General features: G+C 67.3%; 103 protein-coding genes and 1 tRNA gene (2 of these 104 running past the window's edge). 40 read left to right on the top strand and 64 right to left on the bottom strand.

The genetic code is table 11. The features are described 5' to 3' along the window. A protein-coding gene (locus GGQ89_RS09845) for a hypothetical protein (RefSeq protein WP_184105624.1) crosses the window boundary here: on the top strand, positions 1-11 show its end. 367 nt of this gene lie to the left of the window's left edge; the window shows 11 of its 378 coding nt (coding positions 368-378); its start codon lies beyond the left edge, outside the window; it ends in the stop codon at positions 9-11. A 34-nt stretch (positions 12-45) separates the two neighbouring features. Here the strand turns inward: GGQ89_RS09845 and GGQ89_RS09840 are convergent, their stop codons facing one another. Then, on the bottom strand, positions 46-489 hold the full coding sequence (locus GGQ89_RS09840) for a DUF1810 domain-containing protein (RefSeq protein WP_184105623.1): 444 nt from the start codon (positions 487-489) through the stop codon (positions 46-48). A 64-nt stretch (positions 490-553) separates the two neighbouring features. Between GGQ89_RS09840 and GGQ89_RS09835 the strand changes: the two genes are divergently transcribed. After that, on the top strand, positions 554-1069 hold the full coding sequence (locus GGQ89_RS09835; RefSeq protein WP_056435817.1) for a hypothetical protein: 516 nt from the start codon (positions 554-556) through the stop codon (positions 1067-1069). 181 nt (positions 1070-1250) lie between these two features. Here the strand turns inward: GGQ89_RS09835 and GGQ89_RS09830 are convergent, their stop codons facing one another. The 5 genes from GGQ89_RS09830 to recQ form a co-directional block, all read right to left on the bottom strand. Next, complete coding sequence (locus tag GGQ89_RS09830; protein ID WP_236697071.1) at positions 1251-2135, bottom strand: MipA/OmpV family protein; 885 nt, start codon at positions 2133-2135, stop codon at positions 1251-1253. Between the two features lie 72 nt (positions 2136-2207). Then, positions 2208-2528 (bottom strand): DUF2141 domain-containing protein, encoded by a 321-nt coding sequence (locus GGQ89_RS09825; RefSeq protein ID WP_330218791.1) that lies wholly within the window; start codon positions 2526-2528, stop codon positions 2208-2210. Continuing rightward, positions 2494-3327, bottom strand: coding sequence for a sterol desaturase family protein (locus GGQ89_RS09820; protein WP_221238913.1), 834 nt, complete (start codon positions 3325-3327; stop codon positions 2494-2496). The genes GGQ89_RS09825 and GGQ89_RS09820 overlap by 35 nt, the downstream gene beginning before the upstream one ends. Positions 3328-3612: 285 nt before the next feature. Continuing rightward, positions 3613-4137: a GNAT family N-acetyltransferase gene (locus tag GGQ89_RS09815; protein WP_184105621.1), complete on the bottom strand. Its 525-nt coding sequence runs from the start codon at positions 4135-4137 to the stop codon at positions 3613-3615. A 10-nt stretch (positions 4138-4147) separates the two neighbouring features. Beyond that, positions 4148-5917, bottom strand: coding sequence for a DNA helicase RecQ (recQ, locus tag GGQ89_RS09810; protein WP_184105620.1), 1770 nt, complete (start codon positions 5915-5917; stop codon positions 4148-4150). Between the two features lie 178 nt (positions 5918-6095). Between recQ and GGQ89_RS09805 the strand changes: the two genes are divergently transcribed. From GGQ89_RS09805 to GGQ89_RS09795, 3 genes are all read left to right on the top strand, one after another. Beyond that, positions 6096-6380, top strand: coding sequence for a CsbD family protein (locus tag GGQ89_RS09805; RefSeq protein WP_184105619.1), 285 nt, complete (start codon positions 6096-6098; stop codon positions 6378-6380). A gap of 129 nt (positions 6381-6509) precedes the next feature. Then, positions 6510-7091: an LOG family protein gene (locus GGQ89_RS09800; protein ID WP_076714069.1), complete on the top strand. Its 582-nt coding sequence runs from the start codon at positions 6510-6512 to the stop codon at positions 7089-7091. After that, positions 7088-8038 (top strand): squalene/phytoene synthase family protein, encoded by a 951-nt coding sequence (locus GGQ89_RS09795; RefSeq protein ID WP_184105618.1) that lies wholly within the window; start codon positions 7088-7090, stop codon positions 8036-8038. The genes GGQ89_RS09800 and GGQ89_RS09795 overlap by 4 nt, the downstream gene beginning before the upstream one ends. Before the next feature lie 43 nt (positions 8039-8081). On the opposite strand, the gene GGQ89_RS09790 is transcribed toward GGQ89_RS09795, so the two are convergent. After that, the gene (locus GGQ89_RS09790; RefSeq protein WP_244955773.1) at positions 8082-8426 is read right to left on the bottom strand and encodes a hypothetical protein; all 345 of its coding nucleotides are present in this window, start codon (positions 8424-8426) and stop codon (positions 8082-8084) included. 47 nt (positions 8427-8473) lie between these two features. Between GGQ89_RS09790 and GGQ89_RS09785 the strand changes: the two genes are divergently transcribed. Beyond that, the gene (locus GGQ89_RS09785) at positions 8474-10300 is read left to right on the top strand and encodes an ABCB family ABC transporter ATP-binding protein/permease (protein ID WP_184105617.1); all 1827 of its coding nucleotides are present in this window, start codon (positions 8474-8476) and stop codon (positions 10298-10300) included. A gap of 70 nt (positions 10301-10370) precedes the next feature. On the opposite strand, the gene GGQ89_RS09780 is transcribed toward GGQ89_RS09785, so the two are convergent. The 5 genes from GGQ89_RS09780 to GGQ89_RS09760 form a co-directional block, all read right to left on the bottom strand. Beyond that, a complete protein-coding gene (locus GGQ89_RS09780) occupies positions 10371-11324 on the bottom strand; it encodes a hypothetical protein (RefSeq protein WP_206362723.1) in 954 nt (317 codons plus the stop codon). 25 nt (positions 11325-11349) lie between these two features. Next, positions 11350-12306 carry an alpha/beta hydrolase gene (locus GGQ89_RS09775; protein WP_184105615.1) on the bottom strand — a complete coding sequence of 319 codons (957 nt, stop codon included), beginning with the start codon at positions 12304-12306 and terminating at the stop codon, positions 11350-11352. A 69-nt stretch (positions 12307-12375) separates the two neighbouring features. Next, the gene (locus tag GGQ89_RS09770) at positions 12376-13851 is read right to left on the bottom strand and encodes a phytoene desaturase (protein ID WP_184105614.1); all 1476 of its coding nucleotides are present in this window, start codon (positions 13849-13851) and stop codon (positions 12376-12378) included. Continuing rightward, positions 13848-15020, bottom strand: a complete 1173-nt coding sequence (crtY, locus tag GGQ89_RS09765) for a lycopene beta-cyclase CrtY (protein ID WP_076714059.1) — start codon at positions 15018-15020, stop codon at positions 13848-13850. Before crtY ends, GGQ89_RS09770 begins: the two co-directional genes overlap by 4 nt. A gap of 48 nt (positions 15021-15068) precedes the next feature. Beyond that, entirely contained in the window at positions 15069-16094 is a 1026-nt protein-coding gene (locus tag GGQ89_RS09760; RefSeq protein WP_184105613.1) for a YncE family protein, read from the bottom strand. 156 nt (positions 16095-16250) lie between these two features. Between GGQ89_RS09760 and GGQ89_RS09755 the strand changes: the two genes are divergently transcribed. From GGQ89_RS09755 to GGQ89_RS09745, 3 genes are all read left to right on the top strand, one after another. Further along, positions 16251-16682, top strand: a complete 432-nt coding sequence (locus GGQ89_RS09755) for a protein tyrosine phosphatase family protein (protein WP_076714055.1) — start codon at positions 16251-16253, stop codon at positions 16680-16682. After that, positions 16679-17083 carry a hypothetical protein gene (locus GGQ89_RS09750; protein WP_184105612.1) on the top strand — a complete coding sequence of 135 codons (405 nt, stop codon included), beginning with the start codon at positions 16679-16681 and terminating at the stop codon, positions 17081-17083. The genes GGQ89_RS09755 and GGQ89_RS09750 overlap by 4 nt, the downstream gene beginning before the upstream one ends. A 145-nt stretch (positions 17084-17228) precedes the next feature. Further along, a complete protein-coding gene (locus tag GGQ89_RS09745) occupies positions 17229-17987 on the top strand; it encodes a sulfite exporter TauE/SafE family protein (protein WP_056435770.1) in 759 nt (252 codons plus the stop codon). Here GGQ89_RS09745 and GGQ89_RS09740 read toward each other — a convergent pair. The 4 genes from GGQ89_RS09740 to GGQ89_RS09725 all read right to left on the bottom strand — a co-directional run bounded on the left by GGQ89_RS09740 (position 17969) and on the right by GGQ89_RS09725 (position 20350). Beyond that, positions 17969-18421: a hypothetical protein gene (locus GGQ89_RS09740; RefSeq protein WP_056435767.1), complete on the bottom strand. Its 453-nt coding sequence runs from the start codon at positions 18419-18421 to the stop codon at positions 17969-17971. The two genes, GGQ89_RS09745 and GGQ89_RS09740, sit on opposite strands and share 19 nt — an antisense overlap. 294 nt (positions 18422-18715) lie before the next feature. After that, positions 18716-19081 carry a DUF3617 family protein gene (locus GGQ89_RS09735; protein ID WP_184105611.1) on the bottom strand — a complete coding sequence of 122 codons (366 nt, stop codon included), beginning with the start codon at positions 19079-19081 and terminating at the stop codon, positions 18716-18718. Between the two features lie 77 nt (positions 19082-19158). Further along, positions 19159-19626, bottom strand: a complete 468-nt coding sequence (locus GGQ89_RS09730; RefSeq protein WP_184105610.1) for a hypothetical protein — start codon at positions 19624-19626, stop codon at positions 19159-19161. Positions 19627-19726: 100 nt separating this feature from the next. After that, a complete protein-coding gene (locus tag GGQ89_RS09725) occupies positions 19727-20350 on the bottom strand; it encodes a flavin reductase family protein (protein ID WP_076714049.1) in 624 nt (207 codons plus the stop codon). A 25-nt stretch (positions 20351-20375) separates the two neighbouring features. On the opposite strand from GGQ89_RS09725, the gene GGQ89_RS09720 reads away from it, so the two are divergent. The 3 genes from GGQ89_RS09720 to GGQ89_RS09710 are packed head-to-tail and all read left to right on the top strand — an operon-like array spanning position 20376 to position 23119. Beyond that, positions 20376-21122, top strand: coding sequence for a cytochrome b/b6 domain-containing protein (locus GGQ89_RS09720; protein WP_184105609.1), 747 nt, complete (start codon positions 20376-20378; stop codon positions 21120-21122). Beyond that, entirely contained in the window at positions 21119-21874 is a 756-nt protein-coding gene (locus tag GGQ89_RS09715) for a molybdopterin-dependent oxidoreductase (protein WP_184105608.1), read from the top strand. The genes GGQ89_RS09720 and GGQ89_RS09715 overlap by 4 nt, the downstream gene beginning before the upstream one ends. Positions 21875-21892: 18 nt before the next feature. After that, positions 21893-23119 (top strand): SAM-dependent methyltransferase, encoded by a 1227-nt coding sequence (locus tag GGQ89_RS09710; RefSeq protein WP_184105607.1) that lies wholly within the window; start codon positions 21893-21895, stop codon positions 23117-23119. A 135-nt stretch (positions 23120-23254) separates the two neighbouring features. Here GGQ89_RS09710 and rlmN read toward each other — a convergent pair whose 3' ends face one another. The 4 genes from rlmN to GGQ89_RS09690 form a co-directional block, all read right to left on the bottom strand. Then, positions 23255-24439, bottom strand: a complete 1185-nt coding sequence (gene rlmN, locus GGQ89_RS09705; RefSeq protein WP_184105677.1) for a dual-specificity RNA methyltransferase RlmN — start codon at positions 24437-24439, stop codon at positions 23255-23257. Between the two features lie 8 nt (positions 24440-24447). Next, complete coding sequence (locus tag GGQ89_RS09700; RefSeq protein WP_184105606.1) at positions 24448-25170, bottom strand: NYN domain-containing protein; 723 nt, start codon at positions 25168-25170, stop codon at positions 24448-24450. A 131-nt stretch (positions 25171-25301) separates the two neighbouring features. Then, entirely contained in the window at positions 25302-25766 is a 465-nt protein-coding gene (locus tag GGQ89_RS09695) for a hypothetical protein (protein WP_184105605.1), read from the bottom strand. Beyond that, positions 25763-26407: a histidine phosphatase family protein gene (locus GGQ89_RS09690; RefSeq protein ID WP_184105604.1), complete on the bottom strand. Its 645-nt coding sequence runs from the start codon at positions 26405-26407 to the stop codon at positions 25763-25765. Before GGQ89_RS09690 ends, GGQ89_RS09695 begins: the two co-directional genes overlap by 4 nt. 145 nt (positions 26408-26552) lie before the next feature. On the opposite strand from GGQ89_RS09690, the gene GGQ89_RS09685 reads away from it, so the two are divergent. The 3 genes from GGQ89_RS09685 (at position 26553) to recF (ending at position 29625) form a co-directional block, all read left to right on the top strand. After that, positions 26553-27161 carry an outer membrane protein gene (locus GGQ89_RS09685; RefSeq protein WP_240456398.1) on the top strand — a complete coding sequence of 203 codons (609 nt, stop codon included), beginning with the start codon at positions 26553-26555 and terminating at the stop codon, positions 27159-27161. Positions 27162-27312: 151 nt separating this feature from the next. Beyond that, positions 27313-28428 carry a DNA polymerase III subunit beta gene (dnaN, locus tag GGQ89_RS09680; protein ID WP_056435738.1) on the top strand — a complete coding sequence of 372 codons (1116 nt, stop codon included), beginning with the start codon at positions 27313-27315 and terminating at the stop codon, positions 28426-28428. 153 nt (positions 28429-28581) lie between these two features. Further along, complete coding sequence (recF, locus tag GGQ89_RS09675; RefSeq protein WP_184105675.1) at positions 28582-29625, top strand: DNA replication/repair protein RecF; 1044 nt, start codon at positions 28582-28584, stop codon at positions 29623-29625. Positions 29626-29804: 179 nt separating this feature from the next. Here recF and GGQ89_RS09670 read toward each other — a convergent pair whose 3' ends face one another. Next, positions 29805-30188 carry a hypothetical protein gene (locus GGQ89_RS09670; protein ID WP_184105603.1) on the bottom strand — a complete coding sequence of 128 codons (384 nt, stop codon included), beginning with the start codon at positions 30186-30188 and terminating at the stop codon, positions 29805-29807. A 195-nt stretch (positions 30189-30383) separates the two neighbouring features. Here GGQ89_RS09670 and gyrB point away from each other — a divergent pair, with 195 nt between their 5' ends. Both gyrB and GGQ89_RS09660 read left to right on the top strand, forming a co-directional pair. Continuing rightward, positions 30384-32876 (top strand): DNA topoisomerase (ATP-hydrolyzing) subunit B, encoded by a 2493-nt coding sequence (gyrB, locus tag GGQ89_RS09665; RefSeq protein ID WP_184105602.1) that lies wholly within the window; start codon positions 30384-30386, stop codon positions 32874-32876. A 125-nt stretch (positions 32877-33001) separates the two neighbouring features. Further along, complete coding sequence (locus tag GGQ89_RS09660; RefSeq protein WP_184105601.1) at positions 33002-33751, top strand: class I SAM-dependent methyltransferase; 750 nt, start codon at positions 33002-33004, stop codon at positions 33749-33751. 406 nt (positions 33752-34157) lie between these two features. Here GGQ89_RS09660 and GGQ89_RS09655 read toward each other — a convergent pair whose 3' ends face one another. From GGQ89_RS09655 to thiD, 8 genes are all read right to left on the bottom strand, one after another. Next, the gene (locus GGQ89_RS09655) at positions 34158-35204 is read right to left on the bottom strand and encodes a sensor histidine kinase (protein ID WP_184105600.1); all 1047 of its coding nucleotides are present in this window, start codon (positions 35202-35204) and stop codon (positions 34158-34160) included. Positions 35205-35214: 10 nt separating this feature from the next. Then, positions 35215-35658 carry a response regulator gene (locus GGQ89_RS09650; RefSeq protein ID WP_076714029.1) on the bottom strand — a complete coding sequence of 148 codons (444 nt, stop codon included), beginning with the start codon at positions 35656-35658 and terminating at the stop codon, positions 35215-35217. Beyond that, complete coding sequence (locus GGQ89_RS09645; RefSeq protein ID WP_076714028.1) at positions 35659-37173, bottom strand: sensor histidine kinase; 1515 nt, start codon at positions 37171-37173, stop codon at positions 35659-35661. Between the two features lie 78 nt (positions 37174-37251). After that, on the bottom strand, positions 37252-38013 hold the full coding sequence (locus GGQ89_RS09640; RefSeq protein ID WP_056435726.1) for an exonuclease domain-containing protein: 762 nt from the start codon (positions 38011-38013) through the stop codon (positions 37252-37254). 39 nt (positions 38014-38052) lie between these two features. After that, on the bottom strand, positions 38053-39108 hold the full coding sequence (gene folP, locus GGQ89_RS09635; protein WP_184105599.1) for a dihydropteroate synthase: 1056 nt from the start codon (positions 39106-39108) through the stop codon (positions 38053-38055). A 149-nt stretch (positions 39109-39257) separates the two neighbouring features. Further along, entirely contained in the window at positions 39258-40397 is a 1140-nt protein-coding gene (locus GGQ89_RS09630) for a site-specific DNA-methyltransferase (RefSeq protein ID WP_276208902.1), read from the bottom strand. A gap of 338 nt (positions 40398-40735) precedes the next feature. Next, complete coding sequence (locus GGQ89_RS09625) at positions 40736-41332, bottom strand: ribonuclease HII (protein ID WP_184105598.1); 597 nt, start codon at positions 41330-41332, stop codon at positions 40736-40738. Positions 41333-41505: 173 nt separating this feature from the next. Next, a complete protein-coding gene (gene thiD / locus GGQ89_RS09620; RefSeq protein WP_184105673.1) occupies positions 41506-42333 on the bottom strand; it encodes a bifunctional hydroxymethylpyrimidine kinase/phosphomethylpyrimidine kinase in 828 nt (275 codons plus the stop codon). Positions 42334-42601: 268 nt separating this feature from the next. Between thiD and GGQ89_RS09615 the strand changes: the two genes are divergently transcribed. Further along, positions 42602-43486, top strand: coding sequence for a bestrophin family protein (locus GGQ89_RS09615; protein ID WP_056435713.1), 885 nt, complete (start codon positions 42602-42604; stop codon positions 43484-43486). Between the two features lie 135 nt (positions 43487-43621). On the opposite strand, the gene GGQ89_RS09610 is transcribed toward GGQ89_RS09615, so the two are convergent. Then, complete coding sequence (locus GGQ89_RS09610; RefSeq protein WP_184105597.1) at positions 43622-45043, bottom strand: sigma-54-dependent transcriptional regulator; 1422 nt, start codon at positions 45041-45043, stop codon at positions 43622-43624. A 249-nt stretch (positions 45044-45292) separates the two neighbouring features. Between GGQ89_RS09610 and GGQ89_RS09605 the strand changes: the two genes are divergently transcribed. The 6 genes from GGQ89_RS09605 (at position 45293) to GGQ89_RS09580 (ending at position 49929) form a co-directional block, all read left to right on the top strand. Further along, on the top strand, positions 45293-45439 hold the full coding sequence (locus GGQ89_RS09605) for an aa3-type cytochrome c oxidase subunit IV (RefSeq protein WP_042485366.1): 147 nt from the start codon (positions 45293-45295) through the stop codon (positions 45437-45439). A 10-nt stretch (positions 45440-45449) separates the two neighbouring features. Continuing rightward, a complete protein-coding gene (locus GGQ89_RS09600) occupies positions 45450-46571 on the top strand; it encodes an NAD(P) transhydrogenase subunit alpha (RefSeq protein WP_184105672.1) in 1122 nt (373 codons plus the stop codon). Continuing rightward, positions 46568-47023, top strand: coding sequence for an endonuclease domain-containing protein (locus GGQ89_RS09595; protein ID WP_338112293.1), 456 nt, complete (start codon positions 46568-46570; stop codon positions 47021-47023). The genes GGQ89_RS09600 and GGQ89_RS09595 overlap by 4 nt, the downstream gene beginning before the upstream one ends. Position 47024: 1 nt before the next feature. Further along, positions 47025-47324, top strand: coding sequence for a proton-translocating transhydrogenase family protein (locus tag GGQ89_RS09590; protein WP_056435707.1), 300 nt, complete (start codon positions 47025-47027; stop codon positions 47322-47324). 20 nt (positions 47325-47344) lie between these two features. Continuing rightward, on the top strand, positions 47345-48862 hold the full coding sequence (locus GGQ89_RS09585) for an NAD(P)(+) transhydrogenase (Re/Si-specific) subunit beta (RefSeq protein ID WP_184105671.1): 1518 nt from the start codon (positions 47345-47347) through the stop codon (positions 48860-48862). A gap of 146 nt (positions 48863-49008) precedes the next feature. Further along, positions 49009-49929: a winged helix DNA-binding protein gene (locus GGQ89_RS09580; protein ID WP_338112292.1), complete on the top strand. Its 921-nt coding sequence runs from the start codon at positions 49009-49011 to the stop codon at positions 49927-49929. A 2-nt stretch (positions 49930-49931) separates the two neighbouring features. On the opposite strand, the gene GGQ89_RS09575 is transcribed toward GGQ89_RS09580, so the two are convergent. After that, positions 49932-50756, bottom strand: a complete 825-nt coding sequence (locus tag GGQ89_RS09575) for an oxygenase MpaB family protein (protein WP_184105595.1) — start codon at positions 50754-50756, stop codon at positions 49932-49934. Positions 50757-50945: 189 nt separating this feature from the next. Beyond that, positions 50946-51881, bottom strand: coding sequence for a diaminopimelate epimerase (gene dapF, locus GGQ89_RS09570; RefSeq protein WP_184105594.1), 936 nt, complete (start codon positions 51879-51881; stop codon positions 50946-50948). Between the two features lie 121 nt (positions 51882-52002). On the opposite strand from dapF, the gene GGQ89_RS09565 reads away from it, so the two are divergent. The 3 genes from GGQ89_RS09565 (at position 52003) to GGQ89_RS09555 (ending at position 54179) form a co-directional block, all read left to right on the top strand. Beyond that, positions 52003-52566, top strand: coding sequence for a helix-turn-helix domain-containing protein (locus tag GGQ89_RS09565; protein WP_056435693.1), 564 nt, complete (start codon positions 52003-52005; stop codon positions 52564-52566). Beyond that, on the top strand, positions 52563-53357 hold the full coding sequence (locus GGQ89_RS09560; RefSeq protein WP_380773009.1) for a glutaminyl-peptide cyclotransferase: 795 nt from the start codon (positions 52563-52565) through the stop codon (positions 53355-53357). Before GGQ89_RS09565 ends, GGQ89_RS09560 begins: the two co-directional genes overlap by 4 nt. A gap of 321 nt (positions 53358-53678) precedes the next feature. Next, on the top strand, positions 53679-54179 hold the full coding sequence (locus GGQ89_RS09555; RefSeq protein WP_082442253.1) for an Rrf2 family transcriptional regulator: 501 nt from the start codon (positions 53679-53681) through the stop codon (positions 54177-54179). Here the strand turns inward: GGQ89_RS09555 and GGQ89_RS09550 are convergent. The 7 genes from GGQ89_RS09550 to GGQ89_RS09520 form a co-directional block, all read right to left on the bottom strand. Continuing rightward, a complete protein-coding gene (locus tag GGQ89_RS09550) occupies positions 54117-55328 on the bottom strand; it encodes a DUF1501 domain-containing protein (protein WP_240456397.1) in 1212 nt (403 codons plus the stop codon). The genes GGQ89_RS09555 and GGQ89_RS09550 overlap by 63 nt on opposite strands. 9 nt (positions 55329-55337) lie before the next feature. Further along, positions 55338-56846, bottom strand: coding sequence for a DUF1800 domain-containing protein (locus GGQ89_RS09545; protein ID WP_338112291.1), 1509 nt, complete (start codon positions 56844-56846; stop codon positions 55338-55340). 258 nt (positions 56847-57104) lie between these two features. Next, a complete protein-coding gene (locus GGQ89_RS09540) occupies positions 57105-58199 on the bottom strand; it encodes a phosphatidylinositol-specific phospholipase C1-like protein (RefSeq protein WP_240456396.1) in 1095 nt (364 codons plus the stop codon). After that, positions 58199-60880, bottom strand: a complete 2682-nt coding sequence (locus tag GGQ89_RS09535; protein ID WP_240456395.1) for a TonB-dependent receptor — start codon at positions 60878-60880, stop codon at positions 58199-58201. The genes GGQ89_RS09540 and GGQ89_RS09535 overlap by 1 nt, the downstream gene beginning before the upstream one ends. A 195-nt stretch (positions 60881-61075) precedes the next feature. Continuing rightward, the gene (locus tag GGQ89_RS09530) at positions 61076-61852 is read right to left on the bottom strand and encodes a Crp/Fnr family transcriptional regulator (protein ID WP_184105593.1); all 777 of its coding nucleotides are present in this window, start codon (positions 61850-61852) and stop codon (positions 61076-61078) included. Then, positions 61849-62232: a response regulator gene (locus GGQ89_RS09525; protein WP_056435683.1), complete on the bottom strand. Its 384-nt coding sequence runs from the start codon at positions 62230-62232 to the stop codon at positions 61849-61851. Before GGQ89_RS09525 ends, GGQ89_RS09530 begins: the two co-directional genes overlap by 4 nt. After that, positions 62229-63824, bottom strand: a complete 1596-nt coding sequence (locus tag GGQ89_RS09520) for a sensor histidine kinase (protein WP_206362722.1) — start codon at positions 63822-63824, stop codon at positions 62229-62231. Before GGQ89_RS09520 ends, GGQ89_RS09525 begins: the two co-directional genes overlap by 4 nt. A 160-nt stretch (positions 63825-63984) precedes the next feature. On the opposite strand from GGQ89_RS09520, the gene GGQ89_RS09515 reads away from it, so the two are divergent. Then, positions 63985-66453, top strand: coding sequence for a DUF3772 domain-containing protein (locus GGQ89_RS09515; RefSeq protein WP_240456394.1), 2469 nt, complete (start codon positions 63985-63987; stop codon positions 66451-66453). Positions 66454-66562: 109 nt separating this feature from the next. After that, entirely contained in the window at positions 66563-68971 is a 2409-nt protein-coding gene (locus GGQ89_RS09510) for a TonB-dependent receptor (protein WP_184105591.1), read from the top strand. Between the two features lie 128 nt (positions 68972-69099). On the opposite strand, the gene GGQ89_RS09505 is transcribed toward GGQ89_RS09510, so the two are convergent. From GGQ89_RS09505 to GGQ89_RS09495, 3 genes are all read right to left on the bottom strand, one after another. After that, a complete protein-coding gene (locus GGQ89_RS09505; RefSeq protein ID WP_184105590.1) occupies positions 69100-70467 on the bottom strand; it encodes a sensor histidine kinase in 1368 nt (455 codons plus the stop codon). Further along, positions 70464-71144 (bottom strand): response regulator transcription factor, encoded by a 681-nt coding sequence (locus GGQ89_RS09500; protein ID WP_184105589.1) that lies wholly within the window; start codon positions 71142-71144, stop codon positions 70464-70466. The genes GGQ89_RS09505 and GGQ89_RS09500 overlap by 4 nt, the downstream gene beginning before the upstream one ends. Positions 71145-71217: 73 nt before the next feature. Continuing rightward, positions 71218-72441, bottom strand: a complete 1224-nt coding sequence (locus tag GGQ89_RS09495; RefSeq protein WP_184105588.1) for a histidine-type phosphatase — start codon at positions 72439-72441, stop codon at positions 71218-71220. Positions 72442-72642: 201 nt separating this feature from the next. On the opposite strand from GGQ89_RS09495, the gene GGQ89_RS09490 reads away from it, so the two are divergent. Both GGQ89_RS09490 and GGQ89_RS09485 read left to right on the top strand, forming a co-directional pair. Further along, positions 72643-75438: a TonB-dependent receptor gene (locus GGQ89_RS09490; RefSeq protein ID WP_184105587.1), complete on the top strand. Its 2796-nt coding sequence runs from the start codon at positions 72643-72645 to the stop codon at positions 75436-75438. Between the two features lie 152 nt (positions 75439-75590). Next, the gene (locus GGQ89_RS09485; RefSeq protein WP_184105586.1) at positions 75591-76346 is read left to right on the top strand and encodes a DeoR/GlpR family DNA-binding transcription regulator; all 756 of its coding nucleotides are present in this window, start codon (positions 75591-75593) and stop codon (positions 76344-76346) included. Here the strand turns inward: GGQ89_RS09485 and GGQ89_RS09480 are convergent. After that, complete coding sequence (locus GGQ89_RS09480) at positions 76304-77596, bottom strand: MFS transporter (protein ID WP_184105585.1); 1293 nt, start codon at positions 77594-77596, stop codon at positions 76304-76306. The genes GGQ89_RS09485 and GGQ89_RS09480 overlap by 43 nt on opposite strands. 115 nt (positions 77597-77711) lie before the next feature. Here GGQ89_RS09480 and GGQ89_RS09475 point away from each other — a divergent pair, with 115 nt between their 5' ends. Beyond that, the gene (locus GGQ89_RS09475) at positions 77712-78647 is read left to right on the top strand and encodes a glutaminase (protein ID WP_184105584.1); all 936 of its coding nucleotides are present in this window, start codon (positions 77712-77714) and stop codon (positions 78645-78647) included. Here the strand turns inward: GGQ89_RS09475 and GGQ89_RS09470 are convergent. From GGQ89_RS09470 to GGQ89_RS09460, 3 genes are read right to left on the bottom strand one after another with little or no spacing between them, the layout of a single operon-like run. Further along, entirely contained in the window at positions 78553-78927 is a 375-nt protein-coding gene (locus GGQ89_RS09470; protein ID WP_184105583.1) for a DUF3325 family protein, read from the bottom strand. The genes GGQ89_RS09475 and GGQ89_RS09470 overlap by 95 nt on opposite strands. Continuing rightward, positions 78920-80479 carry a PepSY domain-containing protein gene (locus GGQ89_RS09465; protein ID WP_184105582.1) on the bottom strand — a complete coding sequence of 520 codons (1560 nt, stop codon included), beginning with the start codon at positions 80477-80479 and terminating at the stop codon, positions 78920-78922. Before GGQ89_RS09465 ends, GGQ89_RS09470 begins: the two co-directional genes overlap by 8 nt. Then, positions 80476-80742, bottom strand: a complete 267-nt coding sequence (locus tag GGQ89_RS09460; RefSeq protein ID WP_184105581.1) for an iron transporter — start codon at positions 80740-80742, stop codon at positions 80476-80478. The genes GGQ89_RS09465 and GGQ89_RS09460 overlap by 4 nt, the downstream gene beginning before the upstream one ends. 139 nt (positions 80743-80881) lie before the next feature. On the opposite strand from GGQ89_RS09460, the gene GGQ89_RS09455 reads away from it, so the two are divergent. From GGQ89_RS09455 to GGQ89_RS09440, 4 genes are all read left to right on the top strand, one after another. After that, the gene (locus GGQ89_RS09455; protein ID WP_184105580.1) at positions 80882-83149 is read left to right on the top strand and encodes a TonB-dependent siderophore receptor; all 2268 of its coding nucleotides are present in this window, start codon (positions 80882-80884) and stop codon (positions 83147-83149) included. Between the two features lie 85 nt (positions 83150-83234). Continuing rightward, positions 83235-84047: a ferredoxin--NADP reductase gene (locus tag GGQ89_RS09450; RefSeq protein ID WP_056435650.1), complete on the top strand. Its 813-nt coding sequence runs from the start codon at positions 83235-83237 to the stop codon at positions 84045-84047. A gap of 282 nt (positions 84048-84329) precedes the next feature. Then, positions 84330-87167 (top strand): TonB-dependent receptor domain-containing protein, encoded by a 2838-nt coding sequence (locus GGQ89_RS09445; protein ID WP_184105579.1) that lies wholly within the window; start codon positions 84330-84332, stop codon positions 87165-87167. Positions 87168-87374: 207 nt separating this feature from the next. Beyond that, positions 87375-87878, top strand: a complete 504-nt coding sequence (locus GGQ89_RS09440) for a helix-turn-helix domain-containing protein (protein WP_156884142.1) — start codon at positions 87375-87377, stop codon at positions 87876-87878. Between the two features lie 30 nt (positions 87879-87908). Here the strand turns inward: GGQ89_RS09440 and GGQ89_RS09435 are convergent, their stop codons facing one another. From GGQ89_RS09435 to GGQ89_RS09360, 16 genes are all read right to left on the bottom strand, one after another. After that, complete coding sequence (locus GGQ89_RS09435; protein ID WP_236697066.1) at positions 87909-88175, bottom strand: hypothetical protein; 267 nt, start codon at positions 88173-88175, stop codon at positions 87909-87911. Positions 88176-88186: 11 nt separating this feature from the next. Next, positions 88187-89191, bottom strand: a complete 1005-nt coding sequence (locus GGQ89_RS09430) for a chemotaxis protein CheB (RefSeq protein WP_056435638.1) — start codon at positions 89189-89191, stop codon at positions 88187-88189. A 50-nt stretch (positions 89192-89241) separates the two neighbouring features. Beyond that, positions 89242-89685, bottom strand: coding sequence for a chemotaxis protein CheW (locus GGQ89_RS09425; RefSeq protein ID WP_042485432.1), 444 nt, complete (start codon positions 89683-89685; stop codon positions 89242-89244). Between the two features lie 25 nt (positions 89686-89710). Continuing rightward, positions 89711-90088: a response regulator gene (locus GGQ89_RS09420; protein WP_076717716.1), complete on the bottom strand. Its 378-nt coding sequence runs from the start codon at positions 90086-90088 to the stop codon at positions 89711-89713. Positions 90089-90120: 32 nt separating this feature from the next. Beyond that, on the bottom strand, positions 90121-90729 hold the full coding sequence (locus GGQ89_RS09415; protein WP_237243461.1) for a chemotaxis protein CheD: 609 nt from the start codon (positions 90727-90729) through the stop codon (positions 90121-90123). 8 nt (positions 90730-90737) lie between these two features. After that, the gene (locus GGQ89_RS09410) at positions 90738-91754 is read right to left on the bottom strand and encodes a protein-glutamate methylesterase/protein-glutamine glutaminase (protein ID WP_042485438.1); all 1017 of its coding nucleotides are present in this window, start codon (positions 91752-91754) and stop codon (positions 90738-90740) included. Further along, the gene (locus GGQ89_RS09405; protein ID WP_172839597.1) at positions 91754-92623 is read right to left on the bottom strand and encodes a CheR family methyltransferase; all 870 of its coding nucleotides are present in this window, start codon (positions 92621-92623) and stop codon (positions 91754-91756) included. The genes GGQ89_RS09410 and GGQ89_RS09405 overlap by 1 nt, the downstream gene beginning before the upstream one ends. Then, positions 92620-94866, bottom strand: coding sequence for a chemotaxis protein CheA (locus tag GGQ89_RS09400; protein WP_184105578.1), 2247 nt, complete (start codon positions 94864-94866; stop codon positions 92620-92622). Before GGQ89_RS09400 ends, GGQ89_RS09405 begins: the two co-directional genes overlap by 4 nt. Before the next feature lie 12 nt (positions 94867-94878). Further along, complete coding sequence (locus GGQ89_RS09395) at positions 94879-95184, bottom strand: STAS domain-containing protein (protein ID WP_056435631.1); 306 nt, start codon at positions 95182-95184, stop codon at positions 94879-94881. A gap of 89 nt (positions 95185-95273) precedes the next feature. After that, complete coding sequence (locus GGQ89_RS09390) at positions 95274-96731, bottom strand: methyl-accepting chemotaxis protein (protein WP_184105577.1); 1458 nt, start codon at positions 96729-96731, stop codon at positions 95274-95276. Positions 96732-96892: 161 nt separating this feature from the next. Beyond that, positions 96893-97408 carry a lactoylglutathione lyase gene (gene gloA, locus GGQ89_RS09385; RefSeq protein WP_206362721.1) on the bottom strand — a complete coding sequence of 172 codons (516 nt, stop codon included), beginning with the start codon at positions 97406-97408 and terminating at the stop codon, positions 96893-96895. A 76-nt stretch (positions 97409-97484) separates the two neighbouring features. Next, on the bottom strand, positions 97485-97910 hold the full coding sequence (locus GGQ89_RS09380; protein ID WP_184105575.1) for an organic hydroperoxide resistance protein: 426 nt from the start codon (positions 97908-97910) through the stop codon (positions 97485-97487). A gap of 84 nt (positions 97911-97994) precedes the next feature. Then, the gene (locus GGQ89_RS09375; RefSeq protein WP_184105574.1) at positions 97995-99383 is read right to left on the bottom strand and encodes an efflux transporter outer membrane subunit; all 1389 of its coding nucleotides are present in this window, start codon (positions 99381-99383) and stop codon (positions 97995-97997) included. Then, positions 99380-100552: an HlyD family secretion protein gene (locus GGQ89_RS09370; RefSeq protein ID WP_056435617.1), complete on the bottom strand. Its 1173-nt coding sequence runs from the start codon at positions 100550-100552 to the stop codon at positions 99380-99382. The genes GGQ89_RS09375 and GGQ89_RS09370 overlap by 4 nt, the downstream gene beginning before the upstream one ends. Continuing rightward, positions 100549-102201 (bottom strand): MFS transporter, encoded by a 1653-nt coding sequence (locus tag GGQ89_RS09365; RefSeq protein WP_056435614.1) that lies wholly within the window; start codon positions 102199-102201, stop codon positions 100549-100551. The genes GGQ89_RS09370 and GGQ89_RS09365 overlap by 4 nt, the downstream gene beginning before the upstream one ends. Positions 102202-102370: 169 nt before the next feature. Beyond that, positions 102371-104902, bottom strand: a complete 2532-nt coding sequence (locus GGQ89_RS09360) for a PAS domain-containing protein (RefSeq protein WP_184105573.1) — start codon at positions 104900-104902, stop codon at positions 102371-102373. A gap of 286 nt (positions 104903-105188) precedes the next feature. On the opposite strand from GGQ89_RS09360, the gene acs reads away from it, so the two are divergent. After that, positions 105189-107141 carry an acetate--CoA ligase gene (acs, locus tag GGQ89_RS09355; RefSeq protein WP_184105572.1) on the top strand — a complete coding sequence of 651 codons (1953 nt, stop codon included), beginning with the start codon at positions 105189-105191 and terminating at the stop codon, positions 107139-107141. Positions 107142-107290: 149 nt separating this feature from the next. On the opposite strand, the gene GGQ89_RS09350 is transcribed toward acs, so the two are convergent. Next, entirely contained in the window at positions 107291-108169 is an 879-nt protein-coding gene (locus tag GGQ89_RS09350; protein WP_184105571.1) for a peptidylprolyl isomerase, read from the bottom strand. Positions 108170-108265: 96 nt separating this feature from the next. Here GGQ89_RS09350 and GGQ89_RS09345 point away from each other — a divergent pair. Beyond that, positions 108266-108356, top strand: a tRNA-Ser gene (locus GGQ89_RS09345). Between the two features lie 19 nt (positions 108357-108375). Here GGQ89_RS09345 and GGQ89_RS09340 read toward each other — a convergent pair. Further along, positions 108376-109401 (bottom strand): substrate-binding domain-containing protein, encoded by a 1026-nt coding sequence (locus GGQ89_RS09340; RefSeq protein WP_184105570.1) that lies wholly within the window; start codon positions 109399-109401, stop codon positions 108376-108378. Between the two features lie 169 nt (positions 109402-109570). Between GGQ89_RS09340 and GGQ89_RS09335 the strand changes: the two genes are divergently transcribed. Further along, positions 109571-111625 (top strand): glycoside hydrolase family 31 protein, encoded by a 2055-nt coding sequence (locus tag GGQ89_RS09335; protein WP_184105569.1) that lies wholly within the window; start codon positions 109571-109573, stop codon positions 111623-111625. Between the two features lie 66 nt (positions 111626-111691). Continuing rightward, positions 111692-112034, top strand: the 5' portion of a protein-coding gene (locus GGQ89_RS09330) for an MFS transporter (protein WP_240456393.1). It continues 1064 nt past the right edge of the window; the window shows 343 of its 1407 coding nt (coding positions 1-343); its start codon is at positions 111692-111694; the stop codon falls past the right edge of the window.

Here is a 112034-nt window from a genome sequence, read left to right as displayed (position 1 = left end):
CGATCAAGTGAATCCGGGCAAATGAGCCGGGTGGAGACTCTACCGTCACCGTTCGGGACGGTCGAGTCTCGCCAGCGTCGCGGGATCGTCCTGCCCGTCGAAGAAGCGCGCGAGCCCCTGGCGGAACGGCGCGGGATCGTCGGCCACGGTGGCAAACAGGGTCAGCGACGAACGCAGCTTCATCGCATCGACCGCGCCGAAGATCGCCTCGGCCGAGCCCGGCGCATCGATCGCGGCGGTCACGGCGTCCTGCAAACGCGGTCCGAGCAGCGGATGCGCCAGATAGGCCCGCGCTTCCCCGGCATCGGCGATGGCATAGAATATCGCGGTCGGGCTGCGACCCAGTCCGGCGATCTGCGGGAAGATGTACCACATCCAGTGGCTTTGCTTTCGGCCGGATCGCAGTTCGGCCAGCGCGGTGGCAAAATTGTTCGCCTGGACCTCGACAAAGCGGGCCAGCGCGGCATCATGGGAAGGCGGGGGTGACATGAAGGGGCAACCGGCCGCAGCCCCGAAGCGTTCCCGCCAACACGAGATTCGTCAGGAGAGAGACATGCGCCGTTTCGCCATCCTTGCCCCCTTGGCTCTGCTCGCGCTGTCGGCGTGTGGCGGGCAGGGTGGGGATACCGACTCGGATGTCGCCCCCGGCAACTTCACCCCGCCGGGCACGGCACGGCCCACGCCGATGCCGGGTGTGGCGCAGGTCAATCCGCTGACCAGCTATATCGGCCATTATCCGGGCGATGCGGTCGACGGGGTCAGCTTCTTCGATCGGACCGAGGTGGCGACCGCGCTGCACGATGCGGTCGGCGATCAGAAGCTGGTCCAGCGGATCATGTCGCGCGGCGCGGTGACGGTGCCGATCTTCCGCCAGGGGGAACAGGGGATCGCCGCGCATGGCTGCACCCCGCATGACTGCGCCGACAACAACTGGACGGTCGAGATCGATATGAAATCGACCAAGGCGCGGGTCTGCTATCATGACCGCGAGACGATGGGCGACCGCAGCCACTGGTATATGGGCGGCGCGCCGGTGACCCAGCCGGGGGAATGCCCGCAGGAGGGTTGATCCTCCCCCCCGTGAATGGCGAGGGGGCGCCAGCGGCTCGCAGCGAAGCACGCCCCTCCCGCTTGCGGGAGGGGAGAGGAAGGCGCACCGACTGACCCGTATGAAAGGCGTTCATTCCAGGGAGGATCGCCGCCGGATATGCCTACGGCAGTTCCTCCCCGGTCGGGCCTTTAGCTTGTCCTCAGAACGTGTAGGCCAGCCCCAGCGCGCTCAGCCACTGGCTGCGCGAACCGGCCTGCGACACGATCGGGCTGTCGCCGAAATCGTTGACCATCCGGCCATAGGTCAGGCCGCCGACGACCTTCCAACCCTTCAGCAGGTTGCCCGTGATCGAATAGGTGGCCAGCCCGCCGACCGACCAGTCCTTCCAGCCCGAACGGGCGTTGTAGACCGGCAGGCCGCTCGCCGCGCTCTGATCCTGGTTGATCGAGAAATAGCGCCGGGCATAGCCGCGCCCGACCCGCTCGGCGGTGGCGAACAGGCCGACCGCCGCCTTGGTCGACAGCGGCGTGAAATAATTGACCGACGGCTGCCAGATGCCGCTGTCATGCACGCCGGTCACGTCATGGCGATAGCTGACCGACACGGAGAGCCGGTCATAGGGGCTGGTGATAACGCCGATCTTGCCGATGCCGACATAGCCGCCCAGCTCGACCGCCGCGCCGATCTTGCCCAGCGCGCGGACGCGGGGATCGTCGATCCGCGACGGCGCGGTGCGGTCCAAATTCACCACGCCGATCGGCCCCGCCTGGATATCCCAGTCGCGATTGGCCTTGTCGCCGATCAGGTCGACCGAGACGCGGTTGCCGATATAGGTGATCGTATGCCCGTCGATATAGGCGAGCGCGGCGGGGGCGGGGGTGAACTGATAGTCGTTCGACCCCTCATAATCCGGCAGATAGGCCCCGGCCAGGCCGACGGTGATGGTGTTCTTGCCCAACTGGCCCGCCATCTCGGCGGCGGCGGGGTTGCTGGACACCGTGGCGTCCTGCGCAAAAGCGGGGGCCGACAGGGACAGTGCGCCCATGACGATCAGCGGGGCGGAAACGCGCGAAAATAGGCGCAAGACGGAAAACTCCCTGAATTCGGTTATCCGAAATGCAACGCTACGGTAACGATTTCGCTCCGGCGGATTGTGTCAGAAGATGTACCGCATTTTGATCTGTTGTGTTTCGGCAACAGAATCGAGCGTGAACCGCGCCGCGGCAAAGCGCGGCGGGCCGAACCGGATCACCGGATTGCGCGAAAAGCCGAAGCCCTCGCGCGGGATGCCCGCCAGCGTATCGAGCTTGGCGTTGTTGTTCTCGTCATGGATGACGGCCGCGGCGTAATTGCCGTGCGGCAGGCCGTCCAGGTGGATGCCCCGCTGCCCGGCGGGAACCGAACGGGTCAGCGCGCGGGCATCGTCGACGCATTGCGGGAAGTTATCCGGGTCGGCGGTCAGGCACAGCCGGATCATGCCCTTGGCCGAGCGGAGCTGGTCGATCCCGATGTCCAGTCGGCTGACCGGCGCGGCGCTGATCAGCGGCAGGGCGGCCAGCACCAGAAGCGCGGCGCGCGGCCTGCGCATGGGCGCGCTCGAAATCCCCGAGCCCCCGGTCCGTGCCGCACAATCGATCCCAGAACCGGAAATAGAGTCCATAATTGCACCCATATTGCTCATGATGCCGTTGATGATGGCTTGCCGTGATGAGCCACCCCCCCAGGTGCCCCTGCCACAGGAATCGCGGAAAGATCTCCCAACCCATGTGGTTGGTCACGCCCATAACGGTCATGATCGTCAGCACCAAGCCGAGCGCGCCGATGTGAATCGGAATCACAAACACAAGTAGCGGAATTACCACAGCGCCCGTCACCGCCTCGATCGGGTGGAACGCCATGGCGGCCCAGGCGGTCGGCGGGCGGCTGGCATGATGGACGGCGTGCGCGGCCTTGAAGATGGCGGGCCGGTGCATCCAGCGATGCGTCCAATAGAACCAGGTGTCGTGCGCGATCAGGTACAGCAGCACCGAAACCGGCCAGTACCAGAGCGGCCAGGCGTGGATATCGGCATAGATTTGCGTCCATCCCCGATTCTGCCAGCCCCAGGCCACGATCCCCGCGGGCACGCCGTAAATGGCGGCAGAGGCGAGGCTCCACCAGATTTCCCGCCGGATCTGCGGATCGAGCCCGGCATAGAGGTTCGGATGCCGCGCCTTGGTCGCCAGCGCGAATGCTCCCGAGGCGAGCAGATAGCGGACACCGACGATCAGCGTCATGGCGATGGCGGACAGGATCAGGGCAAGCGTCACGAGGGTCTTGTACCCTATCGGGGGCGGAGCTTGAACCGCGAACGTCCGGCGCGCGGCCTTTTGTTCGCGCGGAGGCGCGGAGACGCAGAGAGGTCTGGTCGGGCGTCGGCGTCCGCCGCCTGTTCGACTGCTGCCCTTGCCGCACCGTCGAGGATGAGAAGGGCCTGTCGGCCGGGCGTGACACCTGCACGTCTCCGCGTCTCCGCGCGAACTCTACTCCCAACCTCCGTTCAGGCTGAACGGAGGTTGGGATTAACCTCGGTGGAAAATCCGGATCGGGCGGTCGTGATAAACCCCCTCGACCGATTTGCCGTAGCCCAGCTTTTCCGCCAGTCGGATCGACGCCACATTCCCCGGATCGATGATGCAGCATGTCCGCGTCAGGCCGCGTCCATCGGCCCAGTCGAGCACCGCACGCATCGCCTCGGCCGCAAAGCCCCGGCCATGCGCCGTCGGGACCAGCGTCCATCCCGTCTCCGGCACCGTCAGTTCGGGCATGATCGCGCGCCGCGATTCCAGAAGGCCCATATCGCCCAGGACCTGCCCGGTCGTCCGGTCGCACACCACCCAGGCGCCATAGCCGAACACCGTCCAGCACCCGACCGACCGCAACAGCCGGATCCAGACATCTTCGCGCGGGCGCGGCTGGCCGCCGATCATCCCATAGACCGCCGGATCGGCCCACATCGCCGCCAGTGCATCGAGATCGTCGGGCTGGTGACCGCGCAGCGTCAGTCGCGCGGTGGTCAGGGTTGGGGTCAGGGTCGGGGCGCTCATGCCCCGCAGCTTAGTCCGCCTCGCGGATCACCGCCAGAAACGCTTCGCCATAAGCATCCAGCTTGCGCGCGCCGATCCCCGACAGCAACGACAGCGCCGCCCGGCTGGTCGGACGTTGCGCCGCCATGTCGCGCAGCACCGAGTCGTGGAAGATCACGTAAGGGGGCACCCCCGCCTCCTGCGCCAGCTCGCGACGCTTGGCGCGCAGCGCCTCGAACAGCGGATTGTCCGCCGGATTGGCGGCGACCGGCGCGGCGCGACGGCCCTTGCGTTCGCGCTTGGGCGGCACGACCAGTGACAGCCGCGCCTCGCCCTTGATCAGTGCGCGCGCGGCGGGTCCGAACTCCAACCCGCCATGGTGATTGGTGCGCAACGCGTCACGCAGCAGCAGCGCGCGGTGGACCGGCTTCAGCAGCGCGACCTCGTCGCCCGAGACGATGTTCCAGACCGACAGCGCCTCATGCCCGTTCATCAGGCTGCGCTCGGTCGACTGGCCGGTCAGCACCTGCTCGATATAGCCCGCGCCGAACATCTGGCCGGTTCGGAAGACCGCAGAAAGGAATTTCTGCGCGGTCGTCGTTGCATCGACCGCATCGGGGCTGCCCAGGCAATTATCGCAATTGCCGCAATCCTCCGCCAGTTCCTCGCCGAAATGGCGCAGCAGGATGCGGCGGCGGCATCCCCCCGTCTCGACCAGCGCGCCCAGCGCCGACAGCCGTGCGCGCTCGCCCGCCTGTCGCTCCGGCTCGACCTCGGCCATGCGTTGCCGCGCACGGGCGAAATCGTCGGCACCCCAGAAGAGATGCGCGACCGACGGATCGCCGTCGCGGCCCGCGCGACCGGTTTCCTGATAATAGGCCTCGATCGACTTGGGCAGCCCGGCATGCGCGACGAAGCGGACGTCCGGCTTGTCGATCCCCATGCCGAAGGCGACGGTGGCGCAGATCACCATGTCTTCGGAGGCCACGAAATCGGCCTGGTTCTTCGCGCGCACCGCCGGGTCCAACCCGGCATGATAGGCGCGCACCGGGCGACCGGTCCGGGCCAGCGCCTCGGCCAGCTTCTCGGTCGCCGCGCGCGTCTGGGCATAGACGATGCCGGGGCCGGGCGTGTCGGCGACCACCCGCGCGATCTGCAGGTTCACATTCGCCTTGGGGCTGATCGCATAGCGGATATTGGGCCGGTCGAAGCCCGAGACGATCATCCCCTCGGTGGGGATGCCCAGCTGCTTGGCGATGTCGGCGCGGGTATGCGCATCGGCGGTCGCGGTCAGCGCGAGCCGGGGCACCTCCGGAAAGGCGTCCATCAGCGGTTCGAGCAGGCGATAATCGGGGCGGAAGTCATGCCCCCATTCGCTGACGCAGTGCGCCTCGTCGATCGCGAACAGGCTGAGCGGCGCCGAGGCCAGCAGCTCGCGGAAATGCCCCGATGAGGCACGCTCGGGCGCGACATAGAGCAGGTCGAGCTGCCCGTCGCGGAAACGGGCGACCGTCTCGGCGCGGTTCTGGTCGACGCTGGTCAGCGTGGCGGCGCGGATGCCGACCGCCTCGGCGGCGCGCAGCTGGTCGTGCATCAAAGCAATCAGCGGGCTGACCACGACGCAGCACCCGTCCATCATCACGGCGGGCAACTGGTAGCAGAGCGACTTGCCCGCACCGGTCGGCATGACCGCGAGCGTCCGCTGCCGCGCGAGCACGCGGTCGACCACCTGTTCCTGCACACCCCGGAACTGGTTGTACCCGAAAACTTCGTGGAGCTTGGCAAGGGGGTCGGCGACCATCGCCTTCCATGTAGCGACGCCATGGGGGCGGGGGAAGGGCGGGGAACCCCTTCCGGCGTGTCGTTGCGCGGGCTTGGGCATGATTTCGGCATCGCGATAGTGCAAAGATATCAGGAAACATCCTCGCGTTCAGGGGTTTTGACCCTCCGTAATCCTAAAGCCAAAGAGGAGATGTCCCATGAACACCGACACGATGAATGGTGCGGCCACCGACTTCGGCGGCAAGGTCAAGCAGGGCATGGGCGCCATGCTGGGCGACAAGTCGATGGAAGCCGAGGGCAAGGGTGAACAGCTGGGCGGTAAGACGCAGAAGGCATTCGGCGATGCCAAGACCAGCGTCGACCAGACGGTCCGCCCGCTGCTCGACCAGGCACGCCAGTTCGTGAAGGATCGCCCCTTCGCCTCGGCGGCACAGGGCGGCGTCGTGGGCCTCGCACTGCTGAACACGCTGCGCGGCAAGTAAGCGCGATCAGAATCGGGCAGGGGGCGGTGCGGCGGGTCCGCGCCGCCCCTTTTGCTATTCGCGCCCATCTGGCTCGGCAGGCCGCAACCCCGCTTGCCCCACCCGGCCCCATGGCTTAGCGCTTGGCCCATGAAGCGATTGGCCATTTACTGCGGGTCGGCGACCCCCTCCGACCCCCAATATATCGAGACCGCCCGGGACGTCGGGCGCGGGCTGGCGGAGCGGGGGATCGGCGTCGTCTATGGCGGCGGGCGGCTGGGCCTGATGGGCGCGGTGGCGGATGCGGCGCTGGCGGCGGGCGGGGAGGTGATCGGTATCATCCCGCAGGCGCTGGTCGATGCCGAGGTGGCGCATCGCGGCCTGACCGAGTTGCATGTCGTGCCCGGCATGCATGAGCGGAAGAAGGCGTTCACCGACCTTTCCGATGGCTTCATCACCATCGCGGGCGGCACCGGCACCATGGACGAGTTGTGGGAGGCGCTGAGCTGGGCGCAGCTGGGCTATCACGCGGATCCGGTCGGGCTGCTCAATACCGGCGGCTATTATGACCATCTCGTCGCCTTCTGGGAGAAGATGGGCGAGGTCGGGTTCCTGCGGCCGCAGCATCGCGAGCTGCTGATCGTCGATACCACGCTTGACGGCCTGCTCGACCGGATGGGCGCGCACGTGCCGACCCAGCCGATCGTGCGCATGAACGCGGACGACCTGTGAGCGACACCGCCGCCCCGACCGAGCGCGACGCGCTGGTGGCGGCGGCGCGGGACTCGATCGCCAAGGGCTCGAAGAGCTTTGCGGCGGCGAGCCTGTTGTTCGATCCCGAAACGCGCGCGCGTGCCTGGCTGCTCTATGCCTGGTGCCGCCGCTGCGACGATATCGCCGACGGGCAGGATCATGGCCATGGCATGACCCGCGTCGCCGATGCGCCCGCGCGGCTGGCCGAGCTGACCGAGAAGACCGAGGCGGCGCTGGCGGGCCGGGTGGTCGGCGACCCGGCCTTCGACGCGCTCCGTGTGGTTGCCGCCGAGACGGGAATGCCGCATCGCTGGCCGCGCGACCTGATCGCCGGGTTCGCGCTGGATGCCGAGGACTGGCGGCCCGAGACCGAGGATGATCTCTACCGCTATTGCTATCATGTCGCGGGCGTCGTCGGCTGCATGATGGCGGTGACGATGGGCGTGGCGCCGGACGATGAAGCCGTGCTCGACCGCGCTTGCGATCTGGGCATGGCGTTCCAGCTGGCCAATATCGCGCGCGACATCGCCGAGGATGCGGGCGCGGGGCGGCATTATCTACCGCGCCAGTGGCTGGCCTATAAGAGCATCGCCCCCGACGCGATCATGGCCCCCTCGCACCGGCCGGGCCTGAGCGCGCTGGCGCGGCGGCTGACCGACCGGGCCGCCTTGTTCGAGGCGAGCGCGCGGATGGGGACGCCCGCGCTCTCCTATCGCTCGGCCTGGGCGGTGTTGTCGGCGGCGGCGATCTATGGCGCGATCGGGCGCAAGGTGGCCAAGCGCGGGCGCCGGGCCTGGGATGTGCGGGTCGGGACCGGCAAGCTGGAAAAGCTGGGTTTCATGACGCGCGCCAGCATCCAGGCGGCGCGACGGGACAGGATGCGGATTACCCCGCGCGATCCGGAACTGTGGACACGACCGCGTTAAGCCTGCGCCCATACCCCCGTTCAGCCTGAACGGAGGGAGGGTTTCAGCCCTTGGTCGGCTTGCGCTCGGTCTTGACCATCTGCGCGCCCATGCGGCGGCAATCGGCACCGATCACCGGATAGGGGACGTCGGTGTTGGCGGCGATGCGGTTGGCCAGATCGGCCCGGCACTGCGCCATGGTTTCGTAGCGGGCGGGGATGATCCGCGCCTCCGTGCAGTCCACGCTGCCGTCGCCACAACCCAGGATCGCCATTACGAAGAAAACTGGCTGCATGACCGTCTCCACTCGGGAAGAAAAACACGCCAGCGCGCCCGGAGGTTCCGGATTTGCGGCTGTCCGGCGGCGGGACAGATTGCCTTTTTCGCCGGGTGTCGCCGCGTCGGCCATGCCGTCGGCATTGAACTCCAGGCCGGATCGTCCGACATGGTGTGGACATGCCCCCCATCGATCCCACCGCCGGGACGGCCGACCGGCCGCTGATCCCGACGCTTCGCCGCTTCCTTCCCTATCTCTGGCCCGCCGGAGAGCCCGGCTTGCGCGTGCGGATCGTGGCGGCGATGGCGCTGGTCATCCTGTCCAAGCTCGTCCAGGTGCTGGGCGCGGCCTATACGTTCAAATATGCGGTCGACCGGATGGCGGCGAACGATCGGAGCGCGGTGACGCTCGTGATCCTGCTGGTCGTCGGTTATGCGGGGGCGCGGTTCGCGACGACGCTGTTCGACAATCTGCGCAATGCGGTGTTCGAAATGGTCGGGCAGGACGCGACCCGGCGGCTGTCGGCCGATGTGTTCCGCCATCTCCACCGCCTGTCGCTGCGTTTCCATCTGGAGCGGCGGACCGGCGCCGTCACCAAGGTCGTCGAGCGGGGCACCAAGAGCATCGACACGATGCTGTATTTCCTGCTCTTCAACATCGCGCCGACCGTGCTGGAACTGGGGCTGGTGCTGGCGATCTTCGGGCGCAGCTTCGGACCGGTGCTGGTCGTTACCACCATGGCGATGGTCGTCCTCTATATCGTCTTCACCCGCAAGGTGACCGACTGGCGCAACGCGCTGCGCACGCAGATGAACGACCTCGACACCGGCGCGGTCGCTCATGCGGTCGACTCGCTGCTGAATTTCGAGACGGTCAAATATTTCAACGCCGAGGAGCGCGAGGCGCGGCGGTACGAGAATGGCGTCGCGGCCTATGCGCGCGCGGCCACCAAGTCGGAAAACTCGCTGGCCTGGCTGAACGTCGGACAGGCGGCGATCACCAGCCTGATGCTGGGCTTCGCCATGGCCTGGGTCGTGCGCGAATGGAGCCGGGGCGCGGCGTCGGCGGGTGACGTGGTGCTGGTGTCGACTTTGTTGTCGCAGCTGTTCCGGCCGCTCGACCTGCTCGGCATGGTCTATCGCACCATCCGTCAGGGGGTGATCGACATGGGCGCGATGTTCGACCTGATCGATACGCCCGCCGAAGTGGTCGACACGCCCGGCGCGCCGCCGCTGAGGGTGACCGGCGGCCATGTCCGGTTCGACCATGTCGTGTTCGGCTATGATCCCGAACGGACCATATTGAAGGGGCTGACGCTGGATGTGCCGGCGGGCACGACCTGCGCGGTGGTGGGGCCGTCGGGCGCGGGCAAGTCGACGCTCGCGCGGCTGCTCTATCGCTTCTACGATGTGAATTCCGGCGCGATCACCATCGACGGCCAGCCGGTGTCGGCGGTCGCGCAGGACAGCTTGCGCGCCGCGATCGGAATCGTGCCGCAGGATACGGTGCTGTTCAACGAAACCATCGGCTACAACATCGCTTATGGCCGCGAGGGCGCCGACCAGGATGATGTCGAGCGCGCCGCGAAGGGGGCGGCCATCGCCGACTTCATCGAACGCCAGCCCCAGGGCTATGCGACCCGCGTCGGCGAGCGCGGTCTGAAGCTTTCGGGCGGCGAGAAGCAGCGTGTGGCGATCGCGCGCACCCTGCTGAAGAACCCGCCGATCCTGATCCTGGACGAGGCGACCAGCGCGCTCGACAGCCGGACCGAGGCGGACATCCTCGCGACGCTCCAGGCGATCGAGCGCGGGCGCACCACGCTCGTCATCGCACACCGACTGTCGACGGTAGTCCATGCCGACCAGATCGTCGTCCTCGACGGCGGCCAGGTGGCCGAGCGCGGCACCCATGGCGAATTGCTGGCCAAGGGCGGGCTATACGCCGAGATGTGGGCGCGCCAGGCCGCCGAGGTGGAAGAGGCCGAGGAGGATGCGCTGCTGGCGTGAATCGTAACGCGAGCCCCTCCCCTTCAGGGGAGGAGGGGATCTCATCTTATGGCGTTGTGGACTTTTAAGGTCAGCGACAGCTCAGCCGTATCTGCCGGGCGGGCTTGTCGAACACGATCGACGAACAGCGGTTTAGCTGGTCCGCACCAATCGACAGACGGTCGCGCTTGATGTCGTGCTTACCTTTGCCGGTCACCACAACCTCATTGGGATCGGCATGCTGATCGGCGTCTGCGATCGTGTCAGTATTGCCATGATCAACCGTGCGTACCCCCAGCGTCGCAATACTCAGCGGGCCGACCGTAAGGGGTGTTGCCAAGGTCATCGCGCGAATCGGTCGCTCAACACCAAAAGCGATCTCGGCCGGGCTGGTTGATCCCGACAGTGTGCCGCCATAGGCTCGAGCAAGTCGCACTGCCGCCCCCGCATTGGCCAACGTACGTGGATGATGGGGGTCGAAGCGAACCCGCATCGGTTGCCCCTCGACCATGATGATCGCGAAACGCTCGGCCCAGCCGCCGAACAGATCGCCCTGATCAACCATTGGAAATGCGGTGGTTCGCTCACCTGCGACGGAATCGCGCAGGCGGAAGTGAACGATCGGATCGGGCAGACTCCCCGGTCCGAATACGCCTGCTATACCAGATGCAAATGGCTTTTCGGTGAAGCCGATGCGACGTTTGGCGGGATTTCCGCCGCCAAACGCGACCCGCGCCAAGGCTGTGCCGCCGGAGATCCTGACGTTGGGCCCGAAGCCCATCATGAAGCCGAACATGCCCGGCTTCATGCTGGCGGCTTTGGCAAATTCGGTGGTGATGATGGGCATCGCTGTCGCCCCCGGATCGATCCGCACGGTGCGGGTGACGCCGTTGATCGTGACCGGCACCAAGCCGTCCGGTGCGATCACGCGCTCGGTCGGCGGCGGCGCGGCGGCCGTCAGGGTGGCCAGCAAGAGCCAGGCAAAACGGCGCATCATGATATCTCCCGGTGTCGTGACGACCGGGTAACGATCAAGGGTAATCATGTCGGCTTTGTGGCCGGACCGGACTTTATTGCGCAGGATGGCCCATGACGAAATCCGCCACCGCCGTCACCACACCCAGCGCGATCGGCAGATTGGGGTCGGCATAGGTCGCCAGGTTCGCGCCTCGGCTATCGCCCTCCACCGTCTTCAGCACATGATTGACCCCGGGCAAAAGGACCAGCCTGGTCTTGGGCTGCGCGGCCTTCAGCGTGCGGGCATCCTCGGGCGTGACTTGCAGATCGGCTTCGCCCTGCACGATGAGCAGCGGCTTGGCGGTCGCCGCCGCCAGTTTTGCGGGGTCCTTGGAAAAGCTGTTGATGAGGAAGGGCTGGACCGCGTCGGCGAAGATCATCGGCAGGGGCGGCGTCAGGCTGGCGGCGGGGATGGTGCGGCCCGCTTCCAGCGCGTCGATCATGCGGTCGGCATCGGCCAGGATCGGCGCGTTGGCGGGGTTGGCATGAAACTGTGCCCGCATCACCGTGCCCAGCCGCCGTCCGGGGGTGGAGACGGTGATGACGCCGCACAGCCCCGCCGGTTTGGCGGCGGCGGTATCCAGTGCGACCAGCCCGCCTTCGCTATGCCCCAGGACCCAGACGCACGGGGCACCGGTCTTCGCGCGGATGGCGGCGATCCAGGACCGGGTGTCGGCGGCGTAGTCGTCGATCGTCACCTTGTTGGCGTCGGGGATCGCGCCTGCGCTGGCGAACATGCCGCGCTTGTCGATTCGCACGCTGGCGATACCCTTCGCCGCCAGCCCCTCGGCGAGCAGGCGCAACGAGGCGGCCTTTAGCCCGCTCGGACTGTTGCCGTCGCGGTCGGTCGGACCCGATCCGGGGATTATCAGCACGACCGGCACCTTGGCGCCCTCCGGCCCGGTCCAACTGCCTTTCAAAGGGCCCTGCGGACCCGGCGCGGCGATGTCGCGGTCGGCCATCGGTGCGGTGGTGGCGATGATGGCGGCGAACAGCGTGACGAGCGACATGACCTACCCCTCTTCAATGACCTTTATTGCCACGCTCCGCTCAGGCTGAACGGAGGGGGGAGGGGGCCGTTACTGCCGCTCCAACATCAGCGCTGCCGTCGCCTTGGCGCTCCCCACCACGCCCGGAATGCCCGCGCCCGGATGCGTGCCCGCGCCGACGAAATACAGGTTCGGGATCGAATCGTCGCGGTTGTGAACCCGGAAATAGGCGCTCTGAGTCAGGATCGGCTCCAGCGAAAAGGCCGAGCCCATATGCGCGTTCAGGTCGGTCGCGAAGTCGGCCGGGGCATAATGGAACTTGGTCACGATCCGCTCATGGATATCGGGGATCAAGCGGCGGCCGACCTCGTCCAGGATACGCTTTTCCAGGATCGGCCCGACCTCGTCCCAGTTCATCGGGAACTTGCCCATGTGCGGCACCGGGGCCAGCGCATAGAAGGTCGAATGACCCTCGGGCGCGAGGCTCGGGTCGGTGACCGTCGGGTGGTGGAGATAGAGCGAGAAATCCTCCGACAGCACGCCGGTGTCGTAAATGTCGGTCAGCAGGCCCTTATAGCGCGGGCCGAACAGGATCATATGGTGCGGGATGCCCGGCCACGCGCCCTTGATGCCGAAATGCACGACGAACAGCGACGGCGAGTAGCGCTTGCGCTCCAGCCGGTTGACCGTCCGCCGGGCCGAGCGATTGTCGGACAGCAGGTCGCGGTAGCTGTGCATGATGTCGGCATTGGTCGCGACCGCATCGGCCTGGATGGTCAGGCCGCTCTTGGTCACGACGCCGGTCGCGCGGTCGCCCAGCGTCTCGATCCGCGTCACGGGATCGCCCAGGCGGATCACGCCGCCGATCCGCTCGAACTGCGCGACCATGCCCGCCACCAGCCGGTTGGTGCCGCCGCGCGCGAACCAGACGCCGCCGTCGCGCTCCAGCTTGTGGATCAAGGCATAGATGGCGCTGGTCGTCATCGGATTGCCGCCGACGAGCAGCGTGTGGAAGGACAAGGCCTCGCGCAGCTTCTCCGACTTCACGAATTTCGACACCATGGCATAGACCGAGTTCCATGCCTGGTACTTGGCCAGCGCGGGCGCGGCCTTGATCATCGAGGCGAAGTCGAGAAACGCGACATGGCCGAGCTTCTCATAGCCTTCGCGGTACACGCCCTCGGCATAGTCGAGGAACTTGCCGTACCCTTCGATATCGTCGGGGTTCAGCTTGGCGATTTCGGACCGCAGCTGGGTGTCGTCGTTGCTATAGTCGAAATTGGTGCCGTCGACCCAGTTGAGCCGATAGAAGGGGCTGACCGGATCGAGCGTCACATCCTCGGACATCGACCGGCCGGTCAGCGCCCACAGTTCCTCCAGACAGGCCGGATCGGTGATGACCGTGGGCCCGGCGTCGAAGGTGAAGCCGTCGCGCTCCCAATAATAGGCGCGACCGCCCGGCTTGTCGCGCGCTTCGACGATCGTCGTCTGCACGCCCGCCGATTGCAGGCGGATGGCCAGTGCCAGCCCGCCGAAACCCGATCCGATGACGACCGCGCTCTTCATGCCCGGCCCCCCGACTTGTCTCTCAGGGCGGCAATGGCGCGCAGGATCGGCACCGGCGGCCGTCCGGTCAGAATTCGTGCCTTGTCGGCCATGGTCGATTGCCCCGCATAGAAACGCCCGATCAGGTCGGGCGAAAGTCGATAGAAACGCTCGAGAACGCGGTATCGCTCATCCGGCTCCGCGGCCTTGAACAACATCGTGTCGAGCATACGGTAAAAGCCGCGCGCGTCCCAGGCATCGCGCGCCATGCGATAGGTCGCGTCGTGCAGGTCGGTCCCTGCGAAATCGCGCCGCTCGGCCAGCATCGCCGCCATGCGGATCGCATCGGGCAGCGAATAGCCGGTGGTCGGGTGGAACAGCCCGGCGCGCATCCCGGCCTTGGGCGTCCTGGCCCCGCCGCTGCGCCAATAGCCGTCGAAATCGCCGCCCATCGCGACCGGCAGCACGCCCGCCTCCTCGCGCACCACCTCGGCCCCCACCCAGTCGCGGCTGTCGGCATAGCGTTCGATCCGCTGGACGATGGCGCGACGGTTCAGCTCGGCGGAGGTGGAGTAATAGGTGTCCTCGACGAAGATCCGGTCCTCGGCGAAGGGCAGGGTGTAGACGAAGCGATAGCCGTCCAACTGCTTGACGGTGGCGTCCATCACCACTGGTCGCTCGACCCCGTGCGGGCGGCTCAGCTTCAGCTCCTGCCCGACGAATTTTTGCCAGCCGCAGGACAGCGAAGACAGGTCGCCCGCGCCGCGCGCATCGATCACGCCCGTCGCCTCCACCCGGTCGCCATCGGCGAAGACGGCGGCGGTGGCCGACACCGCCAGCACCTTGCGCCCCAGGATCAGCGCGTGCGGCGGCAGCGCCCGGCGAACCTCGGCGTCGAGGCGGTGGCTCTCGATCGAATAATAGGTCTGGTCGATGGTGCGCGAATGCGCCGGAAAGGCGACGTCGTAACTGCGCCAGCCATGCGCGACGAGGCGCTCGACGATCCAGCGGTCGCGCTTGGCCACGTCGCTACCGAAAAAGGACCAGAGGTGGTTGCCGCCGATCGTCTCGCCCGCATCGATCAGCCGGACGTCGAGCGAGGGGTGGCGGGCTTTCAGCGCAAGCGCGATCAGCCCACCGGCCAGGCCTGCGCCAATGATCGCAACATCACAGGAGATTTTGGCAGCCATCGCGCTACCGCTACCGGAAAGCGGGGCCAAGGCAAAGGGTCGGTGCCATTACAGAAGGACGGCGGTGTCGGGCGCGTCGCCGGTCGCAAAGCCGCCGGTGACCTTCCACGCCGCCAGGTCGATGATGGCGATCCGGTTATTCTCCAGCGCGGCATACAGGATCGAGCCTCCGGCGGGCAGGTTCAGCCCCGGCGCGGCGGCGGGCAGCGGCAGCCGCGCTTCCTCGGCCAGGGTGGCGGGGGAATGGCGGGTCAGGCTCTTGTCGGCGGTGTTCGACACGATCAACCGGCCGTCCGCCTGCACGACCACCCGCACCGCCTCGCCGCGCAGGGTGGTGCGGGCACGCGGGCGCAGCGTCACCGCATCGAGCGCATGGAGCACGCCCCCCGGGCGGTCGATGACATAGAGCGTCCGCTCATCCGGGCTGAGCGCCAGGCCCTCGGGTGCCTTGCCGATATGCTGTTTGACGGGCGCGAAGCTGGCATCGTCGGGGTCGACCATGATGACGGTGCCGCTCATCGTATCGGCGACATAGGCGCGGCTGCCGTCGGCCTTCACCACGAAATAATGGCTGCGCGCGCCGCCGACCGGGATCATCCGGTCGGGACTGTCGGCGCTGGCGGGCGTGTCGAATCGGGCGAGCAGGCTGTCGGTCTCGGACAGCGCATAGAGGAGCCCCTTCGCGTCCATCCGCATCCCGTGCCAGCGGCGGTGCGGCGACAGGTCGATGGTGCGCACGAGCCTGCGCCCCTCCAGGTCGATCACCCAGAGCTGATGCCCGCCCTCGCCGCCGAACTGCCAGCCCTTCACGCCGTACCCGCCGACATAGGCGAAGCGGCCGCCCGCATCGGCGACCATCTCGTGCGGCTGCGTGCCCAGCGGCACCTGGCCCAGCCGCTCGCCATCGGGCACGCGGTAGAAGACGACGCCGCCGGTGCCCTTTTCGACGACCGCCAGCACGCCGCGCTGCGGAGCCGCCGCCTGCGCCCGCCGTGCCCAGGCGAGGGGAAGGGCGGAGGCGACGCCCAGCGCGGCCAGGCTCCACAGGCCCTGACGGCGATCGATCGGCGGCATGGGGCGGCTCCTTAACAAAGGGGATGACAGCCAGACGTGGCGCGGGGCCGTATGTTCCGCCGCGCGGCGGACCCGATGCGAAACTGATGCGTCTTTTCCGACAAAGCAGGCCCGCCACCGGTTGCGGTGAAACGGCCCATTGAATAGGTGAACCGCATGATCCGCCCCATCAACGAAAGCGTCGCCGTCGCTCCCCAGATCCGGCCCGAGGACGTCGCCGCGATCAAGGCGGCGGGCTATGCCGCCATCGTCAACAACCGTCCCGACGGCGAAGAGCCCGGCCAGCCGACCGGCGATTCGATTCGCGCCGCGGCCGAGGATCACGGACTGGCCTATACCGCCATCCCCGTGACGCCCGGCGGGTTCAGCCATGAGATGGTCGACCAGATGACCCAGGCGCTGGTCGAGGCCAAGGGGCCGGTGCTGGCCTATTGCCGGTCGGGCACGCGCAGCTGCAATCTGTGGGCGCTGGCGGCGGCCAAGGCCGGGCGCAACCCGACCCTGATCGTGATGCAGGCCGAAGGGGCGGGCTATGACCTGTCCGGCCTGCGCCCGACGCTGGACGCGCTGGCAGGCAACGCCGGATGATCCTGCCGCTCGTCGGCACGGTGACGACCGGGGCGCTGGCCGGGCTGGGCGTCGGCGTGGCGCTGGGCGGGGCGGGAATCGCGTGGCTCTGCACGCGCCGCCGCGATCGCCGGATCGGCTCGCCCGAGGATGTCGCGGCGGCGGCCGAGGCGGCGCTGACGGGCTTTACCGTTGCGGGGGCCGTGGTCGGTGCCGATGGCCAGGGCGCGCTGGTGGTGGCGACCGATGGCCGGGTCGCGGCGCTCAAGCTGCATGGCCGCCGGATCGCGGTGCGCGAGATTCCCTGGACGCGGGTGCGTTCGAGCGCCGAAGGCATCGTCGCGGAGGTCGAGGGGCGTTTCGGGCCGGTGATGCTCGCCGGGGTGGACGTGCTCGACATCCGGCGTCTGGCCCCGCGTTGAGGGTGGGGGCTGGCCCCTCCACCACCCGGCTGCGCCGGGCGGTTCCCCGCCCCAAGCACAGCTTGGGGAGGATTGAAGATAAGTCCTCCCCATCTTTGATGGGGAGGGGGACCATCCGAAGGATGGTGGAGGGGCATTCCCCGACATGATCGACTGGACCTTTCTCGCGCTCGCCGCTGCCGGGGGCTTTGTCGGGGGCGCGATGAATGCGCTGGCGGGGGGCGGCAGTTTCTCGACCATGCCGACGCTGATCGCGCTGGGTCTGCCATCGACCATCGCCAACGCCACCTCCAACGTCGCGCTCCAGCCTGCCGCCATGGCGAGCGTCTGGGCCTATCGTCATGGGCTGGAACCCGTGATGGGGGTGTCGATGCGGCGGATGGCGGCGCTGACCTTCGTTTTCGCGCTGCTGGGCAGCATCCTGTTGTTCCTGACGCCGCCGCGTGCCTTCGACCTGATCGTGCCCTGGCTGCTGCTGACCGCGACGATCGCGATCGCGGGGGGACGGCATGCCTCGGAATGGCTGGCGCGGATCGCCCGGCCGGGGCCGCGCGCGCTGATGGGGGCGCAGGCGGTGCTGGGCGTCTATGGTGGTTATTTCGGCGGCGGTATCGGCATGATGGTGACTGCCGCCTGGGGGCTGCTCTCGGGGCGTAACCCGGCGCAGCTCGCTGCACCGCGCACACTGATGCTGGCCACCGCCAATGCGGCGGCGACCCTGGTCTTCGTGGCGACGGGTATGGTCGCCTGGGCGCAGTGCCTGCCCATGCTGGCGGGCGGCATCGTCGGCGGCTGGAGCGGCGCGCTGATCGGGCGCAGGCTGCCCGCCGGGCTCATCCGGGGCTGGACGCTCCTTCTGACGACGGTGACGACGGCGGTGTTCTTCTATCGGGGATATGCCTGACGGGCGATGGCGATCGGGGGCAGGGACTCCGCTTCCAGTTCCGCCGCCAGCGCCCGGATCCCGAATTCCTCGTCGCGCAGCCATGCTGCGATCTCGGTGCGCAACTCGGCGCAGCCACGGCGATATCCGTCCCAGTCGGCGATGATCTCTTCGAGCGGCCAACTCGAAAGAAAGCCGGATATACGCTGGCGATAGGCAGGCATGGTCGCCTGTACCGCGAGCCAGGCGGCACCGCCGGTCGTGTGTGCCAATCGTTGTGCGGTCGGGTTCGCGTTGCGCATCAGCCAACTCGCCCGCTGACGGCTGGCGTTGGAAAGCAGCCAGCGGCTGCGGCTGAGCGCGACGGCATCGGGCTTGGGCGCGTTGCACAGGGCGCGGTGTTCGGTCATCACGCGAACCAGTTCGTCGCGCAATTCGAGCCATTCGGTCAGCATGGGGCGTGCCTTCGATATAGTTGCGATCGCATGCGACGGTTGCCCTCCATCAGCCCACCCCGGCGATGTCCGTGCGATCCCATAAATTATGAACAGGATAGGCCCCCCGGCCTTTCTTGATGGTCATCGTAACCCGGAATCGATGCCCTCCGCGGTGACGATGGAAATGGTCATATTATCGGATCATCAATGCCTCCTAATGACGGCATTGTGACATATTGATCTAAATCAAAGTTTAATGTGGGGGATAGCGGGTCGCCGGGCCGAATACCGCCATTCCGGCCCGGCGGAGGATCACTCCGCGCCGTCGCAGGCGCCGATATGGCGGCTCTCGCTATGGACTTTTTGCGACATCGGATGGGTACCGGTCATCTCCATCTCCTGATCGGTGGTGAAGCGGGTCGCGGTGAAGCTGCCCTTCGTCTTGCTGTGCATGGTCATGTCGCCGGGCATCCTGCAGGTCAGTTCGCTTTCGAGCTTGCCGCTCTCGAAGGTCGCGCTTTTGACGGTGCAGTCCGATTGCGCCTGCTTCAGCAACTCGGCGGGGCGCTTGGCGGCCTGTTCGGCGGTCAGGCAGATACTGTTGGTCTGGGCGGGCGGCGTCGGGCTGACGCCCTTGGGCATGTTCGCCATCTTCAGGTCGCTGACCTGGGTCTTCACCTCCCATGTTGCCCGGCGGATATCGATGGCCGTTCCGCCAGTGCCGCACCACCACATGGGTGGGTTTCGAGTCGCGGTCAGAAGGCGGTCGCGGCTGCCGCCATCTGCTCCGCCGATGGGGGAAACACGCCTCCCGGCTGCCATTCGACCTCGGTCAGCAACAGCCGCAGATGGCGTTCCTCCGCGAAGAGCCGCTTGTCGGCATCGCGGCGACAGGCGTCGGCCGCGTGGGCATAGGCGGCTGGCGCTTCCATCACCGCCTCCATCGGCCAGCGGGCAATGAAGCCTGACAGGGCCCGGCCATAGGCCGGAGTCTCGTTGCGCAGGGTCAGTAGCCCGGCGGCCGCTTTCAGCGCGGCATGGGCTTCGGCCAAGGGAAAGACCGTGTCCGTCAGAAAGGCGAGCCTTTTCCGGCTGACGAGCGCGATCTGCCACCGGACATGGCGCAGGGCCTGGTAATCGATCGGCGCGGCGGCGCACAGGTTGCGATGGGCATCCAGCCAGCGGGCCAGCGCGGCGTGATGCTCCCGAAGCTCGGTCAGCATGGTGGGCCTTCTGAAAACATCGACCCCCCTATCGTGCCCGAGGGTTACAAAGCCGTATACGATTACGGAAATCCTTTGCAGCCCCGTTTGGGCGGCTGGATCAGGCGTCGGGGCGCCGCATTTCGAAGCGGGCCGCCTCCGTCACCTCGAAATAATCGACCGGTCCCCCGCCGCGCAGGATGGGGCGGGCGCGGGCGGTCTGGTAGATACCGTTCTCGATCAGGTCGGCGGCGATATGGATGCCCACCGCCTCGCCGATGACCAGCCACTGGTCCAGCTCGCGGCCCTCCTGGGTCTCCAGCCGGATCAGCTGGGTCAGGCGGCATTCGAACGACACTGGGCTCTCCGCCACGCGTGGGGCGTCGACCAACTGCCCGTCCTGCGCCGTCACGCCCGACAGCGCGAACTCGTCCACCTCTGCGGGCACGGTCGCTGCACTGGCGTTCATCGCCTGGGCCAGCGTCATGGTGGCGAGGTTCCAGGTGAAGACCTTGGTCTCGGCGATGTTGGCGACCGAGTCCTTCCACCCCTGCGACGAAAAGCCGATCAGCGGCGGACGGTAGTTGAAGACGTTGAAAAAGCTGTAGGGTGCCAGATTGTTGACGCCCTGCACCGACCGGCTGCCGATCCAGCCGATCGGGCGCGGCGCGACGATCGCGTTCAAGGGATCATGCGCCAGCCCATGACCGTTGACGGGTTCGTAGAAATGCCAGTTGTCGATCATGGATGGTCACCGAAAGGGAGTGTGGATGAAAGCCGGAACGCCGACCGAGCCGGAAAGAGCCCCGGAGTCGCTCCTGGAGCCACCGGGCGCCGTCATCCGTCGCCACGGTTGGGTGACGCGCATCTGGCACTGGGTCAATGCGGTCGCGGTGCTGATCCTGCTGGGATCGGGGCTGGGCATCTCCAACGCGCATCCCCGGCTCTATTGGGGGCGTTACGGCGCGAATTTCGATCACGCCTGGGCCAGCCTGCCGCACTTTCCGGCCTGGCTGACCATTCCGGCACGCTACAATCTGGCGATCTCGCGGCGCTGGCATCTGCTCTTCGCACTGGTGCTGGGGTTCGGGCTGCTCGCCTATATGATCGGCGGCCTGGTCACGCGGCATTTCCAGCGCGACCTGCGTATCCGGGGTTGGGAGCTTCGGCCGCGTGCAATCTGGGCGGATTTTTGGCGGCATCTGGCCCTTCGTTTTCACGACGAGCGTGATCCGCGGGCCTATAACCTGTTCCAGAAGCTGAGTTATGCGGGGGTGCTGTTCGTCGCCCTGCCGCTCGCCATCCTGACCGGCATCGCGCTGTCGCCGGGCATGAATGCGGCCTGGCCCTGGGTGCTGGATCTGCTGGGTGGGCGGCAATCGGCGCGGTCGATCCACTTCATCACGGCGACGCTGCTGGCGCTGTTCACCATCGTACATCTGACGCTGGTCATCCTGGCCGGGCCGTTCAACGAGATGCGGTCTATGATCACCGGCCGCTGGAGGGTTCCCGAATGACCGCCGGATTGATTGGGCGTCGTACCATCCTGACCGGCGGCGCCGGACTGCTTCTGGCGGGCTGCGACCGGATCATCGAGCAGCCGACCGCGCGGAAAATCCTGTTCGCGGGCGAGGATATGCAGAAGGGGCTGCAACGCGCGCTGATGGACCGGGGGGCGCTGGCCCCCGAATATCGCCGCGACCAGATGTCGCCCGTCTTCCGCACCAACGGCACGCGCAACCCGGGCACACCCGAATATGCCGCACTCGCCGCCAACCGGTTCGAGGACTGGCGGCTGACGGTCGGCGGGCTGGTGGCCAAGCCGCTGTCGCTGTCCTTGCGCCAGATCGGCGAGTTCCCCGCGCGGCGTCAGATCACCCGCCACGACTGCGTCGAGGGATGGAGCGCGATCGGCGAATGGATGGGGCCGATGCTGGGCACGATCCTGAAGGCCGCCGATATCAGCACGCGGGCGCGCTATGTCGTCTTCACCTGTGCCGACCTGTACGGCGGGCAGCCCTATTACGAATCACTCGACCTGATCGACGCCTTCCATCCCCAGACGATCCTGGCCTGGGGCATGAACGGGCGGTTGCTCGACATCGGCCATGGCGCGCCCTTGCGGCTGCGCGTCGAGCGGCAGCTGGGATACAAGCACGCCAAGTATCTGATGCGGATCGATGCAGTAGAAAGCTTGGATAACATAGGTTTGGGCAAGGGCGGATACTGGGAAGATCACGTCGATTATGACTGGTATGCGGGAATTTAAGGCACTAGGCGGTGCCATATGGCGCTGATCGATCTCTTTCTGTCGCGCGCGGTCCGCAAGGGCCGCCTGTCCCTCACCCATCATGATGGAAAGGTCCGCGAGTTCGGCTCGCCCGAACCCGGTTATCCCGATGTCGCGATCCGCTTCACCGACTCGTCGGTCGCCGGGCAGATCGTCCGCAACCCTGCACTGGCGGCGGGGGAGTCCTTCATGGACGGCCGCCTGGTCGTCGAGAAGGGCGATGTCCGCGACCTAGTCGAACTGCTGACGGCCAATGACAAATGGGAAGCGGGCCGCGCGAACCTGAACCCGTCGCGGCTGGTCCGGGCGGCCGGCGCGATCAAGCACCGCATCGACCGGATCAACATGGAGCGCCGGTCGAAGAAGAACGTCGCCCATCACTACGACCTGTCGGGCACGCTGTACGAACTCTTCCTCGACACCGACAAGCAATATAGCTGCGCCTATTTCACCGATCCGAAGAACGATCTGGAGCGGGCGCAACGCGACAAGAAGGCGCATATCGCCGCCAAGCTGGCGATCGAGCCGGGGATGAAGGTCCTCGACATCGGTTGCGGCTGGGGTGGCATGGCGCTGTACCTGCACCAGAAATGCGGTGCCGAAGTGCTGGGCGTCACCCTGTCCGAGGAACAGCTGAAGGTCGCGCGCGCGCGTGCCGAGGCGCTGGGCGTATCGGACAAGGTGAAGTTCGAGCTGATCGACTATCGCCGGGTGGAGGGCCAGTTCGACCGCATCGTCTCGGTCGGCATGTTCGAGCATGTCGGCCCGCCGCAATACCGGACCTTCTTCCGCAAGTGCCGCGACCTGCTGACCGAGGACGGCGTGATGCTGCTCCATACGATCGGGCGGCTGAACGGGCCGGGCGTCACCGACGACTGGACGACCAAGTACATCTTCCCCGGCGGCTATAACCCCGCCCTGTCGGAAATCGTCCGCGCCCAGGAGGGGCTGCGCATGTTCCTGACCGATGTCGAGGTGCTGCGCTGCCATTATGGCTGGACGCTCGACATCTGGTACGACCGGACCGTGGCGGCGAAGGACCGCATCGTCGAGCTGTATGACGAGCGCTTCTATCGCATGTGGCTCTTCTATCTGGCGGGTGCGGGCGCGGCGTTCCGCAATGGCGGCCTGTGCAACTATCAGGTGCAGTTGACGCGCGGGCGGCTCTCGGTGCCGGTGACGCGGGATTACATGTTCGAGGGCGAACGCGCGCTCCGGGATTAAAATCCTCCCCGGCACGGGGAGGGGGACCGCCGCGAAGCGGTGGTGGAGGGGGCGTTCTGCAAGGGATGTCCTATGAGGAAGCCCCCCTCCGTCAGGCCTGCGGCCTGCCACCTCCCCGTGCCGGGGAGGAGCGATTCAACCCAAAGCGGCGAACTTTTCCTCCGCCTCGCGGTCGAGCTGCGCGCGGCTCTTCTTCTCGGCAGCCGTCTTCAACTGGCCGCAGGCCGCGTCGATGTCGCGCCCGCGCGGGGTACGGACCGGCGCGGAGATGCCGCCCTCGAACACGATGTCGGAGAAGCGCCGAATCCGCTCCGGCGTCGAGCATTCATAGTCGGCGCCGGGCCAGGGGTTGAACGGGATCAGGTTCACCTTGGCGGGCAGGTCGTAATGGCGCAGCAGCCGGACCAGCTCATGCGCATCGGCGTCCGAGTCGTTCTTGTCCTTCAGCATCACATATTCGAAGGTGATGCGCCGGGCATTGTTGGCACCCGGATAGTCGGCACAGGCCTGCAACAGCTCCTCGATGCCGTATTTCTTGTTCAGCGGCACCAGCTCGTCGCGCACGTCCTTGGTCACGGCGTGGAGCGACACGGCCAGGTTCACGCCGATCTCCGCGCCCGCGCGCGCCATCATCGGCACGACGCCGCTGGTCGACAGGGTGATGCGGCGCTTCGACAGCGCGAGGCCGTCACCGTCCATCACCAGCTTCAGCGCATCGCGCACCGCATCGAAATTATAGAGCGGCTCGCCCATGCCCATCATGACGATGTTGGTCAGCATCCGCCCCTCGGGCTGGCTGGGCCATTCGCCGAGCGAGTCGCGCGCGAGCATGACCTGCCCGACGATCTCGCCCGCCGTCAGGTTGCGGACGAGGCGCATCGTGCCGGTGTGGCAGAAACGGCAGTTCAACGTGCAGCCGACCTGGCTCGAGACGCACAAAGTCCCCCGATCGGCGTCGGGGATGAACACCATCTCGTAATCCTGCCCGTCGGCCGAGCGCAGCAGCCATTTGCGCGTGCCGTCGTTCGACACCTGCGCTTCGACCACCTCGGGACGGCCGATGACGAAGCGTTCCTCCAGCCAGGGATGCTGCGCCTTGGCGATGTCGGTCATGTCGGCGAAACGGGTCGCGCCGCGATTGTAGAGCCAGTGCCAGATCTGCTTGGAGCGCAGCTTGGCCTGCTTCAGCTCCATGCCGCCCGACAGCAAAGCCTCGCGCAGCTGGTCCTTGGTCAGGCCGATCAGGTCGACGCGACCATCCGGACGCGGTTGCACGCCGCGCGGCACGGGCACGGGATCGATGTGCCCCGGAATGGGCATGTCTGGGGTCATTCTTTATTATCCGTTCGACGGGAGTTTATCGGCATATAGCAATTTCGTACGCCATCGACGTGCTGCAGAAGATCAGGGGCGACGGGTGCGCCCATGGGGTCCAATACGACGTCAATACCTTCGCGGCGGGCAAGCTTAACGGGCGGGACGAAGTCTGCGTCAGCGGCGACCAGCACGATCTGATCCACCTGGTGCTTGTGCGCCATTGCCGCGATATCCAGTCCAAGCCGCATATCGACGCCCTTTTGAACTACATCGAGTTCGAAATCCTCATCGCGCGGCGGATGGCCTTCGCGCCAGCGATGAATGGCATTCGGCCGCAACCGCCATGGCGACAAATTCTCGTTCAGTCGGCCAAGCCGCAGCGCGACCTTTCGTGTCTGGTGAAGACGGTCATGAATGGCGAGCCGAAGCTTCGCCTCCGGCGTCTGCGCCAGATTGACGGCGCGTTTATCGATCGGCGTGTGAAGCCTTTTGGTAAGCGGCGGGCAGTCGTAAAAAAAGATGCGGTATAGTTCGGCCGTTTCCTGCGGACGCCAGTCATTCGCGGAAACAGTCGACCATGCGGGGTTCGCCCGAAGTCGTGCCGTAATGTGATGTGCAGCCATGCAAATCACGCCAAAAGCCACATCCTCCGCATCGCCTGCGAAAAGATTGGGAAAGGCTGATTTGAAACGGCGCAGAAAAAATGCGCCGTCAATCACGACGGCAGTTGGCATAAATGGCTACCAGAAACGCAATGTCCCCGGAAGCGGGCCTTGAGCTGATGTCTGCTCTTGCGAGCGCCTCAAGGCGGCTACCGGGGACCTGATGGAAAAATACATATCGTATTGATCCCCAAAAATCAAGGTCACCCCACACACGCCAAGGTCGCGGCATCGATCGCCGCTGCCGCGCCCGCCAGCGTATAGGTGTCGGCGAAGGGCCGGTGGCGCGGGTCGACGGCGGAGACGCTCATGCTGCGGCCCGAGCGTATCGCCATGACCAGCGCATGGTCGGTGGCCGCGTCGGGTGCCCAGACGTCCTGGGTGGTGCCGACCAGCGGAAAGCGGCGCTCGCCGATGGCCAGCGTGACGGCGGCGGCGCGGTCGCGCGGGCTGCTGAGATGCGCGTGGAAGGATTCGCGCAGGTGCTTGGCGGGCCAGGTGCCGACGCTGGCAAAGCCGCCGACCCGCCCGTTTGCCAGCACCGGTTTTGCAATGGCGTAGCAGCGGTCGGGATCGCGAAAGGCACCCCAGCCCTTGTAGATGCCGATCGTCTCGCGCGCGACAACCGGCGCGGCGACCAGTGCCAGGCACAGCGCCAGCCGCTTCATGGGCAAGCCCGGTGGATCACCGTTTCGGCGGCGCTCTCGATCATCACGATCGACCCCTGCGGCAGGCGTTCCGCCACCGGCACACCGCAATGCGGATCATCGGGCAAGCCTAGCATCAGCCCGCGCAGCACCCGGCTCGACAGGCCGTGCATCAGGATCAGCCGGTCGCCGTCATGCTCGGCCGTATCCGCCAGCCACGCCGACAGCCGTGCCGCCATCGCCGCATAACGTTCGCCATCAGGCGCGCCGACCGCCATGCCGTGCGGATGGACGATCGAGCCGTGGATCGAACTCAGCGCCGCGAAATCCTGCCCGCCCCAGCTGCCGAAACCCAGTTCGATGAGCCGCCCATCATGCCGTGTTTCATGCCAGTCGAGCGCCAGATGCTCGGCGATCACCGCCAGCGTCTGCAGCGCGCGGCCCGTGGGCGAGGACCAGAGGGTCAGGGCAGGGGATTCGCCCAGCCGTTCGCGTAACGCTTCGCCGATCGCCTCGGCCTGCGCGAATCCCTTGCGGGTCAGCGGGGTGTGCAGATCGACCCGGTCGCCCTGGATGCGTCCGATCCGGTTGAACACCGTCTCGCCATGCCGGGCGATATAGTCGCGGCCTTTCCGGGCGGGCGGTGCGTGTAAGGGCGTCATGACCCGCCATCCCTGTCCCGGCTGTTGCCCCTATGCAACGCTTTTTCCTGTTTAGCTGAGGTTCATGCAACGCCTGGGCTTTCGCGTCATTAGTGCCGCAACCGCCGAATGTAACGGCGGCCGGTACAGTAATGGAGTATAGTGTATGCGTAAGCTCATGCTCGCCGCCCTGGCGACCTCGGCAGCCATCGCCGCCGCGGCCCCCGCCGCCGCCCAGACCGCACAGCCCTTCACGGGTTTCCGCGTCGAGGGCCTGATCGGCTATGACAGCCTCAACGATCGTCAGGGTCAGGATAAGAGTTCGAGCGACGGCGTGCTCTATGGCGCCGCGATCGGTTACGACCTTCCCGCAGGCCCCGTGGTCCTGGGCGCCGAGGGCGAGATTTCGGGGAGCAGCTCGGACACCCGCAGCAGCGGCATCCGCGTGCCCGGTGACGAGTTCCGCCTGGGCGCGGGCCGTGACCTCTATGCCGGTGCACGCGTCGGCTATGTCATCTCGCCGGTCGCGATGGGCTATCTGAAGGCCGGTTACACCAACGCCAAGTTCGATGCGCGCTACACCACCGCGGGCGTCACCACCGTCAATTCGCAGGAAGTCGGCGGCTATCGCCTGGGCGCCGGTCTGGAATATGCGATCAGCCCCAACACCTTCGTAAAGGGCGAATATCGCTATTCGCATTATGACGAACTGGACGGCGTCGGCATCAATCCGAACCGCCACCAGCTGATGGCAGGTCTGGGCCTGCGCTTCTAAGCCGGGATTCTTTTCCACATTAACGGTGGTTTTACTCCCAGTGTAAGAGGGGTCGGAGCCTTGCTTCGGCCCCTTCTTGGCGGGTAGGAACCAAGGCCATTTATCATTCGGACTCGGGGACCATGCGGTCGTTCCGGCGGGGGATCAGGAAATGAAGGCGACGATCGAACGCGCAACGCTGCTCAAGGGGTTGAGCCATGTCCAGTCGGTGGTGGAGCGGCGGAACACGATTCCGATCCTCTCCAACGTGCTGCTGGAGGCGACGGCCGAGGGCCAGCTGCGCATGATGGCGACCGACCTGGACCTGCAGATCAACGACAGCGTCGCCGCCGCCGTCGACCAGCCGGGTTCGACCACCGTGTCGGCGCACACGCTGTTCGACATCGCCCGCAAGCTGCCCGAGGGCGCGCAGGTCCAGCTGACCGCCGCCGAAGGCCGCATGACCATCGTGGCGGGCCGTGCCCGCTTTTCGCTCGGCACGCTGCCGCGCGACGACTTCCCCGTCATCGCCGAGGGCGAACTGCCGACCCAGTTCGAGCTGCCGGTCGAATTGCTCAAGCAGATCATCGACAAGACGCGCTTCGCCATCTCGACCGAAGAGACGCGCTATTATCTGAACGGCATCTTCCTGCACGTCGCCGAGGATAACGGTGCCCCCGTGCTGAAGGCCGCCGCCACCGACGGCCACCGTCTGGCGCGCGTCACCATCGAACGCCCGAACGGCGCCGAGGGCATGCCCGACGTGATCGTGCCGCGTAAGTGCGTGGGCGAGCTTCGCAAGCTGCTCGACGAAGTGGACGGCTCGGTCGGCGTGTCGCTGTCGGGCACCAAGATCCGCTTCGACCTGGGCCAGGCGATCCTGACCTCCAAGCTGATCGACGGCACCTTCCCCGATTACAGCCGCGTCATCCCGACCGCCAACGACAAGATCCTGAAGCTGGACCCCAAGGCGTTCATGCAGGGCGTCGACCGCGTGTCGACCATCGCGACCGAAAAGACCCGCGCGGTGAAGATGGCGCTGGACCGCGACCGGATCACCTTGTCGGTGACCAGCCCCGAGAACGGCACCGCGTCGGAAGAGGTGCCGGGCGAGTACACCTCGCTGGGCTTCGAGATCGGCTTCAACAGCCGCTATCTGCTCGACATCCTGGCGCAGATCGACAGCGACTTGGTCGAGGTCCACCTGGCCGATGCCGCCGCACCGACCCTGATCCGCGAAAATGACAAGGCACCGGCGCTGTACGTGCTGATGCCGATGCGGGTGTAAAACCCAAATCCTCCCTGCTTGTGGGGAGGGGGACCACCCGCAGGGTGGTGGAGGGGGATTGCCGCACGGCGCGTCCTTTGTGGATGCCCCCCTCCGTCAGGCCTTCGGCCTGCCACCTCCCCATGCTGGGGAGGATCGTTTAAGGCGGTCATGATGCTCACCCGCCTGGTCCTCACCGATTTCCGCAATCATGCCGACCTCGCGCTGTCACCGGCGGCGGGGTTCGTCGTGCTGACCGGCGAAAACGGCGCGGGGAAAACCAACGTGCTGGAGGCGGTGTCGCTGCTCGCGCCCGGTCGCGGCCTGCGCCGCGCCGCGTTGTCGGCGATGGCGCGGCAGGGGGGCAAGGGCGGATTCGGCGTCGCGGCGACGCTCGACGGCGATGTCGAGATCGCAACCGGCGCGCTGGCCTCCGCGCCCGAAAGGCGGGTCGTCAGGGTGCAGGGGGCGGCCACGAGCGCCAATGCGCTGGCCGACTGGTTGTCCGTCCTGTGGCTGACCCCGGCGATGGACCGGCTGTTCGTCGAGCCCGCGTCCGAGCGGCGGCGGTTTCTCGACCGGCTGGTGCTGGCGCTGGCCCCGGCGCACGGGATGCACGCGACCCGCTATGACGCCGCGATGCGTGAGCGCAACCGGCTGCTGGCAAGCGACGGTCCGGTCGATCCCGACTGGCTGAGCGCGCTGGAGGCACGGATGGTCGAGCATGGCGCGGCGCTCGATGCCGCGCGGGTGGCGGCGGTGGCCGCGCTCGACCAACGACTGGAGGAGGCGCCCGACAGCGTGTTCGCCCGGGCCGCGCTGGCGTTGGAGGGGGAGGCGGTCGACCCGGCGGCATTCGCCCATGCGCTGGCCATGGGGCGCAGGCGTGACGCGGCGGCGGGGCGGACGCTGGTCGGGCCGCACCGGGCCGACCTTTCCGTGACGCATGTGGCCAAGGGGCAGGCGGCGGCGCTGTGCTCCACGGGCGAGCAGAAGGCGCTGCTGCTCGGCATCGTCTTGGCTCATGCCGATCTGGTGACCGAGCAACGCGGGCTGCCCCCGGTGTTGCTGCTGGACGAGGTGGCGGCGCATCTCGATCCGTCGCGCCGCGCCGCGCTGTTCGAGCGGCTGGCGGGGCGGGGGCAGGTGTGGATGACCGGGACCGAGCCCGGGCTGTTCACCGATGTGCCGGGGGAGGCGACGCGGGTGGAGTTTTGAGGCAGGCGTTGGTCTCGGTGAGACATCTTGCCCTCCCCCATCCCCTCCCGCCTGCGGGAGGGGTGCGTTACCGGGCGACGTTCAGCATACTGAGAAACGGCATCCTACCGTAGCGCCAAGGCACGCCCCTCCCGCAGGCGGGAGGGGATGGGGGAGGGCTCGGGGTCTCATAGAGACCATCACCCGCGACAGACCCGCATCGCCACCCCATCCAGCGCCCGGTCATAGCTCGCCGTCTCGCCCGCGCTCAAAAATCCCTGTTTCGCCACGAAGCGGTTCACATCGTGCCGCACCCGTGCAACCGCATTCCACAAGGATTGGGCCTCACTCTGCGACAGGCGACGCGCCTTTCGCGCGGTGCCGATATCCGCCTGAAGGATATCGGCGCGCATCGCGATATGCGCCTGGCGCGGATCGCGGATCGTGCCGCCGACCGGCCCCTTGAGAGCGCGCTGCTGCGTCAGGTCGCAACTGGGATAGTCCCGCCGCAACGACTGCGCCGAAAGCGGGACGGCGGCGAGCGTCGCCAGCATGATGGGGAGGAGTAAGGCCTTGCCGGTCATCGCCATCTCCAATGCCAAAAAGCGGGAACGGGATACGCGCAAACGGGGTATCCGGCTCCCGATCGGGGCATGAAATCGGCGTCACGAACGACGTGTCGCCGCCGGGTTTTGCCGCCCGGCGCAAGGGCGGGCGAAAGGGCCGCCGCCCCTCCCATTTCGCTTTCCCTGAGGGCCTGTAATTCCTATATACTCGCTATGGCAGATACCCCCCAGACGAACGAATATGGCGCCTCCTCGATCAAGGTGCTGAAGGGCCTCGACGCGGTACGCAAGCGGCCGGGCATGTATATCGGCGACACCGACGACGGCTCGGGCCTCCACCACATGGTGTTCGAGGTTTCGGACAACGCGATCGACGAAGCGCTGGCGGGGCATTGCGACCGCATCGACATCCAGCTGAACGCCGACGGCTCGGTCAGCGTGACCGATAACGGCCGCGGCATCCCCACCGGCATCCACCCCGAAGAGGGCGTGTCGGCGGCCGAGGTCATCATGACCCAGCTGCACGCGGGCGGCAAGTTCGAGAACACGTCGGACGACAACGCCTACAAGGTGTCGGGCGGTCTGCACGGCGTCGGCGTGTCGGTGGTGAACGCGCTGTCCGAATTCCTGGACCTGACCATCTGGCGCGACGGCGAGGAGCATTACATGCGCTTCGCCCATGGCGACGCCGTCGCGCCGCTCAAGGTCGTCGGCAAGGCCGAGCCGGGGCAGAAGGGCACTCGCGTGACCTTCCTGCCGTCGCCCGCGACGTTCAAGATCACCGAGTTCGACTTCGCGAAGCTCGAGCATCGCTATCGCGAGCTGGCGTTCCTCAACTCGGGCGTGCGCCTGTTCCTGACCGATGCGCGGCACGAAGAGCCCAAGACGGTGGAATTATATTATGAGGGCGGGATCGCTGCGTTCGTGAAGTGGCTGGACCGCTCCAAGTCGCCGCTCTTCCCCGAACCCATCGCCATCCATGGCCAGCGCGATGCGATCGGCATGGACGTGGCGCTGGAGTGGAATGACTCTTACTACGAGAACGTCCTCGCCTTCACCAACAACATCCCGCAGCGCGACGGCGGCACCCATATCGCGGCGTTCCGCGCGGCGCTGACTCGTACGCTCAACAACTATGCCGACAAGTCGGGTCTCCTGAAGAAGGAGAAGGTCACGCTGACCGGCGACGACATGCGCGAAGGCCTGACCGCGATCGTCTCGGTCAAGCTGCCCGATCCGAAGTTCAGCAGCCAGACCAAGGACAAGCTGGTTTCCTCCGAAGTGCGCCAGCCGCTGGAATCGCTAATCGCCGACAAGCTGGCCGACTGGCTGGAGGAAAATCCGCAGAACGCTCGCGCGATCATCGCCAAGGTGATTGATGCGGCGGCGGCGCGCGAGGCGGCCAAGCGCGCCCGCGAGCTGACCCGTCGCAAGGGCGTGATGGACATCGCCTCGCTGCCCGGCAAGCTGGCCGATTGCCAGGAGCGCGATCCCGCCAAGTCCGAACTCTTCCTGGTCGAGGGTGACTCGGCCGGTGGTTCGGCCAAGCAGGGGCGCAACCGCCATTTCCAGGCGATCCTCCCCTTGCGCGGCAAGATCCTGAACACCGAGCGCGCGCGGTTCGACCGCATGATCTCGTCCAAGGAAATCGGCACGCTGATCCAGGCGATGGGCACCGGCATCGGCCGCGACGACTTCAACGCGGACAAGCTGCGTTACCACAAGATCGTCATCATGACCGACGCAGACGTCGACGGCGCGCATATCCGCACGCTGCTGCTGACCTTCTTCTATCGCCAGATGCCCGAGCTGATCGAGCGCGGGCACCTCTACATCGCCCAGCCGCCGCTCTACAAAGCGACCAAGGGGCGGTCGGAGGTCTACCTCAAGGACGATACGGCACTCGACGAATATCTGGTCGAGGCGGGCGTCTCCACGATGGTGCTGGAGGGTGCGGGCGGCGCGCGGTCGGGCAACGACCTGAAGACGCTGGTCGATCATGCGCGGCGGATGCGGACCCTGATGCGGTACGTGCCGCGCCGCTACGATGCCTCGATCATCGAGGTGCTGGCGCTGGCCGGCGCGCTCGACCCCGTGCTGACCCGCGAGCAGCGCATGGCGACGGTGGTCGAAACCACGCGGCGGCTGGAGTCGGGCGATCACGAGGCGCACTGGTCGGCGCGTCTTACGGAAGATGGCGGTGTGCATTTCGAGCGGCTGTGGCGCGGCGTGACCGACCACCATATCGTCGAGGCTAGCTTCATCGCCTCGGCCGAAGCGCGCAAGCTGCACACGCTGGCCGCCGAACAGGCGGAGAGCTTCGCCCATGCCGCCAAGCTGGTGCCGTTGCGCCATGCCGCGACCGAGCCGTCGGCCGATGTCGTGCCGACCGATGAGGACGGCAACGCCACGACGCTGGCACGCGGTGAAACCCGCGTCGCACGGCCGAGCCAACTGCTCGAAGCGATCCTGACCTCGGGCCGCAAGGGGCTGGCGATCCAGCGCTACAAGGGTTTGGGCGAGATGAATGCCGAGCAGCTTTGGGAAACCACGCTCGACCCGGCGGTCCGCTCGATGCTGCGCGTGACCTCCGACGATGTCGCGGCGGCGGACGAGGTGTTCAGCCGGTTGATGGGCGAAGTGGTCGAGCCGCGTCGCGAATTCATTCAGGACAATGCGCTGAACGTGGCGAATCTGGACGTGTAAGCCAAATTATCCCGCCCTCCGTTCGGGCTGAGCGAAGTCGAAGCCTAAGGGAATCGCGTGGCCTTCGACTGCGCTCAGGCCGAACGGAGCGGGGGAATGGACCCGTCAAGCAGGAGAGAGCAGGCATGAAGGCGATCGCACTGGGACTGATGCTTGCGGCGGGCACCGTCGCGGTGGCGCAGCAAAAGCCTGCCGCTCCGGCCAAGGTCCCGGCTTATGTCGCCGCCGCGCTGGCCGACCCCGCACGTGCCGATCAGGCGGGGGACGACGAACGGCGACAGGCCGCCGCCGTCCTCGCCTTTTCGGGTGTGAAGCCCGGCGACACGGTGATCGATTACCTGCCGGGCAAGGGCTATTGGACGCGTATCTTCTCGGGCGTCGTCGGGCCGAAGGGCCATGTCTATGCCTATTGGCCCGCCGCCGGGCAGAAATATGCCGAGAAGTCGCTGGGCACGATCCAGGGCTGGAACTTGCCCAATGCGACCGCGCAGGTGCAGGCGGTCAACTTGCCCGCCGCCGACAAGCCGGTCGACCTGTTCTGGACCGTCCAGAATTATCATGACGTCGCCAACAAGGATGCGGCCGAACCCGCGCTGCGCGCCTTCGACCAGGCGGTGTTCAAGCTGCTGAAGTCCGGCGGGACCTATGTCATCATCGACCATGCCGATACGGTGGGCAAGGGGCTGGCCAACACCAACACGACGCACCGGATCGACCCCGAGGCGGTGAAGCGGCAGGTCCAGTCGGTCGGCTTCCGCTTCGTCGGCGAGAGCAAGGTGCTGCGCAACTCCGAGGACGATCATTCGAAGAATGTGTTCGACCCCGCCATTCGCGGGCGGACGGACCAGTTCGTCTACAAGTTCCGCAAGCCTTGAGGTCGAAGACTTAAGCCCCTCCCGCAGGCGAGAGGGGTTTGGGGAGGGCGGGTGCCTCGTAGAGACGGTCGCTTGTGGCGTTCCCTCCCCCACCTCTCCCGTAAACGGGAGGGGCGTGATGCGCGGAGAGGGCAGGGCTTGGCCTTCGACTTCGCTCAGGCTGAACGGCTGTTGTGGAGGACCTGCTCCCTCGCTCCGTTCAGCCTGAGCGAAGTCGAAGGCCATGGACCACCCGCAACCGCGAGACCTAAAGCAGGATGACATTACGCTGAGTCAATGTGAGCCCCTCCCCTTCAGGGGAGGAGTTGGGGTGGGGCCTTTCCACGAACGCCGCGCTTGCCGAAGCGCCCCACCCCCGGCCCCTCCCCTGAAGGGGAGGGGTGGGTCCATTTCAGGTCTTCAGAGTCTAGACCGGCACCCGCAACACCGCCCGGACCCCGCGATGCGCCGGGTCATATTCCACCGCCGTCTGCAGGCTTTGCGCCATCACCCGGATCAGCTTCGCGCCCAGCCCCGTGCCTTGCGGCTTCTGGTCCGCCGCCATGCCGCAGCCGTCATCCTCGACGGTCAGCACGCAATGGCCGTCGGCCTCATTCACGAAAATCCGCACCTCGCCCCCGCCATCGGGATAGGCATATTTGCAGGCATTGGTGACGAGTTCGGTGATGATCACCCCGATCGACACCGCGCGGTCGGTCTTCACCCGGATCGGCTCGGCCGAGAGGGTCAGGGTGCGGGGCAGGGCATCGCTCGACCAGCTCTCACCCAGTTCCTCGATCAGCGAACCCAGATAGTCGCGCAGGTCGACCTGTTCCACGTCATTGGCGGTATAGAGGCGCCGGTGCACCTGCGCGATCGCGCGGATGCGACGCTGGGTGTCCTCCAGCATGTCGCGGGCGCGGGGGTCGGTCAGCACGCCCTTCTGCAACCCGATCATCGCCGAGACGAGTTGCAGCGAGTTGGCGACGCGGTGGTTCACCTCGCTCAGCATCGCCTCCAGCCGGGCATTGGTGGCGCGCAGCTCGGCTTCGGCGGCGGCCTTGGCGCGCTCCAGCCGGGCGCGGTCGAGCACCTGGGCAAAGCTGGCGGAGAGCAGGTCGAAGAAGTCCTCACCGACCGTCTTCACCACATAATCCGCCGCGCCGGCCTTCAGCGCGGCGACGGCGATGCGCCCCTCGTCCGATCCGGTGACATAGACCACGGGGGGAGGGTCGGGCAGCGCGGTGATCGCGGCGAGCGTCTCCAGGCCGTCCATCCCCGGCATATAATGATCGACCGCGACCAGATCGAAGCCGCCCTGCGCCGTCCCCGCACCAGCCATCGCGACGCCCTCCGCCCCCGATGCGGCGGACGCCACGTCATAGCCATGCCGCCCCAGCGCGCGCGACACCAGCCGCCGCAGCGCGTCGTCATCGTCGATATAGAGGATGCGGGGGGCCGCGCCGGTCGTCATGACGGGGCGTTCAGCCCTCGACCTCGGGCACCTGGATCACCGACAGGAACAGGCCCAGCTGGCGGATGGCCTGGGCGAAATTCTCATAGTTCACCGGCTTGGTGATATAGACGTTGCAGCCCAGATCGTAGCAGCGCTGGATCTCAACCTTGTCGTCGGTGGTGGTCAGCACGACGACCGGCGCGCGGCGCAGCGGGCTGTTCTCGTCCTTGATCCTGGCGAGAATGTCGGTGCCGCTCATGTCGGGCAGGTTCAGGTCGAGTAGGACGAGCGCCGGGCCGCTCTTGGCCGGGCCGTCGGGCGCATGGAACAGATATTCCAGCGCGGTGGTGCCGTCGGTGAAGTGACGAATGTCGTTCAGAATACCGGCGCGCCGGATATTCTTCTCGATCAGGCGGGCATGGCCCTCATCGTCCTCGATCATGACGATGCCCACGGAGCGATGGTCGTTCATTCAGGCACTTTCCTGGAGGGGAGGGGCAATGGAAAGGGCGGGGGGTAGCGACAGGAAGAAGGTCGCGCCTTGACCCAGTTGAGACTCGACGGAAATCGTACCGCCCAGGCGATAGGCGAGCGCACGGACATGGGCCAGGCCGATACCCTCGCCCGGCTGGTCCTGCTGGCCCGAACGGCGGAACAGATCGAAGATGCGCTGATGGTCGCGCGGGTCGATGCCCCGGCCATTGTCGCGCACCGCCACGATCACCCGACCCGGCGTCTCCTGCGCGGAGACATGCACCTCGGCGGGGCGCGACGGGTGGCGGTATTTGGTCGCATTCTCGATCAGGTTGGACAGAATCTGTTCCAGCGCGATGCGGTCGCTGACGACGACCGGCATCGGTCGCTCGATCGTCACGGTGACGCCGCGATCGTCGATGACGTGGCGGATTGCATCGGTGATCTGTTCGACCAGCTGGTCCAGCGCGATCATCTCGGGCGCAAGCACCCGGCGGCCTTCGCGGCTGAGTTTCAGGATGGCGTTGATCAGCCGGTCCATCTTGGCGGTCGAGGTGCGGATGAAGCCGATCGCCTCGGGCAGGTCTTCGCGCGCCGCCAGTCGGGCTTCCTCGGTCACGATCTGCGGTGCCTCCGACTCGGCGCGGTCGATCAGCTCCGCCAGGGGCTGGGTCGCGGCCGACAGTTCGGCGGTGAAGCCCATGACGTTGACCAGCGGCGAGCGCAGATCGTGGCTGACGATATAGGCGAAGCGCTGAATCTCCTCGTTCGCCAGGGCAAGGTCGGCGGTCCGCTCCTTGACCTGATCCTCCAGCGTGGCGTTGAGCACCGCCAGCGCGCTGCGCGAACGGTGGAGGTCGCGGGTGTAGCGGCGGATCGTCAGGAAGGAGACGGCGACGACCGCCAGGAACAGCAACGCGGCGATCGCCATGACGGTGGAGAAGGTCTGGCGGCTGGCGACCTGCTCGGCATCGCGAAGGGCCAACAGGCGGCGTTCCTCGCGCGCCATCGCATCGAACACGTGGCGCAGCTTCTGCATCCGCAGCAAACCGCTGTCGGCACGGAACTGCCGCAGGGCATCGGCACCGCGCCCCTGCTGGACCAGGGCGTTGGTCTGGCGCTGCGCGGCGTCGAGATCGGCGAGGCGCTGCTCCACCATCGCCATCGGCGCACGCTGGCGCGGATTGTCGGCGGTCAGGCGGCGGAGTTCGTCGACCTGCGGGGCCAGCTCGGCATGGGCGCGCTCGAAACTGTTCAGAAAGGCCGGGGTGCCCGCCAGCATGTAACCGCGCCGGGCAGTCTCCTGCTGCTCGGCCAGGCGGCGCACTTCGATCAGGACGCCTTCGACGCGGTAGGTGTGGATGACCCAGTCGCTGTGCCGGTTCGTCTGGCGCACGACATAACCGGCCGCGCCAGCCGCGACGAGCAGCGCCAAAAAGCCGATCGCCATGGCGGCGACCAGGATGCGGCCGATGGGATTTTCGGCCGGTGCGAGCGTGGGAGACCCCTGCATGGCACCATGCCTTATCGAAGGAAAAGCAGCGACGCCAGAGCCGTTACGTCAGCATTACGGTATCAATTAAACATGGCATTACAGCAGCAGTTCCTGGGGGCTGGGCCGCCCGACATGACCGCCACCACGCCGCCGCGCCATCTCGGTCTCGGCGGTGAATCGGACATCGGGGTCGCGGTCGCTGAGGAAGCCGATCAGCGAGTCCTCGTCGATCTCGCGCCAGTCCTTGCCGCGATCGGGGCCGTAGCGGACACGCGGCAACAGCCCCGGACTGCGTGACCATTCCAGCAGCTGCGCCAGGCTCGCCTCGTTCAGCTGGTCGCGTAGGTGATGCGCGGTGACATAGGCGTCCGGGAAGGCGCGGTGGATGGGCAGGCCGCGCTCATGAACCAGTCCGTGCGGCTTGCGCCAGTAACGCAGCACCTGGTTGGAGAAGCTGGGGCTGTCGGGCCACAGGCGCAGCGCGCATTTCCAGGTGCAGATCCAGTCGGCCGACTGGGTCATGGCCGGGGTGCAATATTGCTGCTCGAAATCCGCGCGATGCGCCGCCAGCGCCAGGCGGCGCGGCCAGGGATCGAGCACGCGACGCGCGACGTCATGCCACCAGGGGGCATCGGCGACCTGCTCGTCCAGGATATGGTGGATGGCCTGCGTGATTGGCGGGATAGGGCGGCCGGGATTGACCAGGATGCTGCCGCCTTCGCCCTCCAGCTCCCAGCGGCCGTCCTTGCCCAGTGCGACATCCTGCCAGCCGATCTCGCACACGCCGTGCGTGGGCGGGGCCTGTCCGGTGGTCTCCAGGTCGATGACGCGGATGATCTGGGGCTGGGGACGCTGCATCGCCCCTATGTGGGCGTTCGAGCCCCGAAAAGCGAGGGCTTATCCGATCAGCGCGCGGTCGCGCAGGCCCCGCCAGACATGCAGCGCCTGTACGGTTTCCGCCACGTCATGCACGCGGATCAGCTGGACTCCCGCTTCCGCGCCCTTGATCGCCAGCGCCAGCGATCCGCCGAGCCGCGCATCGACCGGGGCCTCGTTCGACAGCGCGCCGATCATCCGCTTGCGGCTGGCCCCCAGCATGATCGGGCAGCCCAGGCCGTGGAAGATGGCCAAGCCGTTGATGAGCGCCAGATTGTCGGCCAGCGACTTGCCGAAGCCGATGCCGGGATCGACCATGATCCGCGACCGGGGAACCCCCGCCGCCTCGACCGCCGCGATGCGTGCCTCCAGCCAGTCGAACACCTCGGTCACGACATCGGCATAACCGACCCGGCCATGGCCGCCCTTGTCGGGGTCGGGGGAGTGCATCAGGATGACGGGGCAGCCCGCCTTGGCCACCACCTCCAGCGCGCGGTCGTCCCATAGCAGGGCGGCAACATCGTTGACGATCCCCGCGCCCGCCGCCAGCGCGGCCTCCATCACGGCGGCCTTGCGCGTGTCGATCGAGACCAGCGCGCCGCCCTTGGCCAGCCGCTCGATGACGGGGGCGGTGCGGGCGATCTCGTCGCCTTCCCAGACGGTCGCCGCGCCGGGGCGGGTGGACTCGCCGCCCAGGTCGATGACCGCCGCGCCCATCGCCGCCATCGCCATGCCGCTGTCGGCGGCGGCGGCCGGGTCGCCGATATGCTTGCCGCCGTCCGAGAAGCTGTCGGGGGTGACGTTCAGGATCGCGGCGACCTGCGGCTGGTCGAAGCGCAGGGTGCGCGGACCCATGACCCAGGGCGCACGGGGCGACGTGAAGGCGGCATGCAGCGCCCGGGCGCGGGGGGAGCCGCCCAGTTCCTCCGCGAAGCGCGCGATGGGGACGATGCGGCGGCGCGCGCCTTCACGGACCTCATAGGCGGCGAACCACTGCATCCCGCCCGCCAGCCGGGCGACGCTGCCGTCTTCCAGTCCCACGGGGGTGTCGACGAATTGGACGGGGCGCAGGTGCATGGGATGGTTCCTAAAATCCTCCCAGGCACGGGGAGGGGGACCGCCGCGAAGCGGTGGTGGAGGGGGCGTGCCGCTAAGCAAGTCCCTTGTGGAAGCCCCCCTCCGTCAGCGCTGCGCGCTGCCACCTCCCCGTGCCGGGGAGGATCGTTTTACGGCTGCGTCGCCAACAGCCAGGTCTGGCGCATCGCGTCGATCGGCTTCAGCGCGCCTTCCAGCTCATAATGCCAGAAGGTCCAGCCATTGCAGGTCGGCCGGTTCTGCAACACCGAGCCCAGCCGGTGGATCGACCCCGCCTGACCGCATTCGGACAGCAGCGATCCGTCCGCGCGCACCGTCGCGCGCCATTTGCGCTTGGCATCCATCAACGGCATGCCGGGCAGCAGATAGCCATTCTCGACCAGCGTCCCGAACGCCACCTTGGGCTGCGCCTTGGGGCTCTGCATCGTCGCCAGCGCGCTTTCGTCGAGCGGCAGGGCGGCCTCGATCCGCTCGATCGCGGCGGCGCAATAGGTCGGCTCGCGTTCGATTCCGATCCAGCGGCGACCCAGCCGCTTGGCGACCGCCCCGGTCGTGCCGGTGCCGAAGAAGGGATCGGCGATCACGTCGCCGGGCCGGGTGCAGGCGAGCAGGATGCGATAGAGCAGCGCCTCGGGCTTCTGGGTCGGATGGACCTTGTGCCCGTCCTTCTTCAGCCGCTCTTGACCGCCGCAGATCGGGAACTCCCAGTCCGAGCGCATCTGGATCTCGTCGTTCAGTGTCTTCATCGAGCGATAGTTGAAGGTGTATTTCGCCTTCTCGCCCTTGGATGCCCAGATCAGCGTTTCATGCGCGTTGGTGAAGCGGGTACCCTTGAAATTGGGCATGGGGTTCGACTTGCGCCAGATGATGTCGTTGAGGATCCAGAAGCCCAGATCCTGCACCGCGGTCCCGACGCGGAAGATGTTGTGATAGCTGCCGATGACCCAGAGCGAGCCATTGTCCTTCAGGACGCGGTAGCATTCCGACAGCCAGGTGCGGGTGAAGGCGTCGTAAGCGGCGAAGGTGTCGAACTTGTCCCAGGCGTCGGTGACGGCATCGACATGGCTGCCATCGGGGCGGAACAGCTCGCCGCCGAGCTGGAGGTTATAGGGCGGATCGGCGAACACCATGTCGACCGACTTGTCGGGCAGCGAGCGGAGCGCCGCGATACAATCGCCCATCAGGATCTGGTCGAGCGGCAGGTCGCTTTCGCGGTGCGCCGATACCGGCCGCGTCCCGATCGGCTTTCCCACCGTCTGGATCACCCCCATGCTACCCGTTCCTTCTACCCTCGAACCCTCGCATCCACCCGGAACGAGTCGCACGTCAAGAGGCGATTCATGTCCGCGACTCGCGCGATTCCGCCAGATTAGATGACATGTTGCTATTTCGTGGCAGATGTTGGGGCTGTGGATAACTTCGCCCCCAAGGGAGTGGGGTGTGGCCGTTGCGACTCGCGGTTAACCTAAAATCCTCCCCAAGCTCGGCTTGGGGAGGGGGACCATCGCGTCAGCGATGGTGGAGGGGCTGACGGAGCGGCCACGCCCCTCCACCACGCCCTTCGGGCGCGGTCCCCCTCCCCATCTGACGATGGGGAGGAATTAGGGCGTCACAAATCCAGATAGCATTGCGCCACGGGCGCGAAACTGCGGCGGTGGAGCGGCGTCGGGCCATGTTCGCGCAGCGCTGCCAGATGGACGGCCGAGCCATAGCCCTTGTTGCTGTGCCAGCCATAAGCGGGCCACTCCGCCGCCGCCGCGATCATCATCTCGTCGCGGACATGCTTGGCGACGATCGAGGCCGCGCCGATCGCCAGCGACTTGGCATCGCCTCCGACGATCGCGGTGGCGCTATAACCCCATTTGGGCAGCTTGTTGCCGTCGACCAGCACATGGGCGGGATGGCATCCCAGCGCCTCGACCACCGCGTCGACCGCCAGCGTCATTGCCTTCATCGTCGCCCAATAGATGTTGAGCCGGTCGATTTCCTCGGGGTGGACGATCCCGACCCCGACGACCGCGCAGCCACGAATTTCGGCACACAGGCGCGCGCGCGTCTTTTCGGTCAGCTTCTTGGAATCGTTGATGCCGGGGGGGCAGTCCCGTTCGGGCAGGATGACGGCGGCGGCAACCACCGGCCCCGCCAGCGGTCCACGACCCGCCTCGTCCACGCCGCACAGGGGGGCGGGAAAATTGTGATCGACCATAAGCGCGCTCTATCGCGGGGTGGCGGGGAAGGGAAGATGATCCTCCCCGGCACGGGGAGGGGGACCAGCCGCAGGCTGGTGGAGGGGGTGTGCCGCAAAGGTCATCCTGTGTGGGAGCCCCCCTCCGTCAGGCCTGGCGGCCTGCCACCTCCCCGTGCCGGGGAGGATAAGGCTCACCCCCAGCGCGCGGCGAAGGCGGCGGCGTCCCAGCCTTCGCGGCTGATCGCGGCGAGCAGGTGGTAGAAAGGCACCATGCCCAGGCCGTGCCCCATCGGCCCATGCCCCCGGCCCAGCCCCGGCGCGGCGGCGAGCGCGGCCTGGACGAAGGCGATGGCGCGGTCGACCGCGTCGGCCAGCGGCAATCCCTGGCCCAGCCCCGTCGCGATGGCGCTGGCCAGCGTACAGCCGGTGCCATGGGTCGAGTTCGTCTCGCGACGGGGATGCTGCCAGCGTTGCTCGGCCCCGGACTCGACCAGCCGGTCCTCGATCACCGGGCCTTCGCCATGGCCGCCCTTGACCAGCAGGGCGCGTGTCTGGTGCCGCACCACCGCCTCGCCGCCCAGCGCCGCCAGTTCGGGAAGGTTGGGCGTGGTCAGTGCGGCCAGCCCGAGGAAACGCCGAAAGGCGGCGATCACGTCCGCATCGGCCAGCACCGACCCGCTGGTTGCGATCATCACCGGATCGAACACGACGGGCAGGTCCAGCGCCTCCAGCCGGTCGGCCAGCGCATGGGCGGTCTCGGCCGATCCGATCATGCCGATCTTGACGGCATCCGCGCCGATATCCGCCAGCACGCTGTCGATCTGCGCCATCACCATGTCGGTCGGGACGGGGTGCACCGCCTGTACGCCCAGCGTATTTTGCGCGGTGATCGCGGTGATCGCGGTCATCGGATAGCCACCCAGCATCGCGACCGTCTTGATATCCGCCTGTATCCCCGCACCTCCGCCTGAATCGGAACCGGCGACGATCAGGATGCGGGGCGGGGGCGTGGCGCTCATATTTTTGTCATGCCCGGCGGGCAGGTGCTGGGCAAGCGCGACCACGCGGACAGGGGCGGTGTCCATCAGCGACATGGCGCGGAAATGGTCGCGTAAAAAAGCACTTGGTCGCCAGAGAATGGACGGCGGCTATATGGCCTGTTCGTGACGTTTGATTTCCGGACCCCTCCGGCCCCTTCTCCTGCTGCACCGCGTCATTATTTCGGTCGCGCATCCATCGGCGTGCTTTCGCGTTGCTGCGCATCGTGGATGATGAGGGAGACCAGAGTTGATCGTCGATGCCGTACCCCGCACTCGAATCATCATCGCCGAGGTTTGGCGTCCGCTGCTGGCGCTGTTCATATGGGACGTGATCGTCACGGTCGCCTATTATGTCCTGCCCTTCAAGGCGCCCTCGCTGCCGCTGACGCTGTTCGGTACCGCACTGGCGCTGTTTCTGGGGTTCCGCACCAATTCGGCCTATCAGCGCTGGTGGGAGGGGCGGCAGCTCTGGGGCCTGATGATCAACGCCTCGCGCAACATCGCGCGCAGTGCGCGCAACTTCCTGCCCGAACCTGAAGGGCATGACCTAAAGCGGTCGATCGTGCTGCGCCAGATCGCTTATGTGAACGCGCTACGCTGCCAGTTGCGTAAGCAGCCGGTCGATGGCGAGGTGCTGCGTTTCCTGTCGCACGGCGAGGCCGAACCCGCGCTGGCACGGACCAACACCGCCAACGGCCTGCTCGACGGTACCGGCCGCCGCATCGCCGATGCGCAGCGCCGGGGCTGGATCGACACCATTCAGCAGGCGCAGATGGAATCGGTGCTGGTCGACATCGCCAACTCGCAAGGCGGCATGGAGCGGTTGAAGAACACGCCGCTGCCCAACCAGTATCGTTTCATCCCGGCCTTTTTCACCCGGCTGTTCTGCGTGCTGCTGCCCATCGGTCTGGTCGAGACGCTGGGTTTCGCGACGCCGGTCGGCTCGTCGATCGCGGGGCTGATGTTCCTGGCCGCGCTGCAGATCGGTGACGATCTGGTCGATCCCTTCTCGGATACCGTCCACGACCTGCCGCTCAGCGCCATGTGCCGGACGATCGAGATCGACCTGCTCCAGGCGATCGGCGACCCCGCGCCCGAGCCGATGAAGCCGGTCGACGGGGTGTTGTGGTAAGCTTGTCTTATTCCTCCCCTGCAAGGGGAGGTGGCAGCGCGAAGTGCTGACGGAGGGGTGTCCCGCTATCGAGATGGCGACACCCCTCCACCAGCTTCGCTGGTCCCCCTCCCCTTGCAGGGGAGGAATTAGCTCTCAAGCCGCGTTGTCGATGCCCAGTTCGCCGAGCTTGCGGTAAAGCGTCGAGCGGCCGATCCCCAGTCGCCGGGCGACCTCGGTCATGCGCCCGCGATAATGGCCGATGGCGAGGCGGATGACGTCGGCCTCGATATCCTCCAGCGGGCGAAGATGCCCGTCGGGGCGGAACAGGCTGACCCCGCCATTGGGGCTTCCCGCCGTCGCGCCCGTCGAGGCGGAGGGGCGATCCCCCAGCGAGGCGATCTGCGGGAAATCGGCGGTGGTCAGCGCATCGCCCTCGCACAGCACGGCGGCGCGGAAGAGCGCGTTCTGCAACTGGCGGACATTGCCCGGCCAGTCGTAACGGCGGAGCAGGTCGAGCGCGTCCTCGGTGATGTCGAGCTGGCGCAGGCCCGGCTGCTGCGCGATGCGGTCGAGCAGATGACGGGTCAGCGCGGCGATGTCGTCGGCGCGCTCGCGCAGCGGCGGCACGGCGACATGGGTGACGTTCAGCTTGTAATACAGGTCTTCACGGAAACGCCCGGCCTCGACCGCCTCGACCAGCCGCACGTCGCTGGCGGCGATGATCCGCACATCGACCTCGCGCGCATGGCGGGCGCCCAGCGGCAGGATCGCGCCGGTCTGGAGCATGTCGAGCAACCGCGCTTGGGTTTCGGGCGGCATTCCCGACACTTCGTCGAGAAACAGCGTCGAACCATGCGCCTCGACCATCTGGCCGATGCGTCGTTCGAACGCGCCCGCAAAGGCGCCTTCCTCATGGCCGAAAATCACGCTGTCGAGCAGATTGGCCGCGATCGTCGAGCAGTTGACGCCGATCATCGCCCGCTCGGCACGGGGCGAGGCGGCGTGGATCGCCATGGCGAGCGACTCCTTGCCGACGCCGCCTTCACCCTCGATCAGGACGGGGGCACGGGTGCGCGCGGCCTTTGCGGCGACGGCCAGCGCGGCGCGGAAGTCGGGGGCGTCGCCGACGATCTCGTCAAAGGCGAGAAGGGCGGGAATCTTCTCGGTCAGCGGGCGAAGCTCACCGCTGGTCTGGCCCGCGACACAGGCCTCCAGCGCGGCGAGCAGCCGTTCGGGGGCGAGCGGCTTGACCAGGAAGTCGGTCGCACCGGCGCGGATCGCCGCCACCGCCTGCGCCACCGAATCATTGGCGGTCAGCATCAGGATGGGCAGTTCGGGGCGAAGGGCGTGGCAGTCGGCGATCAGCGCGGTGGCATCGGTGCCCGGTGCCCAATGGTCGATCAGCACGGCGTCCAGCTCGCGCCCCTGCGCCGAACCCAGGACCGAGGCCGCCATGTCCGCATCCGTCGCGAACAGCGTGCGCCATCCGCCGCGCTGCGCCAGCGCCGCGATCAGGCGTTGCTGTGCCGGCTCGTCATCGATCAGCAGCAGCAAACGTTGGCCGTTGCGCGTCATAGCTTGTCCTGTAACCCCTATTCGCCACTGTATAGCGCAACTTTGTTAAAATCCGCGTTAATTCGGGACAATCCCTTTTACCATAGGCCGGGCCCCGGATCATTTTTGAGATGGTTGGCGGATCATGCCGAAAGCCGCAAGGATCCGCGCCGGTCGTTTCGGGGTTGATCCCGGCGGTCCGTCGAATAAGCTCCGACAGGTTCATGCGGCGCGGGTCACGGCGGCAGGACGATAGCGGAGGTGAGGATCATGGCGGGCAACGATACCGGCATCAACAACGGCCCCGGCGGCATGAAGGCGCATGTCGCCACCTATGACCTGATGATCGGCATGCTCAAATGGGGTGCGGTGGTCGCCGCCATCCTGGTGGCGATCGTCCTCTGGCTGATCGCCTGATCCGGTGGCCCTGCGCATCGCGGTGCTGCGCGAAACCGCAGCCGACGAGGCCCGCGTCGCCGCCACGCCGGAAACCGTCAAGAAGCTGACCGCGCTGGGCGCGACGCTGGCGGTGGAGCGGGGCGCCGGGCTGGGTGCGGGCATCGCCGACAGCGATTACGAGCAGGCGGGCGCGCAGCTCGGCGAACGCGCCGGGGTGCTGGCGGGGGCGGCGATCGTCCTGGCGGTGCAGGCGCCCGACCCCGCGACCCTGGCCGGGACCGCGCTGGGTGCCTGGGTGATCGCGGCGTTCGATCCCTTCCGTCGCGGTGACATGGTTGCGGCCTATGCGGCGGTGGGGCTGGAGGCGCTGGCGATGGACTGGATGCCGCGCATCACCCGTGCGCAGTCGATGGACATCCTGTCGTCCCAGTCGAATCTGGCGGGTTACAAGGCGGTGCTGGAGGCGGCGAGCGCCTATGGCCGCGCCTTTCCGATGATGATGACGGCGGCGGGGACGATCCCGGCAGCCCGCGTCTTCGTGATGGGCGTCGGCGTGGCGGGGCTCCAGGCGATCGCGACCGCCCGGCGACTGGGCGCGCAGGTGTCGGCCACCGATGTCCGCTCGGCCACGAAGGAGCAGATCCAGTCGCTCGGCGCCAAGCCGATCTTCGTCGAGGGCGTGGCAGGCATCGAGGGTGAGGGCACCGGCGGCTATGCGGGCGAGACGAGCGAGGAATATCGCCGCGCGCAAGCCGAACTGGTCGCCGGGCATATCGCCAAGCAGGATATCGTCATCACCACCGCGCTGATCCCCGGCCGCCCCGCGCCGAGGCTGGTGACGGATGCCCAGATCGCGACGATGCGGCCGGGCAGCGTCATCGTCGACCTGGCGGTCGAGGCGGGCGGCAATGTCGAGGGTGCGGTGCCGGGCGAGGTTGCCGAGCGACACGGCGTCAGGATCATCGGCCACCGCAACATGCCCAGCCGCCTGGCGGCGGATGCCTCGGCGCTGTTCGCGCGCAACCTGCACAATTTCCTTGCGGCCTTCTGGGACAAGGAGGCCGGGCGTCCCGTGCTGGACGCCGAGATCGGCGACGCGATCCGGCTGACCCGCAGTGGCCAGGTGGTGAACCCGAGGTTGTCGCAATGATCCTCCCCGGCACGGGGAGGGGGACCGGCGAAGCCGGTGGAGGGGGCGTTCGGCAAATGCCTCGGCCCGAAGTAGCGCTGGCACGCAAGCTGCGACGGACGATGACATTGCTCGAAGTCATGCTCTGGCAACACTTGCGCGGTTCGCCGGATGGTATGCGGTTCCGGCGACAGCATCCCATAGGCTGCTATGTAGCCGACTTCTTTTGCGCCAAGGCGCGCCTGATCGTCGAAGTCGACGGCGCCATACATGGCGTCGAGGCACGGCCTATTCGCGACACGGCGCGTGACCGATATTTGAACGAAAACGGGTACAGGGTCATGCGGATCGGAGCCGCCGATATCCTGCGCGATGCCGAGGCGGTGGCCGCCTCGATCGTCTCGCTGGCGGCGGCCCCCCTCCACCACTCGCCTGCGGCGAGCGGTCCCCCTCCCCGTGCCGGGGAGGAATAGCATGGACTTCATAGCAATCCTGTCGATCTTTGTGCTGGCGTGTTTCGTCGGCTATTATGTCGTCTGGTCGGTGACGCCCGCGCTGCATACGCCGTTGATGGCGGTCACCAACGCCATCTCCTCGGTCATCATCGTCGGCGCGCTGATCGCCGCTGCCGCGTCTTCGGGCGCGACGGGATCGGGCGTGGCCAAATGGCTGGGGCTGGCGGCGGTGGTGCTGGCCAGCATCAACATCTTCGGTGGCTTTGCAGTGACGCAGCGCATGCTCGCCATGTACCGCAAGAAGGAGAAGCGCTCGTGATCGCCCCAGTGTCACCTGCGCTGCCACCCGCGCCGCTCGCCCCTGCGGTCGAGGCCGTTGCCGCGAACCCCTTCGTCTCGCTCGCCTATCTGGTGGCGGGGGTGTGCTTCATCCTGGCGCTGCGTGGACTGTCGAGCCCGACGACCAGCCAGCGGGGCAATCGCTTCGGCATGATCGGCATGGCGATCGCGGTCGTGACGACGTTGGTGACGCATGTGCCCCTGCGGGCCGATGCTCTGCCACCGGGGAATCCCCATGATTTGATGATCGACTGGACGGCAGCCCTGGAAATCCTCGCCGCCATCGGCCTCGGCGCAGCAATCGGCATCGTCACCGCCCGCCGCATCGCGATGACCGCGATGCCGCAGCTGGTCGCCGCCTTCCACTCGCTGGTCGGCCTCGCCGCCGTCGCGGTCGCCTGTGCGGCCTTCCTCAACCCGGTCGCCTTCGACATCGCCGACATGGTGGTGCCGATGATCGGCCAGCCCTTTGCCAGCATCCATGTCGTCAGCCGGGTCGAGATGGTGCTGGGCGTCGCGATCGGTGCGATCACCTTTTCCGGCTCGGTCATCGCCTTCCTGAAGCTCAACGGCAATATGGGGGGCAAACCGATCCTGTTGCCCGGCCGCCATGCGCTGAACGCGGGGCTGTTGGGCGCGATCGTCATCCTGGTGGCGATGTTTACGCGCGACCAGTCGCCATGGATCTTCTGGACGATCACGATCCTGTCCTTCGTGATCGGCTTCCTGCTGATCATTCCCATCGGCGGCGCGGACATGCCGGTCGTGGTTTCGATGCTGAACAGCTATTCGGGCTGGGCCGCCGCCGCGATGGGCTTCACGCTCCACAACAGCGCGATGATCATCACCGGCGCGCTGGTCGGCAGCTCGGGCGCGATCCTGTCCTATATCATGTGCCGGGCGATGAACCGCAGCTTCATCAGCGTGATCGCGGGCGGCTTCGGTGCCAGCGATGCGGGGAGCAGCGGCGGCGGTGCGGCGGTCGACCGCCCGTGGAAGCGCGGCAGCGCCGAGGACGCGGCCTTCCTGATGAGCCAGGCCGAACAGGTCGTCATCGTCCCCGGCTACGGCATGGCGGTGGCTCAGGCGCAGCATGTCCTGCGCGAGATGGGCGACCTGCTCAAGAAGGAAGGCGTGCGGGTCAAATACGCCATCCACCCGGTCGCGGGGCGGATGCCCGGCCATATGAACGTGCTGCTGGCCGAGGCGAACGTGCCCTATGACGAGGTGTTCGAGCTGGAGGACATCAACGCCGAATTCGCGCAGACCGATGTCGCCTTCGTCATCGGCGCGAACGATGTGACCAACCCGGCGGCCAAGACCGACAAGTCCTCGCCCATCTACGGCATGCCGGTGCTCGACGTGGAAAAGGCCAAGACGGTGCTGTTCATCAAGCGTTCGATGGGCGGCGTCGGTTATGCGGGCGTCGATAACGAGCTATTTTATCGCGACAACACCATGATGCTTCTGGCGGACGCCAAGAAGATGGTCGAAGAGATCGTCAAGGCACTCGGCTGAGTGTCCGATTCGGACTGACGTCGACTCCCGGACGTCGGTCGGGGTTGCATCGGCGCATGGGCGAAGGGGCGGGGGCCCCGCGCCCGTTGCGCCGTTCGCGACCATGACGAGGGACCAGCCCGCAAGGCTGGCGGCGGGGGACGAGCGTGGACGAACAGGATCTTTACGGCACCGGCTTTGCGGTCGTGGTGATCGGCGCGCCCGCGCTGGCGCAGGCGGCTGGCGATCTGGTCGGGCAGGCGGGCGGCCGGGTGCTGCGTCATATCGCCTGGCCGGCGGTGGCGGAGGAGATCGGGCAACAGGCGGGGCGGCCGCTGCTGCTGGTCGACACGCACGGCGCGGAGGTGGCGACGATGGAGATCGCGCTCGCCCGCATCGACGCGGTCGCCACCGCGCTGGACCTGCCCATCGTGGTCAGCATGGCGACGGGCGATATCGATCTGGTCGCCGCGATGCTGATCGGCCCGCGCGTGGCGATGCTTTGCGACGCCAGCCCGCTGGAACTGGTCGCCGCGCTGGCGGTGGCGGGGGCCAGCCATGGCGGCGCGGCGCTGCTCCACGCCTATGTGCGCGAGGGCGAGTCCGAACGGCTGCGCAAGTTGAACGCCGAGGTCGCGCGTATCGCCGAGGCACTGACCAGGCTGTCGGTGCAGGAGGACGAGGACCGGCGCGGCAGCGTCGGCGACCGGCATCAGAGCTTCCACGCCGCCCCGCCGCGCGCCCAGCCGGGCGATGCCGAACGGGTCCGCCGGATGATCCGCGCCCGGCGGCTGCGCGACGGGTTTTTCGAGGGCGGGCTGTTCGAGGAACCGGCCTGGGACATGCTGCTCGACCTCTATGCCGCGCATCTGGAGGGGACGCGGGTGTCGGTGTCCAGCCTGTGCATCGCCGCCGCCGTCGCGCCGACCACCGCGCTGCGCTGGATCGGCAAGATGACCGAGGCGGGGCTGTTCGCGCGCCAGCCCGATCCCGCCGATCGCCGCCGCGCCTTCATGGTGCTGACCGATCGCGCGCAGGAGGGGATGCGGGGCTATTTGAACGCGCTGCATCGGATCGGCGGCGTCTAGGTCTATCCCGCCAGTGCCCAGCGGATCGCGCCGCCCAGTCCGCGCGTGCCCGCCCGGATCGCCGGTCTGACCGCGCCGTAACCGTCCAGCCCATGCAACCGCGCCGCCCAGTCGGGGAGCAGCGCGATACCCGCCTGGGTCAGCCAATTGCTGACCGGCGCGAGGGCAGGGGTGGGCGCGGGCTGGTTGAGCAGGGTGCGCGCCACCGCCCGTGTCCGCGCATCGACGCGCAGTTCGGGGCGGATCGAATCCAGGAAGCGCGCCAGCTGCTGCCGGGTCTCGGGCACCTGCTCGGCCCCCAGCCGCCGGGCAATCGTCGCCATTTCCGCCAGATAGCGATCCGCCTCGGCATCGGAGAAGTCGGGATCGCGATAGGTGCGATGCGCACGCAGGAAGCTGTCGACTTCGGCGGCGTGGACGAAGGTCAGCAGATGCGGATCGTTCGCCGCATAGGGCGTGCCGTCGGGCAGGGTGCCGCCAACCCGGTCGTGCACCGCCCGCACGCGCGCGATCATCCGCTCGGCGGCCTCGGTCGCGCCATAGGTGGTGACCGAGATGAACCCCGCCGTCCGCCGCAGCCGCCCAGGCATGTCGCGGCGGAAATCGCTATGGTCCCACACGCCTGCAAGGGCGGCGGGGTGCAGCATCTGGACCAGCAGCGAGGCGATCCCGCCCGCCATCATCGCGGTGAAGTCGCCATGCACGACCCAGGTCGCGGAGCCGGGGCCGAACAGCCCGTCATCTCCCGGTGGCCGGGTCAGGTCGAGCTGACGGCTCCCGACCACGTCGCGTATCTGGTCGGCGATCTGGCGGCGGACAGGAAGCATGGGGGGAGAACGCGCCGGGTGGCGGGGCGTTGCGTGGGGGCGGACGTTCTTAGCCCCCACGCCCGTTCGCACTGAGCGAAGTCGAAGTGCACGCCCCGCGCTTGCGGCGAGGCCGGTCCCGTGGCCTTCGACTTCGCTCAGGCTGAACGGGGCGGGGGGCGAGTGGGTGGCTCGCCGTCCATCCGCCGCTTACCCCCGCTTGGCGGCCTCCCAGGCGGCGATCTCCTCGGGGAAACGCTGCTCCACCACCAGGTCACTCGCCGTTTCGCTGGCCAGGTCGACCGTCACCGACCCCGCCCATTCATAGGTCGCATTGCCCGACAGCGTGACCATCCCGTCCTCGCCCGCAAAGGCGCGGACCAGGCCGCCGCGGTTGAACACCACGGTCGGCGCGTCCCAGGCGATCCGCCCGGTCAGGCATGCGGCATAGGTCGACGCCGCCATCGCGCTGCCGCAGCTGTCGGTCAGGCCCACGCCCCGCTCGAAGGTACGGACGAACAGCGAGTTCCCGCGCACTTCGACGAAGGACACATTGGCGCGGTTGGGCAGCCAGTCGGGCGCCGCCTCGCAGATTTCGCCCAGGCGGACGAGTTCGGCTTCGTCCACCGTCTCGACGAAATGGACGAGATGCGGGTTGGGCATGGTGACGGCGGTGAAGCACTTGTCCGCATCGAGCATCGGCAGCACCGCCTCGACCAGTCGCTCGGGGGCGCCATGGATCGGCCAGGCGGCGGTCGACAGACCAGCGGGGCCCGCCGTCTCGCGCACCGTATAGACGCCGGGCGCGAGGTCGGCGTCGTGGACCGCATCGGCGTGCGATGTCTTCAGCCGCACGGTGGCCGCCGCGATCCCCAAAGCCTCGAACCCCGCGCGCGCGACGCAGCGTACGCCGTTGAGGCAGGTTTCCGCCTCGCTGCCGTCGCTGTTGCGCATCACCATGCCGAAGGCCGCGCGTTCGTCGCCGGGGACCAGCAGCAGCAGCCCGTCGCCGCCCACCGGCCCCGCCCGGTCGGCCAGCGCACGCGCGACGCCCGCCCATTCGGCTTCGGTCAGCGACAGGTCGCGGGCGTCGATCATCGGGAAATCATTGCCCGATCCATGGCATTTGACGATCGCGAACCGCATGGCGATAACTCCGACAGGACAGGATGTGGCGCTTAGCCCAGCCAGACCGGGTTCGCCAGATGGGCGGGCTATATGGATGGGGCCGGGCCGTCGGGTCGAAAAACGGAAGGGGAAGAGGGGGATGATTACCGCGATCCGCGAGGTGCGCCGGGCCAAGGGCATGACCCTGGACGATGTCGCCCGCGCCTGCTCGCCCCCCACCACGCCGCAGACGATCGGGCGGCTGGAGATGGGGACACGCACCGTCTCGCTGCCTTGGCTGAACCGGATCGCCGCCGCCCTGGGCTGCACGCCCGCCGATCTGGTGACGTTGCCGATCCGCGAGACGCTGCCGGTCGCGGCGCTGCTGGGACCCCGTGGCGCCGTGGCGCCGCGCAGCGCCCGCTCGGTCTCGCCGCCCTGTGCGACGCCGGGGATGCTGGCGGTGACGGTCAGCGGCGCGGTCGGCGATTACCGCGCGGGCGATGAGCTCTGGTGCGAACCGCTGGCCCCCGATAGGTTCGCCGATGCCATGAATCGCGATATCCTCGTGCCCCGCGCCGCCGGTGGCTATGTCTTTGCCCGGCTGGCGGGCGTGATGCCCGACGCGCTGCGCCTGTTGCCGCTGGAGCCCGGGGCGGCGGGGGTGACAGTGTCCGCGCCCGCCTGGATCGCGCGCGTGGCGCGGCTGGTGCGCACGCTGTGATCCGCGCCATCCTGCCGTTGGTCCTTGCGCTAGCAGGGCCCGCCGCCGTGCCGCAACAGGCGACGCCCGCCCCCGCCGCGCCGACCCCGCCGCCGATCGAAAAGCCCGTGCTGGTCCATGCCTTCCCCCACGATCCGACGGCCTTCACCGAGGGGCTGCTGATCGCTGACGGCACGCTGTATGAAAGCACCGGGCGCGAGGGGGAGAGCTTTATCCGCCAGGTCGATCTGGCCACCGGCAAGACGCTGCGCCGCGCGACCGTGCCCGATGGCCTGTTCGGCGAGGGCATCGTCGCCTGGGGGGCGGAGCTGCGCAGCGTGACCTGGCATGGCGGACGCGGTTTCCGCTGGAGCCGCCCGGCGCTGAAGAAGCTGGGCGAGTGGCGCTATGACGGGGAAGGCTGGGCGATGACCGATGACGGGCATCACATCATCCTGTCGGACGGTACGCCGCGCCTGCGCTTCCTGGACCCCGCCACGATGAAGGTCGTCCGCACGCTGGACGTGACGGTGAACGGACGGCCGCTGCGCAATCTGAACGAGCTGGAATATATCGACGGGCAGGTCTGGGCCAATGTCTGGATGACGCCCTATATCGTGCGGATCGATCCGGCGACGGGCGTGGTCGCGGGTGTCGTCGACCTTAGCGATCTGGTCGCGCGGGTCGGGCTGACCGACCGGGATTCGGTGGCCAACGGCATCGCCTATGACCGGGCCAGGCACCGCATCTTCGTGACCGGCAAGAACTGGCCCGAACTGTTCGAGATCAGCCTGCCCAGGGCGGCGCGCTGATCCCGGCCAGTCGGTATCGTCCCGCCCGGTCAGCCGCCCATCAGCCACGCGATCGTGCAGCCCGGGGTCGTCACGCCCAAGGGCGATATCGTGGCAAGTCCGACGAAGCCCGTCGGGCTCCATGACATGTGCGTATCCCCCAATCCAACAGATAAAGTGTTGGATACTGCGGATGACTGGAGCGTTACCGTAGTATATTGGTATAAATATAACATGGATTATAGCGTTTAAGGCCGCCATGATCCGATCGTCATGCAATCCCGCCATGCCCCTCGTTCACGGGGTGATGCGCGGGTTAGGTGGATAAGGGAGCGCAGTTTCTTGCCGACCAGTACTCGTTTTGTCGTCTCGCTGCATATGCTCGCGCTGATGGCGGAGCATGGCGATACGCCGCTGCGCTCCGAGGATATCGCGGTCAGCGTCAATTCCAACGCGGCGGTGGTCCGTGCGCTGCTGCTGCGGCTGGCGGCGGCGGGGCTGACCCGGTCGCAACTGGGCAATCGCGGCGGGGCGATGCTCGCCAAGCCGTCGTCCGACATCAGGCTGGTCGATGTATACCAGGCGGTGGAGGACCGGAACTTCTTCGCCTTTCATCGCCAGCCGCCCGAAGGCGAGGGGATGATCGACCGGCATATCACGTCCAGCCTGGAATCGATCCTGACCCCGGTGCGCGAGGCCCTGGAGAACAAACTGGCCGGGCTGACGCTGGACGACGTGCTGGACGATATCCGTGCAAGGGCCGGTAGCGATGGGGCCGGGTCAGACGAGATTCAAATCGGCCGGGCGCGTGTCGGGGAACAACGTCGCGAGGCGGTCGCCTGACAGGCCGAACTGCCGCTGGACCAGCCCGCCGATCAGCGCGCGGTAATCGGTCAGCACAGGCAGATCGCGATCCTGGTTGAGCGTGGCGGCGGACAGGGCGACCTGTTCGCCCGCCATGCGTCCGCCCGACACGCCGCCGCCCAGCACCCAATAGATGCTGCCATGGCCATGATCGGTGCCCCGGTCGCCATTTTCGCGGAAGGTGCGGCCGAACTCCGACACGATAACGACCGTAGTGGTGCGCCATGCGTCGGGCCCGATCGCCTGGGCGAAGCTGGCGAGGCCCCGTCCCAGATCGCCGATCCGGTCGGCGAGATAGCCGGTCGCGCCGCCCTGGTTCACATGGGTGTCCCAGCCGCCGACATCGACGAACGCCAGGTTGAACCGGTCGCGCATCAGCGTGCCGATCCGCTGCGCCGATAGCGCAAAACCCTTGGCGGAGACCGCGCCGCGACTGGCGGCCTTCATCTCCTGATCCAGCGTCTTGTAGACGGTGTCGCGCACGGTGAAGCCTTCGCTGACCGAGCGGGCGAGGTCGGGGTGTCCGGCATACATGCTCTGGATCAGCGCGGCCTGGCGCTGGTCGATCGGCTTGCCGACATTGGCGAGTGCCAGATTGGGGATCGGGTCCTCGCCGCCCCGAAAGCATAGCGGCAGCTGGTCGGTAAAGGCGATCGGCCGCTCGCCCGTGCCGAGAATATCCGCCAGCCTCGCCATGAAGCCCGAGCCATAATCGCGGTGGCCGCCGACCGGCTGGCCCAGCTCGATCGTGTCCTGGGTCTCGAAATGGCTGCGGCTCATATCGTCGGTGCCCGCAAAGGGTATGAAGGCGATCTGCTTGGCCTGCCATAGCGGCAGGATCGAGTCCTTCAGCGCCGGGTGCAGCGTCCAGTCGGCATCGAGCGGCAACGGCGCGTCCGGGTTCGCCGGATCGGGCTTGGGCAGTGCGATGGTCGGGCGCGACTGGCGGTAGAAGTCGCTGGTGCTGGGCACGACGATGTTCACCGCGTCATAGGCGCCGCGCAGAAACACGACCAGCAACCGGCTGCCCGCCTGCGGCGCGGCAAAGGCCCGGCCCGCCATCACCATGGGGGCGAGCGCGGCGGCTCCGCGCAAGAGGTCACGGCGATGAAAATGGGGGAACATCATGCGATCCTCCTATCGGTGCATGAATTCGGGCGAGGAGAAATAGAGTGCGTTCCACTCCGCCGGGGACCGCGCCTGGCCGAGTGCCGCGAGTGTCGGCTTGCCCAGCATCGGCATCCGCGCGGCGAGGATGGGAGAATCCCTCAACATCGGCGGCGGGGAAGGCGGGGGCGGGGTGCCCGGCGCGGCATCGGCGGGCTGGAATAGCCGCGCCGCACCACTGCCCAGTTGCCGCGCAATGTCGAACCGCGTCGCCATCTGCCCCGGCGCTGCCCAAGCGGCAGTCGACAGGTCGTAACCATCGGGCGTCTCGTGATCGTACAGACCTTCGCCCATCTGGCGGATCCAGCCCACCACCGGCTGCGCATTGGTGATCGCCCGGTCGCCATAAGCCAGCCGCACCGCCGACAGCGTATAGCCGACCGGGTCCTTGAAGCCCTTGCCCAGCGAGCCCGAAAATTCGCGCGACCGGATCATGGTCTTCAGCACCTCGGCGATGTCGCCATGGCTCTGGCGGAATTTCGCCGCCATCCGGTCGACCAAAGCGGGCGGCGGATTGTCGCCCATGAAATAGGTCGCCAGCTTCAGGCTGACATGATGCGCGGTCGCCGGACTCTCGGCAATCAGGTCCAGCGCCTGCTCGACCTCGGCGAAGCCCGACCCGGTGATGGTATGGCCCAGGAAATGCTTGGTGCCGAAATCATGGCGGGCCGGATTGAACTCGAACAGGCCCGCGCGGATGTAGAGCGGCTGAAGCTCGGGCTTCAGTTTCGGCGCATCGGGTTTCTGGTCGACGCCGACGCCGGTCAGGATGCGCGCCAGTTCCTGTACATCCTGCTGGCTATAGCCCGAGCCGACGCCCATGGAGTGCAGCTCCATGATCTCGCGCGCATAATTCTCGTTGATCTTGCCCTTGGCGTTCTGGTCGTTGTCCAGATAGCGCAGCATCGCCGGGTGGCGCAGCGTCGCCTCCAGCAGGTCGCGATACCGGCCCAGCGCATGGGCGCGGATCGTTTCCTCATAATCGCCGACCATCGCGCGGATGTCGCGCTTGGCCGCCTGCACGTTGAAATGGTTGAACCAGAACCAGGTCATCCGCTCGCGCAGCTGGTCGGGCGCATAGAGCGCGCGCAGGACGAAACGTTGCCGCGCCTCGTCGGCCAGACCGTTCATCGCCTTCTGATAGGCTTCGCGGGCGGCCTTTTTCTGGTCGGGGTCGGCGATCGCCTTGAAATCGCGCTGCATCGCGTCGGTCTCAACGACGAGCGCGGCGACGCGCTCCCGGGAAATGCGCATCGCGTCGATCTGCGCCTGGACGGCGGGGGGCAGGGGGGCGGGCCGGTCGTCGAGCTGATGGCGCAGCCATGCGTCGCTGCCCGGTGCGGGGCCGGTATCAGGCGCGGCGGACGGTCCCCAGCCCAGCCGTTCCGCCCAGGCCGCGTCACGCGCGGGGTCGGCGGCATAGGCCGGAACCGGGGCCATCAGCGCCATCATGCCGATCCAGGAAGCGATCCGCGCCACGCCTCGCTCTCCATTTCCGCCTGCCGCCAACGGGTTGGGCGCAGGCTTCTTCGGACTGTAATGTGGCGGAGAGAGGCTGAACCCCGCCTTTCCCGGACATGAAAAGGACGTCAGCGGCCCTCCATCAATCCTCCCCGCTCGGCGGGGAGGGGGACCAGCGAAGCTGGTGGAGGGGGGAGTGCCATAGGGGATGTCCTATGAGGAAATCCCCCTCCGTCAGCGCTTGCGCGCTGCCACCTCCCCGTGCCGGGGAGGATTTTACTTCGGCAGCTTGCAGTCGACCGGCTGGGTCACCGGGTTGCAGCGTTCCATCACCCCGCCGGGCAGGGTCACGGTGAAGCCCTTGCTCCACCCCCGCGTCGGCGCGCCGGGATAATAGTCGGTCGATACCGCCTGCGCGCCGCTGTCGATCGCGGCCTGTTGGCGGGCATGATCGTTGGTGCGGGCTTCGACCGTGTCGGCGTCGCTGCGGGTGCGGACGATGAAGCCCTGTTTCACCCACTCCCTGATCTTGGCCCCGTCGGTGCGCGGATCGCCGACGATCTCGACCGAAGCCTCGGGCTGGTCGGTGTCGTACCAGCCGAAGACCGGGCGGCCTTTGAGCGAGGGATGCCCGGCGCGATAACGGTCTGACACGTCGCTGGGGGTATCGAGGACGAAGTAGATTTTCCCGCGCGCCTGCTCCAGCGTCGGCCAGCCCTTGGTCGTGACGGCTTCACGCAAGGTCTTCGCATTGCCGCGCACGTCATCGGGCGTGATGATCCGGTCGGGCGTCAGCACGTCGCGGATTTCCGCATCCAGCGCGTCGAGCAGCGGCCCGGTCAGCGGCAGCGGATCGGTGACGCCGGGCTTGTTGATCGGCCGGTCGGCGGCGTTGATCGTCACCATGATCGGCAAATGGCGCGGATGCGCGCGCGACCAGGCGTCGATCTGGCCGATGCACTGCTTGAACGTGCCGCAGGACCGGTAGTCGACTTCCGGAATGTGGAAGACCTTGAAGCCGGGCTTCATCATGGCGGCCTCGTCGAAGCCGGTCTGCTGGCCCACCGCCTTGGCCATCGCCTCGCCCTTGGGATGGGCGAAGCGCCCGCCTTCGGGATCGGCGAAGATGTCGATCTCCAGCTGGCGCACGCCCCGGTCGAGCTGCTGTGCGAGCGTCAGGTGATCGTAATCCAGCGCGGCGGCAAGCTTCGGGTCACGCCGCTCCAGTTCGGCGAAGACCGCAGGCGCGATCCGCTTCTTATAGCTGTTGTGCGATCCGACGACCTGAATGTCGTTCATCCGCAAGCCTGCTTGCGGCGCCGGAGCGGCGGCGGTCGCGAGGACCGCCGCCAGGGTGAGGAACGCCTTCATCAGAACTCCGCCCGGATGCCGAACAGGATCGTCCGGCCATAATAGTTGATCTCGCCGAAGCGCAGAGCATTGTCGTTATAGGTGTCCTGATGCGCGCCCGCGATGTTGATCGCCTCCAGGCTGAGCGTCAGATTGTCGGCGGCGCGCACCGAGAGCTGGCCGTCGAGCGAACCGAAGGCGGCGACGTAAGTGGGCGCCTGCACCGTGCTGCCCGTGCTCGACAGATATTTGTCGCGCCAGACATAGGAGAGTCGCGCCGACAGCGGCCCCTTGTCGTAGAAGCCGACCAGGTTGAAGCTGTTCTTCGACAGGCCGATCAGCTGGTCCTTGATGGTGCGCGACCCCGCCGTGTAATCGGCCTTCACCTCGGTATGGGTGTAGCTGCCCTGCACGCCGAAGCCGTCGAACGGCGCGGGCAGGAAGGTGAAGACTTGGCTGTATGCCGCTTCCGCGCCGTAGACCTTGGCATTGCCGCCATTGACCGAGCTGGACAGACGGACGGTGCCGCGACCCGGAATAGTGATCTCGGTATTCGACTGGGTGATGTAATTGTCCATCGCCTTGTAAAAGACCGCACCCGACAGCATGCCCGAGGGGGCGAAATACCATTCCAGCGACCCGTCGAACTGGGTGGCGAGGAACGGCACCAGCTGCGGGTTGCCGCCGCTGGCGGTCGGCGCGTCGGTCGACACTGTGATGCGCGGCGCGGTGTCGGTGACGTTGGGACGGGTCAGCACCCGGCTGGCGGCCAGGCGACCAACGAGCGACGGCGACAGGTCGGCGCGCAGGTTGAAGCTGGGCAGGACGTTGTTGAACGTCTTGGGGTAGCTGACCGGGGTGGCGACATTGCCGCTGGTCAGGGTGCCGCTCGCCACCTGATCGGTGTGGACATAGCGGACGCCCAGATTGCCGGTGACGGGCACCGCGCCCGCATCGAACTGGTAATCGGCGCGGACATAGGCCGCCGCGATCTTTTCCGACACGACGAAGGATGAACGGCGGTCGCCATTGGTGATCGGCTGCGCCTGGATGGCGGGGGTGAAGAAATTGCCGACATAGGCCTGGCTGACGGGCACCAGCCAGTTGCGGAAGCCGTTGCCCGACACGCCGGACAGGAAGTCGTCATAGGGAAGCTGCTGATACGCGCCCGCGCCCAGGTTGGTCAGCGGCTGGTTGGTCGCGGTGTCGATCAGGTAATCGCGACGGAAATAGTCGCGCTTGCGCCAGTGATATTCGCCACCCGCCTGCAGCTTCGACAGGAAACCGTCGAAATCATGACCGATATCGAGGCGCGAGTAGAAGTCCCAGTCCTTGCTGTCCTTCGGTGCGATGTTGAACTGGAACAGCTTGTAATTGGCCGGGTTGGTGACATCGACCGGCGTGGTGAAGGTCGGCACCGATTGGTAACCGGCGCTCGCGTCATAGGTCAGCGGCGCGACGAAATAGGCGCGGCTGCGCACCGTGCCGGTGCGGTAATCGGGGTGATAGCTGTGCGCCGCCGACCAGTTGACGTTGGCGGCGACATGCCAGCGGTCGGGGTTCCACGTCTGCTTCAGCCCGACGGTCAGCAGGTCGTGGCGGTTGAGGCTGTATTCACGCGTGCCCATGAAGCGGACATTGTTGATCGTCGCCTTGGTGATCGTATCGCCGACGACCGTATAGCCCGGCTGGATCTGCGCCGGGGGGCCGCCCGCCGTGCCGCCGTCATCGGGATAGATGTCGAGGCCGAACTCGTCATAGGCGACGTCGAGGCGCGTCGCGACCATGTCGAGCGTCGTCTGAAGCTCGGGCGTCGGCTGCCACTGCGCCGACACGATGCCCGAGATGCGCTTGCGATCCTCGGTCTCGACGGTCGGACGGGTGCGGGTCGGCGAGTAGAGACCGGCGGGAATGCCACCCTTGTTGGCCGCCGTGTAGCGGTCGGTCAGCCAGCCGAAATTCATGAAGCGGTCGTTGCGGACCGTCTTGCCCCAGTACTGCGCGCCCGCGAGGATGCCGAAGGTGCCGTCGCCGTTCTTCGCGCTGGTCAGCACGGTGACGTTGGGGCGGACATCCTTGGTCTGGGTCGTATAGGTGCCGCGAATGTTGACGGTCGTCTTGTTGCCGACCTCCAGCGGGCGGAAGGTCTTGACGTCGATATTGCCGCCCAGCGCGCCTTCGCTCATGTCGGCGGTCGGCGTCTTCACCACGTCGATGCTGGAGGTGAACTCGGCGGGCAGCATCTCGAAGCGGAACTGACGCCCGGCGGCACCGCCATTCTCGATCAGGTCGTTCAGCGCGACGGTGCGGCCGTTCATCAGCGTGTTCTGGAACTGCGGCCCCAGGCCACGGACGCTGACATACAGGCCCTCGCCGCGCGGGCGGGTGATCGCCACGCCGGGGACGAGCTGCAATGCTTCGGCGACGTTCTGGGTCGGGAACTTGCCGATATCGGTCGAGCTGATCGAGTCGACACCGTAAGCGGCGCGGCGCTTGGTCTCGATGCCCGCCGCCAGGCTGCGTGCATAGGTGCCGTTGACGACGATATCCTCGCCCATGGCGTCGGCATCGGTCGCCTGCGCGGCCTGCGGCGCGGTGGCGCCTGCCCCTGCACCTGCACTGTCCTGCGCATGGGCGGCGAGCGGGCCCGTCACTAGAATAAGCGAAACCGATGCCTTCAGCAGGCCGCGAAACGTCAGCATGTCTTGATCCCCCATCGGCTGTCTTGCCGGTTCGGCGGGGGCGTTAGGATCGGTCGGTGTCAGCTTGGCGTAAAATTGATGACGACTGTGTGAAACAGGCTGAACGGGTCAGAAAGTCATCAGAATGATGCGGGAATGGTGGGTGATAATCCGAACGGCTTGATTCCTCCCCGGCAAGGGGAGGAATTTTGCGCATCAGTCCACTCTCGCCTGCGGCATGGTCTGGGTGCCGGTCACCTGCGGGCTCAGCCGGCCGATGGTGCGCGCGGTGCGTTCGGGATCGCGGAGCAGGACGCGGCCCGATTTCCACATCAGGTCGCCGTCGCGCCGCGCCTGCTGGATCATCCGGTTGACGTGCACCGGGGTCAGGCCCAGCGCATCGGCCAGCATTTCCTGGGTCAGCGGCATCTCGAAACTGCCGCCCACGGTCAGCCCGGCGAGCGACAGCCGCTCATAGATTTCGAGCAGGAAATCGCTGATCCGCTCCTGCGCGTTCAGTCGGCCGAGCTGGACGACATGGCCCAGCAGATAGGCCTCGTCCAGCGCCTCGCCGACGGCATAGGCCTGGGCCAGGCCCGATCCGGCGGGGGCGGCGGGGGCGGGGCAGGCGACGCATTCGGTGATGGCCACCACCGTCGCGGAGGCGATGGGGTGCGCATGATGCGTCGAACCGATGACGTCGCCCGGCAGGTAGAAGCTCATGAACTGCCGCCGCCCGTCGGGCAGGATCCGCACCCGCGCGGCCCAGCCCTGCAACAGCAGCAGCGGGTCGGCCACCGGACGGCCGATCGTCTGGAAGGTGTGGCGCACCGGATAGGTCAGCGCCCGGTCGGCGGCGGTGTCGAGCAGCGTGAGGTCCGCGTCGGCCAGCGGCGTCAGCGCGGTCAACCGACGGATCGCGGCGGCGGCAATCCCCTCGGACGCGGCGGCCGAGGACGGGGAGGACGACAGGGCGGCGGAGGAAGAGGTCATGCGCATCCTTTGTCGGGTATCAGGGCGCCGATCGCGCGGATGATGCGGTCGGGCTGGAACGGCTTGGCGACGATCGAGGCCGATCGATAGGGGGCGGGCAGCGCCCATTCGTCATAGCCGGTCAGGAAGGTCCAGGGCACGTCGCGCGCCGACAGGCAGTCCGCGATTTCGAAAGCGCGTTCGCCCGCCAGATTGACGTCGAGCACCGCCGCGTCGAGCGGCTGGTTCTCGGCAAGGTCGAGCCCCTGTTCCAGCGTGGCGACGGGGCCGACCACGATGGCATCGGCGGCGCGCAACGCGCGCTCCAGGTCGCGCGCAATGAAATACTCGTCCTCGACCACGAGGATACGCTTGTCGGCCAGCGGCGATCGGCGGTTCATCCCTCGGTGCTCCGGTTCAACGCGTCGGCGTCATCTGCAGCCCATGGTAGCGTTATCACACATAGGACGCCGCCACCGCGAAATTCCAGTCTGGTCCGTGCGCCCAGCCCATAAGGCAAGGCCTCGCGGATCAACTCGGTCCCGAATCCCTGACGTACAGGCGGGACCGGCATTGCTGGTACACCCGTTTCATCCCATTTTACAATCAGTTCGCATTCGCTATTTGATTTAAGTTCGATCGCCCACGCGATCGACAACCGTCCGGCGGGATGGCGCAGCGCCCCATATTTCAGGGCATTGGTGGTCAGTTCGTGGATCGCCAGACCCATGGTTTCCGCCGTATCCGCGGGCAGCGAGATGTCCGGCCCTTCGATCGACAGCCGGTCGTCCTCGATAGCGCCCACACCCAATAGCTCGTCGCGGATCAGGTTTTCCAGGTCCACCCGGCCCGACCGTGTCTGCGTTGCGACCACCTGGGTACGCGCCAGCGAGTCGAGCCGTCCGCGGAAATGATCCGAAATCTCGTCGATCGGCCCGCCGCTCTCGACAGTGCGCGTGAAGATCGAACGGACGATGGTCAGGATGTTGCGGACCCGGTGCTGCAACTCGGCGACCAGCGTCTCCTGCCGCTCGCGAAGACGGCGCAGCGTGTCGATATCGGTCGAGGTGCCGAACCATTCGACGATGGTGCCGTGATCGTCGCGCACCGGCGTCGCGCGTGTCTTGAACCAGCGATATCGGCCGGTCTGGCCATGGCGCAACCGCCCCTCCATCGCCAGCTCGCCATGTTCGCCCGCGCCGTTCCAGAAACGCCGCGCGGCATCGCGGTCGTCGGGATGGACGGCGGCCAGCCAGCCATGGCCCAGGCTTTCCTCGACGCTGAGCCCCGTCATGGCGACCCATTGCGGGCTGACCCAGGTCCATTGCCCGTCGCGCATCGCGGTCCAGACCAGTTGCGGAATACCCTCGATCAGGCTCAGCAACCGCCGCTGGCTGGCGCGCGAGGCGACCTCGGCCCGCTTGCGCAACAGGGCCTGGACGATGGCGGGGGCCAGTTCCTCGGCGATGGCGCGTTCGCGCTCGGTAAAGCCTGTGGGATGGTTGCCCAGAGCGAACATCGCGAAGGTCTCGCCATCGCGGCGCAGCGGCACGCCCAGGAAGTTGCGCAACATGGGATGACCCTCCGGCGTGCCCACCCGGTCGGGGTGGTTGGCGGGGTCGTTCACAATCATGCTGCGATCCTGAAGGATCACCTGGCCGAAAATGCCGTGGATCTTCATGCCGTTGGGCAGCTGGCGCTGGCTGAAGTCGGGATCGTCGCCCGCATAGGCGGCCCAGCCGCGCTCGCTGATCGCGATATGATCCAGCCGGTCGTGCGAGTCCCGCCGCTCGCCGAAAAAGCTGAACGCCGCGCCGGTCAGGTCCTCGGCCACCGCCAGGCACAGCTGGCCCAACTCCTCTTCGGTCGAGGCGCGCAGGGCTTCCTGCAGGATGCGGTTGATCCCCGCCAGCACATGCGAGTCGTGCGGCAGCGGCCCCCTGGGGGGAGCGGACAAGGGCGTTTGCCCATGAAGGGAGGCGAGTTCAGTCATGCGAAAAATCGTCCGATCGGTGTCAACGATCCCGGCCGGTGCGGGCTCCCCGATACACACGATTTCGGATCAAGTGGCAAATGTCCGGGATGGACCGAATGGACGCGCGGAACCGTCAGCCTCTCGCCTGACCGGCGGCGGGGGGTTATGAGCATGCCCCATGTCCCGGTCCTCTTTCGCGCTGTCCTGTCCCGCGCCCTCCGCTGTCCTGCGCTTCCTGGTCCTGGCCTGCATCATGGTCGGGCTGGTCGGAACGGGCGTGCCGGTGTCGGCGCAGGGCAATCCGGCGACGGCCTCGGCCACCCGTATCGCCGAGGCCGAGGCGGAGGTGCGCGCGGTCGACCGGGCGCTCGACTCCAAGGTCGATGATGACGATCGGCGTGAACTGCGCGACCGGGCGCAGGGCGCCAAGGATTCGACCGACCAGGCGGTGTCCGACCTGACCGAGCAGCTGGCGCTGGTGAATGCGCGGATCACCGGGCTCGGCACGCCAACGCCCGGCGAGGCGGAGGCCCCCGAGCTGGTCGCGCAGCGCAAGGCGCTGTCACTGCTGCGCTCGACCATCGACGCGGCGATCAAGCGCGGGCGGCTGGCGGGGGTCGAGGCGGGGCAGCTGGTCGACGAGATCGATCAGAGCAAGGCCGCGCAGTTCAACGAGAAATTGTCGTCCAAGGCGCCGTCGCCGCTGAGCCCCGCCTTCTGGACCATCGTGCTGGAACAGGCCCCGCGCGACTGGCGGCGGGTCGGGCTGTTCCTGAAACAGGGCGGCGAACAGATCGCGCAGCAATGGCGCGGCGGCATCCCGTGGCAGGCGCTGCTGGGCTTTGCCCTGGCGGTCATCCTGATCGGCCCGGTACGGCTGGGCGGACACCGGCTGGCGCAGCGCCGTCTAATCGCCGAGGCGCCGCCCAGCCGGGTACGGCGCTCGGCCTATACCTTCTGGCGGGTGGCGGTGGGTACGCTCTGCCCGCTCGCCGCCGCCTTCGTCTTTGTCCAGGGGCTGCGCTGGGCGGGGTTGCTGCCGCAACGCTGGACGAGTTTTCTCGACGGTTTCGTCTTCGCCTCGGGCGTGGCGGGATTCACCGCGGCGGTGACCGGCGCGGTCCTGATGCGCAGCCAGCCCTCGTGGCGGATCGCGCCGCTTGACAATGAAACGGCGCAGCGGCTGCGGCCTTTGTCCTGGGGCCTGACCCTGCTGACCTTCATTACCACGATGGTGATGTCGTTCGAGGGCGCGATCGGCAGCAGCCGCAGCGCTGTGATCGCCAGCCAGGCGGTCGAGGCGCTGCTTCACCTGTTGCTGATCGTCGCGACCCTGGTGGTGCTGGGCCAGTTGCGCGCCCGGCGCGTCGCGCAGGAGGATGCCGCGACCCATGCCGGGGTCAGTGCGGGGCTAAGCGTCGCGACGCTCGTCGCCTGGATCGCGGTCGGCGTGGCCGGGCTGGCGCTGCTGGTCGGCTATATCTGGTTCAGCTGGTTCGTCGCGCTGATGATCGGGTGGACCGTGCTGCTCGGCTCGGCGCTCTATCTGATGCTGGTGGCCGCCGACGATATCGCGACCTCGGTCTTCGTGCGCGACAGCAAGGTCGGCGTCACCCTGACCCGCGCGCTGGGCGTGCGCGGCAGCATGATCGACCAGTTCGGGTTGGTCCTGTCGGGCATGATCCGGCTGGTCCTGGTGCTGCTGACGCTGGGTGTGCTGCTCCAGCCGTTCGGGGCGAGCGGCGATCCGGGGGCGGTGTTCGACCAGATCACCAGCGTCGCCGACGGGGTCAAGATCGGCAATGTCTGGATCTCGCCCGGTGCGATCCTGCGCGGGCTGGTGGTGCTGTTCGTCGGGCTGGGGCTGGTGCGCCTGTTCATGCGCTGGCTGGAGCAACGCTATCTGCCCGCGACCGATCTGGACGGGTCGGGGCGTAACTCGGTCAGTCTGGTCGCGCGCTATATCGGCATCGCGCTGGCGGTGATCTGGGCACTGGCGTCGCTGGGCATCGGGGTGGAGCGGATCGCGCTTCTGCTGTCCGCCTTGTCGGTCGGCATCGGTTTCGGCCTTCAGGCGATCACCCAGAATTTCGTGTCCGGCCTGATCCTGCTGGCCGAACGGCCGATCAAGATCGGCGACCTGATCCGGGTCGGCACCGATGAGGGCGACGTCAAGCGGATCAGCGTGCGCTCGACCGAGATCGAACTGGCCGACCATTCGACGCTGATCGTCCCCAATTCCGAGCTGATCACCAAATCGGTGCTCAACAAGACGCTCGCCGGGCCGCTGGGGCGCGTCCAGATCCAGTTTTCGGTCCCGATCGAGACGGATGCGGATATGGTGCGGGGCATCGTGCTCGACTGTTTCACCGCCGAGGAGGCGGTGCTGGCCGATCCGGCGCCCAAGGCGTTCATCGACTCGATCGTCGACGGGCGCATTCATTTCAACTGCTTCGCCCATGTCGAAAGCCCGCGTGCGGCCTATGGCACGCGCAGCGCGGTGCTGTTCGCGTTGCTCGCGGCGCTCCGGGACAGGGATATCGAGATCGGCACCCTGCCGCAGAAGATGGAACTGGTGCGCCATGGCGGGACGGCCAGCCCGGCTGCGTCTGCGCCGCCAGGCCAAGATGAAACCAAGATGAAATGAACAAGTTGGCATTGGTCATAGAAAGGTAACACCAGCTTCTTGCAGCATCCCTATCCGCGCGGCCAGCGACGACCGGAAGGTCGATCGGGGGATAGGGATAATAACCACCATGAACACCAATTTCGTTCGCGCCGCGCTGCTGGGCGGTTCCGCGCTTCTGGCACTCGCCGCCACGCCTGCTTTCGCCGCCAACACCAAGCCTGCCGCCGATCCGGCCCCCGCCGCCGCGGCGACCGATCCCGCCACCGATTCGGGTGAGCTGAAGGACATCGTCGTCACCGCGACCAAGCGCGAGACCAGCCTTCAGAAGACGCCGATCGCCATCTCGGTCATCGACCCGACCGTGCTGAAGGACCGCCATGTCCAGAGCCTGCTCGACCTGGCCGACGGCACGGTGCCGAGCTTGCGTGTCGCCACCTTCGAGGCGCGCCAGTCGGCGCTGACCGTCGGTATCCGCGGCATCGTGCCGTTCGATCAGAACCAGACCGCGCGCGACACCGGCGTCGGCGTCTATTTCGACGGCGTGTATCTGGGCCGTTCGCAGGGCCTGAACGCCGCGCTGTTCGACATCGAGCGCGTCGAAGTGCTGCGCGGGCCGCAGGGCACGCTGTTCGGCCGCAACACCGAGGGCGGCGCGCTGTCGATCGTCACCGCCAGGCCGACCGGTAAGTTCGGCGGCTCGCTGACCGCGGGCTTCGGCAATTACGGCGCGTACAACACCGCCGCGCACGTCAATCTGCCCCAGTTCAACAATATCTCGATCAAGCTGGACGGCGTGATCCAGCACCAGAACCCGTTCGTGAAGAACCCGCTGCCGGGCAGCGTGGGCTGGGGCGCGTACAACCGCGTGGGCGGCCATGTCGCCGCCGTGTGGAAGCCGGTCGACGGCTTCTCGGCCGAGCTGTCCTATGACCAGGCGAAGGACGAGAACTCGCCCTTCTACAGCCAGCTGCTGAACTACAACCCGCGCGGCCTGCCCGTCGCGACCATCGCGCAGATCAACGCCAATGGCGGCAAGCTGCCCTCCGGCACCATCGCGCCGCTGTCGCCTCTGGTCGTCGTGTCAGGCGACGATCGCATGAAGACCGCCGATATCGGCGTGCCGCAGCAGTACAGCGTCGACCGTACCCACGGCTTCTCGGCCAAGCTGAACTATGACGTGGCGCCGGGCCTGGAGCTGCGCTCGATCACCGCATGGCGCGGCGTGTCGACCGACCAGTGGGACAATTCGGGCGGTGCGCACCGCACCGTGTTCCTGCCCAACGGCAAGTTCAGCCGCTACAGCCTGTCCTTCATGCAGCAGCACCAGTTCAGCCAGGAATTCCAGGCGGTCGGCAGCCTGCCGCAGCTCGATTACGTGGCGGGCCTGTTCTACTTCACCGAAAACGCCCGCGAGCAGGCGGCGACCCCGTCGACCAACCAGTGGAATGCGGACGGCACCGGCTACACCATCCTGTCGCAGACCGCGCTGGGCACCATCGGTTCGGGCAACCAGGGCTGGGCACCGGGTTCGTTCTTCTTCCAGCGCGGCAGCTTCGCCCGCGCCTATAGCTATGCGGCCTTCGCGCAGGCGACCTATACCCCGGCGGGCTTCGACGCCTTCCACCTGACGCTGGGCGGCCGCTACACCCACGACAAGCGCAACGGCACGCTATATCTGGTGCAGGGCAAGTCGACCAACTTCCCCTTCACCTTCGACAACAGCCGGTTCGATCCGATGGTGACGGCGGCGTTCGACGCGACCGACACGGTCCATCTCTACGCGAAATATTCGACCGGCTACCGCGCGGGCGGTGCCAATGATCGGTCGCAGACCTTCGCCTCGTTCGGCGCCGAAGCGGTCAAGTCCTATGAGATCGGGTCGAAGATGGACCTGTTCGACAAGCGCGTCCGCCTGAACCTGGCGGGCTATATCATGGACCGCACCGGCACCCAGATCGACTTCGACAATGTCGACACCAACCCGGCCAGCCCGACCTACAACCTGCACACCGAGGAAACCCGCAACGCGCCGGGCACGTCCAAGATTCGCGGGGTCGAGGCCGACATCACGACCAGCCCGATCGAGGGGATGACGGTCGGCGCGTCCTATGCCTACACCTATACCAACGTGCCGCTGACGCCGAACCCGTTCCTGGGCAACGCGCTGACCCAGGTGTTCGTGGTCTATACGCCGCGCAACGCCGCCTCGGCCTATGCCGATTACGAGGTGCCGCTGGCGGGTTCGGAGGCCAAGGTCCGTTTCCACCTGGACGCCAACTATGCCGACCCGGCCTATAGCTTCCAGAACGAGACGACGCGCACCGACAAGACCTTCGTGATGAACGGCCGCATCGCGCTGGCCGACCTGCCGCTGACCGAGGGCGGCACGAAGATGACCCTGTCGCTGTGGAGCCGCAATCTGCTCAACAACAGCTTCGTCTATCGCCGCTCGGCCGCCAATGCCGCGACGCTGGGCGACTATGGCAACTTCAACCCGCCGCGCACCATCGGCCTGGAGGGCACGGTTCGCTTCTGATCCCGACCCGGATACCCAACTTCAGGGCCGCCCTTCGGGGTGGCCCTTTTTTGTTGTTGCCCCTGCATGGGCTCACTGCGAGCCCCTCCCCTTCAGGGGAGGGGTGAATTCATCTTATTCGTTTCATATTATCGACCGGGCAGGATCAGCGACACCACCAGCCCCGGCGCGGCATCGCCCAGTTCCAGCCGCCCGCGATGCAGTCGTGCGATCGCCTCGACCAGCGGAAGGCCCAGGCCATGGCCCCCCGCCGCCCCCCGCGCGGTGTCGAGCCGTCCGAAACGGCGCAGCGCATGGGCGCGATCCTCGGGCGCGATGCCGGGGCCGTTATCGGCGATGCTCAGGGTCACGCCCTCCTCGCCCGCGTCCAGCGACACCCGGATCGTGCCGCCCGCCGCACCATATTTGATCGCATTGCCGATCAGGTTGACCAGCGCCTGGGTCAGCAACTGCCGGTCCCCGACGAAATCCGGGAGCGCGGCATGGACCGCGATGCTCAGGGAATGGCCCGCATCCTCGGCGACGGGAATCATCATCGCGCCCGTGTCGCGGACCAGCGCGGACAGGTCGAAGGGGGCGAAGCCCGCCTGGCGATGCCCCGCCTCGATCTCGGCGATGCGGAGCAGGGCGGCGAACATGGCGAGCAGCGCGTCGCACTGGGCCAGTGCGGCGCCGGCGCGCTCGGCCTGGGCGGGGTCGCGGGCGTCCTCGACCATGCGTGCCAGCTGGCCGCGCAGCCGCGACAGGGGCGTGCGCAGGTCATGCGCGATGTCGTTCGACTGGCTGCGCATCGCGTCCATCAGCTCGGCGATGCGGTCGAGCATCCGGTTGAAGGCGGCGGCCTGGCGGTCGAACTCGTCACCCGATCCGGTCACCGGCACGCGGTGACGGATATTGCCTGCGATGATCGCCTCGACCGTGGCGCGCTGGTCGGCGATGCGGCGGCCGACCAGCATTGAAAAGGCGATGACGCCGCCGACCACGATCAGGATGATCGAGCCGAACCCGGTCAGATAGATGCGCGTCCGCATGGCACGGTGGCTGTCGAACGGTTCGGTTTCCGCCACCACCGCCAGCCGCCGCCCTTCACCCGCATCGCGAACCAGCGCGCGGCCATGCGACAGGCCGATGATCCCGTCGCGTTGGCGCAGGTCCGACCGGCCCATCGGCAGGGTGGAGCGCGGGGCGATATTGCCGCCCAGCCGCCGTCCGTCCGCCCCCAGCAGCAACAGGCCGATATCCCCGGTATCGCGCTGCCCCGACAAGGTGGCGATCCGCGCGAGCAGCAGCGGGGTGGGGAGCCGCGTCTCGCCCGCATCCCACTCCAGCACCAGATCGGCGATCGCCTCGATCCGGCGATCGACCGCGCGTGCGACCGTCACCCGGTTGGCGGCCAGGATCGAGATGCCGGTGGCGACCGTGGCGATCAGGAACAGGGCCAGGACGGCGATGGTCAGCCCGCGCAGCGACAGACGACGGATCGCGCGCTTGATCATGGTTTCAGCGAATAGCCGATCCCGCGCACCGTTTCGATGGGATCCTCGCCGCCATTCTCGGTCAGCTTGATGCGCAGGCGCCGGATATAGACGTCGACGATATTGGTCTCCGGCTCGAAATCATAACCCCAGACCCGCTCGATCAGCATGGCGCGGGTCAGCACCTCGCCTGCATGGCGTGCCAGTTCGGCCAGCAGCTTCAGCTCCAGATTGGCCAGCGTGATCGGCTGCCCGCTGCGCCAGGCGCGAAAGCTGGTCGGGCTGACCACGATGTTCCCTGCGCGGATGGTGTCGGTTTCGCTGACCGTCCAGCGGCGGCCCCGGATCACCGCCTGGATGCGCGCGACCAGTTCCTGCGGCTCGACCGGCTTGACGACATAATCGTCCGCGCCCGCTTCCAGCCCGTCGACCTTGTCCGTCGCCATGGACAGCGCGGTCAGCATAACGACGGGCAGGGTGATCCCGCGCGCGCGCAGCGTCTCGACCACCGACAGCCCGTCGAGGCGCGGCATCATCCGGTCGAGGATCACCGCGTCATATTGCTCGCGGTCGATCACGGCGAGTGCGAAGCGGCCATCGATGACATGTTCGACCCGGTGCCCCAGCCCCATCAGGTCGGCGGCGAGGCCATGGGCATAGGTGGCGTCGTCCTCGACCAGAAGCAAATGCAGGCTCATCGTCACTTTCCAAACCGTCTTCGCCTTCGCCCTACCGGGCAAAAGCGCGGTGGCAAGTCCTGCCCCGCCGATCCTAGCGGGCCAGCGGAGCCAGCCGCTCGCCGAACAGCCGCACGAAACGGTCGAGCGGGCAGGGCGCATGGGCGGGACAGCCGCGCACCGTCACGGACCGTGTCGAGACGGCGGCGGCATGGGCGCGGATCCCTTCGGGCGACTGGGTGCGATAATGGACGGTGACGAAGGCACGGTCCTTCGCATCATGCCAGCGCTCGATCAGGATCGCTCCGCCCGGCGCGGCATCGTTCACGGCATAGCCCGGCGCGACCAGATCGAAGCCGAGCAGGGCGGCCAGCGCGGTGACATTGGTGTCGTGCCCGACCAGCATGTCCAGCTTTGCGCCGTCCTTCGCGGTCAGCGCGTCGATCATGTGCCGCCCGAACGCCGCCGACTGGTGTGCGGCCATATAGGGCGAGCGCGAATAGACGTCGAACAGCGCGGCATGGACCGTGCCCAGCCGTGCCAGCATCTTGCCGTCGACCGGCGCGCCGCCGACCGAGGGCGACAGCCCTTCGGCATATTGCAGCAGCAGCACCTGCGCGGTGCCCGAGGCGGTGCGGATCGGCCCGGTGAGGTCGATGCCATGGCCATCGGCCGAAGGCGTCAGCCGTGCGGGGCCTGCCGGGTCGCAGCCCTTGGCATCGCCGCAGCCCAGCACCTGGTCCAGCAGCCGAAGTGCCGGACGGTGGCGCGCGGCCAACGCGTCCATGCCGCCGGTGAAGCGGTTGATATCCGCCACCGCCGCGTCGGCATCGAAACGGGTGGCACGGGCGCGCAACGGCTCGAACAGGGGATCGACCTGGCCCATCGGATTGTGCGCGACGGGCATCGCGCAACCCGGGGTCAGCGCCTTGGCATAGGCCTCCCCACTGGCGATCGTGCGGGACGGGCTGTTGGTGCGGATGCGGATGCTGCCCGGCGCGGGGCAGCCCTGCGGCAACAGGCCGCGCGCGACCCAGGCGGCGCGATCGGCCCGCGCCTCGGCGGCCAGCGCCTCGGCCCCGCGCGGGGTCAGTTCGCTTTCGGGCGTGGTCCAGATCGGCCAGGGCTTGGCGGTGCGCGTGCCGTGCGGCACCTCGCCGTCCAGCGGCGCGCGTACGCCATGCCGCATCAGCACCACCACCCGGTCGAGCGTCAGCCCCTTCGAGGCAGGGACATCCTGCGCCGCGACCGGCACGGCCAGCATGGACAGGGCATAGAGGGCGAGCGGCGCGATCAGGCGGCGGGAAAGGACGGTCATCGCGCAGCTTTGGACCGATTTCGGGTCAGGACTGTGACATTGGCCACGGCTTCGCGAGGCTGGGCCAGCGTCGTGGCAAGATTTTTTAGAAGTCATCAAAAGTCGGTCAATAAGTCATCGCGCTGTCACATGCCATCCCTAGCGGGGCCGTCGAAGGCGTCCTAGGGGGCGTCGCCATCAAATTGATCCAGGGGAAATTCCATGACCGCTTCGGCCAAGCGGGCGCATGTCGTGCGCCTGTTGTGCGGCACCGCCGCGACCTTCCTGATTGCCGCACCGGCTTTCGCCGCCGATCCGATCGTCGCGCCGGACGAACCGGCGGTCGCAGCCGCCGATCCGCAGGTCGGTGAGGACGTGGTGGTCAAGGGTCATCGCCAGGCGGTGGTCGATGCGCAGGACGAACAGCTGCGCAGCCAGTCGCTGGCCACCGTCGTCTCGGGCGAGGAACTGCGCCTTCAGCCGCAGCAGAACCTGGCCGACCTGCTGACCCGCCTGCCGGGCATCAGCTCCTCGGTCGACCAGTCGCGCAACGCGGCGGCGACGGGCGAGGCGCAATATGTCTCGATCCGCGGTCTCGACACTTCGTACAACGCCTATTCGCTGGACGGCGTGCGCCTGGCGCAAACCGATGCGCGCACCCGCGCCATCTCGATGAACCTGTTGTCGCCCTTCTCGCTCCAGACGGTGCGCGTCGACAAGGCGCCGACCGCCAAGTACGACGGCGACGCGATCGCGGGCATCATCGACATGGTGCCGATCACCGCCTTCGACCTGCCCAACCACCGCACCCAGATCCGCCTTCAGGGCCAGCTGGCGGGCCGTGCCGATGCGCGTCGCCAGGACCCCTGGGGCGGCACCGCGCAGGTCGAGACTGCCCAGCGCTTCGGCGATTTCGGCGTCTATGCCTCGGCCTATTACGGCCTGAAGCATGTGCTGGGCGAGTCGACGGCCGTGCAGCATGACTGGGAGAAGTATAACAACAACATCTCCGGCATGATCCGCGACAATCTCGACAATCTGTTCGCGCGCGGTGCCCAGTGGCAGTCGTTCCGCAACCGTATCGAGCGGATGGGCGGCACGCTGAACCTCGACTGGAAGGGCGAGGGCACCGACCTGTACCTGCACTCCACCTATGGCCGGTACAATCTGAAGAGCTGGATGGACCAGACCGCGCTGCGCCAGACCAGCCTGGCGCCCGACCAGATCAACCCGAACCCCAACAAGGGCTCGTACGACGCCGCCGGTTATCGCGCCGATTACGGCCTGACCGCGACGCATTATTTCCGCACCGAGCACAGCAACCAGGAGCTGGTGACGTCGAAGCTGGGCGGCCAGACCCGCTCGGGCGACTTCACCTTCGACTATCACGGCGCCTATTCGCGCGGGTCGCAGGACTATCCGCTGCGTATCCAGTCGGGCTTTGCGGGCCGTCCCTATATCGGCACCGCCGACAACACGGGCACGGCGGCCTATCGCATGGTCACCTCGATCGGCCAGCGCACCTTCCCGCAGGTCGTCCTGACCGACGCGGCGCGCGCGTATCTGACCGACCTCAGCAAGCTGCGCCAGTGGTACGTCACCCAGCAGTTCGAGAATACCTGGGAACGCCGCCTGGAGGGTCAGTTCGACACGACCTGGCACCATGCCGATCAGGGCCTCGTCTCGATCTCGGCGGGTGCCAAGGTCGAGGACGCCAAGCGCTATGCCAATGCGCTGGGCGACGACGGCGCGCTGCAATATACCTTCCCCAATGCGGACGGCAGCAACTCGCCGCGCTATGCCGCGACCGGCCCGGTCCTGACCTCGCTGCCCGGCCGTCTGCTCGGCGGGTTCATGAACAACGCCGCGCAGGTGCCGATCTTCCTGATCGACACCGACTATATCGAGAACCAGGTCCGCCAGCTCTCCAGCCCGAAGATCGCCGGACTGGACCCGGTGAAGTTGAAGGAAAACCGTCTCGACGGGCGCGAGAACCGGTTGTCGGGCTATGTCATGACGACGCTGCGGTTCGGCGACCTGGAGGTCGTGCCGGGCGTCCGCTACGAATATAACCGCTTCAAGGGCACCTATTTCCAGGAGCAGGGCAATAGCGGCGCGTTCGTGACCTCCGACCGCCATTACGACCAGTGGCTGCCGAGCGTCATCGCCAATTATCGCCCCAATGATGCGATGGTCGTCCGTGCCTCGATCCGGAAGAGCTATTCGCGGCCCGCTTTCGACTTGCTGCTCGGACCGACGCAGGTGACGCGTAACGACTTGGGCGAGGTGACGGGGGTGTTCATCCCCAACCCGAACCTCGATGCGCAGACCTCGTGGAACTACGACGCCTCGATCGAATATAAGGGCCAGGGCACCGACTTCTTCTCGATCAGCCCCTTCTACAAGGATCTGAATCACGTCCTGTTCGCGACCGGCACCACCAATGCCAGCGGCGACTATAACATTTGGGGCGCGCCCCAGTCGGAACAGCAGGGCGGGGTCGAGGTGTCGAAGCTGACCACCGACGCCACGGGCAAGATCTACGGCGTCGAACTGTTCGGCCGTTACTCGCTAAAGGGTCTGCCGGGGCTGCTCGACGGCTTGGGTCTCCAGGCCAATGTCACGGTGCAGCGCGCGCAGGCGCGGGTCTTCGTCAACGGCCAGATGCGCGACCAGCGCATGACCCAGGCGCCGAAGATCATGTACAATGCCGCGCTGTTCTATGCCCATGGCCCGCTGTCGGCGGAATGGAACTACAACTATACCGGCGACCGGCTGTACGATCTGCGCTCCAGCCGTCCGGACACCTATATCCAGCCGACCACCATCTCGAACCTGATCGTCAACTATGTCCTGCCCTCGGGCCTGACGATCGGGGCCTCGGTGCAGAACCTGTTTAACGAACACAGCTATTGGGCGACGACCAGCGAGCGCAAGGCGTACCTCTCGAACGACCGCAAGGGCGGTTATGTCGAGACGGGGCGCATCTACATGCTCAACCTGACCTACGCCTTCTGATCCTACCCTCTCCCCGATCCGGTGCCCGCCCCCATGGGCGCCGGAGCGCACCTACGCCGGCGGCGCATCTTTGTGCCGTCGGCGATTTTGTGTGGGGTTCCTGACCACATGGTCACACGCTAGCATGATCCCGAAGAGAGGACCTGCCAGACATGATGAAACGCCAACGCCGCCAGCATGAGATCGTGGCGTATCTTGCCGAGGGCGGGTTCCACGGAATCGGCGAACTGGCCGAGGCGCTGTCGGTGTCCGAGGAGACGGTGCGGCGCGAGCTGCGGGTGCTCGAGGCATCGGGCGCGGTTGTGCGCGCGCATGGCGCGGTGCGGATCGCCAAGGTCGAGACCGAGGGCTCCTTCGCCACGCGCCTGCAACGCCATGCCGAGGCCAAGCAGCGGATCGCCGCCGCCGTCGCCGAGGTCGTCGCGGACGGGCAGGCCATCTATATCGATGCCAGCACCACCGGCCATTATGTCGCGCGGGCGCTTCGGGATCATCAGGGGCTGACCGTGGTGACCAATGCGGTCGGAGTCGCCGCCGAGCTGGGCGGGCGCAACGACAATCGTATCATGCTGGCGGGCGGCGAGATGGATTACGAGTATCGCGCCTGTTTCGATGCCACCGCGCGCGAGTATCTAAGCATGTTCACGCCCGCGCTGGCGATCTTGTCCGTCGAGTCGGTCAATCTCGATCATGGTTTCGCCGACTATCATGCGGGCGAGGCGGCCTTGTGCCGGATGATGATCGCCCGCTCGCGCCGCACGCTGATCGCGGCCGACCAGAGCAAGTTCGACCGGCCCGGCACCATCCAGGTGGCGGCGCTGGATGCGGTGGCGATGCTGGTGACCGATGCGCCTTTGTCGCCCGCTTATGCCGAGGCGCTGGCCGGGGTGGAGGTGGTCGTCGCCTGACCCCGCGGGATCAGCAGCGCGATCGTAGCGCCCGCGATTCCGAAACCGGCATGGATCAGCCAGAAATGCGGCAGGTCCATGCGCGGATAGAGCGTGCCCAACTGCCCGACCACCAGATGCGCGACGAAGCCGTGGAGATAGAACAGCCCGGTCATCAGCCCGCGCCGTGACGGCGGCGCGGCGGCGGCGACGATCGCCAGCGCCGAGGGCCAGGACAGGACCACCCCGACCGACAGCAATGCGATGGCGCAGACCGGCCCGATCAGCCCGACCTGCGCCGCGCGCCCCGACAGCCCGGCGAGCAGGACATAGGCCATCGCCATCGCCATCCCTCCGGCGGCCAGCTTCATCGCCGGGCCCGGCTCACGCGGCAGGCACGGCCAGAGGCGATAGGCGAGCAGCGCCAGCGCGATGGTGAACAGCCCGTCCGCCGCCGCCAGCCAGCTTGGCGGGACCGTCAAGGTGCCGAGCGTCAGGTCGACGCGCTGTTCGGCCCAGAGCAGCACCATGTTGTTGAGTTGCTCATAGGCACAGAAGCACAGTGTCACGGCGATGATGGCTAGGATCACGCGCGGCCAGTCGGTGCGGTGACGGTCCGCCTCGCGCGCTTCGAGCAGGCGAACCGGCGGGGCGGTGCGCAGGGTCATCATTGCCGCGACCATGCTGGCGGCCATGACGACGAAGGCGGCGGCAAAGCCGAACCGCAGTGCCAGCCAGCCGCCGATCAGCGGCCCCAACAGTGCCCCGCCGTTCAGGAACGCCAGATAGGCCGCATAGAGCCGCTCGCCCGCCGCGCGTCCTCGCAACGCCCCAACCTCGGCGGCCAGATTGCCCTTGAGCAGCCCGATCCCGCCGATCAGCAGGGCCAGTCCCAGCAGCGCCCAGCTGCTGCTGGCCAGCGCGATCAGTCCCAGCGTCATCAGCGCCGCGCCGACATACATGGCGAACCGCCGCCGCCCGCTGCGATCCGCGATCCAGCCGCCCAGCGGCAGGACCAGATAGGTGAGCGCGCCGTACAGGCCGTAAAGCTGCGAGGCGAAGGCGATGTCGCCATGCGCGCCGGTCACGCCCTCGATCCCGCGGCGCAGGGCGGACAGTCCGATCACCCCCTGGCCGTGGACCAGCAGGTCGGTGACCAGGAACAGGGTCAGTAGCGACTTCGCGCCCTGAATCGCACAACGCTCCCATCCCTCGACGCTGGCGAGCGTCCAGAAACCGGGGGCGGGCGGGGCGGTGTCCCTTTCGCGCATGATGCTGATGTCGGTCCGTCTTGGGGCTTGGGGAAGAAGCGACGGCTCCCTAGCGTCGGTATGTGACGGGTTCGCGGCGCTCGACAAAGCGGCCCGCGCACGGCACCACGGGGCCATGGACCTGTCCGCGATCGTTGCCGATATCGCCGCCGAAATGGCCGAAGCCCCCGACCGGGGCACGCCCGCCGATTATATCCCCGCGCTGTCGGACATCGACCCGCAGCGTTTCGGCATTGCCATCGTCGAGGCGGACGGCCAGTGCCATCTGGCGGGCGATGCCGAGGAGAGCTTCTCGATCCAGAGCATTTCCAAGGTCTTCGCGCTGACCCTGGCGCTGGGCGCGGTCGGCGACCAGCTGTGGCGGCGGGTGGGGCGCGAGCCGTCGGGAACCGCGTTCAACTCGATCGTGCAGCTGGAAACCGAGCACGGCATCCCGCGCAATCCGTTCATCAATGCGGGTGCGATCGTCGTCGCCGATGTGATCCTAGGCAATCACGAACCGCGTGAGGCGATCGGCGAGTTGCTGCGCTTCGTGCGTGCGCTGGCGGGGGAGGACGACATCGTCATCGACGCCGCCGTGGCGCAAGCCGAGATGGAGACCGGCCACCGCAACCAGGCGCTGGCCCATTACATGCGCGCCTTCGGCAATCTGCATCACCCCGTCGAGCGCGTGCTGGGCGTCTATTTCCACTTCTGCGCGCTGGCCATGAGCTGTCGGCAGCTGGCGCTGGCGGGGCGTTACCTGATGGCGCGGGGCGTCAATCCGGGGGCGGGGCGCTCGGTCGTGTCACCGCAGCGCGCGCGGCGCATCAATGCGCTGATGATGAGCTGCGGCCATTATGACGGGTCGGGCGAGTTCGCCTTTCGCGTCGGCCTGCCGGGCAAGTCGGGGGTGGGCGGCGGCATATTGGCGATCGTGCCCGGCCGTGCCTCGATCGCCGTCTGGTCGCCCGGCCTTAACGCGCGCGGGAATTCACAGCTTGGTACGCTGGCGCTCGAACGGCTGGTGCAGCGGACGGGCTGGTCCGTGTTCGACCCGCAAGCCGGTTGACCGCCCGCAGGGGGGCAAAGGCCGCCTGCGCGCGCACCGACAGGATCAGGTTGAGCGCGACGCCCGCGATCGAGGCGGCACCGAACATGCGCACGATCCGCTCGCCCGTGACCGCCGTGCCGCAACCCGACAGCGCCAGCAGCATCACCGCACCACCGAGCAGCTTCAATCCGGTGCGCAGCCGTGCGTCATGCAGCGTCCCCGCCTCCTTGGCATGGCGATAGGACCCGGCGGCGAGCAGCCAGAAGCCGACGAAGCAAAGGGCGATCGTATCAAGCATGGGCAGGCTCCATGGTCCGGCGCGACCGGCCGGGGGTTTTGGGGGCGGGGCGGGCGCTGATCCGGGCGGCGGCGGCAAAGCCGATGCCGATGGCCAGACAGGACAGGTCGAAGGCGACGAACAGCTGGTCGCCGTCGAGCAGCGAAGGGATCAGCCAGCGCGCGGTGGTCAGCGCGTTGACCACGGGAATCGCGGTCCAGAAAGCGGCGGCGATGGCGAACAGCACGGTCCAGGCACGGCGTGCGGGCAGGCCGAGCTGCGCCAGTGCCAGCAGGCCCCAGGTCCAGAACATCGCCGACACTTCCATATCCGCGCGACCCTCGAGCGTGGCCGGGATCAGCCGGTTGGCGAGGAGATAGGCGGCCATGCCCGCCGGAAAGGCGGCGATCACCGCGATGTTCAGCCGCTCGGCCAGCTTCAGGCCGAAAAAGGGCGCGGTACCCGGCTTGCGTCGCTTGGCGGTCCACAGCAGCAGGCCGGTGCCGACCATCGCCGCGCCGGTCAGCCCCATCACGAAATAGGCCCAGCGCAGTGCCGGTCCGGCGAAGGTGGCGAGGTGCAGGCCCAGCATGACGCCCGCCGTGTCGATCGCGACGGCGGCATCGCCGCTGCGGCTGAGGAACCGGCCGGTCGCGCCGTCATAGGTGGCGATGGGGGTACGCGAATTGATCGCGCCGCGCTTGGCTTGGGCGATGGTGATACGCGCCGCCGCATCGCCGGGATTCTGGACGATGACGCGGGTGGCGGGGCCGCCCAGCCGCTGTTCGGCATCGCGCACCAGTGGCGCGATCGCGACCAGCGGACGCCGTATGCCGCTGGCGGGCACGTCGGCCGGGGTACCATAGGCGGTCTGCATGAACTGGGCGGGCGAGGCATAGTTCATCAGCACCGGCCAGGGCATGTACATCGTCACCAGCGTGATCAGCCCGGTATAGGTGATCATCGCATGATAGGGCAGGCCGAGCACCGCCGAGACATTGTGCGCGTCGAGCCAGCTGCGCTGCCCCTTGTTCCAGCGCAGCGTGAAGAAGTCGGCGAAGATGCGCTTATGCGTGATGACGCCCGAGATGATCGCGCCCAGCATCGCCATCGCGCACAGCCCCGCCAGCCAGCGACCCCAGGGGTGCGGCAGCTGGAGTTGGAAATGGAAGCGATAGAATTGCTCGCCGCCCTTGGTCTCGCGCGCGGTCAGGGGGGCGCCGCTGACCGGATCGAGGTCCAGTTCGTCGCCGCGCATCTTGGGATCGGGCTTGGCGGGGATGCGGAAGATGCGCGTCGCGACCGTACGCGCGTCGGGCAGGTAGATATACCATTGCAGATCGTCCGGCCCGACCCGCGACAGGTAGCGGACCGCTGAATCCGCCGCCTGCGCCGGCGGGGTGGCCTCAGCACGGATTTCGGGCTGCATCCAGCGGGTGATCTCGGGGCGGAAATAGGCCGAGGTGCCGGTCAGGAACATGGTGAACAGGATCCACCCGGCGATCAGGCCCAGCCAGCCATGCGCCCAGGCCATGGTCTGTCGCAGCCCGCGCCGCGCCGCCGCGGCGCTCACGGCCGCACGCCCAGCAGCTTGAGCGTCACCGCCATCACGATCGCCCCGCCCCAGATCACCGCGCTGACCCGGCCCAGCCGGACCTCGTGCAGCGCCCAGAGGCCGATCCCGGCATAGACCAGGAACGACAGGATCATCGGCCAGCCGGTCGCCTCGACCCGCGCCGTCGCATCGGGCGCGGGGAGCAGGCGCGCGGTCAGCATCGCGGCGGCGACGGCAAAGGCATAACCACCGAGAATCGCCGTGATCCAGCGCCAAGCCATGGCGACACCGCTCCGCCAACGGCCTCCGCCTTGTTCGTCAATGGCTTGGCCCGATGCCACCCGCGCTTTCCCCTTGTCATCCCGATCGCGTCGCTTTAGCAGCATTTGAGAGTCACTATCAATAGCAGGGAGTAAATTTATGCGCGCACTTCGCGGAGCGCTGCTGGCAGCGTGCGCCACCGGGGGAATGCTGGGCAGCGCGCTCCCGGCTCATGCGATGACGCTGCCCGACGAGGACCCGCAGCGGCTGCGCAATGAGGACATCGTGGTCGAGGGGCAGCGCGAGAAGAAGAGCGCATCCTCGGGCACCAAGACCGACGTGCCGCTGATCGCGACGGCGCAGAGCATCACCGTGATCGACCAGGAGGAACTGACCCGGCGCAACGCGCTGTCGATCAACCAGGCGCTCGGCTATGTCGCGGGCGTCGCGCCCAACCAGCGCGGCAATGTCGCCACCCGCTACGACCAGTTGTTCCTGCGCGGCTTTGCACCGGGCGTGTTCATGGACGGGATGCGGCTGATGGGCGGCGTCTATGCCAGCCCGCAGATCGATTTCCATCTGGTCGAGTCGGTCGATGTGGTGAAGGGCCCGGCGGGCGTCACCTATGGCTCGGGCACGCCCGGCGGCCTCGTCAACCTGACCAGCAAGCTGCCCTATGCGGGGGCAGGCGGGCGGATCGAGCTGGCGGCGGGCAATTATGCGCTGCTCCGCTCCAGCATCGACGTGAATCAGCCGCTCGATGAGAATGACCGCTGGCTGTTCCGGATGATCGCAGGCGCCGAGGAATCGGACGGCTTCATCCGCAACACCGCCAATCGCCGCTATTATGCGCGCCCCATGCTGACCTTCGCGCCCGACACGGCGACCAGCGTGACGCTGATCCTCAACTATCAGCGCGATCCCGAGTCGGGGTCGTATAGCGGCGTACCCGTCTATGGCTCGGCGCTGCCCAATCCGTTCGGCGTGCTGCCGGTGGATTTCAACACCTCGGAGCCGTCCTACGAGGCGTTCGACCGGACGCAGAAATCGGCGACGATCCTCTTCCGCCATGACCTGAACGACCGGCTGAGCTGGACCACCAACGCGCGTTACCTCGCAATCGGGCTGCATTACCGGCAGATCTATGGTTCGGGCTATGTCACGCGCGGCACGGGTGCCAACGCCAATAGCGACCTCTCGACCCTGCAACGCGGCGGCGGCGGATCGGATGAAGCGTTCCAGACCTTCACGATCGACAATCATCTGGTCGGCAAGCTCGATACCGGCCCGGTCAAGCACACCATATTGGGCGGCGTCGACTGGCAGCATAATCGCGGCGAGAACTACCAGGCCTTCTACACCGGGCAGAATGCGAACCCGGTGTTCAACATCCCCAATCTCAGCCTGTTCGCGCCAGTCTATGGCGTACCGCTGCCCAGCTTCCCGATCAATCAGACCCACAATTACACCAAGCGCGATCAGGTCGGCGTCTATCTGCAGGACCAGATCGCGATCGGCGGCCTGCAACTGATCGCCAGCGGGCGTTGGGACACCTACAATCAGACGACGCAGAATCTGAACACCAATGCCGTCACCCGTCTGAACCAGACGGCGTTCACCACCCGGCTGGGCGCGCTGTATGAAACGAAGATCGGCCTCTCGCCCTTCGTCAGCTATTCGGAAAGCTTCGAGCCGCAGGCGGGCAGCACCTGGGACGGCAGCAACTTCATCCCCGTCACGGGCCGCCAATATGAGGCGGGGCTGAAATACCAGCCGCGCGGCACGACCGCCTTGTTCACCCTGTCCGCCTTCGACCTGCGCCGCCGCAACGTGCCGGTTGCCGATCCGCGCGCGGGCACCGGCAATATCCCCAGCAATTCGCAGGTGCAGATCGGCGAGGTGTCGGTGCGCGGGATCGAACTGGACGGGCGCGGCACGGTCGCCCCCGGCTTCGACGTGGTCGTCGCCGCCACCTATAACGACCCCTATGTCCGGCAGGGCACGCCCGTGGTCGGCACCGGCGACCAGATGAGCGGCGTCACCGGCACGCGGCCCTTGGGCGTGCCGCAATGGAGCGCGTCGAGCTTCCTGTCCTATGATCTGGGTAAGGCGGGTATCGGCAGCGCGCTGGGCGGCCTGAGCCTGGGGGCGGGCGTGCGCTATGTCGGCGAATCGGATGGCACTGCGACCACCGTCGCCGCAGGCCGCACCGTCGTCCGCCGTTTCCAGTCGCCCGATTACTGGCTGGCCGACCTGATGCTGGGTTACGATCTCGGCCGGGTCAGCCCGGCGATGGAGGGACTGAGCCTCACCGCCAATGTCGCCAACCTGTTCGACAAGCGGCACATCACCAGCTGTTTTTTCAACAATGGCTGCTATTACGGGGCATCGCGGACCTTTGTAGGCAGCCTGCGCTATTCTTGGTAAGGCGCACCCGATTCATTCGCATTTGACGTATCCGCCCGTCCCGCCGACCGATCGGCGGGCAAGGGGCGCAAAGGAGTTTTGAGGTTTGTCGACCGATACTGCCCTGCCCGAACTGACCCCGACCACGGCGCTGAGCGTCGAGACGGTTCAGAGCGTCCATCACTGGAACGAGCATCTCTTCTCCTTCTCGGTGTCGCGCCCCGACAGCTTCCGTTTCCGTTCGGGCGAGTTCGTGATGATCGGCTTGCAGGGCGACAACGGCAAGCCGCTGCTCCGCGCCTATTCGGTCGCCAGCCCATCCTATGACGAGAAGCTGGATTTCCTGTCGATCAAGGTCGAGGACGGCCCGCTGACCAGCAAGCTGCAAAAGGTGCAGCCGGGCGACAACATCTATCTGGGCCGCAAGCCGACCGGCACGCTCGTCGCCGACGCGCTGCTGCCCGGCAAGCGGCTGTTCATGCTGTCGACCGGCACCGGCCTGGCGCCGTTCCTATCGGTGGCGCGAGACCCGGACATCTATGACATGTTCGACGAGGTCATCATCGTCCACTCGGTGCGCCGGGTCAGCGATCTGGCCTTCCATGACGAGCTGGCGGGCAAGCTGGCCGAGGATCCGCTGGTCGGCGACGTCGCGCAGGAGAAGTTCCACTATATCCCGACCGTCACGCGCGAACCGTTCCACACGACCGGCCGCATCGACGCGCTGATCGAGGATGGGCGCCTGTTCGCCGGGCTGCCCAGCGCGCATGGCTTCAACCCGGAAACCGACCGGATCATGATGTGCGGCAGCATGGAGATGATCAAGTCGCTGGGCGCCAAGTTCGAGGAAATGGGCTTCCCCGAAGGCTCCAACGCGCAGCCGGGCGCCTATGTGATCGAAAAGGCGTTCGCTGGGTAAATCCCGCCGCTTCTGTTCCCCGGCGAAAGCCGGGGCCCAGTTTCCGAAAGGCTGAAAGCGCGCGGAACATGGCGGGGGAGGCAAAGGCGAGTCGATCGCCAATGCCTCCCCCGCGTTGTTTGGCGCGCCACGGACTGCGCCGAAGCTGGGCCCCGGCCTTCGCCGGGGTCGACATCGTTTTATCTGGTTTTTCAGTCAGCGACATTTGTCATCGCGGGCGGCACATTTGTGCGACATTTGCGTCCTAACGCCCAAGCCTTGGACAAGGGAAAAGGGACGGACATGCGGCTTTGGGCGGGTTTGATGCTGGCGAGTGCGATGCCGGCGATCGCACAGGCGCAGGTCTCGACCGAGCCCGCCCCGCAGGCCCCGGCCCCTTCGACGGCTTCCACCCCCGCCGTCCCCGCGACCGCGACACCGCAAGCGCAGACGGCCAGCCTGCCCCGTACCCAGGCACAGCCCGAGGCCGAGGAGGAAGGCGAGGAGGCCGAACCCGACGTCGTCGTCACCGCGCGGCGCGAACCGGGCAAGGTGATCGGCGACATCCCGCCCGACCAGCAGCTCAGCCCTGCCGATATCCGCTCCTATGGCGTGTCGAGCGTCTCCGACCTGCTCACCGAACTCGCGCCGCAGACGACCAGCGGGCGTGGCGGATCGCCGGTGATCCTGCTCAACGGTCGCCGTATCGCGGGCTTCCAGGAGATCCGCGACCTCCCGACCGAGGCGATCCAGCGCGTCGATATCTTCCCCGAGGAAGTCGCGCTGAAATACGGCTATCGCGCCGACCAGAAGGTGGTGAACTTCGTCCTGCGCCCGCGCTTCCGCTCGCTGGCGGCCGAGGCGGTGGGCAAGGTGCCGACCGAGGGCGGCTCGGCGACGGGGCAGGGCAAGCTCGACTGGCTGCAGATCCGCCGCGACAAGCGGCTGAGCATCCATACCGATTATTCCGAAACCTCGCGCCTGACCGAGGCGGAGCGCGGCATCGTCGCACCCGCCTCGAATGCGTCGCTGGGCGGCAACATCGTCACCGCCGACCCTGGCCTCGCCGCGCTGACCGGCACGAGCCCCAGCGTGGTGGGCGTGCCCGGCGGGCTGACCGCCGCGCCGTCGCTGGCGCAGCTCGCGGGCAGCCCGGCGACCGGCACCGACGTCACCCCCTATCGCACGCTGCAATCGGCGCAGCGGCAATGGGACGCCAACATCGTCTATTCGCGCAACATCTTCGACAAGGTGTCCGCCTCGTTCAATGCCGAGGTGCAGACGACGCAGAGCAACAGCTGGAACGGTCTGCCCTCGGCCAATCTGGTGCTGCCTGCGGGCAATCCCTATTCGCCGTTCGGGACGACCGCGACGGTCAGCCGGTTGACCAATGCCTATGGCCCGCTGGTCCAGAACAATACCGGGCTGACCGCGCATCTGGGCACGGTGTTCAACGGCGATCTGGGCCGGTGGCGCTGGTCGGTGACGGGTGCCTATGACCGAGCCGAGAGCCGGGTGGCCACCGATACCGGACTGGACGTGGCGGGATTGCAGGCCAGGCTGAACGCGGGCGATCCGACCGCCAATCCTTACGGACCGCTCGACGGGCTGGGTCTGGCGGCGCGCAATTTCGCGCGGTCGACCTCTTCGTCGGGGCAGGTCGATGCGCTGCTCAACGGCCGGGTCTTCGCGCTGCCCGCGGGCGATGTGCAGGCCAGCGTGAAGGTCGGCGGGCAGACCAGCGATTTCTCCAGCAGCTCGACCCGGTTCGGCATTCCACAATCGGGTGACGTGTCGCGCGACATCGTCAACGGCCAGGCCAATCTGGACCTGCCGATCGCCAATCGTAACCGCCAGATCCTGAGCGCGATCGGCGACCTGTCGCTGAACCTGAATGTCGGGGCGGATCACCTGTCGGACTTCGGCACGCTGACCACGGTCGGCTATGGCGCCAACTGGTCGCCGCTGGAGGGCGTGCGCGTCATCGCCTCCTGGACCGATCAGGAGGATGCCCCGACCGCGCAGCAGCTCGGCAACCCGTCGATCACCACGCCCAATGTCCGCCTGTTCGACTATGTGCGCGGCACGACCGCGACGATCACGGCGGTGACGGGCGGCAATCCGAATCTGGTCGCGGACAATCGCCATGTCATGAAGCTCGGTCTGACGCTGAAGCCCTGGCGCGACCGCGACATCAACCTGACTGCCAATTATTACCGGATCGACACCGACGATCCGATCGCGTCCTTCCCGACGCCGACAGCCGCGATCGAGGCGGCGTTCCCCGACCGTTTCACGCGCGATGCCGCGGGCAACCTGCTGCGCGTCGATTCGCGCCCGATCAACTTTGCGAATACCGAGCGGTCGCAGCTGCGCTGGGGCTTCAACGTCTCCAGGCCGATCAAGTCGAAGATCCAGAAGGAGCTGGAGGCGTTCCGTGCCGGTACCGGCCCCAATCCCTTTGCCGGGCTGAACTTTCCCGGCCGTCGTGGCGACGGCGAAGGTCCGCGTCGCGAGGGGCAGGGCGGTCCCGATAGCCCGGGTGCGAATGGGCCTGGCGGTCCGGGTGGTCCCGGCGCGGGCGGACCCGGTGGCGGCCCGGGCGGCGGTGGTTTCCGGGGCGGCGGCTTTGGTGGCGGACGCGGCGGTGGCGGCGGGCGCGTGCAGTTCGCGCTCTATCACACCTGGACCTTTGCCGACCGGGTGACGGTGGCAGAGGGTGGCCCGGTCCTCGATCTGCTGCGCGGTGATGCGATCGGGTCGAGCGGCGGCACCTCGCGGCATCAGCTGGAAGCGCAGGCGGGCTATTCCAACAACGGCATCGGCGTGCGCCTGTCGGGCAATTGGCAGAGCGCGACGCGGGTCAATGGCGGCACCCCCGCCAATCCGCAGGCGCTCGATTTCGGCAGCCTGGCAACGGTCGACCTGCGCCTGTTCGCCGATCTGGGCCAGCGGCTGGACCTGTTAAAGGCGCATCCCTGGCTGCGCGGGACGCGGGTCAGCCTGTCCTTCGACAATCTGTTCAACCAGCGGCAGCGCGTGACCGATGCCAATGGTACCGTGCCGATCGGCTATCAGCCGGGCTATCTCGATCCGCTCGGCCGAACCGTCCGATTGTCGATCCGCAAGCTGTTCTTCTGAAAGCTCAGGCCCTTTGTCGGGAAAAGCACATCCGAAACGGGATCAAATTGGGATCGCTAGCGCAAGATTTTGGTTAACCTAGACTAATTTCGCTGGCATCCCGCCCCCTTAGGAATTGCGGCGCTGCTACGGAAACGGAATAAATCCGATGAAGTGATGTCGGCCGGCGTCGATAGCGGGGGGTACATGGATCGGGGCGGAGAGGTCATGAGTGACCGCTATCACGGGCAGGTCGACGATCTGGGGGATGCGATCGACGATCGCCTTCGCCGGATTCGGGACGAACTCGCCGCCGTGGAATCGATGGTCCGTCAGGATCATGAAAAGCGGATCAGTTCGGCTGATATCGGTTCGATCCTGCGCGCCGCGCGGGAGGGGATCGGGGGATTCTTCAACCCGGACCTGTTCGCCGATCCGGCCTTCGACATGCTGCTATTCGTCTTCCTGGAGGAAGAAGCGGGACGCAGCGTGGAAACCAGCGCCTGTTACCGCGCGTCGGGGGTGCCGCGCACCACGGCGGTCCGCTGGATCAACATGCTGGTATCGATGGGAATGTTCCACAGCACGCCGCATCCGACCGATCGTCGGCTGGCGTTGCTGAGCCTGAGCGAGGGGACGCGCGCCTCGGTCGGGCAATGGCTGGAGGGTCTGCGCCCACTGGTCGAGCGGATCGCGATGCGCCCGGCGATGGCCGCCAAACCGGTCGCCTGACGGATAAGAGCGTGGGCCGGGGCGGCGGTGTCAGGCCGCCTTGGCCATCCGCGTGCGCAGCCGGTCGGCCAGCGTCTCCAGCGTCACCCCGTCGATCCGCGCCGCGACCGGTGCGTCGGACCGCAGTATGTCGGCGATCGCCAGCTGCGACTGGGTGATCCGGTCGACCGCCTGGATGCTGACCATATGGCGGCGCAGCGTGTCGGGATCGCTGCCCAGTTCATAGGCCAGGTCGGCGAGCGAACGGGTCAGTTCGACCAGTTCGTCCGCCAGCGCCCGGGCAAGGGCCGGTTCCATGGCCCCCTCCGTCATTTGCTGCACAGTTTCACGATGTTGGCGAAGATCGCATCGCCCGCCACCGGCTGCGACACTGCGCCCTTGTTCAGCGTGAAGTCGGTGCCGTTGCGGCCGATGGCATAGGCGCCCCCCGCCAGCATCGCGCGCAGACCCGCCGAGCCGTCCTCGTCGTCCAGCGCCAGCAGCACGCCCAGGCCGTTGCCGCCCGCCGCCTTGGCGACCGAGGCGAAGAGCAGCGAGATGGACGGCCGCTCGCCCGCCACCGGCTCGCGGGCCAGCAGGCGCAATGTGCCGTTCGGCCAGGTATCGACGACCATATGCGTATCGCCCTGCGGCGCGAAATAGATGGTGCCCTGTTCCACCTTCATCCCGTCGGTCGCCTCGACGACCTTGGGGGCGATCTGCTCGCGCAGTTGCTCGATCATCGGGGTCAGCAGGCCCGGCGACATCTGCTGCACGACCAGGGTCGGCGGGCAGTTGGCGGGGAAGTTCTGGAACAGGTCGAACAGCGCCTGGGTATTGGCGGCATCCGCACCGATCGCCAGCAGGCGGCCGTTCCAATTGATGTCCGCGACCGGGCCCTTGCGGCTCTTGGCGGCCTTGCCGCGCTTCAGATCGGCATTGCGCGCCGACTTGATGCGCTTGCCCAGCTTGCCGATGATCGCGTCCAGTTCGGCCTGCACCGCGACCTTGGGCTTGGGGAAACAGTCGATCGCGCCGAGGCGCAGCGCCTCGACCGATTCCGCGGCGCCGGCAGCGGTCCGGGTCGAGAACATGATGACCGGCATCGGCCGCTCCTCCATGATCTCGGCCAGATATTCCAGGCCGCTCATGCCGGGCATCTCGACGTCCAGCGTCATGACCTCGGGGCGATACTGGTCGACCATCTTGCGCGCTTCGGCCGCACCGTCGGCGGCCCCCACCACCTGCACGCCCTTGATGCGTTCAAGTGCGCCCGAGATGAGGACCCGCATCGTCAGCGAGTCGTCCACGACCAGAACCTTAACGTCCGCCATTACTCAATACCTTCCAACGGAAACGCCGTTACGTCTTGAAAAACATGCGATTACGCGGCTTCGGCCGTCAATGTCACGCTATCGGTCAGGCGATCAAGCGCCAGGATCAGGATCAGCCGCTGTTCGATCGTGGCCAGCCCTTCCAGATAATGCGCCGCCGTCGCGTCGCCCATGTCGGGCAGCGGCTGCATCGCCTCGGGCGGGATGGTCACGATGTCGTTCACCGCATCGACGATCAGGCCCTGAAGCTGCTCGCCGATCCGCACCACGATGATGACATGGCGCGCGCTGGGATCGGTCACGCCCCAGCCCAGCCGGTGGCGCAGGTCGAGCACCGGCAGGACCACGCCGCGCAGATTCACCACGCCGCGCACATGGGCAGGGACGTTGGGCAGCGGGGTCGCGGGCGACCAGGCGCGGATCTCGCGGATGGCCATGATGTCGACGCCCAGAATCTGGTCGCCGAGCTGGAACGTGATGAGCTGACGCGACATGGTCGGGTTCCTCAGGAAAAGGGGATCAGTGCAGCACGCGACGGATGGCCGCGGCGAGCTTTTCGGGATTGAACGGCTTGACGATCCAGCCGGTGGCGCCCGCCTCGCGCGCACGCGCCTTCTTCTCGTCCGAGCTTTCGGTGGTCAGCACCAGGATGGGCAGGTTGCGGTGGCCGGGCTGGCGGCGCAGCGCCTCGATCAGGCCGAAACCATCCATGCGGGGCATGTTGATGTCGGTGATGACCAGGTCGGGCGCGGTGTCGGCCGTCACCGCGTCCAGCGTGTCGAGCGCATGGACGCCGTCCTCGGCCTCGAGCACCCGATATCCCATATCGGTGAGCGCGGCGCGCAGAAGCATTCTCATGCTGGGCGAATCGTCCACGGTCATGATGAGTTGGGACACGAACTGGCCTTTCCGGTGAGGATCGAGAGACATTAGAAGAATTCCACATCGCCGGTCGCGGCGGGTGGGGGTGGCGGAACGGGTCGCGCGGCGCGCGGCGGCGGCATGGCCGTGTCGGTCACGTGGCGGCACCGGGCCAGGCCAAGGGCCGGGCGGAACTCGACGCGGCGGGCGCTGACGCCGCCGACATCCTCACCGACCAGCGCGATCCGCTCGTCCGCCAGGAAGCGGCGGGCGAATTGCGCATTGGCGGTGCCGATGTCGCGAAAGCCGTCGCGCATCATCGCACCACCGAACAGCCTGGCCTTCAGGCTGTGCCGCTGTGCGCCGAGCGCCATCATCGCGTTGATCAGAACTTCCATCGCATACACACCATAGCGCTGCATGGATTTAGGATCGGTTTCCGCGACGCCCGGTTCTGCGAGCAAAAAGTGATTCAATCCGCCGATTCCGGCGATCGGATCGTACAGGCACGCCGAAATGCAGCTGCCGAGCACGGTCGTCAGCACCACGTCCTTGTCCTGGCTGACTCGCGTCTCGCCCTGGATGACGTTGATTCGGCGAAGCCCGTCGCGGTTCGCCAGCCGGGTCAGCGGGGAAGGCTGGGGCGGCGGGGCGAAGGGCGGCGGCTGATGGGGCATGGCCTGGATCACGCCCGGCACCGGTCGATCAGTGCGGGCGCGATCCGGGTCAGCGTCAGCTGCCTGGTCACCGCGCCGATATCCTGGGCGACGCCGGGCATGCCATAGACGACGCAGCTGTCGCGATCCTGGCCGATGGTCATGCATCCCTTGCCGCGCATGGCGAGCAGGCCGTCGGCCCCGTCCCGGCCCATGCCGGTCAGGATGGCGCCCACCGCCTTGGCCCCGACCGTCTTGGCGACGCTGTGGAACAGTCGGTCGACCGAGGGACGATGGCCGCTGACCGGATCGTCGGGGATCAGGCGCGCGCGATACTGGCCGTCGACGCCGCCCACCTCCATGTGATGCGTGCCGCCGGGCGCCAGATAGACATGGCCCGCCACCAGCGGCTGGCCATGACGCGCCTCGGTCACGGTCGGCTTGGACAGCCGGTCGAGCCGGGCGGCGAAGCTGGTCGTGAAGGTGGCGGGCATATGCTGGCAGATGACGGTCGGCGGGCAGTTGGCCGGAAAGCCGCTCAGCACCTGGATCAGCGCCTCGACGCCGCCGGTCGACGCGCCGATCGCGATCAGCGAGCCGGGGATCGGCTTGAAATCGGCCATCGGCGTGGGCGCGGCGGGCGCCATGTCGCGCACGCGAATCCGGCGGCTGCTGGCGGCGGCCTTCACGCTTTCGGCGATGCGCGGGTCGATGCAGTTGGTCGCGGGCTTGGCGCAGCATTCGACCGCGCCCAGCTCCAGCGCGCGGATCGTGGTGTCCGCACCCGCCTGGGTCAGGGTGGAGAGCATGACGACCGGCATCGGACGCAGCCGCATCACACGCTCGAGGAAGTCGAGGCCGTTCATGTCGGGCATCTCGACGTCCAGCGTGATGACATCGGGATCGAGCGCCTTGATCATCTCACGTGCCTGGTGCGGGCCGTTGGCGGCGCCGACCACTTCGATATCGGGGTCGCGACTCAGCATGCCCGCGATCAGCGCTCGCATGGTGGGGGAATCGTCGACAATCAGGGTACGTACGGCCATCAGGATACTTTCTGGAAAGCGGTGCGACCGATGCAGTGAAAGCGCGCCGATACTTCCGGCGGGATGCGCTCGGCATGACCAATATAAAGGGTGCCGCCGTCGACCAGCTGGTCGGCAAAGCGGGCGAGCAATTGGGCTTTGGTCGGGTCGTCGAAGTAGATCATGACGTTGCGGCAGAAGATCACATCGAAGGGCCGCCGCATTGGCCAGTTGCGAAGCAGGTTGAGTTCACGAAACGCAATCGGGTTGCGCAGCGCGGGGAGCAGTTCGTCCGTATCGCCGACGCGGCGACACCAGGTCGATCGCATCGCGGCGGGCATGGCGCGGGTGGTGTCCAGCGGATAGCGGCCCGCGCGTGCGGTCGCGATCACGCTGGGCGACAGGTCGGTCGCCAGCACGCGGAAATCCTGGGTCGCCAGCTTCTCGGCGGCGCGGACATCCTGGCCCGCGATCGTCATCATCAGCGAATAGGGTTCCTCGCCGCTGGAACAGGCGGCGGACCAGACCCGCACTCGCCCGCCGCTCGCCAGACGCTGCGAGAAGCCGGGCCAGAGCTGGTCGCGGAAATGTTCGAAATGATGATTTTCGCGGAAGAAGGAGGTGTGGTTGGTGGTCAGCGAGTCGACCGCTCGCGCCCGCTCGGCCGGATCGCTGGCGATCAGCGCGAGATAATCGGGGAAGTTGCTCAGCCCACAGGCGCGCAGGCGCCGGGCCAGCCGCCCATAGATCAGCTTCGCCTTGCTCTCGGGCAGCAGGATGCCCGATTCGGCGTAGATGATGTCGGCGATCGCGCGGTGGTCGGACGCCGAAAAAGCGAACTCCATCTCCCGCTGCGGTTCGCGCGACGCCAGGGCGGCGAGTGCGTTCACGCGGCCATGTCCTCGAGGAAGGCGCTCGGCCCGCGCCCGTCGCGGCGCCAGCGGCCGATCAGCGCATCGACATCGAGAATGAGCGCGACCCGGCCGTCGCCCAGGATGGTCGCACCGGCCAGACCGTGAATGGCGCGGTAGTTCGCCTCCAGGCTCTTCACGACCACCTGACGCTGGTCCTGGATCGAGTCGACCATCAGCACCGCCTGACCCTGGTCGCTTTCGACCACGATCAGCACCGCGTTTTCGGGCTTGGCGATCGCGCCGGTCACGCCCAGTTGCTCGCCGACGCGGTGGACGGGGACATAGGTGCCGCGCACATCGAGCAGCGGCGACTGGCCGCCCACGACATGCACCTCGTCGATGCCCGGACGCAGGCTCTCGACGATATGGGTCAGCGGGATGACGAAGGTCTGGTCGCCGACGGTGACGATCATGCCGTCGAGCACGGCGAGCGTCAGCGGCAGGCTGAGCGAGAAGCTCGACCCCTTGCCCAGTTCGGACTGGATGCCGATGCGGCCGCCCAGCGCCTGGATGTTCTTGCGCACCACGTCCATGCCGACGCCGCGGCCCGAAATGTTCGAGACGACGGCGGCGGTCGAGAAACCGGGGGCGAAGATCAGATTGTCGATCTCCTCCTCGGACAGCTGCGCATCGGGGGCGATGATGCCGCGCTCGATCGCCTTGGCCTTGACGCGCGCGCGGTCGATGCCGCGTCCGTCATCGGCCACCGTGATGACGATCCGGCCCGACTGGTGCGCGGCCGACAGGGTGACGACGCCCTCGCCGTCCTTACCCGCCGCCTTGCGATCGGCGGGGGTTTCCAGGCCATGGTCGACGGCATTGCGGATCAGATGGGTCAGCGGCTCGCCGATGCGCTCGACCACGGTCTTGTCGACCTCGGTCATCTCGCCCTCGACTTCCAGGCGGACACGCTTGCCGGTCTCGACCTCCAGTTCGCGGATGATGCGCGGCACGCGGCTGAAGACGGTCTTCATCGGCTGCGCACGGATCGCCATGGTCGAATCCTGAAGCTCGCGCGTCAGGTGGTCGAGGTCGGACAGCTCGGGGATCGAGCCCATCTCGTTTTCCGACAGGCGCTGTGCCAGCATCGCCTGGGTAATGACCAGCTCGCCGACCAGGTTGACCAACCGATCCAGCTTGTCGAGGTCGACCCGGATCGTCTGGGCGGCGGCGGCGGCGACACGCGGGCTGCTCGCCGCCTCGACCACCGACACGACCGGTGCGGGCGGAGCAGCCGGAGCGGGGGCGGGGGGCGCCGCCGGAGCAGGCGCGGCGATGACGGGCGCGGGCGTCGGTGCGGCGACCGGCGGCGCCACGGGCGCAGGGGCCGCGACCGGCAACGGGATCACATCGGCCATCGGCTCGGCAATGGCCGGTTCGACCACGATCTCGGGCTCGGCGAAGGCCATTGCGGGATCGGCGCGGGTGACGGTCAGACGGCATTGCGGATCGGCAAAATCGAAGACCGCGCGGATATCGTCCTCGTCCAGCATACCCGGCAGCGCCATGGTCACGCCGATATAGGCACGCTCGGCATCCAGCCCGTCGAGCTGCGGCAGCTCGGACAGGTCGGCCGCCAGCGTGCGGCCGCCCATGCGCGACAATTCGCGCAGCGCCAGCATCGGCTCGGCACCATGGTCGAAGGCACGCGGGCCGGGATACACCGAGACGATCCACTCGGCCGGGCCGGCGGGTTCGGCGGCGGGGGCCGGGTCCTCGAGCATCGCGAACAGCGCGTCGAAATCGTCCAGCGCGGCGGCGGCGACATCGGAGGTCGGGGCGGCGAAAGCGATATCGGCGACGGGTTCCGGCTCGGCGACGGCAGCCGCTGCGCCACCGATCTCGCCCTGGGCGGCGGCGGCCAGCCGGTCGAGCATCGCCTGGTCGGCGGGCATGCCGCCCTCGCCGCGTGCGGCGGCGACATGGTCGGCCAGCGTATCGAACGCCGCGACGATCAGGTCGATCAGCGGTTCGCTCAGCGGCAGCGTGCCGTTGCGAATCAGGTCCAGCAGGGTTTCGTAATGGTGCGAGAAATGCTGGAGCCGCTCATGTCCGAAGGCGCCCGCCCCGCCCTTGATCGAGTGGACCGACCGGAAGACCGTGTTGATCGTCTCGTCATCGTGGCGGTCACGCTTCAGGTCGGCAAAGGCGGTTTCGAGCGCGCCGAGACCTTCTTCGCATTCCTGGAAGAAAATCTGCTGAATCTCGTCGAGGTTCATCGGTCAGGCCTTTCAGGCGGCGGCGACGAGGCTGTCGAGCCCCGCCAGCGCGATCATCGAAGCCAGCGGCTCGGATGGGCTGTTCAGTTCGAAATCGGTCGGGATCGACGCTGCCATCGCCTGGGCGCTGGCCAGCACCTGGAGGCAGGCCTGGCCCGCCTGCGCCACCTGCGATCCGTCGAGCGTGATCGGGTCGCCCGATGCGATCAGGTCGAGCAGCGCCTGACGCAGCGGAACGGCGGCGGCGGTGTCAAGCACGGGGGCAAGGGACAGAGCGGTCACGGCGAGACTCCAGTCGCGGGTTTCGGGGGGCAGCATGGCGCGAAGGTCGTTAAGAAAGCGTGGGTTAACCGAATTTTACGCTTTGCCCCCGGCCGGGCCGCCTGCGCATGCCGGGGGCGAGCCGATCAGAATTCGGTCCAGTCGTCGTCGCTGACCGCCAGCGCGGCATTGCCCATCGATGCGGGCGGGGCCTGAATCGGCGCCGGAGCGGCGGTCGGACGCCCGCCTTGCGCAATCCGGCGGCTGGCGGCGGCCACGCGCTGCTGCAGCTGATGGACCGGCTGGACGGGGGCGGGGAAATGGCCGGGCTGGTTCTCGATGCGGAAGCGCGAGATCTCGCGTGCCAGGCCATCGGCCTCGACCGCCAGCGAGCGTGCGGCGGCGGTGGCCTGTTCGACCATCGCGGCGTTCTGCTGAGTCACGCCGTCCATCGCGGATACGGCGGTGTTGACCTCCTGCAGCCCGATCGCCTGCTTCTCGGCCGAGCTGGCGATGTTCTCGACCAGCGTGCTGATCTCGGCGATCTGGCCGATGATTCGCTCCAGCGCCTTGCCGGTTTCGCTGACCAGGCTGACGCCCGATTCGACCTGTTCGGAGCTGGCGAGGATTCGCGATTTCACATCCTTGGCGGCGTCGGCCGAACGCTGGGCCAGCGCCCGGACCTCGGAGGCGACGACCGCGAAGCCCTTGCCCGCGTCACCGGCACGCGCCGCCTCGACGCCCGCGTTGAGGGCAAGCAGATTGGTCTGGAAGGCGATGCCGTCGATGACGCTGATGATCTCGGAAATTTCGCTCGACGTGCGTTCGATCCCGGCCATGGCATCGACCGCGCGGCGGACGATCTCCCCCGATTGCTGCGCCTCGATCCGCGCATCGGCGACGGCGCGGTTGGCGCGATTGGCGCCCTCGGCGGTCTGGCGGACGGTCGAGGTGATCTCGTCCATCGCGGCGGCGGTTTCCTCCAGGCTGGCGGCCTGCTGCTCGGTGCGCTGCGACAGGTCGTCCGAGGCCTGGCGGATGTCGCTGGCCCCCGAATTGATGCCGTGCGTGGCGGCCGTGACGGCGCTCATGGCGCGGCCCATCGATTCCATCGCGCGGTTGAAGTCGACGCGCAGCTTGTCATATTCGGACGGGAAGGGGGTGAGGATGGTCTCGGTCAGGTTGCCGTCCGCCAGTTCGCCCAGGCCCTTGCCGAGCTCGTTGACGACGATCTTCTGCGCCTCGCCCGCCTTCTTCACCTCGGCGGCATTGCGACGGAAGACGTGCATCGCACGGGCCATCCGGCCGACACAGTCCCCATAGTCGTCATAGAGGATTTCGCGATGGACGTCGCCCGCAGCCAGCTGCTCCATGGTCACGACGCTGCTGACATAGGGGTCGCAGATCAGCTTGCGCGCGACCCGCATCGCAATCAGGGACACGACCAGCGCCATGGTGGCGAAGGCGACCGGCAGCGACAGCGAAAAGCCGCCTTGGGCAAGGATCGTCGCCATCAGTCCGACCGCGGCGAGCGTTCCGTAAAGACCGGTCAACACGTCGAATTTGAGACGAATCGGTGCCGTCTTGGCAAACCAGGACAACATAGCGGCGTAACCTCCAAAAACCTTTGAGCGAGCAGATGCACTCGCCGGGCGCAGCGGAGGGGTCAGACGGTCACCAAGGCCTCCGGCGTGTGACCATAATGGGCAGAAACGGTAAACATCCCGTTTCAGCTGCGTCACGACGCCGGAAGAACTTCGATGGATTATTGATTCACATTAAGATTCTCGGTCATGCCGGTTGCCGACAATATCTCGATCCAATAGCCATCGGGGTCGGTGATGAATGCGATGTCCTTCATCTTGCCGTCCTGGGGCCGCTTCTTGAACGTCACGCCCAGGGACTCGAACCGTTCGCAGGCGGCGGTGACATCGTCGACGCTGATCCCGATATGACCAAAGCCGCGCGGATCGCTGTTGCCGTCGTGATAGCCCTTGAAGTCGGGGTCCGACTCGGTACCCCAATTATGGGTGAGCTCGAGCGTCGTCTCCCGGTTGAAGATAAACCGGGCGCGCTCGGCGGGGTCCTCCGGGATGGTCTCGCCTTCGCCCAGATAGGCGAGGAAATAGAGCGAGAAGCGCATTTCCTCGAAGTCCAGCTTCTGGAGCAGGGTCATGCCCAGCACGTCCTGGTAGAAGGCGAGCGATGGCTTGGGATCGCGGATGCGCAGCATCGTCTGGTTGAGCGCGAAGCTCTCGGTTCCGGCGGGGCGGGTCGTCATCATGGGGTCCTTGGATAACGGCAAGGCCCTCCGCCGCTGGGGACGAAGGGCCTCGGAGTGCGCGAAGCGGGACCGCTCAGGCGAGCGTCAGGCCGACATCCACATTGTTACGGGTCGCGTTGGAATAGGGGCAGACCTCATGCGCGGCATGCATCAGCTTCTCGCCCTCGGCACGGTCGACGCCGGGCAGGTTCACGAGCAGGTCGACGGTGATGCCATAGCCGCCTTCCTCACGTGGGCCGAAGCCGACCTCGGCGGTGACGGTCGCATCCTGCGGGACCTTCACGCCTTCCTTGCCCGACACTGCCTTCATCGCGCCCAGGAAACAGGCCGAATAGCCCGCCGCGAACAGCTTTTCCGGGTTGGCACCGTCGCCGCCGGGGCCGCCCATTTCCTTCGGCACGACCAGCTTGACGTCGACCGAGCCGTCTTCCGACCGCGCCGCGCCGTCGCGACCGCCGGTCGCCGTCGCCTTGGTCTTGTAGATCACATTCACGCCCATGTTGCTCTCCTGTGGGTCATCGGGTCCAGAATCGGTTCGATGGCGTCAGCGCGTCAAGGCCCGGTGCGTTCCATCGCGACCCGATTAGCGCGCCGTCGCCTGAATGGCACCCGCCGACCAGCCGCCGCCCATCGCCTGATACAAGGTGATATAGGCGGTGAGCTGATTGGCCTGCGCTTCGGCCAGTGCCAGTTCGGCGTTCAGCAGACCGCGCTGCGCATCCAGTTGTTCGAGATAGGAGGAATAGCCTGCGCGGTAGCGGTTGGAGGCGATGCGAAGCGCATCCGCCTGCGCCGCGCGCTGCCCGGCCAGCGCCACCGCCTGTTCGCCCGAGCGGCGGACCGAGGCGAGGCTGTCGTCCACCTCGCGAAACGCGGTCAGCGTGGTGCGGCGATAGGCAAAGGCGGCCTGGTCCCGCCGTGCCGCGCTGGCATCGGCCTGCGCCCGCAAGCGCCCGGCGTCGAAGATCGGGGCCAGCACGCTGCCGCCGATCGAGAAGATGGTGATCGGATTCTTGAGCGCGCTGGACAGCACCACGCCCGCCGAACCGGTCAGCCCCAGGCTGGGCAGCATCGCCGCGCGCGCACTGTCGAGCGAGCGGTCGGCGGCGACCAGCGCCTGTTCGGCCTGGAACAGGTCGGGGCGACGGCGCAGCAGGTCGGACGGCAGGCCATCCGGGATCGCGGGGCGGACCAGCCGATCGATCGGCAGCCCGCGCGGGATCGCGCCGGGCGCGCCGCCGATCAGGACGCTCAGGGCATTCTCCTGCCGCGTGACGGCCAACCGGGCGGCGGCGACCAGCTGCTCGGTCGCGCGATACTCGCCCTCCGCCTGTCGCAGTTCCAGGTTGGAGGTATAGCCCGTCGTCGCCCGCCGCCGCGCGATGCGCAGCGCATCCGCGCGGGCCGCCAGCGTTTCCTCGGCGATGTGCAGCCGGTGGTCGAGCGCGCGCAACGTAACGTACCCGCTCGCCACCCCGGCGGCGAGCGCCAGGCGCACGGTGTCCCGCGCCGCCTCGGTTGCCAGCAACTGCGCGCGGGCGGCGGCACGGGCGTTGCGCAGCCGCCCGAACAGGTCGAAATCATAGCTCGCCTGGACCAGAGGCTGCGACCCGAACTGGTCGAGCCCGGTGCCGAAGGCGGTGACGGTGCGCCCCTCGGTCAGCGGCAGGCCGGCCGTGACGTTCGGCGACAGCTGCGCGCGGGCCAGCCGCTCCTGGGCGCGCGCCTCCTCGATCCGTGCCGCCGCGCTGCCCAGATCGGGGCTGTCGGCCAGCGCGCGGGTGACGAGCGCGGTCAGTTGCGGATCGCCGAACGCCTGCCACCAATCGGCCGCGATCGGGCTGCCCGGCCCAAGCGTGGTGCGCCAGGCGGGCGGCGGCACCACGGCGCTGGCCGCCGGGGCGGCGGGACGCGGCCCGATACACCCGGCGAGCAGCAGCGCGGCGGCGATGGGGAGAGCGGCGTGCCTCATCGCACCTGCGGCCCGCCCGCCGTGTCGACGCTCGCCTGCACCGACATGCCGGGGCGCAGGCGCGCGGCCAGGGGCTGGCCCGGATCGACGCGGATCCGCACCGCGATACGCTGCGGCACCTTGGTGAAGTTGCCGGTGGCGTTGTCGGACTTCAGCACCGCGAATTCGGACCCGGCGGCGGGCGATATCCGCTCGACATGGCCCTTCAGGCGGGCATTGCTCAGGCCGTCGACGGTGAAGCTGGCGGGCTGTCCCACCGCCATGCGCGCGGTCTGCGCTTCCTTGAAATTGGCGATGACCCAGGTTTCGGGCGGCACCAGGAACATCAGCTGCGAGCCCGCCGTGACATATTGCCCCAGCCGCACGCCGACTTCGGACAGGCGGCCATCCTCGGGCGCGCGGACGACGGTGTTGGCGAGGTCGATCTGCGCCAGCCGCCGTGCGGCCTCCGCGCCCGACACGCCCGCCTGCTGCCCGCCGCGTCCGACCTGGACGGTGCGCACATCCTGCTGGGCGATCTCCCGCGCCGCCTTGGCCTGACGCAGTTGCGCCTGGGCCTGGCGGAGCGCGGCAAGCGTCTGATCGCGTTCGCGCAAGGACACCGAGCCGTCGGTGACCAGGTCGTTGACCCGCGCCATGTCCGCCTGGGCGCGCATCAGCTGCGCCTCGGCATTGGCGACGGCGGCGTCCTGGGCGGCGAGACTGGCGGTGCGCGACGCCTGGGCCTGGCGGCTGTTGGCGAGCGTGGCGGCCTGCGCCTCCACCTGTGCGGTCGCCTGATCGACGCGCTGGCGATAGATGCGGTCGTCGATCCGCACCAGCGGCTGCCCGGCGCGTACCGTCTCGAAATCCTTGACCAGCACGGCGGTGACGTAACCGCTGACCTGCGGTGCGATCACCGTCGTCCGGCCGCGGACATAGGCGTTGTCGGTCGACTGGCGATCGCTGGAAAAGGGCGGCAGCCGCCACGCCGCCAGTACCGCCGCGATACCGCCGATGACCAGGAGCGCGATCAGCGCGCGCGACCGCCACCCGCCCGATGGCGGACGCCAGCCCGACGATGGAGCAGGTGGCGGCACCGGCGTCGGAGGGGGCGGGGGCACCCCCGCTTCGGCGGCGGCTTGCTCGGTCATCGGGGTGGGGGAGACGGGCGATCGTGTGTCGGTCATGACTGCACCTTGGCCGCCGCACGGGCGCGGCGCGCACGCCGCCAGGTCAGCAGCGCGAGGAAAAGGGTAACGGCCGCCGCCAGTGCGGCGACCAGTCGGAAGACGTCGTTATAGGCGCGGATATTCGCCTCACGCGTGGCGGCCTGTGACAGGAGCGCGGCACCCTCCGCCCGGGCCAGCGTCGGATCGCCGACCACGCCCGACACCCGCGCGCCGCCCGCCGCGATACGCTGCGTCACCTGCGGGTCGGTGGGATCGATATTCTGGACGATGGCGGCGCTGTGCGCCTTTTCGCGGACCACCTGATAGGTGCCGAGCAGGGCGGTGCCGCCCAGACTGCCGACCGAATTGAGCATCCCGAACAGCGCGATGAAGCTGATAACATGTCCGGCCCCCTGTTGCAGCGCGCGGGTCATGCCGAACAATAGCGACGGGCCGAGGAAGAAGGTGGTCGAAAAGGCGATCACCGCCTGGGTCGCGTACAGCTCGGGCGCACGGGTCAGGTTGGTCGAGAAGCTATCGGCATAGGCGGCGATGGCGACCAGTCCGATCGCATACATGATCGGGTGGGTCAGCTTGGTCGGGTTCAGCGTCACCGCGCTCATGACGACACCCGCGACCGAGGCGATGAAGGCGATGGTGAACAGCGTGCCGAACTGGTCGTTATTCTGACCCAGCGCGGTCAACAGGCCGACCGCGCCGAAATTCTGCTCGGAAAACACGATGCGCGCCATCAGCGTGACGATGGCGAAGCGCACGATGTCGATCGACCCCAGCCAGCGCGTGTTGAGCAGCGGATTGGCCCGGTGATGCTCGATCCACAGGGCGAGCGCCAGCAGCGGGATGGCGATGACCAGCGCCCATCCGATCCACGCGGCCTGCGTCCACCAGACCAGCCGCCCCTGGCCGAGCACGGCGCAGAACAGCCCGATGGCGGGCGCGTAAAGCACGAAGGTCAGGAAATCGAGCGGTTCGAACGCCTTGAGCTTCTGCGTCGGCGGCAGGCGCAGCGCGATGATCGAGGCCAGGCTGATCGCCGCCAGCCCGAACTCGAACAGATACAGCGTGCGCCACTGCGACATGGCGAGCAGCTCTGGCGAGAAGAGCCGGGCGAGCGGCGTCGCGCATTGCGGCACGCCGATGCCCAGCACGATCGCCTTCAGCCGCCATTTCGCCGGAAGCGCCTGCATCATGTAATAGAGGCCCAGCGACGACAGCGCCGCCGCCGCCATGCCGCTGGCCCCGCGCACCGCGATGGCGGTGGCGAAATCGCGCACGAACAGATGGGCAAAGGCCAGGATCGTATAAAGGCCGGAGAACAGCAGCGCGAACGGGCGAAGGCCGAATTGCTGGCGGAACTTGATCAACAGCAGGTTGATCGACGCGTTGGTCATCACATAGGCGATGGGCAGCCATGCGATTTCGGTCGGGTCGAGCCCCAGTGCGCCCTGGAGCTGGATGGTATTCACCTGGACCAGCGCGTTGCCCAGCCCGCCGGTCAGGCCGATCAGGACCGCGATCACGCCATATGCGATGCGCCGCCGGTTGGGATGATCGAAATTGCCGGGCGAGCCGGGAATGGTCGGCCGCTCATGGGGAGCGAAGGACCATTCCTCCTCGCTCCAGAATTGCCGAAACCGCGATGCCATCCCCGTCCTTTCGTCCCGTCGCGCTGAACGCGCAACCCGCCGACTCGGGTGCGTTCGGGAAAGCGCGCGGTCATCGGCCGGGAAGAGTGGAGGATTTTTAGAGTGTTGCGGGGCCGTTTGACGCCGATGGTTTGGCGGGCGGCCATCCGCCTTCACGCCCCGGCCTGGCTTATTGGCCGTCCAGCATCGCCCGGATCCGCGCCGCCAGGTCGGCAAAGTCGAACGGCTTGGTGATCAGCGCCACCCCGGCGTCGAGCCGTCCGCCATGGACGATCACGTCGCGGGCATAGCCGGTGGTGAACAGCACCTTCAGCTCGGGATGCAGCGACCGCGCGGCCGAGGCCAGGTCGGCTCCCGTCATTCCGCCGGGCAGCACCACGTCGGAAAACAGCAGCGCGATCCGCGACGCGTCGGGCGCATCGAGCAGGGCGAGCGCCGATGCCCCGTCCTCCGCCTCGATCACGTCATAGCCCAGTTCGCGCAGCGCCTCGGTCGAATAGCGGCGGACGTCGGCATCGTCCTCGACCACCAGGATCGTCTCCGACCCGCGAACGGGATGCGCGGCGACCTGGGGCAGGTCCAGCGGTGCGGTCACCTCGCCCTGGAAGCGCGGCAGGAACAGGGTGACGCAGGTGCCCTCGCCGGGGCGCGACTCGATCTGCACCTGCCCGCCCGACTGCTTGGCAAAGCCATAGACCATCGACAGGCCCAGGCCGGTGCCCTTGCCGACCTCCTTGGTGGTGAAGAACGGTTCGAACACGCGGCCCAGCGTCGCGCGGTCCATGCCGGTGCCGGTGTCGCTGACGTCGATGGCGACATAATCGCCCGGATCGGTGGGATAGGGCACCGGCCCCGCCGCCATCGTCGCCTGTCCATCCAGCGTGGCGTTGCGCATCGTGATCGACAGGGTGCCGCCATGCGGCATCGCGTCGCGCGCATTGACCGCCAGGTTCAGGATCGCGCTTTCCAACTGGTTGGGGTCGGCCTCCGTGACCCACAGATCGGGCGCGGATTCGACCGACAGGCGCACCTGCTCGCCCAGTGTCCGGGTCAGCAGGTCGGACAGGCCGTCGACCAGCCGCCGTGCATCGACCGATTGCGGGGCCAGCGGTTGCCGCCGCGAAAAGGCGAGCAGCCGCTGGGTCAATGTCGCGGCCCGCCGCGCGCCCGTCATCGCGTTGGTCGCGGACCGTCTGGCGCGCGGATGCTCGCCCTCCGGCAGGAACCGGTCGAGCATCTCCAAATTGCCGACCACGACCTGGAGCAGGTTGTTGAAGTCGTGCGCGATGCCGCCGGTCAGCTGGCCGACCGCCTCCATCTTCTGGCTTTGGCGCAGCTGCGCCTCCATGTCGTGCAGCCGTTCCTGCTGCGCCAGCCGTTCCGAAACATCGGTCGCGAACTGATAGGCGCCGATCGGCGTCCCCTCGGCCGAGACCAGCGGGCTGAAGCGCAGTTCGTAATGGTGCCGCGTGCCCGTCAGATCGTCGAGCGCCTGGATGACCGAAAATTCCTCGCCCGCCAGCGCGCGTGTCCAGTAATCGCGCATCACCGTCAGGATCTCGGGCCGATCGGCCATCGCCTCGGCCTTGTGGTGGCCGATCTGCGGGCGGGTGCCGAAGATACGCTCGAAATCCTCGGCGGCGGCGCGGTTGATCGCCAGATAACGATGGTCGAAGCCCAGCACCTGGACCAGCGTGCCGGTGGAATCGATGATGTCGGCGAACAGCTTGCGCTCGGCCAGCGCCTCCATCACCCGGCGCTCCAGCACCGCATTGACGTCGCGCAGCGTCGCCTCGGCCCGGCGGCGCTCGTCGATATCCACGACCGTTCCGATCATGCCCAGAAAGGCACCGTCATCATCGAAGCGCGGCACGGCGGACGCCATCACCCAGTGATAGCCGCCCTGCGCCTGCGCCAGCCGATATTCGGTCTGGAAGGCGCGCGGCCCGACCATCGCCTCGCGGAACGCCCGCTCCGCCGACGGGCGGTCGTCGGGGTGGAGCATCTCGGCCCAGCCGAAATGCAGCCCCTGTGCGACGTCCTGCCCGGTCTGCACCTGCCAGGCACTGTTGATATAGGTGCAATGGCCGTCGGTGTCGGTCACCCATATGACGATCGGCGCATGGTCGGCCACGTTGCGGAACCGCGCCTCGCTTTCGCGCGCGGCGGACAGTGCGATCTCGCGATCCTGTCGGTCGCGCATCCGGGCGCTGCTGTCGATCACGGTCGCCAGGATGCCCGCCGGGCGGCCGCTTTCGTCGGCGATGGGGGTATAGTCGAGGTCGAGCCAATGCTGTTCGGGCACGCCCTTGCGATCGAGCATCATCGCCTGGTCGCGATAGGCCAGCGTGCGGCCGGCCAGCCCCTCGGCGATGACCTGAGCATTGAACGCCGCCGCCTCGGGCCACACCCCGACCAGAGGAACACCCAGCATCGCCGGGTGCCGGTCGCCCGAAAATTCGGCATAGCCGGCATTGTAGATCAGGATGCCTTCGGGGCCCCAGATGGTGGCGATCGGGATCGAGGAGGCGAGCGCGATGGCGATCGCCGTCAACCGGCTCTGCGGCCAGGTGGCGATCGGCCCCAGCGGCGTCGCGGCCCAGTCATGCCCCGCGATCAGCCGACCCATCTCGCCGCTGCGCGCCAGAACAGCGGCAAAACCGGCGGGGATGTCGGCAGGGTCGTGGGCAGTCGCGATCATCCTCGGTCCGTCCCCCTCGAAACCTGGCATGTCTGCCGCTGTAGCGTTGCTTTGACGGGAGGAATAGAGGGGGTGGGCGGTATCTTGCTCTGGATGGATGCAAATGTTCCAGGCCCGCCCTTGGTCTTGCCGCAAACTCTCCGACATTATGATGAACGGTCGTCATCGCAGCGACATTTTGACCGGGCATCCGAACCCGATCGCAGGACGCACTTTGTCACGGAGCCGATAGGCAATTGTGATGTTGGACTGCTAAAGGTCGAACAAAGACAAAGGAGAGACAGGCATGAGCGCCCATGTTCACCCCGTTCCCGAATGGGCCGATAGCGCGTCCATGGATGCGGAACGCTACGCCCAGGCCTATGAGGCGGCGAAGACCGATCCGGACGGCTATTGGCGCGAACAGGCCGGGCGGCTGGACTGGATCACGCCCTTCACCAGCGTGAAGGACACCAGCTTCGACGAGGCGGATTTTCGCATCAACTGGTTCGCCGACGGACAGCTGAACGTCGCGGCCAACTGCATCGACCGGCATCTCGAAACGCGCGCCGATCAGGTCGCCATCCTATGGGAAGGCGATGCCCCCGGCACCGATCGCCGCATCACCTATCGCGAGTTGCACGAGCAGGTCTGTCGCCTCGCCAACGCGTTGAAGGGGCTGGGCGTCGCCAAGGGCGACCGCGTCACCATCTATCTGCCGATGATCCCCGAGGCCGCCTTTGCGATGCTGGCCTGTGCGCGGATCGGCGCGATCCATTCGATCGTATTCGGAGGTTTCTCGCCCGAAAGCCTCGCCAACCGTATCGTCGATTGCGATTCGCGCATCGTGATCACGGCGGACGGCGGCTGTCGCGGGGGCAAGGCGGTGCCGCTCAAGGCCAATGTCGACGCCGCGCTGGACCATGACGGCGTGACGGTCGACCATGTCGTCGTCGTCCGCCACAGCGGCGTGGACGTGACGATGAAGGACGGCCGCGACCAATGGTATGGCGATCTGGTCGACGCGGCCGCCACCGACTGCGCGCCCGTGGCCGTGGGGGCGGAGGACCCGCTGTTCATCCTCTATACCAGCGGCTCGACCGGCAAGCCAAAGGGCGTGCTGCACAGCAGCGGCGGCTATCTGCTCTGGGCGTCCTACACCCACCAGCACGTGTTCGATTATCGCGACGGCGAAATCTTCTGGTGCGCCGCGGATGTGGGCTGGGTCACGGGGCACAGCTATGTCGTCTATGGTGCGCTCGCCAACGGCGCGACGACGCTGATGTATGAGGGCGTGCCCAACTATCCGGATTTCAGCCGCTTCTGGCAGATCGTCGATAAGTACCAGGTCGCGACCTTCTATGCCGCGCCGACCGCGCTGCGCGCACTGATGCGCGAGGGCGACGAATGGGTGAAGAAGACCGACCGTTCGTCGCTTCGCGTGCTGGGCTCGGTCGGCGAGCCGATCAACCCGGAAGCCTGGGAATGGTATCACAAGGTGGTGGGCGAAGGGCGCTGCCCGATCGTCGACACCTGGTGGCAGACCGAGACCGGCGGCCACATGATCGCGCCGATCCCCGGCGCCGTGGCGCTCAAGCCCGGCTCGGCCACCTTGCCGCTGCCCGGCGTGCTGCCGCAGATCGTCGATGCCGAGGGTAAGGTGCTGGACGGCGCGGTCGAGGGCAATCTCGTCATCGCCGACAGCTGGCCGGGGCAGATGCGCACCGTCTGGGGCGATCATGACCGCTTCTTCCAGACCTATTTCACCACCTATCCGGGGAAATATTTCACCGGCGACGGATGCCGCCGCGACGAGGACGGCTATTACTGGATCACCGGCCGGGTCGATGACGTCATCAACGTCTCCGGCCACCGCATGGGCACCGCCGAGGTCGAATCCGCGCTGGTCGCCCATGCCAAGGTCGCCGAGGCGGCGGTGGTGGGCATGCCGCACGACGTGAAGGGGCAGGGCATCTATGCCTTCGTCACGCTGAACGCAGGCGTCGAAGAGGATGAGGCGTTGCGCGCCGAGCTGGTCCAGTGGGTGCGCCGCGAGATCGGCCCGATCGCCACGCCCGACGCGCTGCAATTCGCCCCCGGCCTGCCCAAGACCCGCTCGGGCAAGATCATGCGCCGCATCCTGCGCAAGATCGCCGAGAATCAGGTCGATGCACTGGGGGACACCTCCACGCTGGCCGATCCGGCGGTGGTGGATCATCTGGTCGCCAACCGGATCGAACCGGGCAAGAAGGCGGCGTGATGTGGGACGGGGCTGCTGGTTATCCAGCAGCCCCGCGATTCGCTTGGCATTCGGTTTTGCTCAATTCGAACTGAGCGAGGGGATATGGCCTCTCATACAGGCCTACGTTCAGCCTGAGCGAAGTCGAAGGCCACGCCCCAACGCCAACCTCAGGGCGTTTTCCGAACCGGCGGCAAGGCCGCGCAGATATCCACGCCCCCCGCAGGCACAGTGAAGAAGTCGTTCTTCCGATTCTCCCGCCCCTTGATCCACGCGGCGAAGCGTGGCGACACGGTTTCGCGATACTGGAAATGCGGCCGCTCGGCAGCGGGGATGTCGCTCGCCAGCCGCGCCGAGACGATTCCCAGCCGCTGCCCCTCATCCTTGTAGAAGCCTAGATCCCCCGTCCCGCGCGGCAGGGTGGAGAGCGCATCCATCCCGTCGACCACCCGGCCGACCACCGCGATGTTGCGGTCCAGCCCGCGCGGCGAGTGGCCGATGATCGTGTAGAGTTCGGCCCCCGACCCCGTGCTGGGCGCCAAATCGCGGGCGACGCCGACCATGCCATAGCAATGCGGCACCCACTCGCTGGTCGCATCCCCCGCCAGCGGCCAGCCGTCACGGCTATAGCCCGCCCAGGCGGCATAGGGATCGGGCTTGCTCAGCCGCGCCACCGCGTTGTTGCCGGAGCGGATATATTCGGCCGGCGGATTGGCGACGATGCCGGTCGGCAACGGCTTCTTCTCGGTCGCGTCCCCCCATTGCGCGACGTAATTCTCCTGCACGCGGTAGACGCTCGTCCCCGCATCCCACCAACGCGCCCGCGCCAGCGCCCGGATATTGGCGACATGGACCGGCGCCTGGGCAGGGGCCAGCCGCAGCGTCACCGTTCGCCCATTGGCCAGGGTGAAGACCAGCAGCTCGTCATCGGGCACCGCGATCCAATCGCCGGGCAGCGGATCGCCCACCTGCGCGGCAGGGGCAAGAGCGGGGGCGGGGGAGGGCGAAGCCTGCGCCAGAAGCGCGGCGAGCAGAAGCGCGATCGTCATCAAGCAATAGACTGCCCCAGCCGACCGATACACGCAATCGCTTGCGCGCCGCGAGGAAGCGCATTAGGGCCGCGTCTTCCAGGCATGGACTCATGCGGAGCGGTGGCCGAGTGGTCGAAGGCGCTCGCCTGGAAAGTGAGTATACGGCAAAACCGTATCGAGGGTTCGAATCCCTCCCGCTCCGCCATTATCCCCGAAGTTTCGCCTCAGCGCTCGACCTTGTGGCTCTGCCCCAGGCGCAGCGTCATGCCCCACAGGGCCTGGACCGCAGGGCCCCCATCCTCCGTCTGGCCGGGCAGCATCGCGACCAGTCCGCGCGCCAGAGCCAGTCCCAGATCGCCCAGGTCCAGCGAGAAGCAGGTGAGGTCGGGGGAAAGGGCGCGGCAGGCGGGGTTGTCGCGCAGGCCGATCACCGCGACGTCCCGCCCCGGCTCCAGGCCCAGGCGGCGCAGCGCGCGATAGGCTCCGACGGGCGCGGTCTCACCCATCAGCAGCAGCGCGGTCGGGCGGTCGGGCATGGCCATCAATTCGCTGGCCGTCGCCTCGCCGTCGCTTTCGTCGGTTTCGCCATGATGGACGAGCGCAGGGTCGAAGGGAATGTCCGCGCGGGCCAGCGCATCGCGATAGCGTTCGACCACGATATGGCTGTTGTTGATCGTCGCGGGCGGCGCGACCAGGCCGATGCGGCGATGCCCGGCCTTGGTCAGCAGCGTCATCGCATCGGCCATGACGCCCTCGAAATCCAGATCGATCCAGGCATAGTCCCGCGCGATCGCGGTACGGCCCAGCGCGATGAAGGGGATGTTGCGGTCGAGCAGGAAGGGGATACGCGGATCGTCATGCTGCGTCCCCGACAGCACCCAGCCATCGACCGTTCCGCGCGAGACATGGCGGCGCAGGAAGGTCAGCGCGTCCTCGCCCTTGCGCGCCAGCAGCACGACGAGATCGAGGTCATGCTCGCTCAGGCCGTTCTGCAATCCTTCGAGCAGCGCCATGAAGAAGGGGTCGCCATGGATCGCGCTGTCATGCTCCAGCGTCAGCATGAAGCCGACCGTGCCGGTGCGCCCGCTGCGCAACGTCCGCCCCGACTGGTTGGGGATATAGCCATGCTTGGCCGCCGCCTCGACCACCCGCTGGCGGGTCGCGGGGCTTACGTCCTTGCGATCGTTCAGCGCCCGCGACACCGTGCCGATCGATAGCCCCAGGTGACGGGCAAGTTCGCGTATATCCATGCGCCCTTTGATCGCGGCGCGCCTCGTTTCGCACAAGCCCTCCAAATGCTCCTCCTGCGGGGCGGGGTCGAGCGGGCTGCAAACAGATCATTGACAAGGGAACCGAATGGGGCGATACCCGTAAACGTTTACGGCCATCGAAGAATGGCGGCAAGAGGATCGGGTCGCTTTGGACACGCTTGTTCTGGAAGCCCGCGCGATCGCGTGGAGCTATAATGGGGGGTGGTTGCGGATCGAGGCGCATGGGCTGCACGGCCTGCGCCTGCGCGCATCGCCCTTTCCCGATTCCGGGGCACGCGCCGGGGCGCTGCTCGATGACGGTGCCGCTGCGGGCGCCGATCCGATCGTCACGCGGGACGGCGCGACCGCGCGGATCACCCAAGGACGGATCACCGCCGAAGTCGATCTGCAGGGGCGTGTCCGTTTCCTGAACGTGGAAGGCGAGTTGCTGCTGGAGGAAAAGTGGCGGCAGCGCGACACGATCAGCAAATTCTGGACCGTCGGCACCGAGGAAATCCGCACGATCAGCGCGCTGGGGCTGGCCGGGCGCGAATTCAAGCCGCTGACCGGCGACACCGCGCGCATCACCGTCCGGTTCGAGGCCAAGAGCAGCGAGCGACTGTACGGCATGGGCCAGTACCAGCAGCCCAATCTGGATCTCGCCGGATGTACGCTCGAACTGGCGCAGCGCAATTCGCAGGCCAGCGTGCCCTTCGTGGTGTCGAGCCATGGCTATGGCCTGTTGTGGAACATGCCCGCGGTCGGCGCGGTGCATTTCGCCGCCAATGGCGCGACCTGGACGGCCGAGGCCGCGCGCGAGATCGATTACTGGATCACCGCCGGCGACACGCCCGCCGACATCGTGCGCAACTATGCCCAGGTGACGGGCACGGTGCCGATGATGCCCGACTATGCGCTGGGGCTGTGGCAGAGCAAGCTGCGCTACCGCACCCAGGACGAGTTGCTGGCAGTGGCGCGCGACTATCATGCGCGCGGGATCCCGCTGGCGGTGATCGTCGCCGACTTCTTCCACTGGCCGGTGCAGGGCGACTGGCGGTTCGATCCGCGCGAATGGCCCGATCCCGCCGCGATGACCGCCGAGCTGAAGGCGATGGGCACCGAGTTGCTCGTCTCGATCTGGCCGACGGTGGATCATCGGTCGGAAAATTATCCCGAGATGATCGAGAAGGGCTATCTGGTGCGCTCCGCGCGCGGGCTGGACGTGCAGCAGGAGTTTCTGGGCAATACCCGCTTCATCGACGTCACCCATCCCGGCGCGCGTGCCTTTTTGTGGGACCGGGCGAAGCGCAATTACCGTGACAAGGGCGTGGCGCTGTTCTGGCTGGACGAGGCCGAGCCCGAATATAGCGCCTATGACTTCGACAATTATCGTTATCACAGCGGCAGCGTGCTGGAGGTCGGCAACGCCTATCCACTCCATTACGCCCAGGCCTTTTACGATGGCCTGGCGGCCGAGGGCGAGCGCGAGATCGTCAGCCTGATCCGTTGCGCCTGGGCGGGCAGCCAGCGTTACGGCGCGCTCGTCTGGTCGGGCGATATCCATTCCTCGTTCGAGGCGATGCGCAACCAACTGAGCGCCGGGCTGAACATGGGGATGGCGGGTATCCCGTGGTGGACGACCGATATTGGCGGCTTCCATGGCGGCCATGTCGACGACCCGGCTTTTCACGAACTGATGATCCGCTGGTTCCAATGGGCGGTGTTCACGCCCGTCCTGCGGATGCACGGCCACCGCGATCCCGTGACCCCGCCGCCCGAGCCGTTCCGCGACGGCGTGGCGCAATGCGACACGGGCGCGGGCAATGAGCTGTGGAGCTTCGGAGAGCGGGTGTATGAGGTGCTGCGCTGCTATGCGGGGCTTCGCGAGCGTTTGCGGCCCTATATCGCCGGACTGATGCGGGCGGCCCATGAACAGGGCGATCCGCTGATGCGGCCGATGTTCTATCACTATCCCGACGACCCGCGCTGCTGGGCGGTGGACGACCAGTATATGTTCGGCCCCGACCTGCTCGTCGCGCCGGTGACGGCGGCGGGCGTCGGCGAGCGGTGCGTCTATCTGCCCGACGGGATATGGCTGGACGCCTGGACCAAGGAGCGGGTCGAGGGCGGCGGCCATATCTGTTGCGCGGCACCGCTGCACCGGATTCCGGTCTTCATCCGCGACAGCGCGGAGGTGATGGCGGCGTTCGACAAGAAACAGTGATCGGCCAAGCATCGGTCATTTCATCGGAGCCGTCAAAAGACGGACCAGAACGGGAGGGTATAGGGCATGGCGGCATCGATGGCGGATCGCGCCATGGCGGCGGACAGCGGGCAGCGACACGGCACCCCCGCGCCGATCCCCCTTGCTTCCATCCCGTTCGTCGAGAAGATCTGTTACGGCTTCGGCGATGCGGGCGGCACCATCGTCACCGGGCTGATCGCCAATTTCCTCACCTTCTACTATACCGATGTCTTCGGGCTGGCGCCGGGCATCGTCGGCGTCCTGTTCCTGTCGCTGCGCATTTTCGACGCGGTATCCGATCCCCTGATCGGGATCATGGCCGACCGCACCACCACCCGCTGGGGGCGGTTCCGGCCCTATCTGCTCTGGACCGCGATTCCGGTGGGGC

The organism is Sphingomonas yabuuchiae, from assembly GCF_014199595.1.
Taxonomy (GTDB): Bacteria; Pseudomonadota; Alphaproteobacteria; order Sphingomonadales; family Sphingomonadaceae; genus Sphingomonas; species Sphingomonas yabuuchiae.
This window is presented reverse-complemented; position numbering and strand designations above follow the sequence as displayed.

What these genes read in the sequence shown, in the direction of transcription:
- GGQ89_RS09520 (WP_206362722.1), bottom strand. Translation starts at nt 63,824, where the DNA reads ATGACTGAACTCGCCTCCCTTCATGGGCAAACGCCCTTGTCCGCTCCC.
- GGQ89_RS09460 (WP_184105581.1), bottom strand. Translation starts at nt 80,742, where the DNA reads ATGGCTTGGCGCTGGATCACGGCGATTCTCGGTGGTTATGCCTTTGCC.
- GGQ89_RS09540 (WP_240456396.1), bottom strand. Translation starts at nt 58,199, where the DNA reads ATGAAGGCGTTCCTCACCCTGGCGGCGGTCCTCGCGACCGCCGCCGCT.
- GGQ89_RS09360 (WP_184105573.1), bottom strand. Translation starts at nt 104,902, where the DNA reads ATGATCGCGACTGCCCACGACCCTGCCGACATCCCCGCCGGTTTTGCC.
- GGQ89_RS09625 (WP_184105598.1), bottom strand. Translation starts at nt 41,332, where the DNA reads ATGGTCGATCACAATTTTCCCGCCCCCCTGTGCGGCGTGGACGAGGCG.
- GGQ89_RS09780 (WP_206362723.1), bottom strand. Translation starts at nt 11,324, where the DNA reads ATGATTACCCTTGATCGTTACCCGGTCGTCACGACACCGGGAGATATC.
- GGQ89_RS09410 (WP_042485438.1), bottom strand. Translation starts at nt 91,754, where the DNA reads ATGGCCGTACGTACCCTGATTGTCGACGATTCCCCCACCATGCGAGCG.
- GGQ89_RS09630 (WP_276208902.1), bottom strand. Translation starts at nt 40,397, where the DNA reads ATGGGGGTGATCCAGACGGTGGGAAAGCCGATCGGGACGCGGCCGGTA.
- rlmN (WP_184105677.1), bottom strand. Translation starts at nt 24,439, where the DNA reads ATGCCCATTCCGGGGCACATCGATCCCGTGCCCGTGCCGCGCGGCGTG.
- GGQ89_RS09710 (WP_184105607.1), top strand. Translation starts at nt 21,893, where the DNA reads ATGGCGCTGATCGATCTCTTTCTGTCGCGCGCGGTCCGCAAGGGCCGC.
- GGQ89_RS09480 (WP_184105585.1), bottom strand. Translation starts at nt 77,596, where the DNA reads ATGCGCGAAAGGGACACCGCCCCGCCCGCCCCCGGTTTCTGGACGCTC.
- recF (WP_184105675.1), top strand. Translation starts at nt 28,582, where the DNA reads ATGCTCACCCGCCTGGTCCTCACCGATTTCCGCAATCATGCCGACCTC.
- GGQ89_RS09490 (WP_184105587.1), top strand. Translation starts at nt 72,643, where the DNA reads ATGACCGCTTCGGCCAAGCGGGCGCATGTCGTGCGCCTGTTGTGCGGC.
- GGQ89_RS09475 (WP_184105584.1), top strand. Translation starts at nt 77,712, where the DNA reads ATGGACCTGTCCGCGATCGTTGCCGATATCGCCGCCGAAATGGCCGAA.
- gyrB (WP_184105602.1), top strand. Translation starts at nt 30,384, where the DNA reads ATGGCAGATACCCCCCAGACGAACGAATATGGCGCCTCCTCGATCAAG.
- GGQ89_RS09645 (WP_076714028.1), bottom strand. Translation starts at nt 37,173, where the DNA reads ATGCAGGGGTCTCCCACGCTCGCACCGGCCGAAAATCCCATCGGCCGC.
- GGQ89_RS09395 (WP_056435631.1), bottom strand. Translation starts at nt 95,184, where the DNA reads ATGCTGCCCCCCGAAACCCGCGACTGGAGTCTCGCCGTGACCGCTCTG.
- GGQ89_RS09440 (WP_156884142.1), top strand. Translation starts at nt 87,375, where the DNA reads ATGAGTGACCGCTATCACGGGCAGGTCGACGATCTGGGGGATGCGATC.
- GGQ89_RS09445 (WP_184105579.1), top strand. Translation starts at nt 84,330, where the DNA reads ATGCGGCTTTGGGCGGGTTTGATGCTGGCGAGTGCGATGCCGGCGATC.
- GGQ89_RS09690 (WP_184105604.1), bottom strand. Translation starts at nt 26,407, where the DNA reads ATGACGCCCTTACACGCACCGCCCGCCCGGAAAGGCCGCGACTATATC.
- GGQ89_RS09370 (WP_056435617.1), bottom strand. Translation starts at nt 100,552, where the DNA reads ATGACCGACACACGATCGCCCGTCTCCCCCACCCCGATGACCGAGCAA.
- GGQ89_RS09500 (WP_184105589.1), bottom strand. Translation starts at nt 71,144, where the DNA reads ATGAGCCTGCATTTGCTTCTGGTCGAGGACGACGCCACCTATGCCCAT.
- GGQ89_RS09455 (WP_184105580.1), top strand. Translation starts at nt 80,882, where the DNA reads ATGCGCGCACTTCGCGGAGCGCTGCTGGCAGCGTGCGCCACCGGGGGA.
- GGQ89_RS09390 (WP_184105577.1), bottom strand. Translation starts at nt 96,731, where the DNA reads ATGTTGTCCTGGTTTGCCAAGACGGCACCGATTCGTCTCAAATTCGAC.
- GGQ89_RS09770 (WP_184105614.1), bottom strand. Translation starts at nt 13,851, where the DNA reads ATGAAGAGCGCGGTCGTCATCGGATCGGGTTTCGGCGGGCTGGCACTG.
- GGQ89_RS09760 (WP_184105613.1), bottom strand. Translation starts at nt 16,094, where the DNA reads ATGCCGCCGATCGATCGCCGTCAGGGCCTGTGGAGCCTGGCCGCGCTG.
- GGQ89_RS09590 (WP_056435707.1), top strand. Translation starts at nt 47,025, where the DNA reads ATGGACTTCATAGCAATCCTGTCGATCTTTGTGCTGGCGTGTTTCGTC.
- GGQ89_RS09350 (WP_184105571.1), bottom strand. Translation starts at nt 108,169, where the DNA reads ATGACGATCGCGCTTCTGCTCGCCGCGCTTCTGGCGCAGGCTTCGCCC.
- GGQ89_RS09660 (WP_184105601.1), top strand. Translation starts at nt 33,002, where the DNA reads ATGAAGGCGATCGCACTGGGACTGATGCTTGCGGCGGGCACCGTCGCG.
- dapF (WP_184105594.1), bottom strand. Translation starts at nt 51,881, where the DNA reads ATGCGGTTCGCGATCGTCAAATGCCATGGATCGGGCAATGATTTCCCG.
- GGQ89_RS09840 (WP_184105623.1), bottom strand. Translation starts at nt 489, where the DNA reads ATGTCACCCCCGCCTTCCCATGATGCCGCGCTGGCCCGCTTTGTCGAG.
- GGQ89_RS09425 (WP_042485432.1), bottom strand. Translation starts at nt 89,685, where the DNA reads ATGTCGCGTCAGCTCATCACGTTCCAGCTCGGCGACCAGATTCTGGGC.
- GGQ89_RS09730 (WP_184105610.1), bottom strand. Translation starts at nt 19,626, where the DNA reads ATGCTGACCGAGCTTCGGGAGCATCACGCCGCGCTGGCCCGCTGGCTG.
- GGQ89_RS09595 (WP_338112293.1), top strand. Translation starts at nt 46,568, where the DNA reads ATGATCCTCCCCGGCACGGGGAGGGGGACCGGCGAAGCCGGTGGAGGG.
- GGQ89_RS09525 (WP_056435683.1), bottom strand. Translation starts at nt 62,232, where the DNA reads ATGAACCGCCGATCGCCGCTGGCCGACAAGCGTATCCTCGTGGTCGAG.
- GGQ89_RS09805 (WP_184105619.1), top strand. Translation starts at nt 6,096, where the DNA reads ATGAACACCGACACGATGAATGGTGCGGCCACCGACTTCGGCGGCAAG.
- thiD (WP_184105673.1), bottom strand. Translation starts at nt 42,333, where the DNA reads ATGAGCGCCACGCCCCCGCCCCGCATCCTGATCGTCGCCGGTTCCGAT.
- GGQ89_RS09430 (WP_056435638.1), bottom strand. Translation starts at nt 89,191, where the DNA reads ATGGCGGACGTTAAGGTTCTGGTCGTGGACGACTCGCTGACGATGCGG.
- GGQ89_RS09745 (WP_056435770.1), top strand. Translation starts at nt 17,229, where the DNA reads ATGATCGACTGGACCTTTCTCGCGCTCGCCGCTGCCGGGGGCTTTGTC.
- GGQ89_RS09340 (WP_184105570.1), bottom strand. Translation starts at nt 109,401, where the DNA reads ATGGATATACGCGAACTTGCCCGTCACCTGGGGCTATCGATCGGCACG.
- GGQ89_RS09825 (WP_330218791.1), bottom strand. Translation starts at nt 2,528, where the DNA reads ATGATCCGGCTGTGCCTGACCGCCGACCCGGATAACTTCCCGCAATGC.
- GGQ89_RS09785 (WP_184105617.1), top strand. Translation starts at nt 8,474, where the DNA reads ATGCCCCCCATCGATCCCACCGCCGGGACGGCCGACCGGCCGCTGATC.
- GGQ89_RS09685 (WP_240456398.1), top strand. Translation starts at nt 26,553, where the DNA reads ATGCGTAAGCTCATGCTCGCCGCCCTGGCGACCTCGGCAGCCATCGCC.
- GGQ89_RS09820 (WP_221238913.1), bottom strand. Translation starts at nt 3,327, where the DNA reads ATGACGCTGATCGTCGGTGTCCGCTATCTGCTCGCCTCGGGAGCATTC.
- GGQ89_RS09750 (WP_184105612.1), top strand. Translation starts at nt 16,679, where the DNA reads ATGATCCTGCCGCTCGTCGGCACGGTGACGACCGGGGCGCTGGCCGGG.
- GGQ89_RS09695 (WP_184105605.1), bottom strand. Translation starts at nt 25,766, where the DNA reads ATGAAGCGGCTGGCGCTGTGCCTGGCACTGGTCGCCGCGCCGGTTGTC.
- GGQ89_RS09530 (WP_184105593.1), bottom strand. Translation starts at nt 61,852, where the DNA reads ATGACCTCTTCCTCCGCCGCCCTGTCGTCCTCCCCGTCCTCGGCCGCC.
- gloA (WP_206362721.1), bottom strand. Translation starts at nt 97,408, where the DNA reads ATGACGACCCGCCCCGCCGGAACCGAGAGCTTCGCGCTCAACCAGACG.
- GGQ89_RS09740 (WP_056435767.1), bottom strand. Translation starts at nt 18,421, where the DNA reads ATGCTGACCGAATGGCTCGAATTGCGCGACGAACTGGTTCGCGTGATG.
- GGQ89_RS09715 (WP_184105608.1), top strand. Translation starts at nt 21,119, where the DNA reads ATGACCGCCGGATTGATTGGGCGTCGTACCATCCTGACCGGCGGCGCC.
- GGQ89_RS09375 (WP_184105574.1), bottom strand. Translation starts at nt 99,383, where the DNA reads ATGAGGCACGCCGCTCTCCCCATCGCCGCCGCGCTGCTGCTCGCCGGG.
- GGQ89_RS09535 (WP_240456395.1), bottom strand. Translation starts at nt 60,880, where the DNA reads ATGCTGACGTTTCGCGGCCTGCTGAAGGCATCGGTTTCGCTTATTCTA.
- recQ (WP_184105620.1), bottom strand. Translation starts at nt 5,917, where the DNA reads ATGGTCGCCGACCCCCTTGCCAAGCTCCACGAAGTTTTCGGGTACAAC.
- GGQ89_RS09485 (WP_184105586.1), top strand. Translation starts at nt 75,591, where the DNA reads ATGATGAAACGCCAACGCCGCCAGCATGAGATCGTGGCGTATCTTGCC.
- GGQ89_RS09775 (WP_184105615.1), bottom strand. Translation starts at nt 12,306, where the DNA reads ATGTCGCTCGTCACGCTGTTCGCCGCCATCATCGCCACCACCGCACCG.
- GGQ89_RS09815 (WP_184105621.1), bottom strand. Translation starts at nt 4,137, where the DNA reads ATGAGCGCCCCGACCCTGACCCCAACCCTGACCACCGCGCGACTGACG.
- GGQ89_RS09790 (WP_244955773.1), bottom strand. Translation starts at nt 8,426, where the DNA reads ATGGCCGACGCGGCGACACCCGGCGAAAAAGGCAATCTGTCCCGCCGC.
- GGQ89_RS09510 (WP_184105591.1), top strand. Translation starts at nt 66,563, where the DNA reads ATGAACACCAATTTCGTTCGCGCCGCGCTGCTGGGCGGTTCCGCGCTT.
- GGQ89_RS09755 (WP_076714055.1), top strand. Translation starts at nt 16,251, where the DNA reads ATGATCCGCCCCATCAACGAAAGCGTCGCCGTCGCTCCCCAGATCCGG.
- GGQ89_RS09640 (WP_056435726.1), bottom strand. Translation starts at nt 38,013, where the DNA reads ATGCAGCGTCCCCAGCCCCAGATCATCCGCGTCATCGACCTGGAGACC.
- GGQ89_RS09605 (WP_042485366.1), top strand. Translation starts at nt 45,293, where the DNA reads ATGGCGGGCAACGATACCGGCATCAACAACGGCCCCGGCGGCATGAAG.
- folP (WP_184105599.1), bottom strand. Translation starts at nt 39,108, where the DNA reads ATGCACCTGCGCCCCGTCCAATTCGTCGACACCCCCGTGGGACTGGAA.
- GGQ89_RS09415 (WP_237243461.1), bottom strand. Translation starts at nt 90,729, where the DNA reads ATGCCCCATCAGCCGCCGCCCTTCGCCCCGCCGCCCCAGCCTTCCCCG.
- dnaN (WP_056435738.1), top strand. Translation starts at nt 27,313, where the DNA reads ATGAAGGCGACGATCGAACGCGCAACGCTGCTCAAGGGGTTGAGCCAT.
- GGQ89_RS09650 (WP_076714029.1), bottom strand. Translation starts at nt 35,658, where the DNA reads ATGAACGACCATCGCTCCGTGGGCATCGTCATGATCGAGGACGATGAG.
- GGQ89_RS09505 (WP_184105590.1), bottom strand. Translation starts at nt 70,467, where the DNA reads ATGATCAAGCGCGCGATCCGTCGTCTGTCGCTGCGCGGGCTGACCATC.
- GGQ89_RS09400 (WP_184105578.1), bottom strand. Translation starts at nt 94,866, where the DNA reads ATGAACCTCGACGAGATTCAGCAGATTTTCTTCCAGGAATGCGAAGAA.
- GGQ89_RS09800 (WP_076714069.1), top strand. Translation starts at nt 6,510, where the DNA reads ATGAAGCGATTGGCCATTTACTGCGGGTCGGCGACCCCCTCCGACCCC.
- GGQ89_RS09610 (WP_184105597.1), bottom strand. Translation starts at nt 45,043, where the DNA reads ATGACGCGCAACGGCCAACGTTTGCTGCTGCTGATCGATGACGAGCCG.
- GGQ89_RS09565 (WP_056435693.1), top strand. Translation starts at nt 52,003, where the DNA reads ATGATTACCGCGATCCGCGAGGTGCGCCGGGCCAAGGGCATGACCCTG.
- GGQ89_RS09700 (WP_184105606.1), bottom strand. Translation starts at nt 25,170, where the DNA reads ATGCCAACTGCCGTCGTGATTGACGGCGCATTTTTTCTGCGCCGTTTC.
- GGQ89_RS09435 (WP_236697066.1), bottom strand. Translation starts at nt 88,175, where the DNA reads ATGGAACCGGCCCTTGCCCGGGCGCTGGCGGACGAACTGGTCGAACTG.
- GGQ89_RS09835 (WP_056435817.1), top strand. Translation starts at nt 554, where the DNA reads ATGCGCCGTTTCGCCATCCTTGCCCCCTTGGCTCTGCTCGCGCTGTCG.
- GGQ89_RS09495 (WP_184105588.1), bottom strand. Translation starts at nt 72,441, where the DNA reads ATGACCGTCCTTTCCCGCCGCCTGATCGCGCCGCTCGCCCTCTATGCC.
- GGQ89_RS09725 (WP_076714049.1), bottom strand. Translation starts at nt 20,350, where the DNA reads ATGATCGACAACTGGCATTTCTACGAACCCGTCAACGGTCATGGGCTG.
- GGQ89_RS09670 (WP_184105603.1), bottom strand. Translation starts at nt 30,188, where the DNA reads ATGACCGGCAAGGCCTTACTCCTCCCCATCATGCTGGCGACGCTCGCC.
- GGQ89_RS09655 (WP_184105600.1), bottom strand. Translation starts at nt 35,204, where the DNA reads ATGACGACCGGCGCGGCCCCCCGCATCCTCTATATCGACGATGACGAC.
- GGQ89_RS09575 (WP_184105595.1), bottom strand. Translation starts at nt 50,756, where the DNA reads ATGCTTCCTGTCCGCCGCCAGATCGCCGACCAGATACGCGACGTGGTC.
- acs (WP_184105572.1), top strand. Translation starts at nt 105,189, where the DNA reads ATGAGCGCCCATGTTCACCCCGTTCCCGAATGGGCCGATAGCGCGTCC.
- GGQ89_RS09515 (WP_240456394.1), top strand. Translation starts at nt 63,985, where the DNA reads ATGTCCCGGTCCTCTTTCGCGCTGTCCTGTCCCGCGCCCTCCGCTGTC.
- GGQ89_RS09550 (WP_240456397.1), bottom strand. Translation starts at nt 55,328, where the DNA reads ATGATGTTCCCCCATTTTCATCGCCGTGACCTCTTGCGCGGAGCCGCC.
- GGQ89_RS09470 (WP_184105583.1), bottom strand. Translation starts at nt 78,927, where the DNA reads ATGCTTGATACGATCGCCCTTTGCTTCGTCGGCTTCTGGCTGCTCGCC.
- GGQ89_RS09380 (WP_184105575.1), bottom strand. Translation starts at nt 97,910, where the DNA reads ATGGGCGTGAATGTGATCTACAAGACCAAGGCGACGGCGACCGGCGGT.
- GGQ89_RS09720 (WP_184105609.1), top strand. Translation starts at nt 20,376, where the DNA reads ATGAAAGCCGGAACGCCGACCGAGCCGGAAAGAGCCCCGGAGTCGCTC.
- crtY (WP_076714059.1), bottom strand. Translation starts at nt 15,020, where the DNA reads ATGGCTGCCAAAATCTCCTGTGATGTTGCGATCATTGGCGCAGGCCTG.
- GGQ89_RS09365 (WP_056435614.1), bottom strand. Translation starts at nt 102,201, where the DNA reads ATGGCATCGCGGTTTCGGCAATTCTGGAGCGAGGAGGAATGGTCCTTC.